Genomic DNA, 115343 nt, shown 5'->3' with positions numbered 1-115343 from the left:
ATTGCCGGGTCATCCACTTCCAGTGTGGTCAGCAGTTCGTGGGTGAAGTCATGCGCCGCCCGTTTTTGCTGATCCGCCAACTGATGGATAGGATGGCCAGGGTCAGGATAGAACGTACAGGCTGCAATAAACAGGCAGCCCGGATAACGGTTGTTACTGACACATTCGGTCAGGGCGGTATAGCGCGCCAGCAGCTTTTGTTCCGCTGTCAGTTCTTCGTTCAGCATCAGTTGCCTGCGCCAGACATCAACCTGCTGGCTGAGATAGCGCAGAGCATCATAAAGCAGAGCCTCTTTATCCGGCCAGAAGCGCTTAAGCTCATCCAGAGGGTAATCGATACGGTCGGCTACCATCTCAAGCGTGGTGCTGGCGATCCCTTGAATCTCAAGTAATTGCAGGGCTTGTCCCAGTACGTCTTCACGTTGCACGGTTTTCTCCTCCGCTATTCCCAACGGTTTGTCCCGTCTAAAGTGTTGTTTACGGTTGGCGATCGCGCAAATGTGTGCTGAAAGCAGCCGCATCCATAAACCCGGTTACGCGCTGTTCCGGCTGCTCTTTCCCCTGTTCATTGAAGAACAAAATGGTTGGCAGACCGAGAACATTAAGTTGTTTCAGCAGGGCCTTGTCCTGTGCACTGTTGGCTGTAACGTTCACCTGGAGGAGAACAGTCTCTTTCAGGGCGCTTTGCACCTGTGGATCGCTAAAGGTGTATTTTTCGAACTCTTTACAGGCGACACACCAGTCAGCATAGAGATCGAGCATCACCGGTTTACCTTTTGCCTCTGCCAGGGCGCTGTTGAGTTCATCCACGTTTTTAATTTGGGTGAAGTTCAGATGCGCTTGTGTCTGACCCACCGGTGTGCCGAACGCCCAGTCCTGCAGAGGGCGTATGCTCACCAGCGCGGCAGCCAGCAGCAGGATTTGCACCAGGCGCATCCATGGCTGTTTCGCCCCCAGGCTGACGAGAAATGCCCAGGCAAAGAATGCTACGCCGAGCATCGCCCATAGGCGCAAGCCCCAGACGTCGCCAATGATACGCTCAAGGAGGAATACCGGCAGCGCGAGGATGACAAAGCCAAACGCGGTTTTCACCGTTTCCATCCACGGACCACTCTTAGGCAGCAGACGATTACCAAATACTGTTACCAGAATGAGCGGTAGACCCATCCCTAAAGCATAAAGGTACAACGTACCCCCGCCGAGCCACATATTGCCGCTCTGGGCGATGTAGAGCAGGATGGCGCTCAGTGGGGCCGTAGTACACGGGGAACAAATAAGACCGGCAATCGCCCCCATCGCAAACACGCCGCCTGCAGAGCCCCCCTGCTGACGGTTACTCATCAGCGTTAAGCGGGTTTGCAAAGCCGACGGTAACTGCAGAGTAAACAGGCCGAACATCGACAGTGCCAGCAGGATGAAGATCACCGACAAGCCAATAAGAACGTAAGGATGCTGCAGTGCTGCCTGGAACTGTAATCCGGCAGCGGCGACCACAAGGCCGAGCGCCGTATAGGTAAGCGCCATACCCTGCACGTAAATAAAGGCCAGAAGCAGCGCGCGGGCGGTGGAAAGGCGTTTCTTACCGCCCAGCACGATGCCAGAGATGAGCGGATACATCGGCAGCACGCAGGGGGTAAAAGCAATGCCAATGCCAATCAGTAAGGCCCACAGTGCGGAGAACGGAAGGTCAGCGGGAGCTTCACGCTTCTCGCCCGAAGGAAGAGGGGTAACCGTGGTTGACGCTTTCACTTCACTGAGTGGAACCACCTTCGTTTCAGGGGGATAACAAAAGCCCGCATCGGCACAGCCCTGATAAGTCACGGTCAGCGTGGCGCCTTTATCGGCCTGATTCACGATGACCGGGACGCTTAAGCGCTGGCGGTAGATTTCACTTTTGCCGTAAAACTCATCCTCATGCCACTCGCCTGGGGGCATCTGTAAAGCGCCCACGTTTGCCTGAGCTGGCGTGATGCTTACCTGCTTGCGGTAGAGGTAATACCCCTCTTTGACCTGCCAGTTGAGATTCAGGTCGTGCTGATTTTGCTGAAAATCGAAAATGAACGCCTGGTCGGCAGGGATAAAATTCGAACGGCCGGGTGCGTCAAACAACCCGGCAAATACTGACGTGCTGCACAGCAGCAGGATCAGCGTAAGGAAGCGTTGAGCCATGAGAGATAGTCGTTATCGCCGTGGACTACTGGCAACACCAGCAGCTCTGGGGTTTGGTAAGGATGATGAGATTTGAGGCAGTCCAGGAGTGCCTGCTGGTTCGCCTGATTCGTTTTTAACAGCATCTGGACTTCGTACTCCTGCTCCAGTTTACCTTCCCAGCAGTAAAGGGAGGTGGCTCCGGGGAGGAGCGTCACGCAGGCAGCCAGCTTTTCGGCCAGCACTTTGGCGGCGAGATCCTGGGCAGAGGCTTCATCAGGGGCGGTGCACAATACGACAACAGCATCAGGCGTGTTCACAAGTCGACCTCCTCATCACGAAAGTCTTCACTATATCACGCGAGGCGATTGGTCATTAATGAATCGGGCCGCAGAGCGGCCCGATTTTAACTATTTTTACAACAACGCATGGTTTACAGCACGATGCCGCCGATGATAAATCCGAGGATCACGCACAACGTAATGGCGACCACACCCGGGATCAGGAACGCATGGTTAAACACGTATTTACCGATACGGGTTGAGCCGGTGTCGTCCATCTCCACTGCGGCCAGCAGAGTTGGATAGGTTGGAAGAACAAACAGAGCAGAAACCGCCGCAAACGAAGCGATTGCCGTCAGTGGCGTTACGCCCAGCATCAGGGCCGCAGGCATCAGTGCTTTGGTGGTCGCCGCCTGAGAGTAAAGCAGGGTAGCGGCGAAGAACAGGACTACCGCCAACAGCCATGGGTAGTTGTGCAGCAGGTCACCCGCAACGGTCTGAATGTCGCTGATGTGTGCTTTCACGAAGGTATCACCGAGCCATGCAACGCCCAGTACGCAGACACAGGCGCTCATACCGGATTTAAAGGTGCTGGCGTTCAGCACTTCGCTGGTGTCAATTTTGCAGGTGATGCTAATCAGCGTAGCGATGGTCAACATGAACACCACAATCGCTTCGTTACGCGGCAGCACCGGGTTCTGGATCAAGCCCACCGTGTCACTGATGGCGGTCGCGTAGAACATGACTGCGACGATACCGATCAGGAACAGCAATACCGAGCGTTTTGCATGCGGTTTCAGTTTGAAGACCTGGCTACCACGCAGTTTCACTTCACCCTTAGCCAGACGTTCCTGATACACCGGATCGTCTTTCAGTTCGGCGCCAAGGAAGTTACACAGTACGGCAGTAATCATCACCGCAATCAGCGTCACCGGAATACAGATCGCCAGCAGCGTCAGGTAACTCACGCCCATCGGTTCAAGAATACCGGCGAAGAAGACTACGGCAGCGGAAATTGGCGACGCGGTGATTGCAATCTGCGACGCAACTACCGCAATGGAGAGCGGACGAGAAGGACGAATACCTTGCTCTTTCGCCACTTCGGTAATCACCGGCAACGTGGAGAATGCGGTGTGTCCGGTTCCCGCGAGAATGGTCATAAACCAGGTCACCAGTGGGGCAAGGAAGGTGATGTATTTTGGATGGCGGCGCAGCATACGCTCCGCCAGACTCACCAGGTAGTCCATACCGCCTGCCACCTGCATCGCTGCGATAGCGGCAATAACTGCCATGATGATTTCGATAACGTCAAAAGGTATTGCACCGGGTTTGATCTGAAAGATAAGGGTAAGAACGAGCACCCCGAGACCGCCGGCAAAACCGATGCCGATACCCCCGAGTCTTGCTCCCAAATAAATCGCCAACAAGACGATGACGAGTTCTGCTCCAAACATAAGGACCTGCCTTGCTTATTAACAAGTTGATATTGAATTGTTGTATTTTGGTAACGCTTATAAAGAAAAAAGGCACGTCACAAGTGACGTGCCTTAAGAAGCCTAGCCTGAACGGTTACTGTTCGCTTTCATCGGTATATCGTTTCGCTTTATATGCCGGGTGCATCAGGTTTTGGGCCGAGAAAATATCGTCCAGCTCGGCTTCGGTCAACAGTCCGCGTTCCAGCACCACTTCACGTACGCTCTTACCGGTTTCGGCGCAAATCTTACCGACGATGTCACCGTTGTGGTGGCCGATGAACGGGTTGAGGTAGGTGACGATCCCGATGGAGTTATAGACATAACCTTCACAGACTTCTTTATTCGCTGTGATGCCGTTAATGCATTTTTCCAGCAGGTTGTAGCAGGCGTTGGTCAGGATGTGGATGGATTCAAACATCGCCTGGCCAATCACTGGTTCCATCACGTTCAGCTGCAACTGACCCGCTTCAGAGGCCATGGTCACGGTCGTGTCGTTACCGATGACTTTGAAGCAGACCTGGTTCACCACTTCAGGCACAACCGGGTTCACTTTGGCTGGCATGATGGACGAACCCGCCTGCAGTTCTGGCAGGTTGATTTCGTTCAGACCCGCACGCGGACCAGAGGAGAGCAGGCGCAGGTCGTTACAGATTTTGGACAGTTTCACCGCCAGACGTTTCAGGGCGCTGTGTACCATCACGTAAGCGCCGCAGTCGGAGGTCGCTTCAATCAGGTCTTCTGCAGGGACAACCGGCAGGTTAGAGACTTCAGCCAGTTTCTGTACCGCCAGTTGCTGATAGCCATCTGGAGTGTTCAGACGTGTACCGATGGCGGTTGCGCCCAGGTTCACTTCAAGCAGCAACTCGGAGGTGCGCAGCAGGTTTTTCGTTTCTTCGTTGAGCAGCACGTTAAACGCGTGGAATTCCTGGCCGAGGGTCATTGGCACTGCGTCCTGTAATTGGGTACGACCCATTTTCAGGATATCCTGGAACTCAACCGCTTTACGCTGGAAGCCATCGCCCAACTGGTTAATCGCGTCCACCAGTTTCACTACAGAGGCATACACCGCGATACGGAAACCGGTAGGGTAGGCGTCGTTGGTCGACTGGCATTTATTAACGTGGTCGTTCGGGTTCAGGTACTGGTATTCACCTTTCTGGTGACCCATCAGCTCCAGGCCAATGTTTGCCAGTACTTCGTTGGTATTCATGTTGACAGAAGTGCCCGCGCCGCCCTGATAGACGTCAACCGGGAACTGGTCCATGCATTTGCCGTTGTTCAGCACTTCATCGCAGGCCGCGATAATCGCATTTGCCGCGCTTTTAGGAATGGTTTGCAGCTCTTTGTTGGCCAGTGCTGCGGCTTTTTTCACCATCACCATGCCACGGACAAATTCAGGGATGTCGCTGATTTTGCTGTTGCTGATGTAGAAGTTTTCAATCGCTCTCAGAGTGTGGACACCGTAGTAGGCATCCGCTGGAACTTCCCTGGTACCCAACAAGTCTTCTTCGATACGAATGTTGTTTAACATGTGAACCTTCTTTTCAAGCTGCCGATGGATTGTACTAAACACACAGTATTAGTGTGGTTTTGAATATTTTCTGACCGACGATTATTCCCTCAATCAGCCAGATGCTCGAGATCATATGCTGATGATAGCGAATTGCCGTAAGCTGGATCACTTATTATCGAGCCGATTCCATGATAATTATTAATCTGTGAAATGAGTCACCGCTTTAATATTTCCAAAAAAAATATCCGTGCAAACTGATTGAAATTTCGCTAACCGTCACCATCTCATACAAACGCGCGTCGCGAACACATTCAGACAGGGGCCCAACGGCACCTGCCACACAGGAGATGCCAGTGCGCTGGATACCGTTTATTGCTTTCTTTCTCTATGTTTACATTGAGATTTCCATTTTCATCCAGGTTGCCCATGTGCTGGGCGTCCTGCTGACGCTGATTCTGGTGATTTTCACCTCCGTCATCGGCATGTCGCTGGTGCGTAATCAGGGTTTCAAAAATTTCCTGATAATGCAGCAGAAGATGGCTGCTGGTGAAAGCCCGGCCGCGGAGATGATCAAAAGCGTGTCTCTGATTATTGCGGGTCTGCTGCTGATTCTGCCGGGGTTCTTCACCGACTTCCTCGGCCTTTTATTGCTTCTGCCACCGGTGCAAAAGCACCTGACCATGAAGCTGCTGCCGCATCTGCGCTTTAGCCGTATGCCGGGCGGTGGGTTCAGCACCGGCCCGGGTGATACGTTTGAAGGGGAGTATCAGCGTAAGGATGAACAGCACGACCGTTTAGACCATAAAGACGATCGGTAATTTTGTTGCCCGGTAGCTTCGCTTACCGGGCACTACAGGCACGCATCGCGCTTCGGTAAAAACACCCACAGCACCGTCAGCATGATAATGGCGTACAGACTCTTCCATCCCACCATCGCCAGTAGTAACAGGCAAAGCACGCCTCCGATGACCGCCAGTACTTTGTAGCGACCTTTCAGCAGCCGACAACCCGACAGCATGCACAGCAGATAGATCATAATGAAAATGCCGTTGGCGTAGACGATCAGCGCATCCAGATTGATATTCAGGGCGTAAATACACAGCGTGCTCAACACACAGCAGCCCAGTACGGCATTCAGGGCATTCAGCGGAAGCTGGCGTTTTGACAGACGCGCGAGCCGGCTTTCAGGCTTGTACAACGCTTGCGACCACACCAGGCGGGCAAAACTCTGAATGTAGATATTGAGGCTGGCAAAACAGGCGAGATAACCAATCACGCAGGCCACCCACAGGGCTTTCACCCCAAACAATTGCACCACAATGCCTGGTAGCGAGGCGGCAGCCGCTTTATCCGCCCCGAATGCGTTAAAGTGCAACACAAGCACGGTACACGCCCAATAGACCGTCCCCGCCAACAACAGACCAATCATCAGCGCGCGCGGGAAATCGCGTTCAGGTTGCGTAAACTCGGAAGCCAGATGGGCGAACGCTTCAAGTCCAACAAAGCACCAGAACATGACGGAAAGCGCAGCGAAAAGCTGCGAATGGTCGACATCCTTGAGTACCGGGAAGGGAATTTCCGCTACGGTGAGATTTCCTGCCCACCAGATAGCGACAATCAATGCGACGATAAGGATTGCGACCAGCGTTTGCAGATTGGCACTGGAACTGGCTCCGCGCGAACCGACCCACCAGACAATCGCCAGCGTACCCAGTTCGGCTAACAGCAACTGCTCGTTATGCCAACCAAACAGCGCCTGGCCAAAGCCGGTCGCAATATGAAGCGCCGCAGGCAGGCCAACCGGAATGACGGAGAGAAACAGCCAGCCGGTAACACGCTGCAGCCGCGGGCCAAAGGCCAGCCCGACAAAATGCGCCACGCCGCCTGCGCTGGGAAAATGCCGCCCCAGGATGGCAAACACAATGGCTATTGGGAAAACCAGCACAATCAGTACCGGCCACGCCCACAGGCTGTTATTTCCGGCAACCATCGCCGCCAGTGCGGGTACGGCAAACACGCCCGTCCCTAACAAGGAGGTTGAGAGCAGGCCAACGCCTTGCGCCAGCCCCAACTCCTGCTTGAGTCCACTCATTGACATCGCCCTGCCAGTACTAAAAGAGAGGCGATGGTAACACTTTCGCAATTTTTTTTTTCAACTCCCCCTTGAAGGGGGAAAAAGCTATCCCCATCTCTCAGGGCACTAGTCGGAAAACCGCATGCGGGCCGGCGTCATCCATAACTGATAATGACTTTCTCAAAGGAGAGCTATCAATGAGTATTCGTCCGTTACATGATCGTGTGATCGTCAAACGTAAAGAAGTTGAAACCAAGTCTGCTGGCGGTATCGTTCTGACCGGTTCTGCAGCAGCCAAATCAACGCGTGGCGAAATCATCGCTGTCGGTAAGGGCCGCATCCTGGAAAACGGAACTGTGCAGCCACTGGACGTTAAAGTTGGTGACATCGTAATTTTCAACGATGGCTACGGCGTGAAATCCGAGAAGATCGACAATGAAGAAGTGTTGATCATGTCCGAGAGCGACATTCTGGCAATTGTTGAAGCGTAATTTACGCACGAGAATTTGAGGAAATAAGAACATGGCAGCTAAAGACGTAAAATTCGGTAACGACGCTCGTGTAAAAATGCTCCGCGGCGTAAACGTACTGGCAGATGCAGTTAAAGTAACTCTGGGCCCGAAAGGCCGTAACGTAGTGCTGGATAAATCCTTCGGCGCGCCAACCATCACCAAAGATGGTGTTTCTGTAGCACGTGAAATCGAGCTGGAAGATAAGTTCGAAAACATGGGCGCGCAGATGGTGAAAGAAGTTGCCTCTAAAGCGAACGACGCTGCAGGCGACGGTACCACCACCGCGACCGTACTGGCGCAGGCTATCATCACCGAAGGTCTGAAAGCCGTTGCTGCGGGCATGAACCCAATGGATCTGAAACGTGGTATCGACAAAGCTGTCGCTGCTGCTGTTGAAGAACTGAAAACGCTGTCTGTACCATGCTCTGACTCTAAAGCGATTGCTCAGGTAGGTACCATCTCCGCTAACTCCGACGAAACCGTAGGTAAACTGATCGCGGAAGCGATGGACAAAGTCGGTAAAGAAGGCGTCATCACCGTTGAAGACGGTACCGGTCTGGAAGACGAACTGGACGTGGTTGAAGGTATGCAGTTCGACCGCGGTTACCTGTCCCCATACTTCATCAACAAGCCAGAGACTGGTGCTGTTGAACTGGAAAGCCCGTTCATCCTGCTGGCTGACAAGAAAATCTCCAACATCCGCGAAATGCTGCCAGTGCTGGAAGCCGTTGCGAAAGCAGGCAAACCGCTGGTTATCATCGCTGAAGACGTTGAAGGCGAAGCGCTGGCGACCCTGGTGGTTAACACCATGCGTGGTATCGTGAAAGTGGCTGCGGTGAAAGCACCTGGCTTCGGCGATCGCCGTAAAGCGATGCTTCAGGATATCGCTACTCTGACTGGCGGTACCGTTATCTCTGAAGAGATCGGTATGGAGCTGGAAAAAGCGACCCTGGAAGACCTCGGCCAGGCTAAACGTGTTGTGATCAACAAAGACACCACCACCATCATTGATGGCGTAGGTGAAGAAGCCGCTATTCAGGGCCGCGTTGGTCAGATCCGTAAGCAGATCGAAGAAGCCACCTCTGATTACGACCGTGAAAAACTGCAGGAGCGCGTAGCGAAACTGGCAGGCGGTGTTGCCGTAATCAAAGTGGGCGCAGCGACCGAAGTTGAAATGAAAGAGAAGAAAGCACGCGTTGACGATGCCCTGCACGCGACCCGTGCTGCGGTAGAAGAAGGCGTGGTTGCTGGTGGTGGTGTTGCGCTGGTGCGCGTTGCCGCTAAACTGGCTGGCCTGACTGCGCAGAACGAAGATCAGAACGTGGGTATCAAAGTTGCACTGCGTGCAATGGAAGCACCTCTGCGTCAGATCGTATCCAACGCCGGTGAAGAGCCATCTGTGGTTGCGAACAACGTGAAAGCGGGCGAAGGTAACTACGGTTACAACGCAGCGACTGAAGAATACGGCAACATGATCGACTTCGGTATCCTGGACCCAACTAAAGTGACCCGTTCTGCTCTGCAGTACGCGGCATCTGTTGCTGGCCTGATGATCACTACCGAGTGCATGGTGACCGACATGCCTAAAGGCGACGCACCTGACTTAGGTGCTGCTGGTATGGGCGGCATGGGCGGTATGGGCGGCATGATGTAATCGTGCGTTCTACGTCGTAGAATGTGAAAAACCCCCGGGCAGAAATGCTCGGGGGTTTTTCTTTTGGTCATCTTTTAGGTATAAGGTTTACACACGGACAACTACTGTCCAGCTTATTGAAAACGAGGAATAACATGCGCGTAAAAGTCTGTGCAGGGATCGTAGGAGCAGCATTGCTGCTGGCGGGTTGTAGCTCCAGCAATGAACTGTCGGCAGCGGGCCAGGGCGTTCGCTTTGTGGAAGATAAGCCTGGCAGTGAATGTCAGCTGTTAGGCACCGCAACCGGTGAGCAAAGCAACTGGATGTCAGGTCAGCATGGCGAGGAAGGTGGTTCTATGCGCGGTGCGGCGAATGCCCTGCGTAACCAGGCTGCGGCCATGGGTGGGAACGTGATTTACGGCGTAAGCAGCCCAACGCAGAGTATGCTGTCCAGCTTCGTGCCGACCGCCAGCCAGATGAATGGCCAGGTCTACAAGTGCCCGAACTGATTGCCTTTTTCCCTCTCCCGTTGGGAGAGGGTTAGGGTGAGGGGAATTAGTGTTGCCGCAACTGTAAATCCAGCGGCGTCTTACTCGGCTCACCGCCAATCTCACGTGCCAGTTTCGGCACCATATAGCCTGAAACCAGCGTTAACAGTTCGCGCATAATCTGCCGGGCTTCTTCATCCGTTACCATGAAATGTGCCGCACCCTGAACGCGATCCAGCACGTGCAGGTAATAGGGCATTACTCCGGCATCAAACAGGGCATTGCTCAGGTCAGCCAGCACGTGGGCGCTATCATTCACGCCACGCAGCAGCACGCTCTGGTTCAGCAGTGTCACCCCCGCTTTACGTAAACGCACCATTGCCGCACGAAACTCGCCGTCAATTTCATTGGCGTGGTTAATGTGGTTCACCAGCAGCACCTGCATTCTGGACTGCTCCAGGCGTGAAACCAGAGCGTCAGTGATACGTGCTGGAATGACAATCGGTAAACGACTGTGAATACGCAGACGCTTGATGTGCGGGATGGCTTCAAGCTGGTTTAGCAGCCAGTCCAGCTCATGATCTTTCGCCATCAGCGGGTCTCCACCGGAAAAAATAATCTCGTCCAGCTCCGGATGGGCGGCAATATAGTCCAGCGCGACCTGCCAGTTGCGTTTATTACCCTGATTTTCCGCATACGGGAAGTGCCGACGGAAGCAATAACGACAATTTACCGCGCAGCCACCTTTTACCAGCAGCAGGGCTCGGTTGAGATACTTATGCAGTAAACCTGGCACCACACTGTTCTGCTCTTCCAGAGGATCGGTGCTATAACCCGGCGCGGTGACAAATTCATTCTGCGAAGTAAGTGTTTGTTTTAAAAGTGGATCGTCGGGGTTGCCTTTCTCCATCCGTGCCACAAACGCACGGGGAACGCGCAGGGCGAAAAGGCGCTTTGCCTCGCGTCCTGCAAGCAACTCTGGGTGCTGATCGAGGTCTAAAAGACGCAGCAATTCATCAGGACTGGTGATTACATCGGCAAGTTGCGATAACCAATCTTCTCTGGACGGGGTGTTTAGGGTTACAATATGCGCCATTTTGTGGCTTAGCTACCAGTTAACAAATTTAGAGGGCCTTATGGCAACGTACTATAGCAACGATTTTCGTGCTGGTCTTAAAATCATGATGGACGGCGAACCGTACGCGGTTGAAGCCAGCGAATTCGTTAAACCAGGTAAAGGCCAGGCATTCGCACGCGTTAAGCTGCGCCGTCTGCTGACCGGTACCCGTGTTGAGAAAACCTTCAAGTCTACTGACTCCGCTGAAGGCGCTGATGTTGTTGATATGAACCTGACCTATCTGTACAACGACGGTGAGTTCTATCATTTCATGAACAACTCTACTTTCGAACAGCTGTCTGCTGATGAGAAAGCGGTAGGTGACAGCGCGAAATGGCTGCTGGATCAGGCCGAGTGCATCGTGACCCTGTGGAATGGCCAGCCTATCGCTGTGACCCCACCTAACTTCGTTGAGCTGGAAATCGTTGAAACCGATCCAGGTCTGAAAGGCGACACCGCAGGTACCGGTGGTAAGCCAGCCAAACTGTCTACCGGCGCAGTGGTTAAAGTTCCACTGTTCGTACAGACTGGCGAAGTGATCAAAGTGGATACCCGCTCCGGCGAATACGTATCCCGCGTGAAGTAATTTACGTGATGATTGAAGGCGCAGCGCCCGCTGCGCCTGATTTTTACAGGCAGGGATGATGAAACGTACCGTTAAAATTCTGCTTCTGTTAGCGCTTTCCAGCGCATTACTCTCCGGCTGTAACACCACGCGTGGAATGGGACAAGATATCCAGGATCTCGGTCATATCATTTCTCACGCCGCCAGCTAAGTTCGTCTAATTTTCCTAAAAAATGCTTCCTTTTCCGTCAGCCGACGGGATCTTGTCTATTCTTAAGTTGCTATACACAAAACAACTTTGGCTATAAAAGGAAGATATTATGGTTAAGAAGACAATTGCAGCGATCTTTTCAGTCCTGGTACTTTCTTCGGTGTTAACGGCCTGTAATACCACGCGTGGCGTCGGTCAGGATATTTCTGAAGGTGGTAGCGCAATCTCTGGTGCGGCAACAAAAGCCCAGCAGTAATTAACAAACGGTACGGGACCTGATGGGTTTCGTACCGTCAGCTTTCTGATTCCTGCAAGGATAAAAACGGTGAAAAACGCGTATCCATATGCAGTTTCATGCGGATATTTCGTTTATAGGTATAGACCGTTTTCCCGTTGATACTCAGGTGAGCGGCAATTTTCTGATTGCTCGCACCGTCCATCCACAATGTCAGCACTTTCTCTTCCTGCCGGGTCAGCAAGGGGGCCGCCGTCGTCGGCCTGTCAGCGCTTGCGCGCGAGACTAATGCGTCGTTGATAACCGTTGCGACTTCTTCGAGGCTGGCGTTTTTCAACAATGACGACCAAACCGGGAACTGCCCGAGCCAGTCCGTCATGCTGTTGTCTTCTCCCGATTGCAGCAAGATAAAAGGCAATTTTTCACTGGCGTTAAGTAGGGTAGAGAGCTGTTGGAAATGGTGAATATCCTGCCTGAAGCCGTACAGGTCAGCGATAACCAGATTGGGTTTCCATTGCAGAATGTGCTCTCTGGCAAGAAATAGATTATTCAGCCCGGTCACAACGTAGTGCCCAGGGAACAAACCGGAGTGATTGAGCCATGCTTCAAACCCTGCGCGGGTGAAGTGACAACGGTCAATCAATAGAATTTTGAACATATTTTATTCGCAGTCGGCTAGTGGTTTGGCTTCCTGCCATCAGAAAGCACATCATCATAGAGAAGTCAGATGAGTGGTAAATGCTTGAACTCCGCGCCATACTGCGGCTATTTCTTGCCTTAACGTGTTCAGCAGAAAGGGATTGAAAAAAAATCGCACGCTAAGCAAAATAAAGGGCGTAATCTTTGCCTTACGGGACGACCCGTAAGCGTATCTTTCACCGGGGACGGCCCCAACTTACCTGTAAGTTAAGGAGCCTGAAATGTCCTGGATCGTTCTTTTAATTGCCGGCCTGCTCGAAGTGGTATGGGCGATTGGTCTCAAGTACACCCACGGATTTACCCGTCTGACGCCCAGCGTCATTACCGTTACCGCGATGATAGTCAGTATCGTCCTGTTGTCGTGGGCGATGCGTTCTTTGCCTGTGGGAACGGCTTATGCTGTCTGGACAGGCATCGGCGCCGTAGGCGCTGCCATCACGGGCATTCTGCTGCTGGGAGAGTCAGCGAGCCTGGCACGTATCGCCAGCCTCGCTCTGATCGTGGCCGGTATCATTGGGTTGAAACTCAGCACGCATTAATGGGGTTGTTCTACCCAGATGAGTTTTGACACATCAAACCCCTGCCGGGTCGCAACATCCAGCATCTGCTGTTTCATCTCAGACGAGATGGTTGGCGTGCGGGAGAGTATCCACAGGTAGTTGCGATCCGGCCCGCAAACCAGCGCATGGCGGTACTCTTTGTCGAGTGCTATCACGTTGTAGCCGCCATAGAAGGGGCCAAAGAAGGAGACTTTGAGCGCGGCCCTCCGTGGATCGCCAGTGAAGTATGCTTTTCCTGTCGACTGCTGCCACATCTCCCGGTCGGGATTATAGCCCCTGTTGATCACCTGAATACCGCCATCATCCATCGGACTGTAATTCGCAGTGACTTTCTCTAAGCCCCGTTCAAACCGATGGTCCAGGCGGGCGATTTCATACCATGTTCCGAGGAAGCGTTGTGCATCGAAAGGCGTGACAACGGTAACGCCAGAAGGTGGGGTAGGGGAACTACAGGCAACCACTAAAAACGCGGCTGTCACCGCGGCGATAACAGGCAGAATGCGCATAGGAGTTTCCTTACTGTTTTTTTGTTAAGTGTAGATGACGGCAAGGAAAATGCGGGGTGTTTTGCCGGGTAAGCAGAGTCGCCACCCGGCAATGTTTTACTTCAGCGCGTCGAGGATACGATATGCCGCCTCAACTCTCGCCGGGTTCGGGTAGCTTTTATTCGCTAGCATCACAATGCCAAGCTGCTTTTCTGGAATAAACGCCACATAGCTACCAAACCCGCCAGTAGAGCCCGTTTTATGCACCCAGGACGCTTTTACCGGAGGGGCCGTGGGATTCACTTCTACCGCAGGCAACGGTGCCAGGGCAACCTTATTATCACTACCCTCGACCACGGTTTTGGCTTCTACCGGCCAGTTCAGCATCTCCCAGCCTAACCCTTGATACATGGCACCTACGCGCCAGTATCGGGATTGCGCAAGGGCGATACCTTGCTTCAGAGAGGTATCCTGCAGAGTATCGGGAGACATGTTCGCCATCACCCAGCTCGCCATATCTTTGACATTGGTTTTCACACCATAGGCTTCGGCATCCAGCATGCCCGGAGAAACGTGGACGGCTTTACCGTCACGGTATCCCCAGGCGTAATGCTCTCGTTCAGATTCCGGAACGTTAATCCACGTATGGTCCAGCTTGAGCGGCTTAAAGACCCGCGTCGTTATGGCCTGCTCATAGTTCATACCGGAAGGTTTAACCGCAAGGGCGCCAAAAAGACCAATACTGGCGTTCGCATAAAGACGCGTGGTTCCCGGCTTCCACTCTGGCTGCCAGTCCTGATAGAAGCGCAGCAGAGAGGCGTTATCGGTCACCTCATCCGGTACCTGTAATGGCAGACCACCCGCAGTATAGGTAGCCAGATCCAGCATGCGAATTCCCTGCCACTGCTTGCCTGTCAGCTCAGGCCAGTATTTTGTTACCGGATCGCTCAGCGAAATTTCACCGCGAGCAATGGCATCGCCACCCAGGACGCCGGTGAAGGTTTTACTTATAGAACCCAGCTCGAACAACGTTTGCGGGGTAACAGGTTTGTTCGCCGCGATATCGGCTTTGCCGAAGGTAAAGTAGTGCGGCTGACCCTGATAAATTACGGCGACCGCCATCCCCGGGATGGTCTGCGCTTTCATCAGAGGGGTAACGGTACGTTTCACCACATCAGCCAGCTGTTTTTCTGACATCGGTGCAGCAAAGACGGAGCAGGAGGTGCTGAGTAACAGGGCGCAGCAAAGGGATTTTTTCATCATCAGTTATCTTCCGTAATAGCAGGTCAAAGGAGTGTCCGGGCCCGTCAGACAGCTGTAGTCTGTGGGATTTGACTGTCGCTGACAAACGGTTAAATTTAGCATTAGCTGTTAATTTTTCTAACGGATGGGCCGATGACTCGCAGCTATCTCCCGCTTAATTCGCTTCGTGCTTTCGAAGCAGCCGCAAGGCATCTCAGTTTTACTCATGCCGCGATAGAGCTGAATGTTACCCATTCTGCTATCAGCCAGCATGTTAAGACGCTGGAACAGCATCTGAACTGCCAGCTTTTTGTCCGTGTTTCGCGCGGGCTGATGCTGACGACGGAAGGTGAGAATTTGCTGCCAGTGCTTAACGATTCGTTCGATCGTATCGCCGGAATGCTGGATCGCTTTGCCAGCCATCGTGCGCAGGAGAAACTCAAAATTGGTGTGGTAGGAACCTTCGCGACCGGTTTTTTATTCTCGCGGTTGTCTGATTTCCGCCGCTGCTCTCCGCATATCGATCTTCACCTTTCAACCCATAACAACCGCGTCGATCCGGCGGCTGAGGGGCTTGATTACACGATCCGCTACGGTGGCGGGGCGTGGCACGGGACCGAAGCGCAGTTCCTTTGTGATGCGCCGCTGGCTCCACTTTGTTCACCCGATATCGCCGCCGGGCTACATACTCCGGCCGACATTCTGAAATTTACCCTACTGCGCTCCTACCGGCGCGATGAGTGGTCGGCGTGGATGCAGGCGGCGGGGGAGCATCCCCCGTCACCCACACATCGGGTGATGGTGTTTGATTCGTCTGTCACCATGCTGGAAGCCGCGCAGGCCGGTGTGGGAATTGCGATCGCTCCGGTCGATATGTTTACGCATTTGCTCAACAGCGAGCGCATTGTACAGCCGTTTGCCACACAGATTGATCTGGGCAGTTACTGGTTAACAAGACTACAGTCGAAAGCCGAAACCCCGGCAATGCGTGAGTTTGCGCAGTGGCTGGTGGGCAAAATGCAGAAATAAAAAGGCCCGCCGGAGGGCGGGCCAGAAGGGTCAGATGGTGACCACGGCAATCAGCGTTACCACGGTCAGAATGGTTGCCAGGCCGTAGAACACCCATTTACCGCTCGGGACATGGATTTTCAGGTCATGCATCGCATGGTGAATACGGTGCAGGCCACACCACAGCGGCAGGACGATCATCAGGAAGATGAATACACGGCCGATAAAGCTACCCGCAAACGCCAGCACGCGTTCGTAGCTCAGTGCATCGCCCGGGAACAGCCCCAGCGGCAGCATAATGCCGACCAGCAGGATGATCACAGGTGCGATGATGGCACTCCACATGCCGCCAGCGCCAAACAGTCCCCAGAAGACCGGCTCGTCAGAACGTTTTGGATTTGGATTGATCACAGTAGTCTCCTTACCAGAACAGTGCGACAAACAGAATGACCACAGTGACCAGAATCGTCACTGCCCAGAGGCCTTTAATCACCGGCTCTGGCCCCATTTTCTCGCCTTTTACGATGATGTTCGCCGCTTTTGGCGCCAGCTCAAACCAGGTTTTGGTATGAAGCAGCGCGGCTGCGAGCACGATCAGGTTCAGGACCACAATGATCGGGTTTTGTAGAAAGCCAACAAAGCTTGCCCAGGTTTCCGGACCGTGCTTGAGGGCAAAAACACCGTACATCAGCTCAAGACTGAACCAGACCGCCGGCACCGCTGTGCCTTCACGCAGCATATAGAAGCGATAAAACGGCAGATTTTTCCACCAGGTGGACGGCACTGGCCGTACATAGGCTTTGCGTTTAGTCGTCATCATGCACTCCTTAGCGTGGTTTCAGGGTAGCGATAAGAAAGTCTTTCGAGCTTTCCACTTTACCCTGCTGAATAGCGGCGGCTGGGTCGACATGCTTCGGACAGACTTCGGAGCAGTAACCCACGAAAGTACAGCTCCAGACGCCGTTCTGGCTGTTAAGCTGCGCCATACGTTCTTTTTTACCGTGGTCGCGGCTGTCTTCGTTATAGCGGTGCGCCAGCGTAATGGCGGCCGGGCCGATGAATTCGGGATTTAGGCCAAACTGTGGACATGCGGCGTAACACAGGCCGCAGTTGATGCAGCCAGAGAACTGATGGTATTTCGCCATCTGGGCCGGGGTCTGGGTATTTGGACCCTGATCCGGCGTGCGCGGATTGCCGATGATGTAAGGCTTAATGGCTTCCAGACTTTCGATAAAGTGGGTCATATCGACCACCAGATCGCGCTCAATCGGGAAGTTGCCCAGCGCTTCAACCTTGATGCCCTTGGTGTAATCACGCAGGAAGGTTTTACAGGCCAGTTTCGGCACTTTGTTAACCATCATGCCGCAGGAGCCGCAGATGGCCATGCGGCAGGACCAGCGGTAGCTCAGGTCTGGTGCCAGGTTATCTTTGATATAGCCAAGCGCATCCAGCAGAGAGGTTTGCTCGTCATAGGGGACTTCATAGAAAGCGCTATGTGGTGCGGTGTCCACTTCCGGATTGTAGCGCACCACTTCAACTTTCAGTTTTTGCATCTCAGCCATTCGCCTTCTCCTTCTTCTCGGCGGCTTCTGCTTCTGCGCCGTACACGCGTTTAGCCGGTGGCAGCGTGGTGATTTTCACGTCACTGTAGTCCAGACGTGTGGTGCCATCTGCATCGCGCCAGGCGAGAGTGTGTTTCAGGAAATTGACGTCGTCACGTTCGGTACAGCCTTCATCAAGACGCTGATGCGCCCCGCGTGACTCTTTACGCGCCAGCGCAGAGTGCGCCATACATTCTGCCACGTTCAGGCCGTGACCCAGCTCGATGGTATAGAGCAGGTCGGTATTGAAGACGCTGGAGGTATCGGTAATGCGCACACGTTTGAAACGCTCCTGCAATTCCGCCAGCTTATCGACGGTTTTTTGCATCAGCTCAGGGGTACGGTAGATACCGCAGCCTTCTTCCATCGACAGGCCCATCTCGTCGCGGATCTTAGACCAGTTCTCGTTACCTTCCTGGTTCACCAGGTCTTTCAGGCGTTTTTCAACGTCAGTAACCTGAGCATCGAGCGCGGCACCGTTAGCTTCGCCCGCTGTAGCCGCGCGTTCCATTGCGCGCTCGCCCGCCATGCGACCAAAGACGACCAGCTCTGCCAGCGAGTTCGACCCCAGGCGGTTGGCGCCGTGCAGGCCCACAGAGGAGCATTCACCCACGGCGAACAGGCCTTTGATACGGGTTTCGCACTGCTGGTCGGTTTCGATCCCGCCCATGGTGTAGTGCGCGGTTGGACGCACCGGAATCGGCTCTTTCACCGGATCAACACCGACGTAGGCTTTTGCCAGTTCGCAGATGAACGGCAGGCGTTCCAGCAGCTTCTTCTCACCCAGGTGACGCAGGTCGAGATAGACCACATCACCGCGTGGTGTGGAGATGGTGTTGCCTTTGCGCCACTCGTGCCAGAAGGCCTGGGAGACTTTGTCGCGCGGACCGAGTTCCATGTATTTGTTTTTCGGCTCGCCAAGCGGAGTTTCCGGGCCCATGCCGTAATCCTGCAGATAGCGGTAGCCATTTTTGTTGACCAGAATACCGCCTTCACCACGGCAGCCTTCCGTCATCAGAATGCCGGAGCCCGGCAAGCCAGTCGGGTGATACTGTACGAACTCCATATCGCGCAGCGGCACACCGTGGCTGAGCGCCATGCCCATACCGTCACCGGTGACGATGCCGCCGTTGGTATTGTAGCGATACACGCGGCCCGCACCGCCCGTTGCCATCACCACCGCATTAGCGCGGATCTGGACGAGCGTGCCTTCCATCATGTTCATCGCCACCAGGCCGCGAGCCTGTCCGTCATCAACCAGAATGTCGAGGACGAAATGTTCATCAAAGCGCTGAATTTGTGGGAACTGAAGAGAGGTCTGGAACAGAGTGTGCAGCATGTGGAAGCCGGTCTTATCGGCGGCGAACCAGGTACGTTCGATTTTCATTCCACCGAAGCGGCGAACGTTGACGCTGCCGTCCGGACGGCGACTCCACGGACATCCCCACTGTTCAAGCTGGGTCATCTCCGTAGGACAATGGTGCACAAAGTAGTCAACCACATCCTGTTCGCAAAGCCAGTCGCCCCCTGCAACCGTGTCGTGGAAATGGTATTCAAAGCTGTCATGATCCTGCGCGACGGCGGCGGACCCTCCTTCAGCTGCAACCGTGTGGCTGCGCATTGGATAGACTTTTGAAATCAATGCGATTTTAGCGTTGGGATTAGCTTGTGCTGCAGCAATCGCAGCACGTAATCCAGCACCGCCAGCGCCAATTACGGCAAGATCGGCTTGAAAAGTTTGCACGACATTCCTCCAGATTTTTGTTATTTCGCAACGCGACAAACTAAAGGTAGTTCACCTGCCCAAAGGGACAATTGCGAAAGCGTTTCCACTGCTCCTTTATGGGTAAAACAGTATAACCGTGTAGATGTCAGGGAAATTTGACGTGTTCGATTTTTTTGCTGTTCTGTAGGGTGATTTATCATCGTGATTGATGAATTGCGTCACGTAATTACGCATCTAAATGAAATGCGCGTTTTTACTGCGCAAAATTTGTCTCTGTCCCCGCTAACGAGTAGACTTCGTGCCCTTGTCTGAAATCGGAGAATTACCCATGAGCGAAACGGCCACCTGGCAGCCGAGCGCATCCATCCCAAATCTGTTAAAACGCGCTGCAATTATGACGGCGATCCGCCGTTTCTTTGCCGACCGCGGAGTCCTGGAGGTGGAAACGCCGTGCATGAGTCAGGCAACGGTAACCGATATTCATCTGGTCCCGTTTGAAACCCGTTTTGTTGGCCCGGGGCACTCTCAGGGCATGAATTTGTATCTGATGACCAGCCCGGAATACCACATGAAACGCCTGCTGGCGGCGGGATGCGGTCCGGTGTATCAGCTGTGCAGAAGCTTCCGTAATGAAGAGATGGGGCGTCACCACAATCCGGAATTCACCATGCTGGAGTGGTATCGTCCGCACTATGATATGTACCGTCTGATGAATGAGGTGGATGACCTGCTGCAGCAGGTGCTGGATTGCTCAGAAGCGGAAACTCTCTCCTATCAGCAGGCTTTCCAGCGCTATCTGGAAATCGATCCATTGTCAGCGGACAAGACTCAATTGCGCGAAGTGGCGGCAAAACTGGATCTCAGCAATGTGGCAGATACTGAAGAAGATCGCGATACGCTTCTGCAGTTGCTGTTCACGTTTGGCGTTGAACCGCAGATTGGCAAAGACCGCCCGACGTTTGTCTATCACTTCCCGGCAAGCCAGGCGTCTCTGGCGCAGATCAGCACGGAAGATCATCGTGTGGCAGAGCGTTTTGAGGTCTATTACAAAGGCATCGAGCTGGCGAACGGTTTCCACGAATTGACGGACGCGCGTGAACAGCAACAGCGCTTCGAGCAGGATAACCGTAAGCGTGCCGCGCGCGGTCTGCCGCAGCAGCCTATTGATGTTAATCTGCTTGAGGCATTAAAAGCAGGTTTGCCGGATTGCTCCGGCGTGGCGCTGGGTGTTGACCGCCTGGTGATGCTGGCGCTGGGTGCAGAACAGTTGGGCGATGTGATTGCGTTTACGGTCGATCGTGCCTGAAAAAATGCCGGGTGGCGTTGCGCTTACCCGGCCTACGCCCCCTGTGGCAATATTCCTTTCCATTTCGCATAACAACATTAAAAACTGCCACATTCTCTATACACGGGTCTTTTTCTTAATTTGCTCCCTATAGGCACAATTTTTGTCTGGTCTTCTGCTACCATCCGCGCAGATTAATTTCCTTTGGATGGTTCTATGTCCCACTCACTCAAAAAGATGACCCTCACCGGGCTCATCCTGATGATTTTTACCTCCGTCTTTGGCTTCGCTAATAGTCCGTCGGCCTTTTACCTGATGGGTTACAGTGCGACGCCGTTCTATATCGTTTCAGCCCTGTTCTTCTTCATCCCATTCGCGCTGATGATGGCGGAAATGGGGTCGGCATACCGGAAAGAAGAGGGAGGGATCTACTCGTGGATGAATAACAGTATCGGCCCGCGCTACGCGTTTATTGGCACGTTTATGTGGTTCTCCTCTTACGTTGTCTGGATGGTCAGTACTGCGGCCAAAGTTTGGGTACCGTTCTCGACGTTTGTTTTCGGTAGCGATAAAACCCAGGTCTGGTCTCTGGCGGGCCTCAGTTCTACACAGGTGGTCGGGATTCTGGCTGTTTGCTGGATGGTAGTTGTGACGCTGGTCGCGTCTAAAGGCATCAATAAGATTGCCCGGATTACCGCCGTGGGCGGGATCGCAGTGATGTGTTTGAATCTGGTGCTGCTCCTGGTCAGTATCGCTATTCTGTGCCTGAACGGCGGTCACTTTGCGCAGGAGGTGAACTTTGTTGCTTCGCCTAACCCAAGTTATCAGTCCGGCCTTGCGATGCTCTCTTTTGTGGTATTCGCCATTTTCGCCTACGGTGGTATCGAGGCGGTAGGTGGTCTGGTCGACAAAACGGAGAACCCGGAAAAGAACTTCGCGAAAGGGATTATATTTGCCGCCATCGTCATTTCCATTGGCTATTCGCTGGCAATCTTCCTCTGGGGGGTCAGTACCAACTGGCAGCAGGTGTTGAGCAACAACACCACTAACCTTGGCAACATTACTTATGTGTTGATGAAAAGCCTGGGAATGACGCTGGGACAGGCGATGAGCCTGACGCCGGAAGCGGCGGTGACAATGGGCATCTGGTTTGCGCGCATTACCGGCCTGTCAATGTTCCTCGCCTATACCGGCGCGTTCTTTACGCTTATCTACTCGCCGTTGAAAGCGATAATCCAGGGCACGCCAAAAGCGCTGTGGCCAGCGCGTATGACGCAACTGAATACGGCGGGAATGCCTGCTAACGCGATGTGGATGCAATGCCTGTTGGTGTGCGTGTTCATTCTGCTGGTGTCGTTTGGCGGTGATACCGCGTCAGCGTTCTATAACAAGCTGACCCTGATGGCGAACGTGTCGATGACGCTGCCGTATCTGTTCCTGACGCTGGCGTTCCCGTTCTTCAAAGCGAAGCAGAGTCTTGAACGTCCGTTTGTGATTTTTAAAACCCGCACGTCAACGCTACTGGCGACGACTGTGGTCGTGCTGGTGGTGGCGTTCGCGAATATCTTCACTGTCATTCAGCCAGTGATTGAAGCGAATGACTGGAACAGCGCGATGTGGATGGTTGGCGGCCCGATCTTCTTCTCGCTGCTGGCGATGGGGATTTATGAGAATTACCGCCGACGCTCAGTGGCGTACGTCACGGAAGCGGTGTAGCGGTTAAAACGCCCCTCCCGAAAGAGAGGGGCGAAGATTTACAGGCTTCCCGCCGGGCGCTTACGTGCCGCCGACGTCAATGTTCTTCCCGATTTACGTCCGTCCAGACTTTCCAGACGCATCTGGAACGGTGGGAATGGCATATCAATACCATGCTCGCGGAAGCCAGCCAGAATCAGCTGGTGGATCTCGTGGCGCAGCGGCATACGGTGTCCCATTTCTGCAGCGTAAATACGCAGCTCGAAAATCTGAATCCCCTGCTGCAAATCGACCAGGAACACTTCCGGTGCCGGGTTATCGAGCACCAGCGTGCAGCGCTCGGCTGCGGTGTAGAGAATTTGTGTCACCTCTTCACTGTTGGCATCCGACGGTGCCGGTAGTGTCAGCACAACACGCGTGACCGAGTCTGACAGCGACCAGTTGATGAACTGTTCGGTGATGAATGCCTTGTTCGGCACGATGATCTCTTTACGGTCCCAGTCGCTGATCGTTGTGGCGCGGGTATTGATCTTCGTTACGCTACCGGTCAGATCGCGGATCGTCACCGTATCGCCTATACGAATCGGTTTTTCAAACAGGATGATCAGGCCGGAAACAAAGTTAGCGAAAATTTCCTGCATGCCAAAGCCAAGTCCAAATGTCAGCGCAGCGACCAGCCACTGTAATTTAGACCACTCAATGCCAATCATTGAGAAACCCACCATCCCGCCAAAGAGCAGGATCAGGTATTTAGTGATGGTGGTAATGGCGTAGCCCGTGCCGGGGGTTAAATCCAGGTGTTGCAGCAGAGCCAGCTCCAGCAGCGCCGGGAAGTTACGTACCAGTTGGGTAGTAATGATCAACACCAGAATGGCAATCAGTACTGAACCTAAGGTTATAGGCTCCAGACTTTCCACGCCCTGAACTGTAGATGTCACGTCCCAGAGAGAGATGTTCTCCAGGAAGCCAAACGCGGAGTGAATTTCCGACCACAGCACGATCACCGACAGGAGAGCAATCAGCATCAGGATGGAGCGTACCAGGCGCAGGGACTGGGTACTGATGGCATCCAGATCCAGTTCGACATCGTCCGCCTCCGTCGTCCCTTCCGTGCTGTTGACGTGGTTTGGCTCATCCTCACCCCGCGCACGCTGAGCGAGGATTTCTGCCCGGCGATGCTTGGCACGGTCGAAGGCCAGACGGCGGCGCTGAATCAACATCCAGCGACGGATGACGTGATACACCACCAGAAGCAGGAACCAGATCGCCACCGAGGTTTCCAGCCGCGCCAGCAGCGCCTTCGAGGTCGCCAGGTAACCCACCGCCGCTGCCAGCATCGCAATCAGCGGAGCGCTCAGCAGCAGGTTCCAGAGCAGGCGGTTGAACATGTTGTCGCCGCTACCGGATTTATCAAGATAGAGCGGTATACCGGCGCGTTTCAGGCTGAGCGTGACGATGGCCAGCGCCCCGCATATCAGCATAAAGCAGAGGCGACCCAGTGAGCCTGAGAACTCCCGGTCGTTAAGATTATCGAACATAATCAGCGCCATAATGAGTGGCACAATCAGTCCGATGCTCATCAGATAGTAACGCATGGCGCGTGCAACACGATTACGCGGCCAGCCAAAGTGGGCGATGAACAGGCCATTTGGCCGCGCGAATGTGGCACAAATCATCACGACCCACAGCAGTGGAACCGTCGCGGTGACGCCATCGCCTATCGCCACGGCGAGCGGATAGGGCCAGGCTTCCCGCAGGCCGTACCCCAGCGTCATCCACAATACCGGTAAAGGAGAGGCCACGAGAATCGACCAGAACACCGTGCGGAGCGTCAGCCAGAAGTGATCCTGGGTGACTTTCCCCACGCGCGAACTGGAACGCTCCAGAAAACGGGTGAAATGTCTGCGCGAGTAAATGCTAAAGCCCACCAGAATCAATGCGCCCAGCAGTGGGAAAATGGTCTCTTTGCTGGTGAGCATCATCACGCTGGCCTGTCCCAGCTGGCTGAAGGTGTCCAGTGAAATCAGGCGGCGCAGATCCTGAACAATCTCAATTGGCCACGAGAAGGTCATTGGACGCACGTCAGAGGTCCAGAAGAGGTAACGGTGCGTTGCCTCGTTTACCTCTTTCAGCGCATCTTCCAGCTGACTGTTTGACACCTTCAGCTTGGTAAGCTCGAGGATCAGCGTATCACCGCCCTGGAGCAGTGAGTTCAGGAGTTCACGCTGGGTGCGCAACTGGGCTTCAAGGATCCGGTTTTGCTCACTGCTCAGAGGTTGCCCGTCAGCCTGACGGATCTGGCGAATTTGCGGTTGTTTGTTGAGAAGATCTTCAAAGTGCAGTCGCTGAACGCGTAGCTGAGCCATCTCGGTATCCAACTGCTGCGGCTTCGGCATTTCCGGCAGGCGTGCAACCTGAGCTCGTAACGCCTCGCCCAGCAGGTTTGATGACCCAAGCCACTGCGACTGTTCGCGCAGAGTGTTGAGCGCCTGGCGGACCTGCAGGGTTTGGTTCGTCGCCTGCCGCTGTTGTGAAGCGACCAGGTCCATACGCTGTGCCTGCTGGTTCAGTGCCGCTGAAAGCTCACGGTTGATCTTGAACTGATCGACGATGCCGACGGGCAGGTTAGCGCTGTTTTCCGCCAGTAGCTCGGTACTTTCCAGCGCGCGTTCGGCCTCGCGCTGGCGCTGGCTATTCAGCTGGTTACGTAGCGCCTGGAGATAAGCATCAAGCTGTTCGCTCTGTTTTTGCGCCAGTTCTGAACGCATCCGCGATAGCTCCTGGCGGTTATTGGCGGAGAGCTGCGCCAGCTCCAGTTCATCGACCAGCGCTTTCAGGCGGGCAGACTCTGCCTGCAGCCCAAGGTTTTGTGCCTGGTTTTGCGGCGTGTTGCCGGTTTGTGTGCCGACACGGCGTTCAACCTCGTTGAGCTGACGGCGGGCATCGGTTTGCTGTTGCGGAAGCTGGCTGAGGGAGTCGGCAATTTCACGCGCTCGCTCCTGCTCCTGCTGAGCAAGGCGGCTCTTTTCCAGAAGCTGGCTGCTGACCTGCAGGATCTCCTGGTTCAGGGCGTCCGAGGTCATGCCTGCGGGCACGTCGCGCGGTTCGTCACGCAAATTATTGAGCTGCGCGCGCAGCGTCTGCGAGAGTTTGGGGAAGTTGTCGATAACCTGCTGATACTGCTGAGCGCGCTCAAGGGAGCCTTTCCGCTCCTCAAGCGCGTTCAGGGCAGACTGGAGCGACTCGACGGTCTCTGGCTGAGCGGGTTTGGCCGCTTTTGCCTGCTCCAGTTCCTGCGTTATCTGTTTGGCGTCGGGGGCTGTCGCTGCGTACGCCCCCATGCTGAGGCACCAGGCCATCAGTAGAACGATAATCGGGCGCACGTCAGCGATCCTTCTGTTGTTAGCCTTCGTCTTTTTTGTCGTCAACCAGCGGGCTGGCGTCGTGCTCGGCGTTAATCTCTTCCTGTGACAGCGGAGCAGATTCTGCATCTGGCGTCACGAAGGTTTCGGCAGAGACCGCCAGCGGCTGGCCCAGTTTGGTGACCGACAGGCTTTCGAGCTGTTCAGCCAGCTTCACTTTACCCGGCGCAAAAAGGTTGATCACGGTAGAGCCCAGCTTGAAGCGACCCATTTCCTGACCTTTCAGCAGGGCGACAGAGCCTTCCGCTTCACCGGCAGGCCAGGTCCAGCGCTTGATCACGCCTTCACGTGGCGGAGTGATGGTGCCTGCCCAGACGGTTTCGATGCTGCCGACGATGGTGGCACCCACCAGAATCTGCGCCATTGGGCCAAATTCAGTATCAAACAGGCAGATGACGCGTTCGTTACGGGCAAACAGGTTTGGTACGTTTTGCGCAGTCAGATGGTTCACGGAGAACAGATCGCCTGGAACGTAGATCATTTCACGCAGAATACCGTTGCACGGCATGTGCACGCGGTGGTAGTCGCGCGGTGACAGATACGTGGTGGCAAACGTACCGTTACGGAACAGGTCTGCCATCAGGTAGTTACCTGCCAATAAGGCCTCCAGGCTGTAGTTGTGGCCCTTCGCCTGCAGGATTTTGTCGTCTTCGATGTTGCCCAACTGGCTGATCACGCCGTCTGCCGGCATCACCAGCACGTTAGGATCGGTATCAACCGGACGAACCTCGTCGCGCAGTGGGCGCACGAAGAATTCGTTGAAGGTGCGATAGCTGGCGGTATCCGGCTTCTGCGCCTCTTTCATGTCGACCTTGTAATATTTTACGAAAAGGTCGATGACCAGTTTGGTCAGCCAGCCTGCTCGTTTGCTTGCGCCCCAGCCCGCCAGGCGAGTGAGCCACAGTTTTGGCAGAATGTATTGAAGCGAAAGTTTAAATGCGTTTAACAAGGTAGCCTCCAGGCCATTGTTTTGTCGTTCCTGATCCGGTGGCAGAGCACCGGAACCTGAAAAAAGGGGACGATTTTAGCGATGCTTAGCTTAGTTGTCAGTTATCAGAATCAGAAAAGTTTTTACGCGTTTTTACTTGATCCATGCTCTCAAGAATACGGTGGTAATTCTCGAAGCGAGTCTCCGCGATTTCACCATTCTCGACCGCTTCACGGATAGCGCAACCTGGGTCGTTATCGTGTTTACAGTCGCGGTATTTGCAAGCGCCTAAATAATCATGGAATTCGACAAATCCGTTGAAGATTTGTTCCGGCTCGAGATGCCATAAACCGAATTCGCGCACCCCCGGAGAGTCGATCACATCGCCGCCATGTGGGAAGTGATACAGGCGTGATGCGGTGGTCGTGTGCTGGCCCAGACCCGAGACATCAGACACATCGTTGGTGAGGATCTCCTGCTGGAGACCAAGCAGGTTATTCAGCAGGCTCGATTTACCCACGCCGGATTGACCCGCGAAGATGCTGATACGATCGGTGAGCGCCTCTTCCAGCGGTTTCAGGCCATCTTTGGTGTAGCTGGAGACCATCAGAACGCGGTATCCAATCTTGCGATAGATATCCATCTGTTCATTGACGAAAGCCATTCCTTCGTCATCCAGCAGATCGATTTTGTTCAGCACGATAATCGGTTCAACCTGCAGTGTTTCGCAGGCGACGAGGTATCGGTCGATAATATTGAGTGAAAGTTCAGGCAAAATCGCCGAGACGATAACGATTTGGTTAATGTTGGCGGCAATCGGTTTCACGCCGTCGTAGAAATCGGGACGGGTTAACACAGACGTGCGCTCATGGACCGCTTCAACGATACCTTTTACCGTAACACCTTCCGCCGCCTCTTTACCCGGACGCCAGACGACGCGGTCACCGGTCACCAGAGAACGAATGGTCCGGCGGATGTTGCAGCGGTGGATCTCACCATCGGCGGATTCCACGTCGGCATGCATACCGAAACGGCTGATGACTACACCTTCCGTTGGTTCGCCAAACAGGTTGTCGTCGTAATCGACCTTCTCCGAAGTGGTTTTAAGACGGCGCTGGTGATTGGCATTCACGCGGCGCTGCTGCCCTTTGGAGAGTTTATTTTTACTCAATCGCGCTGGCTCCTGGTCGCCCGTAAGGGGCAAAACCTCTATGATACACTCTAATTAATACTAGTTAACCTGCTACTGCCGGTTATGCGAGAAGGGTGGAAAATAACATGAGCGCGGATGAAAACAACCTGATTTGGATCGATCTTGAAATGACCGGGCTGGATCCCGAGCGCGATCGCATCATTGAGATTGCAACCCTGGTGACCGATGCCAACCTGAATATTCTGGCGGAAGGGCCGACGATTGCGGTTCATCAATCTGATGAACAGCTTGCATTGATGGATGACTGGAACGTGCGTACCCATACCGGCAGCGGTCTGGTGGATCGCGTGAAGGCCAGTACTCAGGGTGACCGTGAGGCGGAGCTGGCGACGCTTGAATTCCTGAAACAGTGGGTTCCGGCAGGCAAATCGCCAATCTGTGGTAATAGCATCGGCCAGGATCGCCGCTTTCTGTTTAAGTACATGCCGGAGCTCGAGTCTTACTTCCACTACCGCTATCTGGATGTGAGCACCCTGAAAGAGCTGGCTCGTCGCTGGAAACCTGAAATCCTGGATGGCTTTAAAAAACAGGGGACGCATCAGGCAATGGACGATATTCGTGAGTCTGTTGCGGAGCTGGCGTATTACCGCGAAAACTTCATTAAGCTGTGATTTTGAGATCCGGCGCCTTGCGTGGCCGGGTTTTTGCCGTTAAATTGTGCAGCTTGCCGATTAAATAAGCATTTGAACTGAATTTCGAAAAAATCGCTTTCAGGGGGGTTGCAGCTAAAAGGATTTCTCGTATAATGCGCCTCCCGTAACGACAGAGAATTACACGTTACGACAGCAACAAAAGCAGTACAGATTTGCGGGAATAGCTCAGTTGGTAGAGCACGACCTTGCCAAGGTCGGGGTCGCGAGTTCGAGTCTCGTTTCCCGCTCCAAAATTTGAAAGTGCTTTTAAAGCATGCACCACCCAAGCGGGAATAGCTCAGTTGGTAGAGCACGACCTTGCCAAGGTCGGGGTCGCGAGTTCGAGTCTCGTTTCCCGCTCCAAAATTTGAAAGTGCTTCCACAGCACGCACCACCCAAGCGGGAATAGCTCAGTTGGTAGAGCACGACCTTGCCAAGGTCGGGGTCGCGAGTTCGAGTCTCGTTTCCCGCTCCAAATTCTTCTTCATCTTTAAAATATCCACAGCGAAAAGAGTCGTTGGGGACGTTTTCTGTTGTCTCTGAAATACTCTTGTGAACAGAGTTATCCACAGAAACTACGTTTAATCGGAATCGGCTAAAAACTTAGCAGGGTGAATAGTATTCGTGTAATTATCTGTATTATATGAATAAAATTTGATTTCAAAATGTTATTGAGATCACTTGACCTCTTCTCCAGTCCCGATGCTGCTTGAGTTTGTATTTTTATACACAGGCTGTGAATATATTATGCGTCGCGCGTAAGCCCTTTCTCAATCACCCTCACCAGGCGTTGTTTCTTCGGTGATTGCACCTCGACTACGCAGGCATTTCGCTTCTCGATTTGCTGTGCAACCGCCCATTCTATGTGTTCATCGAGAAGTGGGTGCTCACCTCTGCGGCTTTCGAGCGCCTGAATATTGGCTTCATCCCAGGGCGCATTCCCCAGTGCAACGGCAACATTACGTAGCCAGCGCAAATGGCCAATGCGACGAATGGCAGACCCTTCTGTCACTTTCAGGAACCAGGCTTCGCTCCAGGCGAACAGCTCAACGAGTTGCGGTGCGTGCAGAGCTTTACGCGGACTGAAATCTTCTTCATCCGTGAGTTGTGAATAGCGGTTCCATGGGCAGATCAGCTGACAGTCATCGCAGCCGTAGATTCGGTTGCCGATAAGCGGCCGAAACTCCTCAGGGATCGCACCTTCCAGTTCGATAGTGAGGTAGGAGATGCAGCGGCGAGCATCAACAGTATAGGGTTCAACGATAGCGCCGGTGGGGCAGATGGTCATACAGGCCACGCAGCGGCCACAGCCTTCCTCTACCGGACCGTCTACCGGCAGCGGTAAATCAATCAGCAGTTCCCCGAGGAAGAAGAACGATCCGGCGTCGCGGCTAAGGATAAGTGAGTGCTTACCTGTCCAGCCAAGCCCGGCTTTTTCGGCGATCGGGCGCTCAAGAATAGGCGCAGAATCGACAAAGGGTCTAAAATTCAGCGAAACACAGTGCTGCTGAATAGTTTCCCCGAGTTTTTTTAAACGGTTACGCAGAAGCTTATGGTAATCACGTCCCAGGGCGTACCGGCTGACGTAACCCAGCGAGGGGTTTTTTAGCGTGCGCGCAAAAGCCGCGTTGGCGGGCAGGTAGTTCATGCGCACACTGATGACACGTAATGTGCCCGGCAAAAGCTCGTGCGGACGGGCGCGCATCATGCCATGACGCGCCATCCACTCCATTTCGCCGTGGTATTGTTTGTCCAGCCAGGCCTGTAGTTTCGGCTCGCTGGCGGAGAGGTCGGTATCGGTAATGCCTACCTTCTGGAAGCCAAGCTCAGCACCCCACTGTTTAATTTTTTGCGCTAACTGATTGAGATCGAGGGGCTGTGACATGACGGACCATACAGTGAAGAAAAACCCCGCAAGTATACCACATTCCATCTGGCATGCGGACGACCTCCGGCGCGCCGAAAAAGAGGCAGCAGACAGCCTCGGTATCACCCTATATGAACTCATGCAGCGCGCAGGCGAAGCCGCATTTAACGTTGCCCACAATGCATATCCGCAATCCAGACACTGGCTGGTTTTGTGCGGGCACGGCAATAACGGCGGTGACGGTTATGTCGTCGCCCGTCTTGCCGTTGCTGCGGGTATCCGCGTCACGTTGCTGGCGCTGGAGAGTGATAAACCGCTGCCGGAGGAGGCCAGCGCGGCCCGAGATGCCTGGCTGAATGCCGGCGGTGTGATTCATGCACCTGATATCCTCTGGCCGGAGGATATGGATCTGATTATTGATGGTCTGCTCGGGACCGGTCTACGCAGTGCGCCGCGTGAGAACATTACCGCGTTGATTACACATGCCAATTGCCATTCCGCGCCGGTGGTGGCGCTGGATATTCCCTCAGGCCTGATAGCACAAACTGGCGCGACGCCGGGGGCAGTGATTCAGGCGGCGCATACGGTAACATTCATCGCCCTGAAGCCGGGTTTACTGACCGGCAAAGCGCGGGGTGTGGTCGGCGTACTGCACCACAATGCGCTGGGTCTGGACAGCTGGTTAGCTGGTCAGGAAACGCACCTTTCGCGCATTGATGCTTCGCAGCTTGCAGAGTGGCTGCCCCCGAGACGTCCCACATCCCATAAAGGCGATCATGGCAAACTGGTGATTGTCGGGGGGGACTACGGTACGGCGGGGGCTATCCGCATGGCGGGTGAAGCGGCATTGCGAAGCGGTGCTGGTCTGGTGCGAGTCCTCACGCACATCGAGAATATTGCGCCGATCGTTACTGCCAGACCCGAGTTGATGGTGCATGAGCTTACGCTCCCGATGCTCGAGGAAAGCCTCGAGTGGGCAGATGTGGTCGTTATCGGCCCCGGGCTTGGGCAGCAGGCGTGGGGTAAACAGGCCCTGCAAAAGGTCGAGAATTTTCGTAAACCGATGCTGTGGGATGCTGACGCACTGAACCTTCTGGCAATCAACCCGGATAAGCGTCACAATCGCATTCTGACGCCACACCCCGGCGAAGCCGCGCGTCTGCTTAACTGCAGCGTGGCAGAAATTGAAAGCGATCGCTTACTTTCTGCTCAGCGTCTGGTAAAACGTTACGGAGGTGTTGCCGTTTTGAAAGGGGCAGGAACCGTCGTCGCCAGTGACGAGGCGCTGGGCATTATTGATGCCGGAAATGCGGGCATGGCGAGTGGCGGAATGGGTGATGTGCTTTCAGGCATCATTGGCGCATTGCTTGGACAGAAACTTCCCCTTTATGATGCAGCCTGTGCGGGCTGCGTGGCTCATGGTGCAGCGGCAGATCAACTGGCTGCACGTTACGGTACACGCGGTATGCTGGCCACCGATCTTTTTTGCACGCTGCGGCGTGTTGTTAACCCGGATGTGATTGACGTAGAAAATGACTAATCGAGCGATTCCTTTACCTGATGAACAAGCCACTTTAGATCTCGGCAAGCGCGTGGCGCAGGCCTGTCAGGGGGCAACCGTCATTTATCTGTATGGTGATTTAGGTGCGGGTAAAACCACCTTCAGCCGGGGCTTTTTACAGGCGTTAGGGCATAGGGGGAATGTGAAAAGCCCAACCTACACGCTGGTAGAACCGTACACCCTTGAAAATCTCATGGTGTACCACTTCGATTTATACCGCCTTGCGGATCCTGAGGAGCTGGAATTTATGGGGATCCGTGATTATTTTGCCAATGATGCCATTTGCCTGGTGGAGTGGCCGCAACAAGGTGCGGGTGTGTTGCCTGACCCGGATGTCGAAATTCACTTAGATTACCAGGCACAAGGGCGTGAGGCACGCATCAGTGCGGTTTCCTCATCAGGGTGTTCCTTACTGGCTCGTTTAGCCGGTTAAGCTTAGGGATAACGGGATGATTAATCGCGTTAAAAGTTGGTTATTGGCTGCCACCGTGCTGCTGTGCGCGCAGGCCGGGGCGGCTAACCTCTCAGATATTCAGGTATCGAACGGTGAAAGCCAGGCCCGGATCACATTCAGTTTTATGGGTGACCCTGAATACGCTTTTTCACAGCCAGACAGCCACAGCGTGGCGCTGGATATCAAACAAACCGGAGTGATTCAGGGATTACCACTGCAGTTCAGCGGTAACAATCTGGTGAAGAGCATTCGCTCAGGCACACCACAAGATAGCCAGTCATTGCGCCTGGTGGTTGATCTCACCGAAAAGGGCAAAACGAAGGCGGTCAAGCAACAAAACGGCGCGAACTATACGGTGGTTTTTACCATCAATGCTGATGTACCTCCACCACCGCCTCCGCCAGTGGTGGCAAAACGCGTCGAAGAACCAGTTTACACGCCGCGTCCTTCTGAACCTGCACGTAATCCGTTTAAATCGGACAGCGACCGCATTACCAGCGTCACCAGCAGTAATACCGTCACGCGTCCTGCGGCCAGCACACGGCACGCGGTTAGTGGTGATAAGGTGATTATCGCGATTGATGCAGGGCATGGTGGTCAGGATCCCGGCGCGATTGGTCCTGGTGGCACACGGGAGAAAAACGTCACGATTGCGGTAGCTCGTAAGCTGCGGACGTTGTTAAACGATGATCCGATGTTCAAAGGCGTTCTGACTCGCGACGGCGACTATTTTATCTCTGTAATGGGCCGCTCAGATGTGGCGCGTAAACAAAATGCCAACTTCCTGGTCTCCATTCATGCGGATGCAGCGCCAAACCGTAGCGCGACTGGCGCATCGGTATGGGTGCTTTCGAACCGCAGGGCGAACAGCGAAATGGCAAACTGGCTGGAAGAGCACGAGAAACAGTCTGAACTGTTAGGCGGTGCGGGTGATGTGCTGGCAAACAGCCAGTCAGATCCATATCTCAGCCAGGCAGTGCTGGATTTACAGTTCGGTCATTCCCAGCGCGTCGGTTATGATGTCGCCACTAACGTATTGAATCAGTTGCAGGGCATCGGAGCATTGCATAAGCGTCGTCCGGAGCATGCGAGCCTGGGGGTTCTGCGTTCGCCGGATATTCCATCCATTCTGGTGGAGACAGGCTTTATCAGCAATAACAGTGAAGAGCGTCTGCTGGGCAGCGACAGCTACCAGCAGCAACTTGCCGAAGCCATTTATAACGGTTTGCGTAAATATTTTGAGGCGCATCCTCTGCAGTCCGCGCCACAGGGCGGGGCAGCTCAGACGGCCAGTGCCGCGCAGCCTGGCGAGATAACTGCGACCAACTAAGGAGAATTCATGCCGATTCAGGTTCTACCGCCGCAGCTTGCGAACCAAATCGCCGCCGGTGAGGTGGTAGAACGCCCTGCGTCGGTGGTGAAGGAGCTGGTGGAAAACAGCCTCGATGCGGGCGCGACCCGCATTGATATTGATATTGAACGCGGTGGCGCGAAGCTAATCCGCATTCGTGATAACGGCTGTGGTATCAAAAAAGACGAGCTGGCGTTAGCGCTGGCTCGTCACGCTACCAGTAAAATTGCTTCTCTGGATGATCTGGAAGCCATCATAAGCCTCGGTTTTCGCGGTGAAGCGCTGGCCAGTATCAGCTCGGTTTCCCGTTTGACGCTGACCTCCCGCACGGCTGACCAGGCAGAAGCCTGGCAGGCCTATGCTGAAGGGCGCGATATGGATGTGACGGTCAAACCTGCGGCGCATCCTGTCGGTACGACGCTGGAAGTCCTGGATCTGTTCTACAACACTCCCGCCCGACGCAAGTTCATGCGTACCGAAAAAACCGAGTTCGTCCATATCGACGAAATCATCCGTCGTATCGCGCTGGCCCGTTTCGATGTCACCATTAACCTCAGTCATAATGGCAAAGTGATGCGCCAGTACAGAGCGGTGGCCGAAGGCGGGCAGAAAGAGCGTCGACTGGGAACTATTTGCGGGACACCGTTTCTGGAACAGGCGCTGGCCATTGAGTGGCAGCATGGCGATCTGGCTTTACGCGGCTGGGTGGCTGACCCAAACGCCAGCAGCGCGGCGTTCGCGGAGATCCAGTATTGCTACGTGAATGGCCGCATGATGCGGGACCGTCTCATTAATCACGCCATTCGTCAGGCCTGCGAAGATAAGCTCGGAGCCGACCAGCAACCTGCTTTTGTGCTTTATCTGGAGATCGACCCGCATCAGGTCGACGTGAACGTCCATCCAGCCAAGCATGAAGTAAGGTTCCACCAGTCACGACTGGTACACGATTTTATCTATCAGGGCGTGCTGAGCGTATTGCAACAGCAGGTTGAACCGGTGTTGCCACTGGAAAATGAAGAGCCTGCCCCACGTTCGTTCCCGGAAAACCGTGTTGCTGCGGGCCGGAACCATTTTGCGGAACCCGCTGCGGTACGTGAGCCGGAAGCGCCGCGTTTCTCCTCTGCAGGGAGCGCTCCGCGCCCAACGGGAGCAAACTACCCGAACGCCCAGCCTGGCTATCAAAAGCAGCAGGGGGCTTTGTATCGCAAACTGCTGGAAACCCCAGCCGTGGAGCGCAAAGAACACATCCCGGTAGCGTCGTCTTCCCTGGACGCTCATAGCCAGAGCTTTGGCCGGGTGTTGACGATTGTCGTACCGGATATGGCACTGCTTGAGCGTGACGGCAAATTGATGCTTCTGGCATTGCCGGTAGCCGAACGCTGGCTCAAACAGGTGCAGCTCACTCCGGGAGAAAATTCGGCCTGCGCGCAGCCGCTGCTGATCCCGGTTCGTCTGAAAATATCCGCTGAAGAAACAAGGGTATTGCAACGTGCAGAGGCCCAACTGGCGCAGATGGGCATTGAAATTGTGCTCGAACCACAACATGTGACAATTCGTGCAGTGCCTTTACCCTTACGCCAACAAAATTTACAAAACTTGATTCCTGAACTGATAGGCTACCTGGCGCAGCAAACATCGTTTGATGCCGCCAACACCGCGCAGTGGATCGCCCGTCATCTGGCAAGCGAACACACGCCGTGGAGTATGGCGCAGGCCATTAGCGTGCTGGCAGAGGTTGAACGTCTTTGTCCGCAACTGGTGAAATCGCCGCCAGGGGGTCTATTACAACCTGTTGATTTACAAACGGCGATGAACGCCCTGAAACATGATTGACGTAAGCAAGGCGAGCCTGCCTAAGGCGATTTTTTTGATGGGCCCAACGGCCTCCGGCAAAACGGCACTGGCCATTGAGTTGCGTAAAGTTTTGCCCGTAGAGTTGATTAGCGTTGATTCCGCCCTCATCTATCGGGGGATGGACATCGGCACGGCGAAGCCTGACGCAGAAGAGTTGCGTGCGGCACCGCACCGTTTGCTGGATATTCTCGACCCTGCTCAGGCTTACTCCGCAGCGGATTTCCGCCGGGATGCCTTAGCTGAGATGGCCGAGATAACAGCGGCGGGACGTATACCGCTATTGGTTGGCGGAACCATGCTCTATTTCAAGGCGTTGCTGGAGGGGCTATCACCACTGCCATCAGCGGATCCTGAGGTAAGAGCGAAAATTGAGCAGCAGGCGGCAGAGCAGGGCTGGGACGTTTTGCACAAGCAACTGGCAGAGATTGATCCGGTTGCTGCAGCACGGATCCATCCAAATGATCCGCAAAGGCTTTCCCGGGCACTGGAAGTTTTTTTCATTTCGGGTAAAACTTTAACGGAACTGACGCAAACGTCAGGAGAGGCTCTGCCGTATCAGGTGCATCAGTTCGCCATCGCCCCGGCGAGCCGTGAACTGCTCCATCAGCGAATTGAGCAGCGTTTTCATCAGATGTTAGCTTCAGATTTTGAAGCAGAAGTGCGGGCGCTATTTGCCCGTGGAGATTTGCATACGGATATGCCTTCCATTCGTTGTGTGGGATACCGCCAGATGTGGTCGTATCTTGAAGGTGAGATTTCATACGATGAAATGGTTTATCGAGGTGTTTGCGCCACGAGACAGTTAGCGAAGCGCCAGATCACCTGGTTGCGCGGTTGGGAGGGGGTTCACTGGTTAGACAGTGAAAAACCGCAACAGGCGTTAAACGAAGTGATTGAGGTTGTTGGTGATATCGCTCACTGAATGTGTACAATTGAGACGTATCGTGCGCAATTTTTCAGAATCGCAAGGTTCTAAGTACAAAACAAGCATATAAGGAAAAGATAGAATGGCTAAGGGGCAATCTTTACAAGATCCGTTCCTGAACGCATTGCGTCGGGAACGTGTTCCAGTTTCTATTTATTTGGTGAATGGTATTAAGCTGCAAGGTCAGATTGAGTCTTTCGATCAGTTCGTGATCCTGTTGAAAAACACGGTCAGTCAGATGGTCTACAAGCACGCGATTTCTACTGTTGTTCCGTCTCGTCCGGTATCTCATCACAGCAATAACGCTGGCGGCGGCACTGGCAGTAACTACCATCACGGTAGCAACGCGCAGGGTTCTTCAACGCCAGCGCAGGACAGCGACGAGACCGAATAAGGTCTCTGCTGTTATCCACACGGGGAGCCAGGGATCCTGCGTTCCCCGCTGATCTTTTTAGAGAGGTTTACGCTTGTTTGACCGTTATGATGCCGGTGAGCAGGCGGTGCTGGTACACATCTATTTTTCGCAAGACAAAGATATGGAAGACCTCCAGGAGTTTGAATCTCTGGTCTCTTCCGCCGGTGTCGAAGCAATGCAGGTGATTACCGGTAGCCGTAAAGCGCCGCACCCAAAGTATTTTGTTGGTGAAGGTAAAGCAGTTGAAATTGCGGATGCCGTAAAAGCAACTGGCGCTTCAGTTGTGTTGTTTGATCATGCGCTGTCTCCGGCCCAGGAACGTAACCTGGAAGCGCTTTGCGAATGCCGTGTTATCGATCGCACGGGTTTGATTTTAGATATTTTTGCTCAGCGTGCGCGTACCCATGAAGGTAAGTTGCAGGTTGAGCTGGCGCAGTTGCGCCATCTGGCAACGCGGCTTGTGCGTGGCTGGACCCACCTTGAGAGACAGAAAGGCGGGATTGGTTTACGCGGTCCGGGGGAAACCCAGCTCGAAACCGACCGTCGTTTGCTGCGTGGCCGTATTACCCAGATCCTCTCACGTCTGGAACGCGTTGAGAAACAGCGTGAGCAAGGTCGTCGTGCACGCTCAAAAGCCGACATCCCAACGGTGTCGCTGGTGGGGTATACCAACGCCGGTAAATCCACCCTGTTTAACCAGATTACTGAGGCCCAGGTTTATGCCGCAGACCAGTTGTTTGCGACCCTGGACCCAACGTTACGTCGTATTGACGTCGCCGATGTGGGTGAAACAGTGCTGGCGGATACCGTAGGGTTTATCCGTCATTTGCCTCACGACCTGGTGGCGGCGTTTAAAGCTACCCTGCAGGAGACGCGACAGGCGACCCTGCTGGTGCACGTGATTGACGCGGCGGATGTTCGTGTGCAGGAGAACATCGACGCGGTAAACGTGGTGCTCGAAGAGATCGACGCCCACGAGATCCCAACGCTGTTGGTGATGAACAAGATCGATATGCTGGAGGATTTCGAGCCGCGTATTGATCGAGATGAAGAGAACAAACCGATTCGGGTCTGGCTTTCTGCCCAGTCCGGTATTGGTGTGCCACTGCTTTTCCAGGCTTTGACAGAACGTCTTTCCGGTGAGGTAGCTCAGCACACGCTGCGATTGCCGCCACAGGAAGGCAGGCTGCGCAGCCGGTTTTATCAGCTTCAGGCGATAGAAAAAGAGTGGATGGAGGATGACGGCAGCGTGGGGATGCAGGTGCGTATGCCGATCGTTGACTGGCGTCGCCTCTGTAAACAAGAACCTGCGCTGGTCGACTATATCGTCTGATCAGAAAGGGGATGCCTGAATAATTCGCCCTTGCATAACAAATATGGAGCATATACATGGCGTGGAATCAGCCCGGTAACAACGGACAAGACCGCGACCCGTGGGGAAGCAGCAATAATCAAGGCGGCAACTCTGGGGGAAATGGCAACAAAGGTGGTCGCGAGCAGGGGCCGCCGGATCTGGATGATATCTTCCGCAAGCTGAGCAAAAAGCTTGGCGGCCTTGGCGGAGGTAAAGGTTCTGGCTCGGGTGGCAATTCTACCCAGGGGCCGCGCCCGCAAATGGGTGGCCGCGTGGTGGGCATTGTTGCCGCTGCGGCGGTGATCATCTGGGCTGCCACCGGGTTCTACACCATTAAAGAAGCGGAACGCGGTGTCGTCACCCGTTTCGGTAAGTTCAGTCATCTGGTGGAGCCAGGTCTTAACTGGAAACCGACCTTCATTGACGACGTTACCGCGGTAAACGTGGAATCCGTCCGTGAACTGGCGGCGTCTGGTGTGATGCTGACCTCTGATGAGAACGTGGTGCGCGTTGAGATGAACGTGCAGTACCGCGTAACCGATCCTGAACGTTATCTGTTTAGCGTGACCAGCGCCGATGACAGTCTGCGCCAGGCGACTGACAGCGCCCTGCGTGGTGTTATCGGTAAATACACCATGGATCGTATCCTGACCGAAGGTCGTACCGTTATTCGTAGCGATACCCAGCGCGAGCTGGAAGAGACCATTCGCCCGTACAACATGGGTATTACCCTGCTGGACGTCAACTTCCAGGCAGCTCGTCCGCCGGAAGAGGTGAAAGCGGCGTTTGATGACGCAATTGCTGCCCGTGAAAACGAACAGCAGTACATCCGTGAAGCGGAAGCGTACACCAACGAAGTGCAGCCACGTGCTAACGGCCAGGCGCAGCGTATTCTTGAAGAAGCTCGCGCATATAAAACCCAGACCATCCTGGAAGCACAGGGTGAAGTGGCGCGTTTCGCGAAAATTCTGCCGGAATATAAAGCGGCTCCGGAAATTACCCGTGAACGTCTCTATATCGAGACCATGGAAAAAGTGCTGAGCCACACGCGTAAAGTGCTGGTTAACGACAACAAAGGCGGAAACCTGATGGTACTGCCACTGGACCAGATGCTGAAAGGCGGTTCGGCTCCGGCGGCGAAAGCTGACACCAGCGGTTCTAATAACCTGCTGCGTCTGCCACCTGCGTCGTCCAGTAGCTCAAGCGCAACAACCACGCCTTCTTCGAACGATGGTGACATCATGGACCAACGCCGTGCTAACGCGCAGCGTAACGACTACCAGCGTCAGGGGGAATAAGGATGCGTAAGTCAGTTATTGCGATCATCATCATCGTACTGGTCGTGCTTTACACCTCTATTTTCGTTGTGAAAGAGGGTGAACGAGGGATCAAATTCCAGTTCAGCAGCGTCGTCCGTGATAGCGACAAGCGTCCGGTGATCTATGAGCCGGGCCTGCACTTCAAAGTGCCGTTCATTCAGTCGGTGAAAACGCTTGATGCCCGTATCCAGACCATGGATAACCAGGCTGACCGTTTCGTGACCAAAGAGAAGAAAGACCTGATCGTTGACTCTTACATCAAGTGGCGTATCAGTGATTTCAGCCGTTACTTCCTGGCGACAGGCGGCGGCGACGTTTCTCAGGCTGAAGTGCTGTTGAAACGTAAGTTCTCTGACCGTCTGCGTTCTGAGATTGGACGTCTGGATGTGAAAGATATCGTGACCGATTCCCGTGGTCGTCTGACGCTGGAAGTGCGTGATGCGCTGAACTCCGGTACCGCAGGCACCGAAGACGAAGTCTCAACACCGGCAGCGGATGATGCGATTGCTAAAGCGGCTGAACGCGTTCAGGCTGAAACCAACGGCAAAGTGCCGGTGATCAACCCGAACAGTATGGCGGCCCTGGGTATTGAAGTCGTTGACGTGCGTATTAAGCAGATCAACCTTCCTGTGGAAGTGTCCGAGGCGATCTACAACCGTATGCGCGCCGAGCGTGAAGCGGTCGCCCGTCGTCACCGTTCACAGGGTCAGGAAGAGGCTGAGAAGCTGCGCGCGGCAGCGGACTACGAAGTCACCAAGACACTGGCGGAATCTGAGCGTCAGGGACGTATTCTGCGCGGTGAAGGTGATGCAGAAGCCGCGAAGCTGTTTGCAGATGCCTTCAGCCAGGATCCGGACTTCTACGCCTTTATCCGTAGCCTGCGAGCTTACGAGAATAGCTTCCAGAGCAACCAGGATGTGATGGTCCTCAGCCCGGACAGCGATTTCTTCCGTTATATGAAGACGCCAACCAACGCGACGCGATAAACTCAGGCTCGTTTGAGTATTCAAACCACCGCTCTTCACGGAGCGGTGGTTTTCTTTTATAAGGAATAAAAATGAATTCAACCATTTGGCTCGCGCTGGCGCTGGTGTTAGTTCTGGAAGGTCTTGGCCCGATGCTTTATCCGCGCGCATGGCGTCGTATGATTGCGACGATGAGTCAGCTCCCTGATAATATTTTGCGTCGTTTTGGCGGCGGTCTTGTGGTTGCTGGCATCGTGATCTACTACATGTTGAAGAAAACGATTGGCTGATCAAAAAGTGGTCTGATTTGGCGTATTTTGAGGTCAAAAAGTGCTGTATATCTGAAAAAGCGATGGTAGAATCCATTTTTAAGCAAACGGTGATTTTGAAAAAAATGGGTAACAATGTCGTCGTACTGGGCACCCAATGGGGTGACGAAGGTAAAGGGAAGATTGTTGATCTTCTGACTGAACGGGCTAAATATGTTGTACGCTACCAGGGCGGTCACAACGCAGGCCATACTCTCGTAATCAACGGTGAAAAAACCGTCCTCCATCTTATTCCATCAGGCATTCTTCGTGATAACGTCACCAGCATCATCGGTAACGGCGTTGTGCTGTCTCCTGCTGCGCTGATGAAAGAGATGAAAGGTCTGGAAGACCGTGGTATCCCTGTTCGTGAGCGTCTGCTGCTCTCCGAAGCTTGCCCGCTGATCCTGGATTATCACGTGGCACTGGACGTTGCGCGTGAGAAAGCGCGTGGCGCGAAAGCGATCGGTACCACCGGCCGTGGTATCGGCCCGGCTTACGAAGACAAAGTAGCTCGTCGCGGTCTGCGCGTGGGCGACCTCTTCGACAAAGCAACCTTCGCTGAAAAACTGAAAGAAGTGATGGAATATCACAACTTCCAGCTGGTGAACTTCTACAAAGCTGACGCTGTTGACTACCAGAAAGTACTGGATGACGTCATGGCGATTGCTGACATTCTGACCGGTATGGTTGTTGATGTATCCGATCTGCTGGACCAGGCGCGCAAGCGTGGCGATTTCGTCATGTTTGAAGGTGCGCAGGGTACGCTGCTGGACATCGACCACGGTACCTATCCGTACGTAACCTCTTCTAACACCACCGCGGGTGGCGTGGCGACCGGCTCTGGCCTGGGCCCGCGTTATGTGGATTACGTTCTGGGTATCATCAAAGCTTACTCCACTCGCGTGGGTGCAGGTCCATTCCCGACCGAACTGTTTGATGAAACCGGCGAGTTCCTGTGCAAGCAGGGTAACGAGTTTGGCGCGACCACCGGTCGTCGTCGTCGTACCGGCTGGCTGGATGCGGTTGCAGTGCGTCGCGCAGTGCAGATCAACTCCCTGTCTGGCTTCTGCCTGACCAAGCTGGACGTACTGGACGGCCTGAAAGAAGTGAAAATCTGCGTAGGCTACCGTATGCCAGATGGCCGCGAAGTGACCACCACTCCGCTGGCGGCTGACGACTGGGAAGGCATCGAGCCAATCTACGAAACCATGCCGGGCTGGTCTGAGACCACTTTCGGTGTGAAAGAGCGTAGCGGCCTGCCACAGGCGGCGCTGGATTACATCAAGCGTATTGAAGAACTGACCGAAGTGCCGATCGATATTATTTCTACCGGCCCGGATCGTACTGAAACGATGATCCTGCGCGACCCGTTCGACGCATAATCTTCGTGACTGCTGGCCTGCGGGGGTGACCCGTAGGCCGGATAAGCGTAGCGCCATCCGGCGACCACTCCTCGATCTCTGCTTTTTCGCCCCGTCAGTCAAATAAATTAGCCGCTAACTATCTGGCTGGTTTATCATCATTAATGAATATCTCAGCGGTTTGTCCGCGATTTCCCTTTTTCCTGAGGTTGATGTGCAGTTAACAAGTTTCACCGATTACGGCTTACGCGCGCTGATCTACATGGCGTCGTTACCCGATGGGAAAATGACCAGTATCTCTGAAGTGACAGAGGTCTACGGCGTGTCTCGTAATCATATGGTCAAAATAATCAATCAACTTAGTCGTGCCGGATATGTTGCTGCCGTTCGCGGGAAGAATGGGGGGATCCGTCTCGGTAAACCGGCGCAGAGTATTCGTGTTGGCGATGTGGTACGTGAGCTGGAGCCATTGTCTCTGGTGAACTGCAGCAGCGAGTTCTGCCACATTACGCCCGCCTGCCGTCTGAAAAAGGCGCTTTCTAAGGCCGTGCAAAGTTTTCTCAAGGAACTGGATAACTACACGCTGGCCGATTTGGTTGAAGAGAATCAACCGCTTTATAAATTATTGCTGGTGGAATGAAGAAAATTTCCACCGGAGCTGACAACGGAGGAACCGACATGTCACAAGATCCATTCCAGGAACGCGAAGCCGAAAAATACGCGAACCCTATCCCCAGCCGCGAGTTCATCATTGAACACTTAACAAAACGCGAAAAACCCGCCAATCGTGAAGAACTTGCCGTTGAATTAAATATTGAAGGTGAAGAGCAAATTGAAGCCCTTCGCCGTCGCCTGCGCGCCATGGAGCGTGACGGGCAACTGGTCTTTACTCGCCGTCAGTGCTATGCGCTACCAGAACGCCTTGATCTGCTGAAAGGAACCGTCATTGGTCACCGCGACGGCTATGGCTTCCTGCGCGTGGAAGGCCGTAAAGACGATCTGTACCTTTCATCTGAACAGATGAAAATGTGTATCCACGGTGACCAGATCCTGGCCCAGCCGCTGGGCGCTGACCGTAAAGGTCGCCGCGAAGCTCGCGTGGTGCGCGTGCTGGTGCCAAAAACCAGCCAGATTGTTGGCCGCTACTTTACCGATGCGGGCGTCGGCTTTGTGGTACCGGACGACAGCCGTCTGAGTTTTGATATCCTGATCCCACCTGAAGAGGTTATGGGCGCGCGCATGGGCTTTGTGGTGGTGGTTGAGCTGACCCAGCGTCCTACCCGTCGCACTAAAGCGGTCGGGAAAATCGTGGAAGTATTGGGCGATAACATGGGCACCGGCATGGCTGTTGATATGGCGCTGCGTACCCATGAGATCCCTTACATCTGGCCGAAAGCGGTTGAAGAACAAATTGAAGGCCTTCGTGAAGAAGTACCTGAAGAGTCTAAAGCTGGCCGCGTGGACCTCCGCGATCTGCCACTGGTGACGATTGATGGCGAAGACGCCCGCGACTTCGATGATGCGGTGTACTGCGAGAAAAAACGGGGTGGCGGCTGGCGCCTGTGGGTTGCCATCGCGGATGTGAGCTACTATGTTCGCCCGCACACCCCGCTGGATAACGAAGCGCGCAACCGCGGTACCTCGGTTTACTTCCCGTCACAGGTTGTGCCGATGCTGCCGGAAGTGCTCTCTAACGGCCTGTGCTCCCTGAACCCGCAGGTTGATCGCCTCTGTATGGTTTGTGAGATGACCATCTCCACCAAAGGGCGCTTAACAGGTTACAAATTCTACGAAGCAGTCATGAGCTCACATGCGCGCCTGACCTATACCAAAGTCTGGCATATGCTGCAGGGCGACCAGGATCTGCGCGAACAATATGCGCCGCTGGTGAAGCACATTGAAGAGCTACATAACCTCTACAAAACGCTGGATCAGGCGCGTGAAGAGCGCGGCGGGATCTCCTTTGAGAGCGAGGAGGCGAAGTTTATCTTCAACGCGGAACGTCGCATTGAACGTATCGAACAGACCCAGCGTAACGACGCGCATAAGCTGATTGAAGAGTGTATGATCCTGGCGAACATCTCGGCGGCACGTTTTGTTGAGAAAGCCAAAGAACCTGCGCTGTTCCGTATTCACGATAAACCGTCGACGGAAGCCATCACCGCGTTCCGTTCAGTACTGGCTGAACTGGGTCTGGAGCTGCCTGGTGGTAACAAGCCAGAGCCGCGTGATTATGCCGAGCTGCTGGAATCCATTGGCGACCGTCCGGATGCAGAAATGCTGCAGACCATGCTGCTGCGCTCCATGAAGCAGGCGATTTACGATCCGGAAAACCGTGGGCACTTCGGTCTGGCGTTGCAGTCCTACGCGCACTTTACGTCGCCAATTCGTCGATACCCGGATCTTTCCCTGCACCGTGCAATCAAGTATTTGCTGGCGCAGGAGCAGGGCCATAAAGGGAACACGACTGAAACCGGAGGCTACCACTATTCAATGGAAGAGATGCTGCAACTGGGTCAGCATTGTTCCATGACCGAACGCCGCGCGGATGAAGCGACCCGTGAAGTCTCAGACTGGCTGAAGTGCGACTTTATGCTGGATCAGGTCGGTAACGTTTTCAAAGGTGTGATCGCCAGCGTGACCGGTTTTGGTTTCTTTGTTCGTCTCGATGAGCTGTTTATCGACGGTCTGGTGCATGTCTCCAGCCTGGATAACGACTACTACCGTTTTGACCAGGTCGGGCAGCGTCTCATTGGCGAATCTGGCGGTCAGACCTATCGTCTGGGCGATCGTGTGGAAGTGAAGGTCGAAGCGGTCAATATGGACGAACGCAAGATCGACTTCAGCCTGATCTCCAGCGAGCGTGGCCCGCGTAATGTGGGTAAAACGGCGCGTGAGAAGGCGAAAAAGGGTGGCAACGGTAATACCAGCGGCAAACGTCGTCAGGCGGGTAAGAAAGTGAACTTCGAGCCAGATAGCGCCTTCCGCGGCGAGAAGAAAAAGAAACCGAAGGCAGCGAAGAAAGAAGCTCGCTCCGCGAAAAAGCCTTCCGCTAAGACCCAAAAAATTGCCGCCGCTACCAAAGCGAAGCGCGCGGCGAAGAAAAAGCAGGCGGAGTAATTCCGCCCCTTACCCTGACCCTCTCCCCATCGGGGAGAGGGAAAAGTATCGTCATAATGAGAACCATCAATGAGTGAAATGATTTACGGCATCCACGCGGTGCAAGCCCTGCTGGAGCGCGCACCGGAGCGTTTTCAGGAAGTGTTCATTCTGAAAGGGCGTGAAGACAAGCGTCTGATGCCGCTGATCCACGCCCTGGAGGCACAGGGTGTGGTGATCCAACTGGCAAACCGCCAGTTCCTGGATGAGAAAAGTGACGGCGCGGTTCACCAGGGGATCATTGCCCGCGTGAAGCCGGGTCGTCAGTATCAGGAAAACGATCTGCCGGATCTGATTGCCGAGCTGGATAACCCATTCTTCCTGATCCTCGATGGCGTTACCGATCCGCACAACCTCGGTGCATGTCTGCGTAGTGCTGATGCTGCCGGTGTACACGCGGTCATCGTGCCAAAAGATCGCTCTGCACAGTTGAACGCCACGGCCAAAAAAGTGGCCTGCGGCGCGGCAGAGAACGTTCCGTTGATCCGTGTTACCAACCTGGCGCGCACCATGCGTCTGCTGCAGGAAGAGAATATCTGGATTGTCGGTACCGCCGGTGAAGCCGATCATACCCTCTATCAGAGCAAAATGACTGGCCGTCTGGCGCTGGTGATGGGAGCCGAAGGTGAAGGTATGCGTCGTCTGACGCGCGAGCACTGCGATGAGCTAATCAGCATTCCGATGGCGGGCAGCGTGTCGTCTCTGAACGTTTCTGTTGCGACGGGCATCTGCCTGTTTGAAGCGGTGCGTCAGCGGGGCTAGCCTTTCGTGCCCGGTAAGCACAACGCCACCGGGCATTAACCTCACTCCTCTAACGACCGCAAATGGTCATCCTTCCTGAGCGTCATCAGCGCCGCAATGCTCACCACTGCTGTCGTCATGACGTAGTACGCTGGAATATCCAGATTGCCCGTCTCTTTAATCAGCCCGGTAATAATCAACCCTGCGCAGCCTGAAAAAATAGCGTTCGACAGGGAGTAAGCCAACCCAAGCCCGGTATAGCGCACACGCGTCGGGAACATCTCAGAGAGCATCGCCGGGCCAGGCCCTGCCAGCATTCCCACCAGACCACCTGCAATCAATACCACCAGCGCTTTCACTGCCAGCGTACTGGATTCGGCCTGCAGGATTTTCAGGAGTGGCAGGGCGAGGATCAGCAGCAGCGTGGTGGCGATAACCATCACCGTGCGACGCCCGATCCGGTCGCTCAGGATCCCAGAGGGAATGATGGTGAGTGCAAAACCAATATTCGAAATCACCGCTATTAATAACGCCTGGTTAAAGCCGGTGTGCAGCGCTGACTGCAGGTAGGTTGGCATAATCACCAGATAGGTATACCCCGCCGCTGACCAGACCATCACCCTGCCAATCCCCATTATGATAGCTCTGAGGGTCGCAGCGGTATCCGCCCGAGCGGTGACCGGTTTGTCCTGCTGCTGCACAAAGCTGGGTGTCTCTTCCATGCTTACCCGAAGCCATAGTGCGACGACGCCCATGGGCAGCGCCAGGAAGAACGGAATGCGCCAGCCCCAGTCATGCAAAGCTTCAGGGGTGAGGAGGGCGGAGAGTAGCGCGACAATGCCTGCGCCTGCCAGCAATCCCAGCGCCACGGTGAAGGATTGCCACGCGCCGTACAGGCCGCGCTTGCCGCGCGGGGCAAACTCCGTCATCAGCGAGACCGCACCGCCGTACTCGCCGCCCGCGAACAGCCCCTGCAGGATGCGAAGCAGTGTAATAATGAGCGGTGCGGCAATCCCGATGCTGGCGTAGACCGGCACCACGCCGATAGCGGCGGTAGCGAGCGTCATCAATACCAGCACAATGATTAGCGTTGGCTTACGGCCAATCCTGTCGCCAATGCGGCCAAACACCACCGCGCCCAGGGGACGGAAAAAGAAAGCGATGGCAAACGAGGCGTAGGTCAGGATCAGGCTGGTTAGCCCCGCTTCCCCCTCAAGCTGGAAGAAGTTTTTCGCAATAACGGTCGCCAGAAAACCGTAGACCGCAAACTCATACCACTCGATAAAGTTACCAATGGAGCCTGCAATTAATGCTCGCTTGTGCGCATCCGGTTGCATAACGATCCTCACTGAAGGGGGTAAGAATAAATTATTCAACAAAAGAGAAGTGATGAAATAGTTTATTCTTATGTTCTGTGAGCTATTTCACGAATGATATCAGCAGGATCGCCACTGTGTGACTTCACTCCCATGCAGCGTGTATGCGTCTGTCCATACTTACCTTCATTGCCACCGAGCCACTGAAGGAGGGAGACAGCATGCACTGGCAGACCCATACCGTTTTTAATCAACCAGCTCCACTCTCAAACAGTAACCTTTTCCTCTCTGACTGCGCCCTGCGTGACGCAGTTTCCCGCGAGGGTGCCGAGTGGGATAGTGAGTTGCTCGCCAGCATCGGGCAGCAGTTAGGCACCGCTGAGTCACTGGAGCTGGGCAGGCTGGCGAACGTGAATCCACCTGAGCTATTACGCTATGATGCCACCGGGGAGCGGCTGGATGATGTCCGCTTTCATCCCGCATGGCACTTGCTGATGCAAGGACTCTGTGCCAACCGTGTACACAACCTGGCGTGGGAAGAGGAGGCGCGAAAGGGCTCTTTTGTCGCCAGAGCCGCACGGTTTGTTCTGCATGCGCAGGTCGAAGCCGGCACGCTTTGTCCCATAACCATGACTTTTGCTGCGACACCCTTGCTACAGCAGACGCTCCCTAAAATATTTCATGAATGGCTGACGCCGCTACTCAGCGATCGCTACGATCCTCATCTTGCTCCAGGATCGCAAAAGCGTGGTCTGCTGATCGGCATGGGGATGACGGAAAAGCAGGGCGGATCCGACGTTCTCAGCAACACCACCAAAGCAGAAAAATGCAGCGATGGTAGCTACCGGCTGGTGGGACACAAATGGTTTTTCTCGGTGCCTCAAAGCGATGCGCACATGGTGCTGGCCCAGGCGAAAGGCGGACTCTCCTGCTTTTTTGTTCCCCGTTTTTTGCCTGACGGACAACGGAATGCCGTGCGTCTGGAGCGGCTGAAAGACAAGCTCGGTAACCGATCCAACGCCAGCAGCGAGGTGGAGTTTCTTGATGCCTCCGGCTGGCTGCTTGGGGAAGAGGGCGAAGGCGTGCGGCAGATCCTGAGAATGGGCGGGCTGACGCGTTTTGACTGCGCACTAGGCAGCCACGGGCTGATGCGCCGGGCGTTATCTGTGGCGCTTTACCACGCCCATCAGCGGCAGACGTTCGGGAAAAACCTTATCGATCAACCCTTGATGCGCGATGTGCTGAGCCGTATGGCCCTGGTGCTGGAGGGGCAAACTGCACTGTTATTTCGTCTGGCGCGGGCGTGGGATAAACGCGCGGATCCGCAAGAAGCCGCCTGGGCTCGGTTGTTCACCCCTGCGGCGAAATTTAGCGTGTGCAAAGCCGGAATCCCCTTTGTGGCAGAAGCAATGGAAGTCCTCGGCGGTATGGGCTACTGCGAGGAGAGCGAACTGCCACGACTCTACCGCGAGATGCCGGTAAACAGCATCTGGGAAGGATCGGGCAATATTATGTGCCTGGATGTGTTGCGCGTACTGACTAAGCAGCCCGGTGTCTTCGACCTGCTGGCCGACGATTTTGCGCAGGTGAAAGGGCAGGACAGACACTTCGATCGTAGCTGGCGGCAACTACAGCAAAAACTGCGTAAACCTCAGGAGGCACAGGGGCGGGAGATCGCGCAGCAGCTTTTCTTACTGGGTGCCGGGAGCCAAATGCTGCGGCACGCATCGCCACCCGTGGCGCAGGCGTGGTGCCGCATGATGCTTGATACCCGCGGTGGGACGCTGATGAACGAGCAGGTGCAAAGTGACCTGCTGCTGCGTGCCACCGGCAGGGTTGGCTAGTTTTTCAGCTGAAACAAGCTCACCAGTTGGGTGAGGTGTGAACCTTTCTCACGCAGCGTTTGTGCCGTTTGTTCGCTGCGTGAGACGCGATCGGCGTTGATGTGTGATGCTTCGCCAATATGGGTCATAGCAAGATTAACCTGACCGATTCCTGCGGATTGCTCGCGTGACGCGTGGTTAATCTCCATGACCAGCTGGCTGATGTTATCAATATGAAGAATGATGGAGTCCATCGCCAGACGCGTCTGTTCGGACAGCGCGTGTCCTTCACTGACTTTCCTGAGCGTATCGCCAATCAGCTGTTCAATCTCCTTCACTGCGTTAGCGCTACGTCCAGCCAGAGCGCGAACTTCCTGCGCGACCACGGCAAAACCTTTTCCGTGTTCACCAGCACGAGCCGCCTCTACTGCCGCATTGAGCGCCAGGATATTGGTCTGGAAAGCGATTGACTCAATCACGCGCGTGATGTCTTCGATGCGTTTTGACGCTTCCCGGATGTCATCCATGGTGGCAACCGCATGGGTTACCGTCTCGCCACCCTGATGTACCGCGAGCGAGGTTTCACTTACCAACTGCTGTGTTTGCTCCATATTGGCCGCGTTTTGCTGTACGGTTGCGGCCAGTTGCTCCATGCTGGCGGAGGTCTCTTCCACGCTGCTGGCCTGTTTGTTGATCTGCTCTGAAATCTCGCCGGTATCGGAGGCCAGGGCGTTTGTCCCCATATGGATTTCACCTGCCGCTTCGCGAACCTGCAGAACCATTTTTTGCAGTCCGCCACCGATACCATTGATGGCATCAACCAACTGACCAACCTCATCCTGGCGCGTTACGGGAAGGCTGGAACGCAGATCGCCCGCAGCATACTGACGAGCCAGATGAATCACATTTCTCAGCGGTTGGGTAAGCATCCGACGAATAATCATCACAAAGAGGCCCGCGAAGAGTACAGACAACACCACACCAGCCAGCAGGAAACGGTCACGCAGAGTGGTCACGCTTGAGAGCAGTACGGATTTATCCACTTCGCCGACGATGGTCCAGTTCCAGCCTGGCAGCGGGGTATAGGCCATTTTCACCGTGCGGCCATCTTCAGTGATGCGTTCCAGTGCGCCGGGTTTGTCACTGAGCAGCTGCTGTTGTGTTGCACTGTCCCATTTCGGTAACTGACCCTCCTCGCTGGAATGGAACAGATACTGGCCGTGCGTTTTGCCGTTGCTGCGATCCAGCACAAAGAAGTGGCCGCTCTCACCCAGGCGGCGGTTGAGGATTTTCTCGCGCATGACGTTCCAGGAGCGGGTGATGTCCACGCCGACAAAGACGATCGCAATGATCTGTCCTTCGGCGTTTTTAACGGGCTGGTACTGGGTGATGTAACGCTTGCCAAACAGCAGCGCCAGTCCACGGTAGACTTCGCCTTTGCTTACGGCAGCGAAGGCCGGGCTGGAGACATCCAGAACAGTACCCATTGCACGCTCGCCATTCTCTTTGCGCAGGGAAGTGGCTACACGAATAAAATCGTTACCACTGCGTACAAACAGCGTCGAAATGGCTCCCGTACGATTCAGGAACTCGTCCGAAAGGGTGTTATTTTCATGCAGCCCGGTTTCTCCGCCTTTCAGAAGCGGAACGCTAAGCCCGTTTATCGTCTGGGGTTGGGAACGATCAATATTCAGAGGCTGCGGTAAAAAGGTGGAAAACAGGCGGGTATAACTCTCGACCTCTTCACTCAGGCTGGTGTTAAACATCTGCACCATATCGACCATGCCAGTGGACTGGTTATGCAGATCCTCGACCGCAAGCTCTTCAAGCTGCTGGCTGGCTTTTTGGCTGAGCAGAAAAGTGAAAAGCAAAAACAGTATGGCGACACTGACACCCGTAAGCAGTGACAGCTTCGTACCAAGTCCTGCACGGCGAAAAAAATTGATCATAAATTGCTCATCATTGAAAAGGTATGGTTCTTCAACGGCAGAGCGGGGATGACGTTTATCCCTTTAATGTAACAAAGTGTTATTTAATTGTTTTTAATATGTTTGTTGCGAGGGGAAAAATTTGCAAAAACGAAAAGCCACTAAAAGTAAGTGGCTTTTATTGGGAGGGGTTAAACATAAAGAATGGCCTGTACGCGCCAATGATCAACATGGTTATCTTCCTGCATCTGGATGATTCGATACCAGGAAGCGCCCTGCTCATCGGCCTTCAATGCAACTACACGTTCAACGTCTTGCGGGCTCCCTGAAATATTATTCACGGAGATCTGGCCTATTTCATTCAGACCCGTTACACAATCAGCACTGGCGAATTCTGCTGACTGTGCGGTTGTGCTCACAAGGCCAGCTGAGAGCAACAGAGAGGTCAAAGCAAGAGTTCGTTTCATCGTCAGCTCCATTTCACATATTTCCGGTATCCGCCGGGCAATCCTTCGCAAATAAACTCACTTCCATTGTCGCGGGCATGGAGTTTATTGTGGACAGGAAAATGTCTATGGACGCAAAGCAGTGTAAATGTCGTTCAAAGGAAGACCATTACTTATGGTACAAAATTGCCTGTGAGTACCACTGTCCCGTTATGATGGTTTCATCGATCATAATGATGACGTAATAATCTGCTTTGGCGGCGACGGCTTGTGCTTTTATTGCCTCTTCAGCGTCATCCGGAGAGCCGCGAACCAGCGCGGAGACCGTGCCCATTCGCTGTAATCCTTCCGTCTGATTACGACGAATCTCCTGCGGATGATCGGCGACCGGCGGAGCGGGCTGCGGCGTTCCCTGCAGTGCGTTACAGCCACTGAGCAGAGACACCAGCAATAAAGCAGCAAACCTGCGCATAACCATATCTCGTTTCCTGATAGCCATAGTGTAGTTGTCTGTGAATTTAGTTTTGGGGGAATGTTCCCGAAGTGTTATCTGGGACGTATATTTCGAATGAAAATGACGTGAAAGCGTAACCCAGTTCTCAACATTATGAATCATACATTCGGACAGGGTCGACAATGATTGAAATTGAAATACGCCATCTCGGCGGCCATGAAATTTTACACGCGATACCAGCGGGAAAACGTGATGTGCCGCTGCCTGTTATCGTTTTTTATCATGGATTTACGTCTTCTAAGCTGGTTTACAGTTATTTTGCGGTGGCGCTGGCTCAGGCCGGCTTTCGGGTGGTGATGTCGGATGCACCTGACCACGGCGCACGCTTTACGGGTAATGAACAGGCGCGGCTTGGACAGTTCTGGCACATTCTGCACGGCAGTCTGACCGAGTTTGCCGGGTTGCGTGATGCGCTCTATGAGGCAGGGCTGGTGGCTGATGATCGTCTGGCCGTGGCCGGGGCGTCAATGGGGGGCATGACGGCGCTGGGGATTATGACGCATCACCCAGAGGTGAAATCCGTCGCCTGCCTGATGGGCTCGGGCTATTTTACCTCACTGGCGAAGACGCTTTTTCCCCCTCAGGATTTAACGGAAATGACCGCGACGCTGGCAGAGTGGGAAGTGACCCGGGCATTGCCGCGTCTGGCCGATCGCCCGCTGCTGTTGTGGCACGGTGACGCGGATGACGTGGTCCCACCCGATGGAACCTTCCGTCTTCAACAGTCGTTGCAGCGCGAGGGACTGGATAGCAACCTGACCTGCCTGTGGGAAGCGGGCGTCCGCCACCGCATCACGCCCACGGCACTGGACGCCACGGTGGCATTCTTCCGCCAGCATTTTTAAACGCGCAGGACTTTGACGCCCTGATCCTCCAGTTTCTGGAGGATCTCTGGGTTGGCCCCTTTGCCGGTGATCACCATGTCGATCTGTTCGGCGCGGCTGAATAACATCCCTGCGCGCTCGCCCACTTTGCTGCTGTCGACCAGCACTACGAGCTTGCCTACAACGTTGAGCATGTTTTGCTCCGCCATCGCAGTCAACATATCGGTTTTATACAGGCCATCAGCGGTAAGGCCTTTACCGCTGGTAAACATCCAGTGACCGGCATAAAGACTGTTTTCGCTATCCTGTGGGCTGAGGGTGATGGACTGACTTTTATTGTACTGGCCACCCATAATAACGACGCTTTCATGTTCCTGATCGATAAGATAGTTGGCGAGCGGTAAGTAGTTGGTGATGATTTGCACCGGTTTTCCGCACATCTCCCGGCCCAGAAGAAACGCCGTGGAGCCACAGTTGATCACCACGCTTTCGCCGGGATTCACCAGCTGCGATGCGGCTCTGGCAATACGCACTTTTTCATCATGATTTTGTGCCTGATGAATGTTCATTGGCGTCCAGCGCGGGCGTTGTTGGCTGATCGCTTCTGCGCCGTTGCGGACTTTTTTCAGTTTCCCGCTCTCATCCAGCTTGTTGATATCCCGCCGTGCTGTCGCCGGGGAAATCCCTAAATGCTCGATGACTTTCTCGACGGTGATGAAACCTGTTTGCGCCAGGAGTTCCAGGAGAATTTGATGCCGTTGCGCTTCCGTCATGAGCTATTCCGATAAGAATTGATTTGAAAAGATGATATTTGAAATAGCATGAAATTACTAAAATAATTATGGAATCGCCAGACAGAAGTCTGGCGATTTGGCTTCACAATCAGAGGAAGGACTTGAACGGCAGGTCGGGTTCGATGGTGAAGCAATCATCAAAGCCACGCGGGTAGTGATACTCGAGATTGTCTTTGTCCAGTGGCCAGGTGAACTTGCCTCCAACCTGCCAGATGAATGGCTTGAAGCCATATTTCAGACGATCTTTTTTCATCTCCCACAGTACGCGGATTTCCTGTGGGTCGGCCTGGAAATTGGACCAGATATCATGGTGGAACGGGATCACCACTTTGGTGTTCAATGCTTCCGCCATGCGCAGCATATCAGCGCTGGTCATCTTGTCAGTGATGCCGCGTGGGTTCTCGCCGTAGGAGCCCAGCGCCACGTCAATCTGATGTTCATTACCGTGCTTCGCATAGTAGTTGGAGTAGTGAGAGTCACCGCTGTGGTACAGAGAGCCGCCAGGGGTTTTAAACAGATAGTTAACCGCGCGCTCGTCCATGCCATCTGGTAGTACCCCAGCGGCTTTCTGATCGGCAGGCAGAGTAATCAATGCGGTACGGTCAAAGGCATCAAGCGCGTGGATTTCAATGTCTTTAATTTTCACCACATCGCCCGGCTTCATGACAATGCAGCGCTCTTTCGGTACACCCCAGCCAATCCAGAGATCCACGCAGGTCTGCGGTCCGATAAACGGGACGTCATCGGCACAGTTTTGCATGACCGCTGCCGCTACATTTACGTCGATATGGTCGTTGTGATCGTGCGTTGAGAGAACAGCATCGATCTGCCGAATAGCAAATGGATCAAGCACAAAAGGTGTCGTACGCAGGTTTGGCTGCAGTTTTTCCACACCCGCCATACGCTGCATCTGATGGCCTTTTTTCATCAACGGGTTGCCGTGGCTCTGTTTGCCCGTACCGCACCAGAAATCGACGCAAATGTTCGCACCACCCTCTGATTTCAACCAGATACCGGTACAACCCAGCCACCACATTGCAAAGGTACCGGGAGCAACCCGTTCCTGCTCGATCTCTTCGTTCAGCCAGCTACCCCATTCCGGAAAGGTGCTCAGAATCCATGATTCGCGGGTGATGGTGTTTACTTTACTCATCGTTTGACTCCTGGTTTTAATCAAAAGTAATCACAATGTGATTTGTTGTGATTAATGCTGGCACCATTTGACGTACTTTGCAACGGTAAAAATGAGGGATTTTATCTGTTCGACTTCACGGATTATCCGCTTTTACCTTGTTAGACTATCTCTTATTAATGATTAATTGCATGAATTATAAAGATTAAATTATTTATCTCAGAGGGCGGTGAAAATCATTACTCACAGCATGGAAATAATTTGCGTGATACGTCACAAATAATCAAATTCAATCTTGTGGTGATTATTTGTGATTACTAGAGTGATGGCACCAACCACACAGGGATTGCCCCTCGTGTTCTCATTTCTGGAGAGAGTTATGGAGATCCTCTACAACGTCTTTACCGTGTTCTTTAATCAGGTAATGACTAACGCCCCGCTGCTGCTGGGTATCGTGACGTGCCTGGGCTATATCCTGCTGCGCAAGAGCGTCAGCGTTATTATTAAAGGCACGATTAAGACCATCATTGGTTTCATGCTGTTGCAGGCAGGGTCAGGCATTCTGACCAGCACGTTTAAGCCTGTCGTGGCCAAAATGTCGGAAGTGTATGGCATCAATGGTGCGATCTCTGACACATATGCATCAATGATGGCCACTATCGATCGCATGGGTGATGCCTATAGTTGGGTCGGTTATGCGGTGCTGCTCGCGCTGGCGCTGAACATTATTTATGTTCTTCTGCGCCGCATTACAGGCATTCGCACCATCATGCTGACGGGACACATCATGTTCCAGCAGGCGGGGCTCATTGCGGTTTCTCTCTATATTTTCGGCTACCCAATGTGGACCACGATTATCTGCACCGCAGTGCTGGTATCGCTCTACTGGGGTATCACCTCCAACATGATGTACAAGCCAACACAGGAAGTGACTGATGGTTGCGGTTTTTCAATCGGCCATCAGCAGCAGTTTGCCTCCTGGATTGCTTACAAAGTTGCACCGTACCTGGGTAAAAAAGAAGAGAGCGTTGAAGACCTCAAGCTGCCTGGCTGGCTGAATATCTTCCACGACAACATCGTTTCTACGGCGATTGTGATGACCCTTTTCTTCGGCGCCATTCTGCTCTCCTTCGGCATTGATGTAGTGCAGGCGATGGCAGGGAAAACCCACTGGACGGTCTATATCCTGCAGACCGGCTTCTCCTTCGCAGTGGCAATTTTCATCATCACTCAGGGCGTGCGTATGTTCGTTGCCGAGCTGTCTGAAGCCTTCAACGGGATTTCCCAGCGCCTGATTCCTGGCGCAGTACTTGCGATTGACTGTGCGGCTATCTACAGCTTCGCACCGAACGCGGTGGTCTGGGGCTTTATGTGGGGCACTATCGGCCAGCTGATTGCGGTGGGCATCCTGGTAGGCTGCGGCTCCTCAATCCTGATTATCCCTGGTTTTATCCCGATGTTCTTCTCCAACGCCACCATCGGCGTCTTTGCAAACCACTTTGGCGGCTGGCGCGCGGCGCTCAAGATCTGCCTGGTGATGGGCATGGTGGAAATTTTCGGTTGTGTGTGGGCGGTCAAGCTCACCGGCATGAGCGCCTGGATGGGCATGGCGGACTGGTCAATTCTGGCGCCACCAATGATGCAGGGCTTTGCATCCGTCGGACTGGTCTTTATGGCCGTCATCATTCTGATTGCTCTGGCTTATATGTTCTTCGCGGGCCGCGCTCTGCGCGCTGAAGAAGATGCGGAAAAACAAACAGCAGAAGTTTCTGCTCATTAAGGAGTTTCGATTATGACCGTACGTATCCTGGCTGTGTGTGGCAATGGGCAAGGTAGCTCCATGATCATGAAGATGAAAGTGGACCAGTTTTTAACCCAGTCAAACATCGATCACACGGTGAACAGCTGCGCAGTGGGTGAATACAAAAGTGAGCTGAACGGCGCGGACATCATCATCGCCTCTACCCACATCGCCGGCGAAATTAGTGTGTCAGGCAATAAATATGTCGTGGGTGTACGCAACATGCTTTCACCTGCGGATTTCGGACCAAAGCTGTTGGAAGTGATCAAAGAACATTTCCCACAAGATGTGAAGTAAGGACGCCACATGAAACTACGTGATTCTCTGGCAGAGAATAATTCCATTCTTTTACAGGCTGAGGCCAGCACCTGGCAGGAAGCGGTGAAGCTGAGCGTGGATTTACTGGTTAAAGCTGATGTTGTCGAGCCACGTTATTACCAGGCCATTCTGGATGGCGTTGCTCAGCACGGCCCTTACTTTGTCATTGCACCGGGCCTGGCCATGCCGCATGGCCGGCCGGAAGAGGGGGTGAAGAAAACCGGCTTTGCCCTGGTGACGCTGAAAACGCCGTTGGTGTTTAACCATGAAGATAACGACCCGGTAGACATTCTTATCACCATGGCCGCTGTTGATGCCAATACCCACCAGGAGGTGGGCATCATGCAGATCGTGAATCTGTTTGATGACGAGGCCAATTTCGACCGTTTACGTGCCTGCCGCACCGAGCAGGAAGTGCTGGATTTAATTGATATCGCCACTGCGGCGGCAGTTTAAGAGGAATTGAACATGTCATTACCAATGTTGCAGGTTGCGCTGGATAACCAGACGCTGTCCCACGCTTACGAAACGACCCGTCTGATTGCAGAAGAAGTGGACATCATCGAAGTTGGAACCATTTTGTGCGTGGGCGAAGGTGTCCGTGCCGTTCGCGACCTGAAGGCGCTCTATCCGCACAAAATCGTGCTGGCGGATGCCAAGATTGCGGACGCAGGCAAAATTCTCTCTCGTATGTGTTTTGAAGCCAACGCCGACTGGGTCACCGTGATCTGCTGTGCGGATATCAACACCGCCAAAGGCGCGCTGGACGTGGCAAAAGAGTTTAACGGCGACGTGCAGATTGAACTGACCGGCTTCTGGACCTGGGAGCAGGCGCAGGAGTGGCGCGACGCGGGCATTCAGCAGGTGGTTTACCACCGTAGCCGTGATGCACAGGCTGCAGGCGTGGCGTGGGGTGACGCAGATATCAGTGCGATTAAACGTCTGGCTGATATGGGCTTTAAAGTGACCGTTACGGGCGGCCTGGCGCTGGAAGATCTGCCGTTATTCAAGGGTATTCCAATTCACGTCTTCATTGCGGGTCGTAGCATCCGCGATGCTGCCTCCCCGGTAGAAGCGGCGCGTCAGTTCAAACGCTCCATCGCTCAGCTTTGGGGCTAAGGAGCGGGTATGTTGTCAAAACAAGTCCCGCTTGGCATCTATGAAAAGGCACTCCCCGCGGGGGAGTGCTGGCTGGCGCGGTTACGGTTGGCAAAAGAGCTGGGTTTCGATTTTGTCGAAATGTCAGTGGATGAGACAGACGATCGCCTCTCTCGCCTCGACTGGAGCCGTGAACAACGCCTGGCGCTGGTGGGCGCTATCGCTGAAACGGGCGTACGCGTCCCTTCCATGTGTCTCAGTGCCCATCGGCGGTTCCCGCTTGGGAGTGAAGATGATGCCGTGCGTGCTCAGGGTCTGGAGATCATGCGGAAAGCCATTCGCTTTGCTCAGGACGTCGGCATCAGGGTGATCCAACTGGCGGGTTATGACGTTTACTATCAGGAAGCCAACGATGAAACGCGCCGTCGTTTCCGTGACGGCCTGAAAGAGAGCGTCGAGATGGCAAGCCGCGCGCAGGTGACGCTGGCGATGGAGATCATGGATTATCCGTTAATGAACTCGATCAGCAAAGCGCTGGGCTACGCGCACTATCTGAATAATCCGTGGTTCCAGCTCTATCCTGATATTGGCAACTTGTCGGCATGGGATAATGACGTGCAGATGGAACTGCAGGCAGGTATAGGTCATATCGTGGCGGTTCACGTCAAAGATACGCGGCCTGGTGTGTTCAAAAATGTTCCGTTCGGCACCGGGGTGGTGGATTTCGAACGGTGCTTCCTGACGCTCAAGCAGACAGGGTATTGCGGGCCTTACCTGATTGAGATGTGGAGTGAAACGTCGGATGACCCGGCCGCGGAAGTGGCGAAAGCGCGCGACTGGGTGCGTGAGCGAATGGCGCGTGCGGGTATGCTGGAGGCTGAACATGCTTAAGCTCAAACAGCAGGTCTTTGAGGCCAATATGGATCTGCCGCGTTACGGCCTGGTGACCTTCACCTGGGGTAACGTCAGTGCTATCGATCGCGATCGTGGGGTGATCGCAATTAAGCCGAGCGGTGTGGCGTATGAAACCATGAAAGTGGACGATATGGTGCTCGTGGATCTCGAAGGAAATGTTGTCGATGGCAAATGGCGACCTTCTTCCGATACGGCCACTCACCTGGCGCTTTACCGGCGTTATCCTTCACTGGGTGGTGTTGTGCATACGCACTCAACGCATGCTACGGCCTGGGCACAGGCGGGTCTGGCAATACCCGCTCTGGGAACTACGCATGCAGATTACTTCTTTGGCGACATCCCCTGTACACGGGCACTTACGCAGGATGAAGTGGAAGGTGAGTACGAACTCAACACCGGTAAGGTGATTATTGAGACCTTGGGAGACAGTGAGCCGCTGCATACACCGGGCATTGTGGTGTACCAGCACGGTCCGTTCTCGTGGGGTAAAGATGCCCACGACGCTGTCCATAATGCGGTGGTCATGGAGGAGGTGGCACGAATGGCGTGGATTGCCCGCGACATTAACCCACAGCTTCAGGGCATTGATGATTACCTGATGGACAAGCACTTCAAGCGTAAGCACGGCCCAAACGCATATTACGGGCAAAAGTGAATAAGTGCTCTGGAATACCAAAAAACAGTTGTAACCGGTGGTATTTCAGAGCCATTCATAAAAAAAAGCCCCCGGGCTGGGGGCAAGTTAAACTATGGCTATGTTCTCGTTGTTGGGCTTCCTGGTGCTAGCGTTAAAACGTTATCTGTATATATCTGCACTGGCGTGCATGTTGCCGTTGCTACCGGGTTCACGCATCAGAATGACGTGATAGTATGTAGCACCCTGAGCATCGGTTTCTTTGTTAAGAGCCTGATCTGCTTCACTTTCAGTGGCGAAATTATGATTGATGTAGATTACGCCCAAGCTTTGCACATCATCCATGTTTCTGGCCTGTCGGCTGTCTATTTTGATGGCTGCCATCGCGTTTGCACTGAGCAAAAGCGCAGCCATTATGGCTAATACGATTTTTTTCATGATATGCGCTCCACGACTGCGTGCTGTGAGAGAGTGGTGTGATACTCCTTCTTTAATTCAGATGACCTCTGATTAAAGTGTAATCACTCATTCGGCGGGAAAGCGTGACCATTTCTGATGCTGTTGTTCAAAAAAACAACGCTTTCGGATGTGAATAATTTTAAATCATCCACTTAGACCAGCTTTGCGCTTTGTGCGAATTATTTGTGCAATCAGCTTGAGTTTCCAGGGGTGTACAAGTATTATGACGCGTCAATTTTTCAGCCGACCTTTAACACGTTCCTTGCCTCCCCGGGCCTCGGCTGACCCAGACAGGAGGCTGAATAATCCGTAAGGAGCAATTCGATGCGTCATTACGAAATCGTTTTTATGGTCCATCCTGACCAGAGCGAACAGGTTCCGGGTATGATCGAGCGCTACACTGGTGCAATCACTGCAGCAGCGGGCACGATCCACCGTCTGGAAGACTGGGGCCGCCGTCAGCTGGCTTACCCGATCAACAAACTGCACAAAGCTCACTACGTTCTGCTGAACGTTGAAGCGCCGCAGGAAGTGATCGATGAGCTGGAAACTAACTTCCGCTTCAACGATGCCGTTATCCGCAGCATGGTTATGCGTACTAAACACGCAGTTACCGAAGCATCTCCGATGGTTAAAGCGAAAGACGAGCGCCGCGAGCGTCGCGATGATTTCGCAAACGAAACCGCAGATGATTCTGATGCTGGGGATTCTGAAGAGTAATTTCTGATGACCAACCGTCTGGCGTTGTCCGGCATCGTATGCAGGGCTCCCCTTCGAAAGGTCAGTCCATCAGGAATTCCGCATTGCCAGTTCGTGCTTGAGCATCGTTCTGTGCAAGAGGAAGCCGGGTTTCACCGGCAGGCATGGTGCCAAATGCCCGTTATTATTAGCGGACACGAAAACCAGGCCATTACTCACAGTTTAACGGTCGGTAGTGCAGTAATCGTTCAGGGGTTCATCTCTTGCCACAAGGCAAAGAACGGTCTGAGCAAAATGGTTCTGCATGCCGAGCAGATTGATTTGATAGATTCTGGAGACTAGCCATATGGCACGTTATTTCCGTCGTCGCAAGTTCTGCCGTTTCACCGCGGAAGGCGTTCAAGAGATCGACTATAAAGATATCGCAACGCTGAAAAACTACATCACCGAAAGCGGTAAGATTGTCCCAAGCCGTATCACCGGTACTCGTGCAAAATACCAGCGTCAGCTGGCTCGCGCTATCAAACGCGCTCGCTACCTGTCCCTGCTGCCGTACACTGATCGTCATCAGTAATCGGGCACGGTCCATTAATACGACTTTAAGAGGATAAGGTAATGCAAGTTATTCTGCTTGATAAAGTAGCAAACCTGGGCAGCCTGGGTGATCAGGTAAACGTTAAAGCGGGCTACGCTCGTAACTTCCTGGTTCCACAGGGTAAAGCTGTTCCAGCTACCAAGAAAAACGTAGAGTTTTTCGAAGCACGTCGCGCTGAACTGGAAGCCAAACTGGCTGACGTTCTGGCGGCTGCTAACGCTCGCGCTGAGTCAATCAACGCACTGGGCACCGTTACCATCGCTTCCAAATCTGGCGACGAAGGTAAACTGTTCGGTTCCATCGGTACCCGCGATATCGCTGATGCAGTTTCTGCAGCAGGCGTTAAAGTGGCTAAGAGCGAAGTTCGTCTGCCGAACGGCGTTCTGCGTACCACTGGTGAGCACGAAGTTGACTTCCAGGTTCACAGCGAAGTGTTCGCTAAACTGGTTGTTAACGTTGTAGCTGAGTAATTTTTTACTCTGCTCACGTCGAGACGCCGGCCTTGTGCCGGCGTTTTGCTTTTTAAAGAACCGGGTTCTTAACGTGCCCTGATAAAACTGCCATCTGGCTGACGGGTAAACAGCACCTGCTGACCATTTCCCGTATCAATCGTTAGCCCGGTGACCACACCGCTGGCATTCTGACGAATCTGCACCATCTGACCATTTTGCAGGTTGCTGAGCGGCTTACCTGAACCCTCCACCTGCGCCATGGCATACACATCCGTTGGCGGCAGGTTATGGTCGCGGAACAGCTGCGCCAGGGTTTTGCCTGGTTCTACGCGATAAGAGCGCCACTGCTGCTGGATACCGGTGGGCTGCTGCGTCTGTGGCTCAGCAGCGGCCTGTTCCTGCGGCTGTTCATCCTGGACCGGTTCTGGCTCAACTGGCGCGACCTGACCCGGATCGTTAGACGGCGTGACCAGCTGCGTCTGCATGGGTTGTGCATCAGGCTGAGGCCGCGTCTGCGACTGAATGTCCAGCTGTGCATTGCGGGTGACGGGCGCGGTATTGACATCATCGCCGCCGGAAGGAAGCAGGAAGCCCACGATCACCATCAGCGCGCCGATGATGATCCCTCTGCGATGCAGAGGAGGCAGCGGGTCCATGATGCGAAAATTGTCCGGCGCCTGCCAGATTTTCGCCAGGGTAGGTTTCAGTTCAAATCGCCCGGGCATGGCTCTCCTCCTGCTCCGCGTATTTTTTATCCTGTGCTCCGAAGTATAGTTTGCTAACTGCCTGAACGACGTAGCAAACCCGACATCCGTGACATCAGTTCGGGATTAATCCTGGTTATCTCTATTGTTTCTGTTTCGTCGCGGTTTGTCACCTTAACTTCAGACAAAGTTTTACCCATAAGGGCATGGCTGATATGCTGCCCGCTACTTTAAATGTGATGGAAGGAAATCCCATGACCACCCCGACTTTTGACACTATCGAAGCGCAGGCAAGTTACGGTATCGGCTTGCAGGTAGGACAGCAGCTGAGCGAATCCGGCCTGGAAGGTCTGTTACCTGAAGCGCTGGTGGCGGGTATCGCTGATGCGCTGGAAGGCAAACAGCCTGCCGTTCCGGTTGATGTTGTGCACCGTGCGCTGCGTGAAATCCACGAACGTGCTGACGCTGTACGTCGCGCACGTTTCGAAGAGATGGCAGCAGAAGGTGTTAAATTCCTGGAAGAGAACCGCGAGCGTGAAGGTGTGAACAGCACGGAGTCAGGCCTGCAGTTCCGCGTGATCAACCAGGGCGATGGCGCAATCCCGGCTCGCACTGACCACGTTCGTGTGCATTACACCGGTAAACTGATCGACGGTACTGTGTTCGACAGTTCTGTTGCGCGTGGCGAACCGGCTGAATTCCCGGTGAATGGTGTTATCGCGGGCTGGATCGAAGCGTTGACCCTGATGCCAGTCGGATCCAAATGGGAACTGACTATTCCGCACAACCTGGCTTACGGCGAGCGTGGTGCTGGTGCATCCATCCCGCCATTCAGCACGCTGGTCTTTGAAGTCGAGCTGCTGGAAATTCTGTAATCGACTTTTCTTATTTCCTCTCCCCAGTTGGGGAGGGGAAAATAGTGTTAAAACCTATAGTTACGATGTAATCAATATTTTATCTTGCAAACGAAACTGTTGCGTGTATTTTTGTGAGCTGTTTCGCGCTGTATGAGTGATATGACACTCACTTTCAACATATTATTAACATAATATCTAAATCATAGTATTCATCCCGCCGATTCTTACCTAATATCGATAAGCCCTTACAAAGGGATCGTCATTTTTTGACGTATTTAAAGGCCAGAAGAGCCTTAACAACACAGACAGGCATAAACAGGAAAATATCACATGGTAGATCAGGTCAAAGTCGTCGCCGACGAAGAGGCGCCGTCTGAACAGTCGCTACGGCGCAATCTCACAAACCGTCATATTCAGCTCATTGCCATTGGAGGAGCCATTGGTACCGGGCTGTTTATGGGGTCAGGCAAAACTATCAGTCTTGCCGGGCCGTCGATCATATTCGTTTATATGATTATCGGTTTTATGCTTTTCTTCGTGATGCGTGCAATGGGTGAATTGCTGCTCTCGAATCTCGAATACAAATCCTTCAGCGACTTTGCTTCTGACCTCCTCGGGCCATGGGCGGGCTATTTCACTGGCTGGACCTACTGGTTCTGCTGGGTCGTCACCGGTATGGCGGATGTTGTAGCGATTACGGCTTACGCGCAGTTCTGGTTCCCCGGCCTTTCTGACTGGGTGGCTTCGCTGGCGGTCATTGTTCTGCTGCTGAGCCTTAACCTCGCCACCGTTAAAATGTTCGGTGAGATGGAATTCTGGTTCGCGATGATCAAAATCGTGGCCATCGTAGGGCTCATCGTGGTGGGGCTGGTGATGGTTCTCACGCACTTCCAGTCGCCAACGGGCGTTCAGGCCTCGTTTACTCATCTGTGGAATGATGGTGGTTGGTTCCCGAAAGGCATTAGCGGCTTCTTTGCGGGCTTCCAGATTGCGGTATTTGCTTTCGTGGGCATTGAACTGGTGGGGACCACGGCTGCAGAGACCAAAGATCCTGAGAAGTCTCTTCCGCGCGCCATTAACTCCATTCCGGTTCGTATCATCATGTTCTACGTCTTCGCGCTGGTCATCATTATGTCCGTGACGCCGTGGAGCTCTGTCGTGCCAACCAAGAGCCCGTTCGTTGAGCTGTTCGTCCTGGTGGGTCTGCCAGCGGCAGCGAGCCTGATTAACTTCGTGGTGCTGACCTCTGCGGCCTCTTCTGCCAACAGCGGCGTATTCTCCACCAGCCGTATGCTGTTTGGTCTGGCGCAGGAGGGCGTGGCGCCGAGCGCGTTTGCCAAGTTGTCTAAGCGTGCGGTACCGGCAAAAGGGCTGACCTTCTCCTGCATGTGCCTGCTGGGTGGTGTGGTGATGCTCTACGTGAACCCAAGCGTGATTGGCGCGTTCACCATGATTACCACGGTCTCTGCGATCCTGTTTATGTTCGTCTGGACCATCATCCTCTGTTCATACCTGGTGTACCGTAAGCAGCGTCCACACCTGCATGAAAAATCGATCTACAAGATGCCACTTGGCAAGTTGATGTGCTGGGTGTGCATGGCGTTCTTCGTCTTCGTGCTGGTTCTGCTGACGCTGGAAGACGATACCCGTCAGGCACTGATCGTCACGCCGCTGTGGTTTATTGCGCTGGGGCTGGGTTGGGTGTTTATCGGTAAGAAACGTATGGCGGGCGTGCGTTAAGCATGTTGCCGGGTGGCGCTAGCGCTTACCCGACCTACGTTCCAGGACGTTGTAGGCCCGGTAAGCGCTAGCGCCACCGGGCTTTTTTATTCCCCGGATAATGCACGTGGGAACAGAACGTTATTCTCAAGACTGATGTGTTCCATCAGGTCGTCGATCGTTTCGTTAATGCCGTTGTACATCGCTTTCCAGGTGGTACAGGCTTCTGGCGGCGGTGTAACGTTGCCGGTAGTGTGTTTGATCACTTCCAGCAGTTCACCTGCTTCATCGTGTTCGCTTTCCATCACGCTGATAGGCCCCATTGCCTGACTGCCCATTCCCTGTTTGATCATCGGGAAGAGGATCTGCTCTTCTTTCATCATGTGGCTGGAAAGTTCTTCGTGCAGCATAGTCAGGTATTTTGCCAGGCCGCGCGGTACGGAAGGTTTGTCGGCATGTACGCGCTCGACTTTGGTTGCCTGCAGGATCAGTTCCGGCAGCTGTTCACGGTGACGGTCATGGTATCGCACGATGATATGGTCGATGATTTCAGCGAGCGGGGCAGTTCGCCAGTCCTTGTCGACGGGCTGCTCGGCCAGCAGCGCCAGCTCTGCTTCAATCACCTCAACATCCAGCTCTTTGCGCGAGGCTGCACGCGCCAGGGTTTGCTTACCGCCACAGCAGTAATCCATGTCGTATTTACGAAACAGCGCAGAAGCGCGAGGGATGGAGAGCGCCAGCTCGCCGAGGGGTTGGTCGCGATAGGCCATAGCAGTTACCTCGTTATCAATAATATAAGATGCATATTAAATGCATCTTTAAGCAAGCGCTATAACCCTTTAGAGGGAAGGGGGAAAATGAGATTCGGATCACAAAAAATCGCTCTTATTAACTCCCTGAATGGACTTAAGAAAGTGGTTTAGAAAGTTTTTAAAGGCGTAGAAACAGTAAACAACCCGCCGCGCCTGCCGATATATCCACGTCAAACAAACCTGCATATAAAAGGCAACGCATGTTTAAACGTATAAAAGTTATTACCCTTCTGATTTCGGTGCTGCTTGTACTCGGCATTATGCAACTGATCTCCGCTGGTATCTTTATCAACGCGCTGAACAACGATAAAGACAACTTCACCGTGTCGCAGCTTTCCAGCAAGAATGTGGCGGAATTCACCGATGCGTGGATCAGTCTGAACCAGGCCCGCGTCACCCTGAACCGTGGGATGTTGCGCCTGCAAAGCAGCATGGCCTCTCAAATTAACGGTGGTCAGCTGAATGAGCTGGTGACGACGGCTAAAAATCTGCTGACTGAAGCACAGGTTCATTATGATAAATACAATGCCTTGCCGAATACTCCTGGTCTGGATGAGAACCTGACGAATCGCCTGGAGGGGCAGTACCGCAATTATTCTGCGACGCTGGCACAAATGAACGTGTTGCTGAGCCAGGGTAATCTGGAAGATATGTTCAAGCAGAATGCCGAGCAAAAACAAAACGCGATGCAGACGGTTTATCGTGAATGGCGTGAAGCGCAGGCCGCGCTCAGTGATAAAGGCATCAGGGATAATGAAAGCGACTACAAACGCATCCTGTGGATCCTTTCTGCTGTCATGCTGCTGGTCATTGTGGTCATTATCTCCAGCTGGATCGCCATGCGCCGCGTGCTGTTGCTGCCGCTGGAAGAGATTATCAGCCATATCCGCGCCATTGCGGCAGGCGATTTAACCCAGCCGGTTCAGGCTGACGGGAAGAACGAGATGGCGATCCTTGCGCACAACGTCCAGGAGATGCAAGCCTCACTGGCGAATACCGTGGGTGTCGTGCGTCAAGGCGCTGATACTATTTACACCGGGGCGGGTGAAATCTCTGCGGGCAGTAACGATCTCTCTTCCCGTACCGAGCAGCAGGCCGCTTCTCTGGAAGAAACGGCAGCCAGCATGGAACAGCTGACGGCAACCGTGAAACAGAACGCCGATAACGCGCGTCAGGCTTCTCGTCTGGCACTGGATGCTTCTTCAACCGCGAAGAAGGGCGGTCATGTGGTGGAAGGAGTGGTACGCACCATGGATGAAATTGCTACCAGTTCCAGCAAAATTGCGCAAATTACTAACGTGATCGACGGAATTGCCTTCCAGACGAATATTCTGGCGCTGAACGCGGCGGTGGAAGCTGCCCGTGCAGGCGAGCAGGGACGTGGTTTTGCGGTGGTAGCCGGTGAAGTGCGTACCCTGGCACAGCGCAGCGCCCAGGCCGCGAAAGAGATCAAAGCGCTGATCGATGATTCTGGCGAACGCGTGAACGCGGGCTCCCAGCTGGTTAACGAAGCCGGGGAGACGATGGCAGAGATCGTCAATGCAGTCACTCGCGTCACCGACATCATGGGCGAAATTGCCTCTGCGTCTGACGAACAGAGCCGTGGTATTGATCAGGTTGGCCAGGCCGTGGCAGAGATGGATCGCGTCACTCAGCAGAACGCCTCGTTGGTGGAGGAGTCTGCGGCAGCGGCAGCAGCGCTGGAAGATCAGGCAGCTCGCCTGAACGAAGCGGTGGCGGTATTTAAAATTATCCGCAACCAGACGGTCAAAGCGACTCCGGTGAAAACCTATGCACCAAAGGCGCAGCCCGTAGCGGCTGCGTCTGAGGCCAACTGGGAAACGTTCTAACTCTCCGACGCCGGAACAACCATCGGTTTTTCCGGCTTCGCTCTTACTGCCATCACCACCCCGATGACCAGCAGCGCGATCCCGCAGGCCGTGAATAACGGCGGCACGCTCTGGCGCATCAGGAAGGTGTAAAGCAGCCCGGCCAGGGTTTCGAAAACAATCAGCGGCCCTAAGATCACCGTCGGCAGCTTCTGGCTGGCAATATTCCAGCACAGCGCGCCCACCCATGAGCACAGCACCGCAATCGCAACCATCAGGCCAATAAACACCCACGGTCTTGGCCCGAAGGGCTGGGTGAAGTCTGGCTGTTGATGGCCTAACCAGATGCACGCCCCGGCATATCCCACCAGTGAGACGGGCAGCGTCACTAGCGCCTGCGCCGTTGCCCACATCATCGGATGCTTGTCCGGGTTCTCCCGCAGCCAGCGTGCATTTCGCAGGGCATACCATGCCCAGCACGCCACGGAAATGAACGCCAGCATAATGCCAGAACCGTACCGCCACAGGTCAACATTCACCTGCCCATGACGCAGCTCGGCAATATTGACGCATACCAGCCCCACGGCGGTGCATCCCAGCGCTGGCACCATTTTTGACCACGCCAGTTTGCCATCGCGCTGGCTATAGAGCAGGTTAGCAAAGACGGGGATAACGACCGGCAGCGTGCCGATAATCATGGTAGACACTGGCGCCCCGGTACGCTGAATGGCGCTCGCGAGGCAAACGTAATAGATAAGATTGCCCATCATGGTCAGCGCCAGCGCGGTACCCCAGTCCTGACGGCTGAGCTGACGCAATCGCGCGCGTCCCAGCCACGCCAGAGGCAGGGCAATCAGCCCCAGCGCCAGGTAACGTCCGGTCGACTGCAGTATTGCCGGATACTCGGGCACGATCAGCGGGCCGACAAAGATTAACCCCCACATCATCCCTGCCAGCAGGGCATACAACACACCACTAATCATTTTTCCATCCACAGGTATTTTCTCTGTACTCAGTGTAGGAGGGGCAAAGTGGCGCGTATTGTATGAGATTGCGCTTTAACGTCGGGTGACCTGCTTCTGGTAGCGCACGGGGGTAATGCCGTAGCGGCGGGTAAACGCGCGGGTTAAATGTGACTGATCGGTCAGCCCGGTTGCGGCGGCGACTTCGGCTGCAGGCATACCGTGCGTGAGGAACGCTTTGGCCCGCCACAGGCGGATGGCCATCAACATCTGATGCGGGGTAACGTGAAAATGGGCTTTGAACTGGCGCAGAAAATGGTACGGGCTCAGCGAGACAACGTTGGCCAGTTCATCCAGCGTCAGGGCCTGCATATAGTTATCGTGCAGATATTCGCGTACCCGTTCGAAGCGGTGTGCGCCTTCGCGGATCAGCGGCGCGTGATGGGCGAGCGGCTGGAAAGTGTCAATGAGATCCAACAAAAGCCCTTTTTGAGCCAGCGGGTCGTCCGTATGCCACAGACCATAGATGAGCCTGCCGATTTGCTGTGAGCGTAGCGGGTCATACCGGGTGACATCGCTAAACCACCAGTGACGAAGGCCGGTCACCTCTTCCAGCAGATCGGGGTCGATATAGACCATCCGGTAACGCCAGCCATCTTCGGTGGCGGACTCGCCGGTGTGGATCTCGTCCGGATTCATGGTGACGACGGATTTTTCAGACGCGAGGTGTTGGGTACCGCGATAGCGAAAGCGTTCCGCACCGGTCTCGATGGTGCCGATGCCAAAGGCTTCGTGGGTGTGAGGCTCAAAGGCGTATTCAGAAATATGCGCGTGATAAAGTTCAAGGCCCGGCAGTTCCGCCAGATGGCGAAAGCGCGCACTGTCTCTCTCATCAATAAACTGTTCCGGTACGCCTTGCACGTTGAACCTCCTCATGGGTCATCTCTCCATTATCAAAGATGACCCGAGGGGATGCCACAAAAAATAACCAGTTCGTAACAATTACAGAATTGCGTTGACGCTGTCTGCCAGCGAAGTGGTTGGGTGACCGATCAGTTTGCTCAGGGTATGGCTGTCATCGAACAGGCCGCCTTTGGATGCGCCCACGTCAGAGTCCGCCAGCATATCCGCCAGCCCGGCCGGAAGACCAACCCCCTTCAATGCGGCGGCAAAGTCCGCTTCACTCAGGTTCTGATACGCCACGTTTTTGCCGCTTTGCTTGCTGAGTTCTGCAGCCAGATCGCTCAGTGTCCAGCTATTGTCACCCGCCAGTTCGTAAACTTTGCCTGCATGACCTTCTTCAGCGATGACTTTTGCTGCCGCAGCAGCGTAATCCGCACGTGTGGCTGAGGCAATTTTGCCGTCACCCGCAGCCCCTATAAACACGCCGTGCTCCAGGGCTGGTGGTGCACTCGCCAGATAGTTTTCGGTATACCAGCCGTTGCGCAGCAGGGCATAAGGAATGCCGGAGGCCGCCAGCGCTTTTTCAGTGGCAACGTGTTCAACGTGCAGGCCGAGCGGTGATTTATCTGCATGCAGCAGGCTGGTGTAGGCGATGAATTTCACGCCCGCCGCTTTAGCGGCGTTAATCACATTCTGGTGCTGAGTGGCGCGCTGGCCGACTTCGCTGGAGGAGATCAGCAGGAGTTTATCCACGCCGTTCAGCGCCGTGGTAAACGCTGCCTGGTCAGTATAATCCGCCTGACGCACGACAATACCTTGCTGGCTGAGTGCCCCGGCTTTTGCCGGATTACGCACAATGGCCACAATCTGGTTGGCCGGAACGGATTTTAAAAGTTGTTCGATAACAAGATGGCCAAGCTGGCCGGTAGCACCGGTAATTGCGATCATGAGAGAACTCCTTCGTGTTTGTCTTGTGTTGTGGCACACTATCACTGACACTAACTTTTAGTAAGTACGTACAAAAAGGTAAGTATGAAAATGACGTCAACACTCAGTGAACTGTTACGAGACGGAAACCTGTTTGCCGAACAGTGCCCATCGCGCGAGGTGTTAAAGCATGTTACAAGCCGTTGGGGCGTGCTGATCCTGGTGGCGTTACGTGATGGCACGCATCGCTTTAGCGATCTGCGCCGCAAGATGGGCGGCGTGAGCGAGAAGATGCTGGCTCAGTCGCTTCAGGCGCTGGAGCAGGACGGGTTCGTTGATCGCGTTTCGTATCCTGTTGTGCCGCCGCACGTAGAGTATAGTCTGACGTCGTTAGGTATTGAGGTAAGTGAGAAAGTCGCCGCGCTGGCGGACTGGATTGAGGTGAATACGCCGAAGGTGATGGCGAATCGGGACGATCGGGCGGCCTGATGCCCTCACCCTCTCCCGGCCGGGAGAGGGAACAAACACTAATAACGGCAACGTGCTTTGCCGGTTTGTTTTTACCTGCTCAAATCCACCTGATAAATCGCGAACCCGATATCGTCCGTCGCTACCTTCTTCATCGGGTACTGCGCCTTATCCTTAATGAACGTTGCCGCCTTATCGGACGGTGATGTTTCAAAGCGGATGTCCAGCTTCGTATCGCTGTGAATCGGGGCCAGGCGCCAGTTGTTATCCACCGCCGGGTGAATTTCGCCTGCTTTTTTCGATTCTGCACTGATCCATGCGGCCAGTACTGAGCGGTTTTCATCCGGTGAGGCAAAGGCGATGTGGCTGTCGCCTGTTCCGGCAAACTTACCGCCATAGGCGCGATAGTTATTGGTTACGACCAGGAACGTGGCATTCGGATCAATGGCTTTGCCATTGAAGGTCAGGTTTTTGATGCGCTCCGCCTGCGGGTTAATGGCCTGACATTCGCCGTCATATTTTGCAGGTTGGGTGACATCAATCTGATAATTTACGCCGTCGATCACGTCGAAGTTATAGGTGCGGAATCCGTCCCAGTTAATCAACGATTGCGGTTTACTGCTGTGTGGATCAATCTGGTTGAACTGCCCGGCGGAACACTCCAGCCACTCTTTCACCTCTTTGCCCGTCGCTTTAACCACCACCAGGGTGTTCGGGTAGAGATAGAGGTCGGCGGCGTTACGGAAGGTCAGCTTGCCTTTTTCGACTTCAACATAGCTGGCTGGGTCGTTCTTACGCCCGCCCACTTTAAACGGTGCGGCGGCAGACAGCACCGGCAGTTTTGCCAGATCCGGATCGCCCTGAACGAAGTGCTCGGCGTAGGCTTTCTGCGCCATGTTGACGACCTGGACGGTCGGGTCGTCCTGCACCAGCGCCAGGAAGCTGTACATATTGTCAGCGGATTTACCGATCGGCTTACTGACGAATTCGCGCGTGGCGTCGTGATCGTGCTTCAGCACGTTGACCAGTTTTTTATCTTCAGCGGCCAGCGATTTTTTGGCGGCAGCATCATAAATGGGGCGCGCTTCGGCTTTCGACTGGGTAACCTTCCAGCTGCCGCTGTCATTATTCAGCACCAGATCGACGACGCCGAGGTGGTCACCCCACATCCCGGGCATAACCGACGGTACGCCGTTGAGCGTCCCTTTTTCGATGTCAGCCCCTTTGATGCTGGCAAAGTCTTTACCGGGGAAGACCGCGTGAGCGTGGCCGAAGAGGATCGCGTCGACACCCGGCACTTCACTCAGGTAGTAAACCGAGTTCTCCGCCATCGCCTGGTATGGATCGGCTGAAAGACCTGAGTGAGCAACAACGACCACTAAATCGGCCCCTTTCTCGCGCATCTCCGGCACGTAGTGGCGCGCGGTCTCGGTGATGTCATTAACGGTCACTTTACCGCTGAGGTTTGCCTTATCCCACGTCATGATTTGCGGCGGTACAAAGCCGATATAGCCGATTTTCAGCGTCTGTTTTTTACCGTCCTTGTCGACAACCTCGGTCTCCTTAATCAGGTAAGGGGTAAACAGTGGCTTTTGGGTCTTAACGTCGATGATATTGGCATTAACATACGGGAATTTGGCCCCTGCCAGTGCATCATGCAGGTATTTCAACCCGTAGTTAAATTCGTGGTTTCCCAGGTTGCCGACGGTATAGTCCAGCGTGTTCATCGCTTTATAAACAGGATGGATCTCGCCTTTTTTCAGTCCCTTTGCTGCCATGTAATCGCCAAGCGGACTCCCCTGAATGAGATCGCCATTGTCGACCAGTACGCTGTTTTTTACTTCTTCGCGGGCGGCGTTAATCAAACTGGCCGTGCGTACCAGTCCGAATTTTTCCGTAGGGGTATCTTTGTAGTAATCGAAGTCCATCATGTTGCTGTGCAGATCTGTCGTTTCCAGAATACGCAGATCGACTGTCGCTGCCTGCACGCTTGCTGCAATCAGCGTCGCCAGGAGCGTTGCGCTAAACTTAATCATCAGAGGAGTCCTTTTTTCGATCCAGGCCACAAAAGAGTATGTATCTATAGCTTGTTGCTTACAGAAATGTGAATCCTGACAGAAAAATGTGTGCTGAAACCGGAATTACTTCACAGATAGCGGAATTGTTCACATTACGATATAACTAAAACAAAGAGTTAACCTCACTGCGTTAACAAAGAGGTGGAGAATGTTAGATAAAATTTGTCAGCTCGCACGGGATGCGGGGGACGCCATCATGCAGGTGTATGACGGTGTAAAACCCATGGAGGTCGTCAGTAAAGCAGACGACTCTCCGGTCACGGCAGCAGATATCGCGGCGCATAAGGTGATCCTGCAAGGGTTGCAGGCCTTAACGCCGGAGATCCCTGTATTGTCAGAAGAGGCACCACAGAGCTGGGATGAACGTCAACACTGGCAACGTTACTGGCTTGTCGATCCGCTGGACGGAACTAAAGAGTTCATCAAGCGTAACGGTGAATTCACCGTCAATATCGCCCTGATTGAGAAGGGCAAAGCGGTGCTGGGTGTGGTCTATGCGCCGGTAATGAAAGTGATGTACAGCGCCGCAGAAGGGAAGGCCTGGAAGGAGGAGTGCGGTGTGCGTAAGCAGATTCAGGTTCGCGATGCGCGCCCGCCGCTGGTGGTGATTAGTCGCTCTCACAGCGACAGCGAATTGCAGGAGTATCTGCAACAGTTGGGTGAACACCAGACCACCTCAATTGGCTCATCGCTGAAATTCTGCCTGGTGGCGGAAGGTCATGCGCAACTGTACCCTCGCTTTGGGCCAACCAACGTTTGGGATACTGCCGCCGGACATGCCGTTGCTGCGGCAGCCGGGGCGCATGTCCATGACTGGCAGGGAAAGACGCTGGACTACACCCCGCGCGAATCCTTCCTCAACCCCGGCTTCCGCGTCACGATTTATTGAGCCAGTAGCTTGTGCAGCAGGGCAACCACCTGCTGCACCTCTTCCTGGGTTAACGCCCCGTCTTTCACCCACTGTACCCGGCCGTCTTTATCCAGCACGATAATGGCGGAGCTCTCTTCTTCCAGCTGCCAGGCCTGACGCGTCACGCCGTTACTGTCGACGATAAACTGCGACCACGGGTAGAGCTTTTTATTGCTCTCAAGGCTTGAACGCACAAACATACCGGAGCCAGGAATGGCGTCATCGGTATTCACAATCGTGGTGGTCTGATAGCGGTCATGGGGGAATTTTGCCGCCTTGATCGCTTCCACCAGGTTGGCATTTTTCTCTTTTGCGGATGTACGACCGGCAATATGTTGTACAACTCTCACTTTGCCTGCGAGCTGCGCGCTATTCCAGGGTTTGTAGCTAAACTTATCATTGTCGAGAATCAATTCTCCCCGGTCAGCAATACCGACTGGCGGTACACGTTGTCCTTTTTCAATGTTGTGAGCGCAAGCCCACAGGGGCAGCAGCAGGCAGGCTGCTGCAAGGATATTACGTAGGGTCATGGCGTTTCCTTATTGTTTGCAGGTGATCCGACCACTTGGTCTTACGCTTTTAATCATAAGTGCGATCAATGTGGTTTTCCCGCAATCCCGATGCCAGTTTGCGGGTGAACGCACATATCCATGAAAAAACGACGGCTTATACTGCCCTGAGTCACGGTTTGCAAAGATTATTCTGAATAATTGTAATCAAACGGTAAATAAACTTATGCATACTGGGTATCAAGGTTGTTCTGGTCTATAGTCAATGGGCATTAAAATTTGCGCTCAGGACAGTCGGGCCGATTGTGGCGCCGCAAGAGCGTATGATTCGCAGGAGATACAAGAATGAAAATTTTCCAACGCTACAACCCGCTTCAGGTGGCGAAGTACGTGAAGATCCTGTTCCGTGGACGGTTGTATATCAAGGATGTTGGCGCTTTTGAGTTTGATAAGGGCAAGATCCTCGTCCCAAAAGTGAAGGATAAGCAGCACTTGTCTGTGATGTCCGAAGTCAACCGTCAGGTTTTGCGTCTGCAAACTGAGATGGCTTAACCAGCGTGCTATGCAGTAGTTAAAAAAACGGCTCCCGATGGGAGCCGTTGATGTTTGTGGGGGCAGGAATTTTACGCTGACACCTTCTCTTCCACATCCGGCAGCTTCGGTACCAGCACGGTCGGTTTATTGTCGATACGCGTCACCAGCAGCTGGTCGATGCGGTAGTTATCAATATCCACCACCTCAAACTTGTAGCCAGAGAACTTCACGGAGTCGGTACGTTTCGGGATTTTGCGCAGCATAAACATCATAAAGCCGCCGATGGTCTCGTAGTTACCGGACTGAGGGAACTCGTCAATATCCAGCACGCGCATCACGTCTTCAATCGGTGTGCCGCCATCAATCAGCCATGAATTATCGTCACGCTGAACAATCTGCTCTTCCAGGCCCTGGCCAACCAGGTCACCCATCAGGGTAGTCATCACGTCGTTCAGGGTGATAATACCTACCACCAGCGCGTATTCGTTCATGATCACCGCGAAGTCTTCCCCGGCGGTTTTGAAACTTTCCAGCGCTTCTGAAAGGGTCAGGGTGTCTGGCACAATCAGGGTATTGCGGATTTGCACGCCGCTGGTGAGCACCAGGCTCTGGTTTGCCAGCACGCGGTTGAGCAGATCTTTGGAATCGACATAACCGATGATGTGGTCGATATCTTCATTACAGACGAGGAACTTGGAGTGAGGATGTTCCGCCACTTTGTTCTTCAGACTCTGCTCATCTTCATGTAAATCGAACCAGATAATGCTTTCACGACCCGTCATGGAAGACGGCACGGTGCGGGATTCCAGTTCAAACACGTTCTCGATCAGCTCGTGTTCCTGCTTACGCAGCACCCCGGCCAGCGCACCCGCTTCCACAACGGCGTAGATATCGTCGGAGGTGATGTCATCTTTGCGCACCATTGGCAGCTTAAAGATGCGGAAAATCACGTTCGCCAGACCGTTGAAGAACCATACCAGCGGGCGGAAAACAAACAGGCAGAAGCGCATCGGGTTGATGATACGCAAAGCCACAGCTTCTGGCGCAATCATACCGATGCGTTTCGGGGTCAGATCAGCGAAGAGGATGAACAGGCCTGTCACCAGCGAGAAGGAGAGAATAAAGCTCAACTGCTCGGCGAGTTCGGCAGACATGTACTGAATAAAGAGGCTATAAAACGCCGGCGAGAATGCTGCATCGCCCACGATACCACCCAGAATCGCGACCGCGTTCAGGCCAATCTGCACCACGGTGAAGAACGTACCGGGGTTTTCCTGCATCTTCAGAATGCGTGAGGCGTTGATGTTGCCTTCATCGGCAAGCAGTTTGAGTTTGATTTTACGGGACGCGGCCAGCGAGATCTCAGATATCGAGAAAAATGCACTGACGGCAATAAGACAAAGTATTACTAAAATACTGTTTAACATAGTTTATCCGGCTTCTCGCCAGATCCTCGGAAGGGAAGTTGATACCATTTGTGTGAAAACACGTAGAACGTCAGCTCGTAGCGTTGAGCTGATTATTTCAGCGGGTAGTATAGCGTAAAGGAGTGTAAACCTGCCAGAGGTCACGTTTTGGCAGAAAAAGTGATGATTTTCAAACCCGGCGAAATCCATTTCTGCCAGATTCAAGCGGCTATTCTGCTTGCGGCGGCAGGCAGACGCCAATGCCACCAATGCCACAGTAGCCGTACGGGTTTTTATGCAGATACTGCTGGTGATCGTCTTCGGCATAGTAGAACGGTTTCGCGGTGGTGATTTCCGTCGTCACCTCGCGCGTATCACCAGCGTCACGCATGGCTTTCTGGAAGCGCTCAAGGCTGGCGCGCGCGGCGGCATCCTGCTCCGGTGTGAGCGGATAAATGGCCGAACGATATTGTGTGCCGTGGTCGTTACCCTGACGCATGCCCTGCGCCGGGTCGTGGTTTTCCCAGAACACCTGCAGAAGCTGCTCGTAGCTAATCACCGCAGGGTCATACACCACACGAACGGCTTCCGCATGGCCGGTTTCGCCAGAGCATACTTCGCGGTAGGTTGGATTTGGCGTGTAACCGCCAGTATAACCGGCTGCCGTGCTGTAAACGCCGGGCAGTTGCCAGAACAGGCGTTCCACACCCCAGAAACAACCCATCGCAAACAGGGCGATTTCCATTCCATCAGGAACGTTGGTCATTGAATGGTTGTTTACGGCGTGTAAGGTCGCCACAGGCATAGGCGTGTTGCGTCCCGGTAATGCATCAGCTTGTGAAACAAGATGCGTTTTGTCGAATAAACTCACGATGGGGTCTCCCGGGGGCCGATGTTTCGGTTAAGGTTGTCACGAAGCGTTTAATTGAACACAATAAATGCGCTAAATGAGTCTAGATTTAATCATAAGAAATATTTGGGTGTTGCACCCATTTTCAACCCGCGATGTGGGTTTTTGGCTAACAGGCCGTATTTTGCCGCGGAGCGGCAGTGCATTTGCTTCCAGGGTGGAAACAGGGATATTCAGGAGAAAACGTGATAAAAATCCGCCAGTTATGTTTGGTCAGTTTGCTACTAACAAGCGGGATTGCCAGTGCGGCGAACGTTCGTTTGCAGGTTGAGGGGTTGTCCGGGGCGCTGGAAAAAAACGTGCGTGCGCAGTTGTCGACCATCCAGAGTGATGAGGTGACGCCGGACCGCCGTTTTCGCGCGCGCGTAGATGACGCGATCCGCGAAGGGCTAAAAGCGCTGGGTTATTACGAACCTACCATTGATTTTGACCTACGCCCGCCGCCAAAGAAGGGGCGCCAGGTGCTTATTGCCCGCGTCTCGCCGGGTGAGCCGGTACTGATTGGCGGCACAAACGTCATCCTGCGCGGTGGAGCGCGCACAGACCGGGATTATCTGGATCTGCTCAGTACGCGGCCGAAAATCGGCACGGTACTTAATCACGGTGATTACGACCATTTCAAAAAAGAGCTGACGAGCGTTTCCCTTCGTAAGGGCTACTTTGACAGCCAGTTCAACAAAAGTCAGCTTGGTATTGCGCTGGACAGACATCAGGCCTTCTGGGATATCGATTACGACAGTGGGGAGCGCTATCGTTTTGGCGATGTAACCTTTGAAGGATCGCAAATCCGTGAAGAATATCTGCAAAATCTCGTGCCCTTCAAAAAAGGGGATTACTACCAGTCGAGCGATCTGGCGGAACTGAACCGTCGCCTTTCAGCCACCGGATGGTTTAACTCCGTGGTTGTCGCACCGGAATTTGATAAGTCGCGCAAAACCAAAGTGTTGCCACTGCATGGCGTCGTCTCGCCACGGATCGAGAACACCATTGAGACCGGTGTGGGTTATTCGACGGATGTCGGTCCGCGCGTGAAGGCCACATGGAAAAAGCCGTGGATGAACTCGTACGGCCACAGCCTGACGACCAGCGCGAGTATCTCCGCCCCGGAACAGCAGCTCGATTTCAGCTATAAAATGCCCTTGCTGAAAAACCCGCTGGAGCAATATTACCTGGTTCAGGGGGGCTTTAAGCGCACCGACCTGAACGATACTAAGTCAGATTCGACCACCCTTGCCCTGTCACGCTACTGGGATCTCTCCAGCGGCTGGCAGCGTGCCATTAACCTGCGCTGGAGTCTGGACCACTTTACACAGGCCAACGTCACCAACACCACGATGTTGCTCTATCCGGGGGTGATGATCAGCCGTACCCGCTCACGCGGCGGCCTGATGCCTGACTGGGGCGATTCCCAGCGTTATTCCATTGATTACTCCAACACCATGTGGGGTTCCGATGTCGACTTCTCGGTGATTCAGGCACAAAACGTCTGGATCCGTACGTTGTATGACAAACACCGCTTTGTGATGCGCGGCAACCTCGGCTGGATTGAAACCGGTGACTTCGACAAAGTCCCGCCGGATCTGCGCTTCTTCGCTGGTGGCGACCGCAGCATTCGCGGTTATAAATACAAATCCATTGCGCCAAAAGATGACAGCGGCAAGCTGATCGGTGCGTCGAAACTGGCCACCGGCTCGCTGGAGTATCAGTACAACGTCAGCGGTAAATGGTGGGGGGCGATGTTTGTCGACAGCGGCGAAGCGGTGAGCGACATCCGCCGCAGCGATTTCAAAACCGGCGCGGGCGTGGGTGTGCGCTGGCAGTCACCCGTCGGGCCCATCAAGCTCGATTTCGCCGTACCTGTGGGCGACAAAGAAGAGCATGGTTTACAGTTTTACATCGGTCTGGGGCCTGAATTATGAGTTTATGGAAGAAGATAAGCCTCGGGGTGCTGATTTTTATCGTACTGCTGCTCGGTACGGTGGCGTTTCTGGTGGGAACGACGACCGGGCTGCACCTGCTGTTTAACGCCGCTAACCGCTGGGTGCCGGGACTTGAAATTGGTCAGGTGACGGGCGGCTGGCGCGATCTGCGTCTGAAGAACATTCGCTATGAGCAACCTGGTGTGGCCGTAAACGCCGGGGAGTTCCACCTTGCGGTGAAGCTGGGCTGTCTGCGGGACAGTAAGCTGTGCGTCAACGATATGTCGCTAAAAGATGTTAACGTGGCGATAGATTCAAAGAAAATGCCGAAGTCTGCGCCGGTCGAGGAAGAAGACAGCGGCCCGCTGAATCTCTCCACGCCGTATCCGATCGCGCTCTATCGGGTGGCGCTTGATAACGTCAATATCAAAATCGACGACACCACCGTATCCGTGATGGATTTCACCTCCGGCCTGCGCTGGCAGGAGAAAAACCTCACCCTGACGCCGACGTCCCTGCAGGGATTACTGATCGCGCTGCCGAAAGTGGCCGACGTGGCGCAGGAAGAGATCGTCGAGCCGAAGATCCAGAACCCGCAGCCGGAAGAGAAGCCGCTGGGTGAAACGCTGAAAGACCTCTTCTCGAAGCCTGTCCTGCCGGAAATGACCGATGTTCATCTGCCGCTGAATCTCAACATTGAAGAGTTCAAAGGCGAGCAGCTGCGCCTGACCGGCGATACCGATCTGACGGTCTATAACATGCTGCTTAAAGTCAGCAGTATTGACGGCAATATGAAGCTCGACGCGCTGGATATCGACACCAACCAGGGCTCGGTGAATGCCTCTGGCAACGCCCTGCTGCGCGACAACTGGCCGGTGGACATCACACTCAACAGCGCCCTGAATATTGACCCGCTGAAAGGCGAAAAAGTGAAGGTCAAAGTGGGCGGTGCGCTACGCGACAAACTGGACGTCGGTGTGAATCTCTCCGGCCCGGTAGATATGGTCCTGCGGGCGCAAACTCAACTGGCAGAAGCGGGTTTACCGCTCAATGTTGAAATGGTCAGTAAACAGCTTTACTGGCCGTTCACCGGCGAAAAACAGTTTCAGGCCGATGATCTGAAGCTGAAGCTGAGCGGCAAGATGACCGATTACACGCTCTCGTTCCGTACCGCGGTGAAGGGGCAGGGCGTGCCGCCCGCGAACATTACGCTGGATGCGAAGGGCAATGAACAGCAGGTTAATCTCGACAAACTGACCGTCGCGGCGCTGGAAGGCAAAACCGAGCTGACCGCACTGCTCGACTGGCAGCAGGCGATCAGCTGGCGCGGCGAGCTGAAGCTGACGGGTATTAACACCGCCAAAGAGGTGCCGGACTGGCCGTCAAAACTGGATGGTCTGATCAAAACCCGCGGCAGCCTGTACGGCGGCACGTGGCAGATGGACGTGCCGGAAATCAAACTCACCGGGAACGTGAAGCAGAACAAGGTTAACGTTGAGGGCTCGGTCAAAGGTAACAGCTACCTGCAGTGGACGATCCCGGGTCTGCACGTAGCGCTGGGCCGCAACACGGCGGATATCAAAGGCGAGCTGGGGGTGAAAGATCTCAATCTGGATGCCACTATCGACGCACCGAATCTGGATAATGCTCTGCCGGGCCTGGGTGGCACGGCGAAAGGGTTAGTGAAAGTGCGCGGGACGGTAGACGCCCCCCAACTTCTGGCGGATATCACCGCTAATAACCTGCGCTGGCAGGAGCTGACTGTCGCCCGCGTTCGCGTTGAAGGGGATGTGAAATCCACCGATCAGATCGGCGGTAACCTGAACCTGCGCGTGGAGCGCATTGCTCAGCCGGACGTGAACATTAATCTGGTGACGCTGGAAGCGAAAGGCAACGAAAAGCAGCACGACCTCCAGCTGCGTGTGCAGGGTGAGCCGGTCTCCGGGCAGCTTCACCTGACAGGAAGCTTTGATCGTAAAGAGGAACGCTGGAAAGGTCTGCTTGATAACACTCGCTTCAACACACCGGTCGGGCCGTTGGCGTTGTCACGCTCTATTGCGCTGGACTACCGTAACGCGGAACAAAAGATCAGCATCGGACCACACTGCTGGACCAACCCAAATGCTGAGCTGTGTATACCTCAGACCATTGATGCGGGCGCGGAAGGGCGCGCGCAGATCAACCTCAATCGCTTTGACCTGGCGATGCTGAAGCCGTTTATGCCAGATACCACGCAGGCCAGCGGCGTCTTTAGCGGGAAGGCCGATGTCGCCTGGGACACCACTAAAGAAGGGCTGCCACAGGGTAGCGTCACGCTTTCGGGTCGTAACGTGAAGGTGACGCAACAGGTGAATGATGCGCCGCTGCCGGTAGCCTTCGACACCCTGAACCTGAGTGCGGATCTACATAATAACCGTGCAGAGCTGGGATGGCTTATCCGTCTGACCAACAACGGTCAGTTTGATGGACAAGTGCAGATTTCCGATCCGCAAGGACGGCGTAATCTTGGCGGTAACGTCAACATCCGTAACTTCAACCTGGCGATGGTGAACCCGATTTTCGACCGCGGGGAAAAAGCGGCAGGCATGCTGAATGCCAATTTGCGTCTGGCTGGCAACGCGCAAAGCCCGCAGCTGTTTGGTCAGATGCGGCTCAGCGGTGTGGATATCGACGGTAACTTCATGCCATTTGATATGCAGCCTAGCCAAATCTCGATGAACTTCAACGGCATGAGTTCAACGATTAGCGGCTCGGTGTTGACTCAACAAGGGCAGATCAACCTGAGCGGCGACGCAGACTGGAGTCAGCTCAATAACTGGCGCGCCCGTATTGCCGCAAAAGGCAGCCGAGTGCGTATCACCGTACCGCCAATGGTTCGCCTGGATGTCTCACCTGATGTGGTCTTTGAAGCCACGCCAAGCCTCTTCACGCTCGACGGACGCGTCGATGTGCCATGGGCACGCATTGTGGTTCACGACGTGCCTGAAAGTGCGGTGGGTGTTTCAAGTGATGAAGTTATGCTCAATGAAAATCTGAAACCTGTCGAACAGAAGAGCGCTGGCATACCGATTAATAGTAACCTTATCGTGCACGTGGGGAATAACGTGCGGTTGGATGCGTTTGGGCTGAAGGCAAGGCTCACGGGTGATCTGAAGGTGGCGCAGGATAAACAAGGGCTTGGCCTGAACGGGCAGATTAATATTCCTGAAGGGCGCTTCCACGCCTATGGTCAGGATCTGATTGTCCGCAAAGGCGAGCTGCTGTTCTCTGGTCCACCGGATCAGCCCCTGTTGAACATCGAAGCGATTCGTAACCCGGAAGCAACGGAAAACAACGTTATTGCTGGTGTACGCGTCACCGGTTCCGCCGACGAACCGAAGGCGGAGATCTTCTCTGACCCGGCGATGCCGCAACAGGAGGCCCTCTCTTACCTGCTGCGTGGACAAGGCCTGGACAGCGGTCAGAGCGACAGTGCGGCGATGACCTCGATGTTAGTGGGTCTGGGGGTTGCACAAAGTGGGCAGGTTGTGGGTAAAATCGGCGAGACGTTCGGCGTAAGCAATCTGGCGCTGGACACCCAGGGCGTGGGTGACTCCTCGCAGGTGGTGGTCAGCGGCTATGTACTGCCGGGTCTGCAGGTAAAATATGGTGTGGGGATCTTTGACTCACTGGCAACACTCACGTTACGCTATCGCCTGATGCCTAAGCTATATCTGGAAGCAGTGTCCGGCGTAGACCAGGCACTTGATCTGCTCTATCAGTTTGAGTTTTAGCAATGCGAATATTTGTCTACGGCAGTTTACGAACCAAGCAAGGCAACAGTCACTGGATGACCAATGCCCTGCTGCTGGGGAATTACAATATCGAGAACTACCAGTTGTACAGCCTGGGCCACTATCCAGGCGCGGTTCCCGGCGAAGGAACAGTACAGGGTGAAGTCTATCGTATTGATAACGCGACACTTGCCGAACTTGATGCCTTGCGCACCAGGGGCGGTGAATACGCGCGCCAGTTGATCCAGACACCGTACGGAAGCGCGTGGATGTATGTCTACCAGCGTCCGGTTGAAGGGTTAACGCGGATTGTAAGCGGTAACTGGTTAGACAGAGACCAGTACTGAAAAAAAACAACGCCACCGAAAGGTGGCGTTGTTTTTTGTGGGCTAAATGGCTTCCCGACGCAGCTTGAATATCTGCACCGATTCCAGAAGCTGTTCCGCCTGGCGATGCATTGCCTGCGCCGCGGCGGAAGATTCTTGCGACAAGGTCGCATTTTGCTGTGTTGCCGTATCCATATGCGTGACGGCCACGTTGACCTGATCGATCCCGGTACTTTGTTCGTGGCTGGCATGAGAAATTGCCTCAATCAGTTCACTCACCTTACTGACGCTGTGCAGAATATCCGCCATCGCTGCGCCGGCTTGCTGCACCTGGCCATTCCCCTCGTCAATGCGGTTAACGGAGCGGTCGATCAGAACGCGGATATCTTTGGCGGCGGCGGCTGAACGTTGCGCCAGGGCGCGCACTTCTGCTGCAACGACGGCAAAACCGCGGCCTTCAGTTCCCGCGCGCGCCGCTTCAACAGCAGCGTTAAGTGCCAGGATATTGGTCTGGAAGGCGATACTGTCGATCATGCTGATGATGGAGTTGATCTCGCTGGAGAAATTATGAATTTCACTCATGGTGTGCATCGCACGTTCAACGGCCTCTTCGCCCTGGCGGGCTACCTGACGGGCATTACGGGCAAGATCGCTGGCAGTGCGTGAATGTTCTGCGTTGCTTTTCACGACCGATGTCAGCTCCTCCATGGATGCTGCGGTCTGTTCCAGTGCACTGGCCTGCGCTTCGTTGCGGGAAGAAAGCTCATGACTACCGCTGGCAATCTGCGCTGATGCGGTGGCGATGGTTTCGGTACCCTTACGTACTCCAGAGACAATACGCGTGAGGTTTTCATTCATCTCCTGCAGAGCGCGCATGAGCTCAGCCGTTTCATCTCGACCGGCCACGGTAAAGCGGGACTGCAAATCACCGGCGGCTACGGTACGCGCTATCGTGACGGCTTGTGCCAGCGGAAGAGTAATGCTGCGAATCAGCCACCAGGTAACTAGCATCCCGGCCGCCAGCGTGAGGGCCATTGCCAGCACCAGCATCCATTTTGTCTTCTGATACTGCTCCTGATTGCGGGCGATGGTCTGCTGGTGAATAGTCTCGGCATGCTGCAATGTACGGGCCACGACGTTGTCGATCATTTTTGTCGGCTCGCGGTCAATCCCTGTAACCTGCTTGTCCACGCGCTGGGCGCTGGTGGGATCTCCCACCTGGTAGGTAGCCAGTGCCGCCAGGTATTTCTGTTCGAGGCTGGCGTGGATGTCGCGCGTTGCCAGCACTTGTTGATTATCCATGCCAATTTTCGGCAGAAGCTCACTTAGCCGGGTCAGCAGTGTCTGCGTGTTCTGACTTTCTGCGACAAAGGCCTTTTTGTATTTATCGAATGCTTCTTGCCCCTGCGCGCCACGAATCAGGGTGTTTTTCCACTCCTGGACCTGGATCTTGAATTGCACCTGAGCATTGCGTGCAGTATCTATGCTGCTGGTAATGGTTTGTTCCATCGCCATAATCTGTTCGTTCTGCGCCTGGCTGTCGCTGTTGATCAACAGGCCACGCAGACCAATAAAAAGTGTTGCAAGCAGCAGAAGTGACGCCAAAAGGCCCAGTCGCTGCCCAATTGTGAGTGTGTTGAGTTTCATGATTTCCTGTTATATGAAAAAGCGATTGCGCTCATATCACGGGAGGTATCGACCGTCGGCAGGGAGACTTTAAGAAGAAAAGTGGGGATAAGGCAGGTAAAAAGCGATATCTAATTAATATTATGAGACAAAATCTCTTTATGACGTTTTTGTGACAGTTCAGAGAGACAAAAAAGCCCCGACTTGCGGGGCCTTAATATCAGCAGTAAGAATTACTTCTTAGCAGCGCGTTCGAAAGAGGCGATGATTTCTGCTTTCGCCGCTTCTGCGTTGTCCCAGCCGTCAACTTTAACCCACTTGCCTTTTTCGAGGTCTTTGTAGTGCTCGAAGAAGTGAGTGATCTGCGCTTTCAGCAGTTCTGGCAGGTCGTTCACATCTTTGATGTGATCGTATTCTTTGCTCAGCTTGGTGTGCGGTACCGCAACCAGCTTCGCATCTTCACCGGATTCGTCGGTCATTTTCAGCACGCCAACTGGACGGCAGCGAATGACGGAGCCTGGCTCCAGTGGGTATGGCGTTGGGACCAGTACGTCAACCGGGTCACCGTCCAGAGACAGGGTGTGGTTGATGTAACCGTAGTTGCACGGATAGAACATCGCGGTAGACATGAAACGGTCTACGAACAGGGCGCCGCTCTCTTTGTCCACTTCGTATTTGATAGGATCTGCGTTAGCCGGGATTTCGATTACTACGTAGATATCTTCTGGCAGTTCTTTACCCGCTGGGACGTTGAGTAAGCTCATGTCGGTGTCCTTTAAAATGGATGGTAAACAAGTGGCAGGTATTATAGCCAACTCGCGCTGAATGTCTTCGCCTGTTTTCGCCTTCTCTCACCGCTAACCCCACTTTTCAGACCGATTCCATGACAGAAAAATCCATAAACTCAGCTGCATTTTTCATGGCGAGATGAAAGCGATTACAAACTTGTGATTAACGTTTTATTCACTTTCCCGAAGTGTGATGTAACGCAATTCGTTACATATTTCATTGGCTATAGTCATTTCGCAGAACATCTTTTCACCAACAATAATCCCCCTACGAGGACGTTCATATGTGGAAGCGCTTACTCCTGGTCACAGCAGTTTCGGCAGCCATGTCGTCTATGGCGATGGCCGCCCCTTTAACCGTAGGTTTTTCGCAAGTCGGCTCTGAATCCGGCTGGCGAGCAGCAGAAACCAACGTTGCAAAAAGCGAGGCCCAGAAACGTGGTATCACCCTGAAAATTGCCGATGGTCAGCAAAAGCAGGAAAACCAGATCAAAGCCGTGCGTTCGTTTATCGCCCAGGGCGTTGATGCCATCTTTATTGCGCCTGTCGTCGCGACGGGCTGGGAACCTGTCCTGAAGGAAGCGAAAGACGCTGAGATCCCGGTTTTCCTGCTCGATCGTTCCATCGATGTCAAAGACAAATCGCTCTATATGACCACCGTCACCGCCAACAACATTCTTGAAGGACAGTTGATTGGTGACTGGCTGGTGAAACAGGTGGATGGCAAACCGTGTAACGTCGTTGAGTTGCAGGGCACCGTTGGCGCGAGCGTGGCCATCGACCGTAAGAAAGGGTTTGCTGAGGCTATCGCTAAAGCACCAAACATCAAGATTATCCGCTCTCAGTCCGGTGACTTCACGCGCAGTAAAGGCAAAGAGGTCATGGAGAGCTTTATCAAGGCTGAAAACAACGGCAAGAACATCTGCATGGTTTACGCCCACAACGATGACATGGTGATCGGTGCGATTCAGGCCATTAAAGAAGCGGGCCTGAAGCCGGGCAAAGATATCCTCACCGGCTCAATCGACGGCGTGCCAGACATCTACAAGGCGATGATGGACGGTGAAGCGAACGCCAGCGTGGAGCTCACGCCGAACATGGCGGGTCCGGCATTTGATGCGCTGGAGAAATTCAAGAAAGACGGCACGATGCCTGAAAAACTGACCATCACCAAATCCACACTCTACCTTCCTGACACAGCAAAAGAAGAGTTAGAGAAGAAGAAAAATATGGGTTACTGATCCAGTGTAATTGCCGGGTAGCGCTACGCTTACCCGGCCTACGATTTGTGCCGGAGGCGTAAATATGAACTCGGAACAACATCAGGAAATCCTCCGCACAGAGGGCTTGAGTAAATACTTTCCTGGCGTAAAAGCGCTGGATAACGTTGATTTCAGCCTGCGGCGCGGTGAGATTATGGCGCTGCTGGGTGAGAACGGAGCAGGGAAGTCGACGCTGATTAAAGCCCTGACCGGCGTCTATCATGCCGATCGCGGCACTATCTGGCTGGAAGGCAATGCCATTTCGCCAAAAAATACCGCTCACGCCCAGCAGCTTGGGATCGGGACGGTCTATCAGGAAGTGAACCTGCTGCCGAACATGTCGGTGGCGGATAATCTGTTTATTGGCCGTGAACCACGACGCTTTGGCCTGCTGCGCCGCAAGGAGATGGAGGCGCGGGCGACAAAGCTGATGGAATCCTACGGCTTTTCTCTTGACGTTCGCGAGCCGCTGAACCGCTTTTCCGTTGCCATGCAGCAGATCGTCGCGATTTGTCGCGCTATCGATCTCTCCGCAAAAGTACTGATCCTCGATGAGCCCACCGCCAGTCTCGATACCCAGGAAGTGGAAATGCTCTTTACCCTGATGCGCCAGCTGCGCGATCAGGGCGTGAGCCTGATCTTCGTGACTCATTTCCTCGATCAGGTGTATGAAGTGAGCGATCGCATTACGGTACTGCGTAACGGCAGTTTTGTCGGCTGTCGGGAAACCCGTGAATTACCACAGATTGAACTGGTCAAAATGATGCTCGGGCGCGAGCTGGAGACCAACGCGCTACAGCGTGCGGGCCGCACGCTGCTGAGTGAAAAACCCGTCGCGGCTTTCAGTGATTTCGGCAAAAAAGGGACTATTTCACCGTTTAACCTGGAGGTTCGTCCTGGCGAAATTGTCGGTCTGGCCGGATTGTTAGGCTCCGGACGAACAGAAACCGCCGAAGTCATCTTTGGAATTAAGCCAGCAGACAGTGGCACCGCATTAATCAAAGGCAAACCGCAAACGCTGCGATCGCCGCATCAGGCCTCGTGTCTGGGCGTTGGCTTCTGTCCGGAAGACAGAAAAACGGACGGTATTATTGCCGCCGCCTCGGTGCGGGAGAATATCATTCTGGCGTTACAGGCGCAGCGAGGCTGGCTGAGGCCAATCCCACGCAAAGAGCAAAACGCCATTGCGGAACGCTTTATCCGCCAGCTTGGCATTCGTACCCCGAGCGCAGAACAACCTATTGAATTCCTCTCAGGGGGTAACCAGCAGAAGGTCTTGTTGTCGCGCTGGCTGCTGACCAAACCCCAGTTCCTGATCCTCGATGAACCGACGCGCGGGATTGACGTCGGTGCGCATGCTGAAATCATCCGGCTTATTGAAACGTTGTGTGCGGACGGCCTGGCGCTGCTGGTCATATCGTCTGAGCTGGAGGAACTGGTGGGGTATGCCGATCGCGTTATCATCATGCGCGATCGTAAACAGGTGGCAGAGATCCCGCTGGATAAACTGTCCGTTCCGGCGATCATGAATGCCATCGCGGCGTAAGGAGTGAATTGTGATGTCTCGTTCGCTTTCGCAAACAGGGGAGTCAAAGCGCCGCTTCAACTGGCCAACCGGCACACCGCAAATCGCGGCACTGCTGGTGGTACTGTTGGTTGACAGCCTTGTCGCGCCGCATTTCTTCCAGATTATTGTCCAGGATGGCCGTCTGTTTGGCAGCCCGATTGATATTTTGAACCGTGCGGCGCCTGTGGCGCTGCTGGCGATTGGTATGACGCTGGTCATTGCCACTGGCGGGATTGACCTCTCCGTCGGCGCGGTGATGGCTATCGCCGGGGCTACGGCAGCCTCAATGACCGTGGCCGGGCACAGCCTGCCGGTGGTGCTGCTTGCCGCCTTAGGCACTGGCGTACTCGCCGGGCTGTGGAACGGTATTCTGGTGGCAGTCCTCAAGATCCAGCCGTTTGTCGCCACCCTGATTTTAATGGTCGCCGGGCGCGGTGTGGCGCAGCTGATCACATCCGGGCAGATCGTCACCTTTAACTCTCCGGGCCTGGCGTGGCTTGGCAGCGGAAAACTGCTGTTCTTCCCGACTCCGGTGATCATTGCCCTGGTGACGCTGGTGGTGTTCTGGCTCTTTACCCGCAAAACGGCACTGGGCATGTTCATTGAGGCCGTCGGGATCAACATTCGTGCCGCGCGCAACGCCGGGGTCAATACCCGGTTGATGGTGATGCTGACCTATGTGCTGAGCGGCATATGCGCCGCCATTGCCGGGACGATCGTTGCGGCAGATATTCGTGGGGCCGATGCCAACAACGCAGGACTCTGGCTGGAGCTGGATGCGATCCTGGCGGTGGTGATCGGCGGCGGATCGCTGATGGGCGGGCGTTTTAACCTGCTGCTCTCGGTGATTGGCGCGCTGATTATTCAGGGGATGAACACCGGGATCCTGCTTTCGGGGTTCCAGCCGGAACTCAACCAGGTGGTCAAAGCGGTGGTCGTGCTCTGTGTGCTGATCGTCCAGTCGCCGCGCTTTGTCAGCATCATTAAGGGGATCCGTGGCCATGATAAAACGTAATTTGCCGCTAATGATCACGCTTGGCGTGTTTGTGCTGGGTTATCTCTACTGTCTGACCCAGTTCCCGGGGTTTGCCTCCACGCGTGTGATTTGCAATATCCTGACCGATAACGCTTTTTTAGGCATTATCGCCGTCGGGATGACCTTTGTGATCCTTTCCGGTGGGATCGATCTCTCCGTTGGTTCGGTGATCGCATTCACCGGCGTGTTTCTTGCGAAGGCGATCGGTTTCTGGGGGATCTCACCGCTGGTGGCGTTTCCGCTGGTGCTGGTGATGGGGTGCGCGTTTGGTGCCTTTATGGGGCTCCTGATCGATGCGCTGAAAATCCCGGCTTTTATTATTACCCTCGCCGGGATGTTCTTCCTTCGCGGCGTGAGTTATCTGGTGTCGGAAGAATCTATTCCGATCAACCATCCGATTTACGATACGCTCTCTAGCCTGGCGTGGAAAATACCCGGCGGTGGTCGTTTGAGCGCGATGGGGTTACTGATGCTCGGCGTCGTGGTGATTGGTATTTTCCTTGCGCATCGCACCCGGTTTGGCAATCAGGTTTACGCCATTGGCGGAAACGCCACGTCGGCAAACCTGATGGGGATCTCCACCCGCAGTACAACTATTCGCATCTATATGCTCTCAACGGGTCTGGCGACGCTGGCGGGGATTGTCTTCTCGGTTTATACCCAGGCGGGTTATGCCCTGGCAGGCGTAGGGGTGGAACTGGATGCCATCGCCTCGGTGGTGATCGGTGGAACCCTGCTCAGTGGTGGCGTGGGGACGGTGCTGGGAACGCTGTTTGGCGTAGCAATCCAGGGCCTGATACAAACCTACATTAACTTTGACGGCACGCTCAGCTCCTGGTGGACCAAGATCGCCATCGGCATTTTGCTGTTTATTTTTATCGCCCTGCAACGTGGTCTGACGGTGCTCTGGGAGAATCGTCAAAGCTCGACGGTTACACGCGTAAACACATCAGTAACAGAGCGATAACACGCTGAATTTGCTTAAAGTCTAAACATTTTCCGGTAGCGGCCGATACTCTTTTTTTATGCCCAGAAATATCTCGCTACCGGAAATAATATCATGCTTAAAACGCTATCGATTCGTACCGGCTTGCTCTCTTTACTGGCCGTTATGACCCTTCTGCTGCTGATTGTCAGCGGTATTGGCATTTATGCCCTCACACAGAGTTCTTCTTCACTACAGCGCATCAACCACCTTCAGGGTGAGCAGATGGTGCAGCTTAATTCCGGCTATACGCTGATCCTCCGCGCCCGCAATGAAGCGGGTCAGGCCGTCCGAATGATGGAAATCGGCATGCTGGATGATGCGGCCAAATCGGTAAAAAATATCAATCAGGAAGTCACCCTGGCTCAGAAAACGCTGAAAGGCGTGATTGATGGCGGCGTGGCCGATGAGCAAGGCCAACAACTGCTTGATAAAGTGGCGGCCAGCCTCGCGACGTACAACCAGCAGGGGATTAACCCGATGCTGAAAGCGCTGAACGAACAGAGCGCGGACAGCTATTACGACCTACTGGAAAACAAGCTGATTCCGGTGGCCTCCCGGTTTGATAACGACATGCAGGCCTTCCAGAAATGGAGTGAAGCGCGCGGCAAAGCGGAAGTGAGTGCCGTGCAGTCCAGCAAAAATCGGGTTCTGATCCTGATCGTGGTGGCGGCTCTGCTGACGGCGGGCATTATTGTGCTGGCCTGGCTGGTACTGCGCCACATGTTGCTCAAACCGCTCTCGACCTCTATTGCTCAACTGGAGAATGTGGCAGCAGGCGATTTAACCCACACGCTGAATCCACCGGCAAGCCAGGAGTTTAATCGCCTGAATGCGGCAATCGAAGAGATGCGCCATTCGCTGATGAACTCGGTTCTGCGGGTACGTTATGCCAGCTCGCAAATTGATACCGGCAGCCGTGAGCTGACGGCGGGGAACAGGGATCTTGCTGAGCGTACGGAATCGACCGCCACGTCGCTGGAGCAGACCGCCGCCAGCATGGAACAGATCACCGCGACGGTGAAACTCAACGCCGATAATGCCGAGCAGGCTCACCAGCTGGCGAAATCGGTGTCAGACACGGCCGATCACGGCAGCGAAATGGTCTGCTACGTCATTGAAAAAATGCGTGATATCTCCGGCAGTTCGGCACGTATCGCGGACATTCTCAGTGTTATCGACGGTATTGCCTTCCAGACCAATATCCTCGCGTTGAACGCCTCCGTGGAAGCGGCGCGCGCGGGTGAGCAAGGACGCGGGTTTGCCGTCGTCGCGGGCGAAGTGCGAAACCTTGCCAGCCGCAGTGCCGATGCAGCGAAAGAGATCCGAGCGCTTATCAGTGATTCCCAGACCCACGTCAGCGAGGGCAGCGAACTGGCCCAGCAGGCTGGCGAAACCATGGATGAGATCGCAACCGAAGTGCTGCGCATGACGAAACTGATGCGCGAAATTGCGACTGCATCCCAGGAGCAGAGTCGCGGCATTGAGCAGGTGAATATTGCGGTGAATCAGATGGATGAGACTGCGCAGCAGAATGCGGCGCTGGTACAGCAATCCTCCGCCGCGACTCGCTCCCTTGAGGAGCAGTCGCGCCAGCTGATGGAAGCCATGTCATCATTCAAGCTGTCGGCTCAGACTGCAGCATAATATTATCCAGCCCCGGTGCATGATGTGCCGGGGTTTTATTCTTCCCTGAATTTACTTCAGCAATATTATCGTGAATATTACCCACTAACATTTCCAGTGCGCTGGTTAAGGCTAACGCATTTTCCGTCGGCTCAAGATATAAACCTTTGCGGAAAAATAGTGGCTCATCAAACAGTTGATTAAAGCGCTTCAACGCCAGACTGACCGCTGGACGGGACATCTCCAGGCGCAAAGAGGCTTTTGCCATGCTGCCGCAGCGGACAACTTCAATAAATACCGGGATAAGATTTAAATCAATGCCGGTATTAGCACGGGAATAATTTTTCATTGCGATTTTGCTCCACGAAATATTTGCCAAACTGTTATGGAAATAATGCAGGAGCAGTGATGAATATTAAAGCGTGTTTTTTATAAACACTTATACGGTTAAATATATAAATGACCAGGGGAGCCGGATGGGCTCCCCTGAGGAAAGGTATTACGCGTCCGGATACTCACGAATAAAACGTTCAACGTCTTCAACCATATGGTTGTTGCCGACGAAGAACGAACGGCGCTGGTGAAGGCTTTCTGGCACGATTTCCAGAATACGATCTTTACCGTCGCTCGCCTTGCCGCCAGCCTGTTCGGCCAGGAACGCCATCGGGTTGCATTCGTACAGCAGGCGCAGTTTCCCGTCCGGGTGGCTTGCAGTGCTTGGGTAGAGGTAGATACCGCCTTTCAGCAGGTTACGGTGGAAATCCGCGACCAGAGAGCCGATATAGCGGGAGGTGTAAGGGCGCTGAGTGGCTTTATCTTCTTCCTGGCAGAATTTGATGTACTTCTTCACGCCGTTCGGGAATCGGATGTAGTTTCCTTCGTTGATGGAGTAGGTGTTGCCCTTCTCCGGGAAGCGCATACGTTCCTGGCTCAGACAGAAAACGCCCAGTGAAGGATCGTACGTAAAGGCGTGAACCCCACACCCGGTGGTATACACCAGCATGGTGGAGGAGCCATACACGACGTAACCGGCAGCAACCTGATTAATGCCCGGCTGCAGGAAATCTTCTTCGGTCACCGGCGTGCCAACAGGCGTGACGCGGCGGTAGATGGAGAAAATGGTACCGACAGAAACGTTAACGTCGATGTTAGAGGAGCCGTCCAGCGGATCCATCAGAACAACGTATTTAGCGTGTTCACACCCGTCGAAAACAACAATTTCATCTTCTTCTTCGGAGGCGATACCCGCCACGATGTCGCGCGCGCGCAGTGCAGCTTTCAGTTTTTCATTTGCGAACAGATCGAGTTTCTGTTGAACCTCGCCCTGAACGTTCTCGGCACCGCTGGCACCCAGGATATCGACCAGACCGGCCTTATTGATATCACGATGGATGATCTTAGCGCCCAGCTTTATTGCCGACAGCAAAGCAGTGAGTTCACCCGTAGCATGAGAAAACTCGTGCTGCTTTTCGACAATAAATTCACCTAACGTTTTCATAACACTTTCCCTGCATCTTTGTGAGTAGAGCGATTGTATGTTCACTAAAACGACTAAAGCCCAACAATCTTAACAAATATTCAAATAGTAGCGCAGTGGTGAATCGCGCCAGCAGTATACGGATTTACCTGAAATGCATTTCACAGCCGCTAACATGTGAGTAAAATGTGCGCCACATTGAAGAGGGATAGTGACGTATGCGCATTCATATATTGGGGATTTGTGGCACTTTCATGGGCGGACTGGCAATGCTGGCGCGCTCGCTGGGCCATGAAGTGACAGGTTCGGACGCCAATGTGTATCCGCCAATGAGCACACTTCTGGAGAAACAGGGCATCTTTTTGATTCAGGGCTACGATGCCAGCCAGCTGGATCCTGAACCGGATCTGGTGATCATTGGTAACGCCATGACGCGTGGGAACCCGTGTGTTGAGGCGGTGCTGGAACGCAATATTCCGTTCATGTCCGGCCCACAATGGCTGCATGATTTCGTCCTGCGTGACCGCTGGGTGGTTGCTGTTGCCGGAACGCACGGCAAAACCACGACCGCCGGTATGGCGACCTGGATCCTTGAAGCCTGTGGCTACAAGCCGGGTTTCGTGATTGGCGGTGTGCCGGGTAATTTCGATGTTTCTGCGCGCCTGGGTGACAGCCCGTTCTTTGTGATCGAGGCCGACGAATATGACTGCGCGTTCTTCGACAAGCGTTCCAAGTTTGTTCACTACTGCCCGCGCACGCTGATCCTCAACAACCTTGAGTTCGACCATGCGGATATTTTTGACGATCTGAAAGCGATTCAGAAACAGTTCCACCACCTGGTGCGCATCGTTCCGGGCCAGGGACGCATCATCCTGCCGGAAAACGACATCAACCTGAAGCAGACCATGGCGATGGGCTGCTGGAGCGAACAGGAACTGGTGGGCGAGCAGGGCCACTGGCAGGCGAAAAAACTCAACGCCGATGCCTCCGAGTGGGAAGTCCTGCTCGACGGGGAAAAAGTGGGTGAGGTGAAGTGGGGTCTGGTGGGCGAGCACAACATGCACAACGGCCTGATGGCGATTGCTGCTGCACGCCATGTGGGTGTTCTGCCTGCGGATGCGGCCAATGCTCTGGGTTCGTTTATCAACGCCCGTCGTCGTCTGGAACTGCGTGGTGAAGCCAATGGCGTCACGGTGTATGACGATTTCGCACACCACCCAACGGCCATTCTGGCAACGCTTGCCGCCCTGCGTGGCAAGGTCGGCGGCACAGCCCGTATTCTGGCGGTGCTGGAGCCGCGCTCAAACACCATGAAAATGGGCATCTGCAAAGACGATCTCGCGCCGTCGTTAGGCCGCGCCGATGAAGTCTTCCTGCTGCAGCCGCAGCATATTCCGTGGCAGGTGGCGGAAGTGGCTGATGCCTGTATTCAGCCTGCACACTGGAGTGCGGATGTGGATGCGCTCGCGGATATGGTGGTGAAAGCCGCTCAGCCTGGCGACCACATTCTGGTGATGAGCAACGGCGGTTTTGGTGGCATCCACCAGAAGCTGCTTGATGGTCTGGCGAAGAAAGCCGAGGCCGCAGAGTAAAAAAGAGCCCGGTGGCGCTAGCGCTTACCGGGCCTGCATTCTTTTCTCCCTCGCCCCTATGGGGAGAGGGGATTACTCTTCGTTCTCTGACAGCTCGCGCAGATACTGGAAAATCAGGCGCGCAGACTTCGGCGGCTTATTCCCTTCTTTCTCTTTCTTCGCGTTGCGGATCAATGAACGCAACTGCTGGCGATCGGCGTCTGGCCACAGATTTAAGACTTCCGGTACCGCGTCATCACCCTGTTCAATCAGACGATCGCGGATCTGCTCCAGCTTATGGAACAGTGCAACCTGCTGGTTATGGCGGTTTTTCAGCTTGTCCAGCGCCTGGCGGATCGGATCAACGTCGCGCTGACGCAGCATTTTACCGATAAGCTGAAGCTGGCGACGACGGCCTTCTTTTTTGATTTTCTGTGCCAGTTCAATGGCATCACGCAGATCCTGGTCGAGCGGGATCTTATCCAGCGCGTTTTTACCCAGTTCTACCATTTCTGCGCCAAGCTGTTTTAACTCTTCGGCGTCACGTTTAATTTCACTTTTACTGACCCAGATGATCTCATCATCTTCGTCTTCGATGTCATCACCGGGAACGTCGTCGAGCCAGTCTTCGGGCTGCTTAGTCATGTCAGGCTCCTTAAAAAAAGAGGCTAATGTTACCAGTTAAGACGCGCACTGAAAAACGGTTCTCTGTTAGACTTCAGTTAACTCTCTCTTACAGTATGGCATTTGCGATGAAAGTAACCTCACAAGTTGAAGCGCAGCGTAAGATTCTGGAAGAAGCCGTCTCCACCGCGCTGACGCTCGCTTCAGGTAAATCAGATGGCGCCGAAGTGGCGGTCAGCAAAACCACCGGCATTAGCGTGAGCACCCGCTATGGCGAAGTGGAGAATGTAGAATTCAACAGTGATGGCGCGCTTGGCATCACGGTGTATCACCAGAATCGCAAAGGCAGCGCGTCATCGACCGATCTCAGCCCGGATGCGATTGCTCGTACGGTACAGGCGGCGCTGGATATCGCCCGTTATACCTCCCCGGATCCTTACGCAGGCGTGGCCGATAAAGATCTGCTGGCGTTTGACGCCCCGGATCTCGATCTTTTCCACCCGGCAGAAGTTACCCCGGATGAGGCGATCGAGCTGGCGGCGCGTGCCGAACAGGCTTCTTTGCAGGCGGATAAACGCATCACCAATACCGAAGGCGGCAGCTTCAACAGCCACTACGGCATCAAAGTGTTCGGCAACAGCCACGGCATGCTGCAGGGCTACTGCTCAACCCGTCATTCACTCTCCAGCTGCGTCATCGCCGAAGAGAATGGTGACATGGAGCGTGACTACGCCTACACCATTGGCCGTGCGCTCGGTGATTTGCAGTCTCCGGAGTGGGTGGGTAAAGAGTGTGCCGAACGCACGCTGTCACGCCTGTCACCGCGCAAACTCTCCACCATGAAAGCCCCGGTGATTTTTGCCAATGAAGTGGCGACCGGCCTGTTTGGTCACCTGGTCGGGGCAATTGCCGGTGGCTCTGTGTACCGTAAATCAACCTTCCTGCTCGACTCACTGGGCAAGCAGATCCTGCCGGAATGGCTGACCATCGAAGAACACCCGCATCTGCTGAAAGGACTGGCCTCCACACCGTTCGACAGCGAAGGCGTGCGCACGGAACGTCGCGACATCGTCAAAGACGGCGTGCTGACCCAGTGGCTGTTGACCAACTACTCCGCGCGCAAGCTGGGGCTGAAAAGCACCGGTCACGCGGGCGGTATCCATAACTGGCGTATCGCCGGACAGGGCCTCAACTTTGCGCAAATGCTCAAAGAGATGGGCACCGGTCTGGTGGTGACCGAACTGATGGGCCAGGGCGTAAGTGGTATTACCGGGGATTACTCTCGCGGTGCGGCGGGCTTCTGGGTGGAAAACGGCGAAATCCAGTATCCGGTAAGCGAAATTACCATCGCCGGAAACCTGAAAGATATGTGGCGCAATATTGTTACGGTCGGTAACGATATTGAAACACGTAGCAATATACAGTGTGGTTCTGTACTTCTGCCGGAAATGAAAATCGCCGGCCAGTAATACCCGTAAAGGCGTTTTAATAATAAAAAAGGAAGTGAGCAATGCGTAAACATCTGTTAGCGATCGTCGCGGCTTCAACGCTGGTTATTGGCTCTTCTGCGTTTGCTGCCGATCTTGAAGAAGACATGGGCACCCTCGGTCAAAACCTGAAGGTGGTGCAGAAAACCGACAATGCGGCGGAAATGAAAGACGCACTGACCAAAATGCGTGAAGCGGCGCTGGACGCCCAGAAAGCGACACCGCCGAAGCTGGAAAGCAAAGCGGCAGACAGCGCGGAAATGAAAGATTACCGCCACGGTTTTGATATCCTGGTCGGCCAGATTGACGGTGCGCTGAAGCTGGCGAACGAAGGTAAAGTGAAAGAGGCGAAGGCGGCGGCCGAGCAGTTCGTGACCACCCGCAATACCTACCACCAAAAATACCGCTAACAGAGACTGCATCTGACACAACAGCAAGGCGAGGGCGAAATGCCCTCGCTTTTTTTATGCGTCGTAATAAGTAAACCCTATCGCTGTCACATTTCTGCGACTCCCTTGCCAGATGTTTTCGTTTTCTTCCCTGCCGTTTTGCCAATGGATTGCGTGATATTCATCACGTAAATCCAGCGAATTGTCATTATTCACCGCATTTATGTGGCACAGATCACTGCTGCGGCTCGCCTTTCCACTTCGAAGTGGAAAACAACTCGCTACAAACATTTCCCACCCAACGTTAGTTTTATTCCAGAGCCATTAACGGGGTAAGACGAGTGATTAACGGAGCGGTAATGAACGACGTTGGGGATCAGGCGAAGCAAACAGAGCAGCTCGCTAACACCATGCTGCAGCAGGTTTATGACCTGCTGGCCCGGCACAACATCATCCCCAACGCAGTACAGGAACAGATGCTGACCTCCCACGTTCGCGCAATGGCGCACCGGTCGGTGACCGGCGAGCCGCTGCCGGAGGTTGAAGCGGAACTGTTTGACGAAATTTCACCGGATTCAATGCGGCTCGCCCGTGAAGTGGTCGCGCAGTTTGGCAATCTTCCTGATGAAGAAGCCTGGCTGCTCTCCGTTCACTTTGAAGTCGCAAAAGACAACCTTTAAGGAGCAATACATGGAACAGATTACAGTCGTGATTGGCGATCGCCTGGGTAAAGGTCAGAAAGTGGCTGCAGGTGTGGAAAAAGCCGGTGGACGCGCGGTTGTCGTACCGGGTATGGCGGCAGACATGAAGCTGGGCGACGTCATGAAAGCGGAAAACGCCACCTTCGGCATCTCCTTCTGCGGCAGCGGCGGCGCGGGTGCCATTACTGCACAAACCAAATATGGCTACAAGGCCAAATACGGTATGCGTTCAGTGGAAGAGGGCGTGACCGCTATCAACGAAGGCTGCAACGTGCTGGGCTTTGGCTTTATGGATAAAGAAGAGCTGGGCGAGCGTCTGGTACAGGCGTGGCAGAAGAAATACGGCGCATAAGCATGAAAGAACAATTCACGACCACGGTGAGAGTGAAGGGGAAAGGCGACGCCAAAGCGCGCGCCTTTGCCGATGCGCTCAACCACGTTCAGGCCGCGGTGATGAAAGCGTCACCGCATATCTTACTGCGTATTGAGCCACAGGATGTGCAGGTCGTTCAGGCGCAAGAAGCGGTGCGTAAAGAAGCGTTTCTGTTCTTCTTTTTGCGCCGGGAAAGACGGACCTACAGCGTGGAGCTGGATGTGACCGTCAACGTGACCGCCATCAATCTCGATCGGGTGGATTTCGTCACGCAACGCTGATTATTCATAAAAGGGCAGACTGATGTTCTTAATTATATTAATAAAATCGCTCATCATTGGCGGCCTGGTAGGCGTCGGTGTCGGAGCCGGGGCTGCACGCATGTTTCATGCGCCTACCACACAGGGTATGGGCGCGTTTCGTACGTTGGGAGAACTGAACTCCTGCGAAGGGGATCCGGCTTCTCACTTCTCCTTTGGGTTAGGCTTCTTCTTTAACGCCTGGGCCTCTTCCGTGGCCGCAGGTGCCTTCACACAGGACGTAGACCACCGCATCATCCCGAACTGGGGTGCTGCTGCACTGATGATCAAAAACCGCAACGTCGGCGAAACGCTGCATGATCCCCGCAAAATGGCGATTGCCTGCGGCATCATCGGCATGATTGTCGTCACCTTCCTTAACTTGACTGCCTCGTCTGTTCCGGCCGCACTGCAGGTCACCGCCGTGAAGGTACTGGTACCGGCGGCAAACCTGCTGGTGAATACCGTGATGCCGGTGATCTTCTGGCTGGCGGCCATCGACGCGGGCAAAAAGTCGGGCTTCTGGGCCACCATTTTCGGCGGCGCGGCGCAACTGATTATGGGGAACGCCGTACCGGGCCTGGTACTGGGGATCCTGATCGGTAAAGGCGTCGAAGAGAGCGGCTGGAACCACGTCACCAAAGTGATGATGGCGGCTATCGTCCTGCTCTTCGTGCTGAGCGGTTTCTTCCGCGGCTTCGACATGAAGATGATCGAATCCTTCCATCTGACCGTGCCGAACTGGCTCGATATGATCCACAACTCGCTCAGCGGTAAATAACAGGAGCCTCTAAATGGAACAGAATAAAGGTTTTTGGTATGCCGACTGGTCGTTCCCGATCTTCGTTGGCCTGCTCTCCTCCGGCGTGTTCGCCGGTACGCACATGTACTACCTCTACGGCATTGGCGCGTTCAACGAAGTGGCCTTCGTGGCGATGCTGAAAGCGGGGATTGATACCGGCGTGTACGGCGCGGTGGCGGCATTCGGTGCGAGCTTCCTGTTCGCCCGTATTATCGAAGGCTCGCTGGTCGGTATTCTCGATATCGGCGGGGCGATCCAGACCGGCGTGGGCCTCGGTGTCCCGGCGCTGCTGCTGGGCGCGGGCATCATGTTCCCGGTGACCAACTTTATTGCCGCGCTGATCACCGGCCTGGTGATTGGTCTGGCGATTGGCTACGTCATCATCCTGGCGCGCAAGTTCACCATCAACCAGAGCAACTCCACCTACGGAGCGGACGTGATGATGGGCGCGGGTAACGCCTCCGGTCGCTTCCTCGGGCCGTTGATTATTCTCAGCGCCATGACTGCCTCCATTCCTATCGGTGTCGGTTCACTGGTGGGCGCGCTGCTGTTCTACATCTGGCAGAAACCGATTACCGGTGGCGCCATCCTCGGCGCAATGATTTTGGGCTGGCTGTTCCCGGTCGCCCTTTAATACCCACGGGCGCTCCGGCGCCCGTCTTATCAGGAGATCCTCATGTTTGATTTACTCCTGCGCCGTGCGCGCCTTGCCGACGATACCCTGACCGATATCGCCATTCAGGACGGGAAAATCGCGGCGTTGGGCGAGATTACTGCCCTTGCCCGTAAAACGGTTGAGTTGAACGGCGATGTGTTCGTCAGCGCAGGCTGGATTGACTCCCACGTTCACTGTTACCCGAACTCCCCGATTTATCACGACGAACCAGACAGCGTAGGTATTGCTACTGGCGTCACCTCCGTGGTGGATGCAGGCAGTACCGGCGCGGATGACGTGGACGATTTTTACGAAATCACCCGCAAAGCCTCAACCGACGTCTTTGCCCTGCTGAACATCTCCCGCGTGGGGCTGATAGCCCAGAACGAACTGGCCAACATGGCGAATATTGATGCAGATGCCGTGAAGCAGGCGGTAAAACGCTATCCGGATTTTATCGTCGGCCTGAAAGCGCGTATGAGCAGCAGCGTGGTGGGTGAAAACGGCATTACGCCGCTGGAGTGCGCCAAAGAAATTCAGAAAGAGAACGGCGATCTGCCGCTGATGGTTCACATTGGCAACAACCCGCCGAACCTCGACGAAATTGCCGAACTGCTGAGTTCCGGCGACATCATTACCCACTGCTACAACGGCAAACCCAACCGCATTCTGACGCCGTCCGGCGAACTGCGAGCGTCCATTACGTCTGCGCTAAAACGCGGCGTGCGGCTGGACGTCGGCCACGGCACGGCGAGCTTTAGCTTTGAAGTGGCAAAACGCGCCATCGCAATGGGCATTCTGCCGCACACCATCAGCTCGGATATCTACTGCCGTAACCGCATTAATGGCCCGGTAGGGTCGCTGGCGAGCGTGATGTCGAAATTCCTCGCCATCGGCATGTCGCTGCCGCAGGTGATTGACTGCGTGACCGCGAACGCCGCCGACGGCCTGCGCCTGGCGCGTAAAGGCCGCATTCAGGCGGGTCTCGACGCTGACCTGACGTTGTTCACCATTAAGCGTCAGCCAACGGTATTAACCGATGCCGAAAACGACAGCCTGCAGGCTGAACACATTTTGGTGCCGCTTGCCGCGATTCGTGCGGGCAAGGGCTACATGACAGAACAAGGGAGCACGGAACATGCCTTCGATTTATGAGAAATACCACTTAAAGCAAGTCATCAACACCTCCGGCCGCATGACGGCGCTGGGTGTCTCCACGCCGCGCCCGGAAGTGGTGCAGGCGGCGATGGACGGCATGAACCACTATTTCGAGATGAAGGATCTGGTCAACAAAACCGGTGAATACATCGCGAAACTGCTGGAAGTAGAAGGCGCGACAGTGGTTTCCTGCGCGTCAGCAGGGATTGCCCAGTCCGTGGCGGCAGTGCTGGTAAAAGACAGCGACTGGCTGCTGGAAAACCTGCACGTTACCCCGATTGAGAACAACGAGATCGTGCTGCCGAAAGGCCACAACGTGAACTTTGGCGCGCCGGTAGGCACCATGGTCGCATTGGGCGGCGGCAAGCTGGTAGAAGCGGGATACGCCAATGAATGTTCAGCCGATCAGCTGGCGGCGGCAATCACCCCGCGCACGGCAGCGATCCTCTACATCAAATCTCACCACTGTGTGCAGAAAAGTATGCTCAGCGTAGAACAGGCGGCGGTTGTGGCACGTAAGCACGGCCTGCCGCTGATTGTCGATGCGGCGGCGGAAGAAGATTTGCACGTTTACTACCGTTCCGGTGCAGACCTGGTCATTTACAGCGGCGCGAAGGCGATTGAAGGGCCAACCAGTGGTCTGGTGATCGGCAAAACCCAGTACGTTGAATGGGTGAAACGCCAGACGGCGGGCATTGGCCGTGCGATGAAGGTCGGCAAAGAGGGCATTCTGGGCCTGACCTGCGCCATCGAACACTACCTCACGGCGACCAAAGAGAGCGGCGAAGAGATGGTGGCGAAGATGACGCCGTTTATCGAGGCGCTCAACACCCTGAACGGCGTGACGGCACGCGTGGTCTGGGACAGCGCCGGGCGCGATATCGCCCGCACCGAAATTAAGTTCGATGAAGCGACAACCGGCGTCGGCACCGGGGATTTGGTCTCGAAACTCAAGCAGGGTGACTACGCCATTTACTTCCGTGGCTACAAGGCCAACGAAGGGATTATCGAAGCGGACGTGCGCAGCGTGAATGCTGATCAGCTAAACATTGTTTACCGCCGCATAAGCGAAGTATTAGGACAGGAGAAAAACGCATGAAACTGACCCCCAACTTTTACCGTGATCGCGTCTGCCTGAACGTGCTGGCGGGCTCTAAAGCCAATGCCAGTGCCATTTACGAAGCGGCAGAAGGTCATGTGCTGGTGGGCGTGCTCTCCAAAAATTACCCGGATGTGGCAAGCGCCGTTGCTGATATGCGTGAATACGCTCAGCTTATTGATAACGCGCTGTCCGTTGGCCTGGGGGCGGGCGATCCGAACCAGTCGGCGATGGTGAGTGAAATTTCCCGCCAGGTGCAGCCGCAGCACGTAAACCAGGTCTTTACCGGCGTAGCAACCAGCCGCGCGCTGTTGGGACAAAACGACTCCGTGGTCAACGGTCTGGTTTCTCCAACCGGAACCGTCGGCATGGTGAAAATCTCTACCGGCCCGCTGAGCAGCGAGGCACCGGACGGTATCGTTCCGGTGGAAACGGCAATTGCTCTGCTGAAAGATTTTGGCGGTAGCTCCATTAAATATTTCCCGATGGGTGGCCTGAAATGCCGTGATGAGTACAAAGCGGTGGCGGAAGCCTGCGCGCGTCACGACTTCTGGCTGGAGCCAACCGGCGGTATCGATCTGGAAAATTACGAAGAGATCCTGCAGATCGCCCTGGACGCGGGCGTGAGCAAAATCATCCCGCATATCTACAGCTCGATTATCGACAAAGCCAGCGGCGATACGCGCCCGGAAGATGTGCGCACGTTGCTTGCGATGACGAAAAAGTTAGTTAAGTAGTCCCTCACCCTAACCCTCTCCCACCGGGAGAGGGGATAATGATCAGGAGCCACCATGCACACCCGTAACCTGCTTGTTGCTTCACTCTCTCTGCTTGCTACTTCCGCTGTTGCCCAGACTCATTACGCCTGGGTGGGAACCTATAATCCTAACGGTGAAGGGCTGTACCGTTTTACCGTCGATCCGCAAAGCGGTGCGCTTGCGGATAAAACGCTGGTCAGCACGTTGCCGAATGCTGCACAGCTTACCGTCTCGCATGATGGCAAAACGCTCTATCTGGCGAGTGAAGTAGAGCAGGGCGTGGTGCAGGCGCTGCGGGTGAATGACAACGGTGAGCTGAGTGAGCTCAATCAGGTGGCTTCCGGTGGCGCAGGGCCGGTTTACCTTTCGCTGACGCCGAATGGTCGCCATCTGCTGGTGGCAAACTACGTCAGCGGAACGATTGCCGTTCTGCCGGTCAAAGCCGATGGCAGCCTGGGTGATGCCACGGACAAACATCAGGATCAGGGCGAACCGGGAGCGGCGAAGCCGGAAGCCGCTGCGGAGGGCAGTTTCGCTATCAGCGATCATAACGGGCCTCATGCACACATGATCGCCGCCGATCCGAGCGGAAAATACGTGTTTTCAACCGATCTGGGGCTGGATCGCATCTATCAGTATCGCTTTGACGATCGAAGCGGAAAGCTGACGCCTAACGATCCACCGTTTATCAACGCCTCCTCGAAAGGGGCCGGGCCGCGCCACTTTGTCTTTACGCCAAAAGGCGATGCCCTGTGGTTGATTAACGAAGAGGCGTCTACGCTGACTCACTATACTGTGGATGCAAACGGCAGCCTGAAAGAGGGCAAAACGCTCTCCGCCCTGCCGAAAGGTTACAAAGGCACCAGTTTTGCTGCAGGTCTGGCGTTAAGTGCGGATGGTAAGCAACTGTATGTGGCTAACCGTTTGCATAACAGCATCGGGCACTTTACCGTAACAGCGGAAGGCACGCTGACGCATCAGGATGATGTCTGGACCCGTGGTGACTACCCGCGCACCCTGACGCTCGATAAACAGGGGCGTTGGCTGTACGTCATGAATCAACGCAGCGATAACATTACCCGTTTCCGCGTGGCGCAGGACGGCAAGCTCAGCTTTGAGCCAGACTATACGCCGGTCGGTAGCCCATCTCAGATGGTCATTTCACCCTAAGCCGTAAGAGGACAACGACGTGCGATTTCCGAATCAACGTTTAGCGCAACTTTTCGATCTGTTGCAAAACGAGACGCTGCCGCAGGATGAACTGGCGCAGCGGCTGTCGGTTTCCACGCGAACCGTCCGCGCTGATATCACGGCCCTGAACGCGCTGCTGGCGAGCCACGGCGCGCAGTTTATTCTGAGCCGGGGGAATGGTTATCAGCTTAAAATTGATGACGCCGAGCGTTATCAGCAATTGCAGGCCTCCCACCCGCGCGCGCTGCGTATTCCCCGAACCGGGATGGAGCGCGTGCATTATCTGGTGGTGCGTTTTCTTACCTCGGCATTTTCTCTCAAACTTGAGGATCTGGCTGACGAGTGGTTCGTCAGCCGCGCCACGCTGCAAAGCGACATGGCGGAAGTGCGCGAGTGGTTCCACCGTTATAATCTGACGCTGGAAACCCGACCGCGCCATGGTATGAAGCTGTTTGGCAGCGAGATGTCGACCCGTGCCTGTCTGACGGACTTGCTCTGGGAGCTGGCACAGCAGGACAGTCTGAACCCGTTGGTGACCGACGTGGCGCTCAATGCAGGTGTGGCAGAACAGATGGTGCCTGTACTGCACGATGCGCTAACACGCCACCATATCCGCCTGACCGACGAAGGTGAGTTGTTCCTTCGCCTGTACTGTGCGGTATCGGTACGTCGTATCAGCGAAGGCTATCCACTGCCGGAATTCCATGCCGAAGATGTGGAAGAGAACGTGCGTGACGCCGCGAAAGATATCGCAGTGTCCATTCAGCATCTGGCGGGCAAAACGCTTTCGCCGTCGGAAGAGAGCTGGCTTTGCGTACACATTGCCGCGCGGCAGATCCAGGAGATAGCACCCAGCGCGATCAACGCTGACGACGACGAAGCGCTGGTCAACTACATCCTGCGTTACATCAACACTCACTATAACTACAACCTGCTCAGTGACGAGCAGCTGCACGCGGATCTGCTCACACACATTAAAACCATGATCACCCGGGTGCGGTACCAAATCATGATCCCCAATCCGCTGCTGGAAAACATCAAGCAGCACTACCCGATGGCATGGGATATGACCCTCGCGGCGGTATCGAGCTGGGGCAAATACACACCGTATGTGATCAGCGAAAACGAGATTGGTTTTCTGGTATTACATATTGGCGTTGGGCTGGAGCGCCATTACAACATTGGCTACCAGCGACAGCCGCGCGTGCTGCTGGTGTGCGACGCCGGAAACGCCATGGTGCGTATGATTGAGGCGGTGCTGCAGCGCAAATACCCGCAGATTGAGGTGACGCGCACGCTCACCCTGCGCGAGTACGAGCTGGCGGAAATGATTAGCGAAGACTTTGTGATCGCCACCGCCCGCGTCAGCGAAAAGTCGAAACCGGTGGTGATGATCGCCCCATTCCCGACTGACTATCAGTTAGAACAGATCGGCAAGCTGGTGCTGGTGGACCGCACCCGCCCGTGGATGCTGGATAAATACTTCGATGCAGCCCATTTCCGCATTATCGACACGCCCGTTGATCAGCAAACGCTGTTCCGTGAACTGTGCGCGCAGCTTGAAGGCGAGGGGTTTGTCGGCGCGGAGTTCCTGGATTCCGTCGTCGAGCGTGAAGCCATCGTCAGCACCATGCTCGGCGATGGCATTGCGCTGCCGCACTCACTCGGCCTGCTGGCGCAGAAAACGGTAGTCTATACCGTGCTCGCCCCGCACGGCGTCCCGTGGGGCGACGAAACCGCACACGTCATCTTCCTGCTCGCCATCAGCAAAAGCGAGTACGAAGAGGCGATGGCGATATACGATATCTTCGTCACCTTCCTGCGTGAACGGGCGATGTCGCGGCTCTGTAGCTGCGGAGATTTTGCCGAGTTTAAGGCAGTGGCGATGGAGAGTTTGAGCCGGTTTTGAGAGGCGTTATCCAGAATTCGATGTAATGCGAATGTAATGCTAAACTGCATTACGCATTCGATTTTACTGGAGGCATAATGGCCACGCTGAACGTCCGTCTGGATGACAAACTCAAAAACGAGGCTTATGCCGTGCTGGAAAAACTCAATATCACCCCAACGGAAGCCGTGCGATTACTGTTTCAGTACGTCGCGGAGACGGGACGTATGCCGGTGAAAACGGTCACCATTAGCGACAATGAAGATGAACTGATACAGGCAGTCCGGGAGCGGCTGGCTTATCCGCAAAAGGGAATTAAGGTTAGTCTGGATGACTTATGAACTGGCATTTGATCCGAGGGCGTTAAAGGAATGGAGCAAGCTGGGGGAGACTGTAAAAGACCAGTTTAAGAAGAAACTAGCGGACGTATTGGTGAACCCAAGGGTCGAATTGGCCCGCCTGCATGGTCTACCGGATTGCTACAAAATAAAACTCAGATCCCAGGGTTATCGTTTGGTCTATCAGGTTCAGGAAAACGTTGTAACGGTATTTGTTATCGCTATCGGTAAGAGAGAGAAAGCAGCCGTTTATCATGATGCAAACAAACGGCTCTAACGATCACCGCAGATGATGCACAACCTGATTGCTGCTGCCGCGCCAGATCAGCGCCGGGTCTTTTAAATCCTGCACGAATTTGCCGTCGACCAGCACGTTAATCAGATCCACCACTTCCATTTGCTGCGCGTTCAGCTCATCCAGCTTGTAGCCTGTCCAGACCCAGATATCTTTTCCCGTACATTCGCGGCGAATGCGTTTAACCAGCTTCAGGATTTCCGGCACGTTTTGCGGGTGGAGCGGGTCGCCACCGGAAAGTGAAATCCCCTGACGTTTGATGCGCGTGTCGTTGAGATCGTTAATGATCCGGTCTTCCATCTCTGCGGTGAACGGCATACCGGAATTTAAACGCCAGGTGCTTTTGTTGTAGCAGCCGGGGCATTCGTGGACGCAGCCTGAGACGAACAGGGTGCAGCGGGTGCCGGGACCGTTGACGATGTCGACGGGATAATATTGATGATAATTCATAGCGTTAACCTTAGGCCCTCTCCCTCTGGGAGAGGGAGAGAACTCTGCACAGAACTTACCCGATCTGCCCATTCCCCAAATGCTTCACGCGGCGCTTCACCTCTTCCTGCTTGCCGGCGTTGAACGGACGCGCATCCGGGCTGCCGAGATAGCCGCACACGCGGCGGGTCACAGAGACGCGAGCCGCATCGTGATTGCCGCATTTCGGGCAGGTGAAGCCTTTGCTGGTGCACTCAAACTCACCGGTAAATCCGCATTCGTAACACTCGTCGATTGGCGTGTTGGTCCCGTAATACGGCACGTGCTGATAGCTGTAATCCCATACGTCTTCCAGCGCTTTCAGGTTATGCTGAATGTTTGGGTACTCGCCATAGCAGATGAAGCCGCCGCTGGCGATCGGCGGGTACGCCGCTTCAAAGTCGATTTTGTCGTACGGGTTCACCTTCTTCTCCACGTCGAGGTGGAAGCTGTTGGTGTAGTAACCTTTGTCGGTTACCCCTTCCACAATCCCGAACTCGGCGGTGTCCAGACGGCAGAAACGGTCGCAGAGGTTTTCGCTCGGCGTACTGTACAGGCTGAAGCCGTAGCCGGTTTCCTCTTTCCACTGATCAACGGCGTCGCGCAGGCGCTGAACGATGGCGATGCCTTTCTCACGCAGGGCTTCGCTGTCGTACATATGCGTGCCGCCAGCCAATGCGTTGATGGTCTCGTGAATACCGATATAGCCCAGCGAAATCGACGCACGACCATTTTTGAAGATCTCAGACACGTCATCGTCCGCTTTCAGACGCACGCCGCAGGCCCCTTCCATGTAGAGGATTGGCGCCACGCGGGCTTTGACCCCTTCCAGACGCGCAATGCGGGTCATCAACGCTTTGCGCGCCAGCTGCAGGCGCTCGTCCAGCAATTTCCAGAACTCGGCCTCATTGCCTTTGGCTTCCAGCGCGATGCGCGGCAGGTTCAGGCTGATGACGCCGAGGTTGTTGCGCCCGTCGTGGATCTGCTCGCCGTTTTCATCTTCGTAGACGCCGAGGAAGCTGCGGCAGCCCATAGGCGTTTTAAACGAACCGGTGACTTTAACGACCTGATCGTAGTTCAGGATGTCCGGATACATGCGCTTGCTCGCGCACTCCAGCGCCAGCTGTTTGATGTCGTAGTTCGGATCGCCAAACTTATGGTTCAGGCCGTCGCGGATGGCGAACACCAGTTTCGGGAACACGGCGGTTTTGCGGTTTTTGCCGAGGCCGGAAATACGGTTGCGCAGGATCGACTGCTGAATCAGGCGCGATTCCCAGCTGGTGCCCAGGCCAAAACCGAAGGTCACAAACGGCGTCTGGCCGTTGGCGGTGTGCAGCGTGTTCACCTCATATTCCAGCGACTGGAAGGCGTCGTAGCACTCTTTCTCGGTGCGGGAATGGGCGTAGCCGTCCGCGTCCGGGATCTGCCACTCTTCTGCCGTTTTACGGTGCTTGTTGAAGCTTGCCGTCACGAACGGAGCCAGCACTTCATCAATGCGGTTAATGGTGGTGCCGCCGTAAATGTGGCTGGCGACCTGGGCGATAATCTGTGCCGTGACCGCCGTGGCCGTGGAGATTGATTTTGGCGGTTCAATCTCGGCGTTACCCATTTTAAAACCGTGGGTCAGCATGCCTTTCAGGTCGATCAGCATGCAGTTGAACATCGGGAAGAATGGCGAGTAGTCGAGATCGTGATAGTGGATCTCACCGCGCTCGTGCGCCGACACCACGTCGCGCGGCAGCAGGTGCTGGCGGGCATAGTGTTTAGCGACGATACCGGCCAGCAGATCGCGCTGGGTCGGGATCACTTTACTGTCTTTGTTGGCGTTTTCATTCAGTAGGGCGGAGTTGGTCTGCTCTACCAGGCCACGGATCTCCTGGTTCAGACGGCCGCGCTTCTCACGCTCAACGTCACGATCGTGACGGTATTCAATGTAGGCACGGGCTAACTGCTTGTAAGGACCCGCCATCAGCTGGTTCTCAACCGCGGTCTGGATCTCGTTGATATCCACCTGGTTGCGTTCATTCATCTGGCTGCTAACGACTTCTGCGACGGTGGCGCAGTAATCTGCGTCATCGACTCCCGCTGCTTTAGCTGCACGCAGAATGGCTTCCTGGATGCGCTCTGATTTAAACGGCACTTTACAGCCATCACGTTTCATCACATGCGGTGTCATGATCACTCCATTTTAAAAACAGGTTATCCACAGAGGTGGAGAAGTATTCAGAGGCTGTATTGTCAGCCAGGTGAGTGACTTCCCTCGTTCCCGACATTTGTTATCCACAATTCCGGAGAGCTGAGTCGCCGTCTTGTTGTTGGAATAGTAGACGATAAATACAAGATGTTGGGTCGGCGTGCATTTTAAGTGCTACATATAGTGATTTGCATCAAACATGTTTGCGTTTTATTTGATTCAGAACAAAGTAAAAAGACGAGAGTACAAACGACGGGCGCTTCAGCGATTGTAAATACGGGCAGGAAAAACCTGATTAATTATTCAACAAAAACAGTAAAATAAGCCGGGCACGGTATTGTGCCCGGCGTCGCATTACGGTTGCAGCCACCAGACGGCTTCAAACGGACGTAGGCTGGTGGTTTGTGGCGCGGCATAGTTGCTCATTACTGGCTGCCATTCGCCACTGAGGGCGTCATTCTGCCATGTCTGGCTCTCGCAGCTGAGGTTCGCCACCACAATCAGCGTCTTTCCCTGCCACTGACGACGGTAGCACCACAGAGAAGGATGTTCTGGCAGGAGATCCTCATAATCCCCCCACGTCAGTACCGGCAGGGTTTTACGCAGGCTAATCAACGACTGATAGGTGTAAAACACCGAATCCGGGTCGTCCAGCGCGGCGCGGGCGTTTACCGTCTCGTAGTTGTCGCAAACGCCAATCCACGGCTCACCTTCGGTGAAGCCCGCATTGTGCGAAGCGTCCCACTGCATTGGCGTGCGGCCGTTATCGCGGGATTTACTCGCCAGAATCGCCAGTAATTCGTCCGGATCGCGCCCGCTGGCCCGCAGTTCGGCGAACATGTTCAGGCTTTCCACGTCACGGTAATCGGTGATGCGGCTGAAGTGCGGGTTGGTCATGCCAAGTTCTTCACCCTGATAGATATACGGCGTACCTTGCATGCCGTGCAGCACCATGCCGAGCATCTTCGCAGCCTGAACGCGGTATTCGCCTTCGTCACCAAAGCGCGACACGATGCGCGGCTGGTCGTGGTTACACCAGAACAGCGCGTTCCAGGCTTTGTTGTGCATGCCCTGCTGCCAGTGGCGGAAGAGGGTTTTTAGCGCGACAAAGTCCGGTTTCGCCTGCGTCCACTTTTCGCCGCCGGGATAATCCACCTTCAGGTGGTGGAAGTTAAAGGTCATCGACAATTCACTGCCATCAAGAGAGGCATACTGCTGGCAGTTTTCCAGCGAGGTCGAGGACATCTCACCCACCGTCATCAGATTGCGCGGCGTAAAGACGTCGCGGCTCATCTCCCGCAGATATTCATGAATGCGCGGCCCGTCGGTGTAGAAACGACGGCCATCACCCGTCTCGTCATTCGGGAAATCCTGATCTTTTGAGATCAGGTTAATCACGTCGAGACGTAAGCCGTCCACGCCGCGTTCGGCCCAGAATTCGCACACCTTTTTCAGCTCGGCGCGCACTTCAGGGTTTTCCCAGTTGAGATCCGCCTGCTCCGGAGCAAAGAGGTGCAGGTAGTACTGTTCGCTCTCGGCGTGCCAGCGCCAGGCGTTGCCGCCAAACTTGGAGCGCCAGTTGTTGGGAAGCTGCTCCGGCGTGCCGTCGCGCCAGATATAAAACTGGCGGTACGGACTCTCTTGATTCAGTGATTCGCGGAACCAGGCATGCTGCGTTGACGTATGGTTAAACACCATATCCAGCACGATGCGAATGCCGCGCTCATGCGCCCTGGCGACCAGTTCGTCAAAATCATCCAGTGTGCCAAAGGACGGGTCGATGGCGGTGTAATTCGCCACGTCGTAGCCGTTATCCACCTGCGGGGAGATATAAAACGGTGTCAGCCAGATGGCGTCGATACCGAGGGTTTTCAGGTAGTCCAGACGCTGCGTCACGCCGCGTAAATCACCGGTGCCGCTGCCAGTGGTGTCCTGGAAACTCTTTGGATAGATCTGATAGATGACGCCGTTCTGCCACCAGTGAGGAAGGGTATTCATAATGCGTTCCTGCAAATGCGAAGGGGCGCAACTGCGCCCCGAAAGATAAAGTTAAACAATCTGCAGCGAGCCCTGACGGAACTTACGCTGGTAAACCACGGTGGTGAGCGCCATTGGGACGATAATCGCGATGGCCATCGCCAGGGCAAACACCTGCCAGAAAGCGGGCTGGATGGAGAGAATGCCCGGCAGACCGCCAACACCGATACCGTTCGCCATTACGCCGTTCAGACCGCACACCAGCCCTGCCAGACCGGAACCGATCATCGCGCAGAGCATCGGGAAACGGTATTTCAGGTTGATACCGTACATCGCCGGCTCGGTCACGCCGAGGTAGGCGGAGATGGCAGCCGGAACGGAGATTTCACGCTCGTTATGTTTACGGCTGACCAGAATAATGCCGGTTACCGCAGACGCCTGTGCGATGTTAGACAGGGCGATAATCGGCCAGACCGGCGTACCGCCAAGGCTCTGAATCATCTGCATATCAATGGCCAGGGTGGTCTGGTGCACGCCGGTGATCACCAGCGGGGCGTACAGGAAGCCAAACAGCGCGGCACCAATCGGCGCGAAGCTGCCGGTCATCAGGTGACGAACCGCGAAGGCCACGCCGTCGCCGATCATGCGGCCAAACGGACCGATAAAGGCATGCGCCAGGAATACGGCAATAATCAGTGAGCAAACCGGAACCACCACCAGATAAAGGTAATCCGGGACGATGCGTTTTAAGCGAGTCTCAATAAAGCCCAACGCCAGACCTGCCAGCAACGCCGGAATGACCTGCGCCTGATAGCCCACTTTAGCGATGGTAAACAGACCAAAGTTCCACACTTCCGGCACCTGCTGACCAAGTAAGTAAGCGTTCATTAACTGTGGAGAGACCAGCGTGACGCCCAGCACGATACCGAGAATCGGCGTGCCGCCCATTTTGCGCACTGCGGACCAGCAGATCCCGACCGGCAGGTAGAAGAAGATCGCTTCGCCAATCAGCCACAGGAAGTCGTAAACGGTTTTCAGCGCCGGGTACATCTGCGCCAGGGTTTTGCCGTCGCTCATCGGCACATCACCGATGACGTTACGGAAGCCTAAAATTAAGCCCCCGCTGATCAGCGCTGGCAGCAGCGGGAAGAAGATTTCCGCGAAGTGGGAAATCAGCTGCTCGTGCCACTTCATGTTCTGGCGCGCGGCTTTCTTTGCCTGCTCTTTATCGGCAGAAGAGTGCCCGGTAGTCGCCAGCAGAGCCTGATAGTAATCGCCCACTTCGGTACCTATAACGACCTGGAACTGACCGGCGTTGGTGAAGCAGCCTTTAACCATTGAGAGTTCTTCAATGGCTTTCGGGTTGGCTTTGGCCGGATCGTTCAGCACGAAACGCAGGCGGGTAATGCAATGGCTGACGGTTGCGATGTTTTCGCGCCCGCCGACCAGGACGATCAGCCGATCGATATCTGCTTGTTTGACTTTACTCATCATGAAACCTCATGACAGATGGTTAGGGGTGTAATGACCTGAGCGCAAGCCTACTCCTTCATCGTAACGGCGAAAATGGGAACGTTCCCGAAATCGGGCGAAGATCACAATAAACCGTTGAGCGGGGGTTAAGAGAGGTGGGCAGGAATAACGATCTGGCGCGGCTCAGTTCGCCCGTTGATCTGCTCGATCAGCTGTGTGGCGGCCTGTCTGCCGGACTCGGCGTAGCCCGGGTCGACTGTAATAATTTCCGGGTGCAGAAACTTCATCAGCGGCGTGCTGCCGACGCTCGCGACCTGCAGATCGTCGATGCCCTGTTCCTGCAAATATTTGCTCGCACCCAGCGCCAGGGTATCCGTGGCACACACCAGCGCGGTGGTCTGCGGCGTCAGGACGCTGGCGACCTGCTCGTAGCCCTGCTTCATCCCCAGCCCCGGCAGGGAGGCCACGGCAGAGAGGTTGTGCTTTTTGCAAAATGCCAGGTAGGCTTCGTGGCGACGCTTGCCGGTAGTGACGTCCGCGTGCGGCACGCCGAGGAAACTAATGTGGCGATGACCTTTATCGAATAGTCGCTGCATCAGGGTGATAATCGCGCCTTCGTCGTCATAACAAACGGAGGCAAAACCGTTGGCATCGCGCGCCAACAGCACCAGCGAAGGTTGCCAGGGTTTCAGTATCTCTTCCTGAATGCCGGTAAAACCAAACAGCACCACGCCGTCAATGTTGCGTCGCTGAAGCATCCCCAGATGCTCTTCAACCAGTTGGGGAGAGAACTGGCTCTCCATCATGATCGGATCGTAGCCTTGTTCATAGAAGGCGGGCAGCATGGTCTGAACGGCGAGGTTTTCCGACAGCGAATCCAGACGCGAAACAATAATGGCCACCACCTTGTCACTCTGTCCCCGCATGGCACGCGCAGAGCGGGAAGGGGAAAAACCGTGCTGATTCATCACCGCTTCAACGCGCTCGCGAGTACGCTCGCTGACGCCACTTTCGTTGTTCAGCACGCGCGACACGGTGGATTTCCCCACGCCGCTTAAACGCGCGATGTCTTTAATCGTAAGGCGGTTCTGCATGCTGTATTCCCTGTAACAACAACAAAGTGGTTAATTGAGCCTAATGACTGAGCACAATTTCGCTATGGGCAAAGTCTGGTTTACGTTCGGTTTATTTGCAGGGGGGTATAATACCGCCCGAATCATCACAAAGGGTACGCTTAAATCCTTATACTGCGCGGCGACACCCTGTTTTTTACTTACCGGAGGCTTCATGGATCCCGATCCCACACCTCTCCTGAACGGGAGAAGACGTTCTTTCCGGTAAGCCAGCCTTTTGCTGTCTCACCGGCGTGAGGCAGCAACGTCATAAACGTTCCTGCTTGAAAAATTGAGTGCCTCTCAGGTACGGCCTTGCCACGCCTGAAGGAAATGCTGCGTCCGCGTTTGCGGATGTGGAGGAATGACTATGTTGAAAAATATTACCCGGCAACTACAGGCCCTGTTAAGCCGCCACCTGCCACATCGCCTGGTTCAGCGCGAC

112 protein-coding genes and 3 tRNA genes (2 of these 115 running past the window's edge) are annotated in these 115343 nt (G+C 54.5%); 71 read left to right on the top strand and 44 right to left on the bottom strand.

The genetic code is table 11. The features are described from left to right. The 5 genes from AC0XWG_RS05080 to aspA form a co-directional block, all read right to left on the bottom strand. Positions 1-428, bottom strand: the 5' portion of a protein-coding gene (locus tag AC0XWG_RS05080) for a transcriptional regulator (protein ID WP_028016412.1). 148 nt of this gene lie to the left of the window's left edge; the window shows 428 of its 576 coding nt (coding positions 1-428); the start codon lies at positions 426-428; the stop codon falls past the left edge of the window. Positions 429-477: 49 nt separating this feature from the next. Then, the gene (locus AC0XWG_RS05075; RefSeq protein ID WP_475680436.1) at positions 478-2169 is read right to left on the bottom strand and encodes a protein-disulfide reductase DsbD; all 1692 of its coding nucleotides are present in this window, start codon (positions 2167-2169) and stop codon (positions 478-480) included. Then, positions 2145-2468 carry a divalent cation tolerance protein CutA gene (cutA, locus tag AC0XWG_RS05070; RefSeq protein ID WP_028016414.1) on the bottom strand — a complete coding sequence of 108 codons (324 nt, stop codon included), beginning with the start codon at positions 2466-2468 and terminating at the stop codon, positions 2145-2147. The genes AC0XWG_RS05075 and cutA overlap by 25 nt, the downstream gene beginning before the upstream one ends. A 113-nt stretch (positions 2469-2581) precedes the next feature. After that, positions 2582-3883, bottom strand: a complete 1302-nt coding sequence (locus AC0XWG_RS05065) for an anaerobic C4-dicarboxylate transporter (RefSeq protein ID WP_475680435.1) — start codon at positions 3881-3883, stop codon at positions 2582-2584. Between the two features lie 115 nt (positions 3884-3998). After that, on the bottom strand, positions 3999-5435 hold the full coding sequence (gene aspA, locus AC0XWG_RS05060) for an aspartate ammonia-lyase (protein WP_003855923.1): 1437 nt from the start codon (positions 5433-5435) through the stop codon (positions 3999-4001). A 335-nt stretch (positions 5436-5770) separates the two neighbouring features. Here aspA and AC0XWG_RS05055 point away from each other — a divergent pair, with 335 nt between their 5' ends. Further along, positions 5771-6235 (top strand): FxsA family protein, encoded by a 465-nt coding sequence (locus AC0XWG_RS05055; protein ID WP_025758222.1) that lies wholly within the window; start codon positions 5771-5773, stop codon positions 6233-6235. 32 nt (positions 6236-6267) lie between these two features. On the opposite strand, the gene yjeH is transcribed toward AC0XWG_RS05055, so the two are convergent. After that, a complete protein-coding gene (yjeH, locus tag AC0XWG_RS05050; RefSeq protein ID WP_475680434.1) occupies positions 6268-7509 on the bottom strand; it encodes an L-methionine/branched-chain amino acid transporter in 1242 nt (413 codons plus the stop codon). Positions 7510-7688: 179 nt separating this feature from the next. On the opposite strand from yjeH, the gene AC0XWG_RS05045 reads away from it, so the two are divergent. The 3 genes from AC0XWG_RS05045 to AC0XWG_RS05035 all read left to right on the top strand — a co-directional run bounded on the left by AC0XWG_RS05045 (position 7689) and on the right by AC0XWG_RS05035 (position 10145). Then, positions 7689-7982 (top strand): co-chaperone GroES, encoded by a 294-nt coding sequence (locus AC0XWG_RS05045; protein WP_003855929.1) that lies wholly within the window; start codon positions 7689-7691, stop codon positions 7980-7982. Positions 7983-8013: 31 nt separating this feature from the next. Continuing rightward, a complete protein-coding gene (groL, locus tag AC0XWG_RS05040; protein ID WP_028016418.1) occupies positions 8014-9657 on the top strand; it encodes a chaperonin GroEL in 1644 nt (547 codons plus the stop codon). A gap of 134 nt (positions 9658-9791) precedes the next feature. Next, a complete protein-coding gene (locus tag AC0XWG_RS05035) occupies positions 9792-10145 on the top strand; it encodes a DUF4156 domain-containing protein (protein WP_023310115.1) in 354 nt (117 codons plus the stop codon). 46 nt (positions 10146-10191) lie between these two features. Here the strand turns inward: AC0XWG_RS05035 and epmB are convergent, their stop codons facing one another. After that, a complete protein-coding gene (gene epmB / locus AC0XWG_RS05030) occupies positions 10192-11220 on the bottom strand; it encodes an EF-P beta-lysylation protein EpmB (protein ID WP_049007264.1) in 1029 nt (342 codons plus the stop codon). Between the two features lie 40 nt (positions 11221-11260). Between epmB and efp the strand changes: the two genes are divergently transcribed. The 3 genes from efp to ecnB all read left to right on the top strand — a co-directional run bounded on the left by efp (position 11261) and on the right by ecnB (position 12273). After that, complete coding sequence (gene efp, locus AC0XWG_RS05025) at positions 11261-11827, top strand: elongation factor P (RefSeq protein WP_010427766.1); 567 nt, start codon at positions 11261-11263, stop codon at positions 11825-11827. Between the two features lie 58 nt (positions 11828-11885). Then, positions 11886-12017, top strand: a complete 132-nt coding sequence (locus AC0XWG_RS05020) for an entericidin A/B family lipoprotein (RefSeq protein WP_024907352.1) — start codon at positions 11886-11888, stop codon at positions 12015-12017. A gap of 109 nt (positions 12018-12126) precedes the next feature. Further along, entirely contained in the window at positions 12127-12273 is a 147-nt protein-coding gene (ecnB, locus tag AC0XWG_RS05015) for a lipoprotein toxin entericidin B (protein ID WP_003025482.1), read from the top strand. Positions 12274-12310: 37 nt separating this feature from the next. Here ecnB and AC0XWG_RS05010 read toward each other — a convergent pair whose 3' ends face one another. Beyond that, positions 12311-12910, bottom strand: a complete 600-nt coding sequence (locus AC0XWG_RS05010; RefSeq protein WP_028016420.1) for a helix-turn-helix transcriptional regulator — start codon at positions 12908-12910, stop codon at positions 12311-12313. Positions 12911-13172: 262 nt separating this feature from the next. Here AC0XWG_RS05010 and sugE point away from each other — a divergent pair, with 262 nt between their 5' ends. Beyond that, entirely contained in the window at positions 13173-13490 is a 318-nt protein-coding gene (gene sugE / locus AC0XWG_RS05005) for a quaternary ammonium compound efflux SMR transporter SugE (RefSeq protein WP_028016421.1), read from the top strand. Here sugE and AC0XWG_RS05000 read toward each other — a convergent pair. Together AC0XWG_RS05000 and blaACT are read right to left on the bottom strand one after the other, a co-directional pair. Next, positions 13487-14017, bottom strand: a complete 531-nt coding sequence (locus AC0XWG_RS05000; RefSeq protein ID WP_028016422.1) for a lipocalin family protein — start codon at positions 14015-14017, stop codon at positions 13487-13489. The two genes, sugE and AC0XWG_RS05000, sit on opposite strands and share 4 nt — an antisense overlap. A gap of 96 nt (positions 14018-14113) precedes the next feature. Then, positions 14114-15259, bottom strand: coding sequence for an ACT family cephalosporin-hydrolyzing class C beta-lactamase (gene blaACT, locus AC0XWG_RS04995; RefSeq protein ID WP_475680433.1), 1146 nt, complete (start codon positions 15257-15259; stop codon positions 14114-14116). A gap of 132 nt (positions 15260-15391) precedes the next feature. On the opposite strand from blaACT, the gene ampR reads away from it, so the two are divergent. Next, the gene (gene ampR, locus AC0XWG_RS04990; RefSeq protein ID WP_475680432.1) at positions 15392-16267 is read left to right on the top strand and encodes a LysR family transcriptional regulator AmpR; all 876 of its coding nucleotides are present in this window, start codon (positions 15392-15394) and stop codon (positions 16265-16267) included. 30 nt (positions 16268-16297) lie between these two features. Here the strand turns inward: ampR and frdD are convergent, their stop codons facing one another. The 4 genes from frdD to frdA are packed head-to-tail and all read right to left on the bottom strand — an operon-like array spanning position 16298 to position 19591. Beyond that, entirely contained in the window at positions 16298-16657 is a 360-nt protein-coding gene (gene frdD, locus AC0XWG_RS04985; protein WP_013095272.1) for a fumarate reductase subunit FrdD, read from the bottom strand. Between the two features lie 10 nt (positions 16658-16667). Continuing rightward, entirely contained in the window at positions 16668-17063 is a 396-nt protein-coding gene (gene frdC, locus AC0XWG_RS04980) for a fumarate reductase subunit FrdC (RefSeq protein ID WP_028016425.1), read from the bottom strand. A gap of 10 nt (positions 17064-17073) precedes the next feature. Beyond that, a complete protein-coding gene (gene frdB, locus AC0XWG_RS04975) occupies positions 17074-17808 on the bottom strand; it encodes a fumarate reductase iron-sulfur protein (RefSeq protein ID WP_028016426.1) in 735 nt (244 codons plus the stop codon). Beyond that, complete coding sequence (gene frdA, locus AC0XWG_RS04970; protein WP_028016427.1) at positions 17801-19591, bottom strand: fumarate reductase (quinol) flavoprotein subunit; 1791 nt, start codon at positions 19589-19591, stop codon at positions 17801-17803. The genes frdB and frdA overlap by 8 nt, the downstream gene beginning before the upstream one ends. A 310-nt stretch (positions 19592-19901) precedes the next feature. Between frdA and epmA the strand changes: the two genes are divergently transcribed. Further along, the gene (gene epmA, locus AC0XWG_RS04965) at positions 19902-20879 is read left to right on the top strand and encodes an elongation factor P--(R)-beta-lysine ligase (protein WP_028016428.1); all 978 of its coding nucleotides are present in this window, start codon (positions 19902-19904) and stop codon (positions 20877-20879) included. A 195-nt stretch (positions 20880-21074) separates the two neighbouring features. After that, positions 21075-22574 (top strand): glutamate/gamma-aminobutyrate family transporter YjeM, encoded by a 1500-nt coding sequence (yjeM, locus tag AC0XWG_RS04960; protein ID WP_128348301.1) that lies wholly within the window; start codon positions 21075-21077, stop codon positions 22572-22574. A gap of 38 nt (positions 22575-22612) precedes the next feature. On the opposite strand, the gene mscM is transcribed toward yjeM, so the two are convergent. The 3 genes from mscM to rsgA form a co-directional block, all read right to left on the bottom strand. Further along, the gene (gene mscM, locus AC0XWG_RS04955; protein WP_049007256.1) at positions 22613-25936 is read right to left on the bottom strand and encodes a miniconductance mechanosensitive channel MscM; all 3324 of its coding nucleotides are present in this window, start codon (positions 25934-25936) and stop codon (positions 22613-22615) included. Between the two features lie 19 nt (positions 25937-25955). After that, positions 25956-26924, bottom strand: coding sequence for an archaetidylserine decarboxylase (gene asd, locus AC0XWG_RS04950; protein WP_108089439.1), 969 nt, complete (start codon positions 26922-26924; stop codon positions 25956-25958). A 97-nt stretch (positions 26925-27021) separates the two neighbouring features. Further along, on the bottom strand, positions 27022-28074 hold the full coding sequence (gene rsgA, locus AC0XWG_RS04945; RefSeq protein WP_032666746.1) for a small ribosomal subunit biogenesis GTPase RsgA: 1053 nt from the start codon (positions 28072-28074) through the stop codon (positions 27022-27024). A gap of 107 nt (positions 28075-28181) precedes the next feature. Here rsgA and orn point away from each other — a divergent pair, with 107 nt between their 5' ends. From orn to AC0XWG_RS04925, 4 genes are all read left to right on the top strand, one after another. Then, positions 28182-28727, top strand: coding sequence for an oligoribonuclease (orn, locus tag AC0XWG_RS04940; protein WP_028016433.1), 546 nt, complete (start codon positions 28182-28184; stop codon positions 28725-28727). A gap of 196 nt (positions 28728-28923) precedes the next feature. Continuing rightward, positions 28924-28999, top strand: a tRNA-Gly gene (locus tag AC0XWG_RS04935). Between the two features lie 36 nt (positions 29000-29035). Next, positions 29036-29111 (top strand) — tRNA-Gly (locus tag AC0XWG_RS04930). 36 nt (positions 29112-29147) lie between these two features. Continuing rightward, positions 29148-29223 (top strand) — tRNA-Gly (locus tag AC0XWG_RS04925). Between the two features lie 270 nt (positions 29224-29493). Here the strand turns inward: AC0XWG_RS04925 and queG are convergent. Further along, the gene (queG, locus tag AC0XWG_RS04920; protein WP_208594659.1) at positions 29494-30633 is read right to left on the bottom strand and encodes a tRNA epoxyqueuosine(34) reductase QueG; all 1140 of its coding nucleotides are present in this window, start codon (positions 30631-30633) and stop codon (positions 29494-29496) included. On the opposite strand from queG, the gene nnr reads away from it, so the two are divergent. The 14 genes from nnr to rlmB all read left to right on the top strand — a co-directional run bounded on the left by nnr (position 30632) and on the right by rlmB (position 46406). Further along, positions 30632-32155, top strand: a complete 1524-nt coding sequence (gene nnr / locus AC0XWG_RS04915) for a bifunctional ADP-dependent NAD(P)H-hydrate dehydratase/NAD(P)H-hydrate epimerase (RefSeq protein WP_475680431.1) — start codon at positions 30632-30634, stop codon at positions 32153-32155. The two genes, queG and nnr, sit on opposite strands and share 2 nt — an antisense overlap. After that, on the top strand, positions 32148-32609 hold the full coding sequence (gene tsaE / locus AC0XWG_RS04910; protein WP_128348298.1) for a tRNA (adenosine(37)-N6)-threonylcarbamoyltransferase complex ATPase subunit type 1 TsaE: 462 nt from the start codon (positions 32148-32150) through the stop codon (positions 32607-32609). Before nnr ends, tsaE begins: the two co-directional genes overlap by 8 nt. 16 nt (positions 32610-32625) lie before the next feature. Beyond that, entirely contained in the window at positions 32626-33960 is a 1335-nt protein-coding gene (gene amiB / locus AC0XWG_RS04905; protein ID WP_128348297.1) for an N-acetylmuramoyl-L-alanine amidase AmiB, read from the top strand. A gap of 9 nt (positions 33961-33969) precedes the next feature. Beyond that, positions 33970-35814 (top strand): DNA mismatch repair endonuclease MutL, encoded by a 1845-nt coding sequence (gene mutL, locus AC0XWG_RS04900; RefSeq protein ID WP_475680430.1) that lies wholly within the window; start codon positions 33970-33972, stop codon positions 35812-35814. Then, positions 35807-36757 (top strand): tRNA (adenosine(37)-N6)-dimethylallyltransferase MiaA, encoded by a 951-nt coding sequence (miaA, locus tag AC0XWG_RS04895; protein WP_049005159.1) that lies wholly within the window; start codon positions 35807-35809, stop codon positions 36755-36757. The genes mutL and miaA overlap by 8 nt, the downstream gene beginning before the upstream one ends. Positions 36758-36842: 85 nt before the next feature. Then, complete coding sequence (gene hfq, locus AC0XWG_RS04890; protein WP_008502919.1) at positions 36843-37154, top strand: RNA chaperone Hfq; 312 nt, start codon at positions 36843-36845, stop codon at positions 37152-37154. A 73-nt stretch (positions 37155-37227) separates the two neighbouring features. Further along, on the top strand, positions 37228-38508 hold the full coding sequence (gene hflX, locus AC0XWG_RS04885; RefSeq protein ID WP_028016440.1) for a ribosome rescue GTPase HflX: 1281 nt from the start codon (positions 37228-37230) through the stop codon (positions 38506-38508). A gap of 56 nt (positions 38509-38564) precedes the next feature. Continuing rightward, the gene (gene hflK, locus AC0XWG_RS04880) at positions 38565-39827 is read left to right on the top strand and encodes an FtsH protease activity modulator HflK (protein WP_028016441.1); all 1263 of its coding nucleotides are present in this window, start codon (positions 38565-38567) and stop codon (positions 39825-39827) included. A gap of 2 nt (positions 39828-39829) precedes the next feature. Then, on the top strand, positions 39830-40834 hold the full coding sequence (gene hflC, locus AC0XWG_RS04875) for a protease modulator HflC (protein WP_028016442.1): 1005 nt from the start codon (positions 39830-39832) through the stop codon (positions 40832-40834). Positions 40835-40905: 71 nt separating this feature from the next. Then, complete coding sequence (locus AC0XWG_RS04870; protein WP_010427497.1) at positions 40906-41103, top strand: DUF2065 domain-containing protein; 198 nt, start codon at positions 40906-40908, stop codon at positions 41101-41103. 104 nt (positions 41104-41207) lie between these two features. Next, the gene (locus tag AC0XWG_RS04865; protein WP_024907332.1) at positions 41208-42506 is read left to right on the top strand and encodes an adenylosuccinate synthase; all 1299 of its coding nucleotides are present in this window, start codon (positions 41208-41210) and stop codon (positions 42504-42506) included. 193 nt (positions 42507-42699) lie between these two features. Further along, on the top strand, positions 42700-43125 hold the full coding sequence (gene nsrR, locus AC0XWG_RS04860; protein ID WP_023293453.1) for a nitric oxide-sensing transcriptional repressor NsrR: 426 nt from the start codon (positions 42700-42702) through the stop codon (positions 43123-43125). Between the two features lie 38 nt (positions 43126-43163). Next, entirely contained in the window at positions 43164-45605 is a 2442-nt protein-coding gene (rnr, locus tag AC0XWG_RS04855) for a ribonuclease R (protein WP_028016443.1), read from the top strand. A 69-nt stretch (positions 45606-45674) separates the two neighbouring features. Then, a complete protein-coding gene (gene rlmB / locus AC0XWG_RS04850; RefSeq protein ID WP_028016444.1) occupies positions 45675-46406 on the top strand; it encodes a 23S rRNA (guanosine(2251)-2'-O)-methyltransferase RlmB in 732 nt (243 codons plus the stop codon). A 41-nt stretch (positions 46407-46447) separates the two neighbouring features. Here rlmB and AC0XWG_RS04845 read toward each other — a convergent pair whose 3' ends face one another. After that, complete coding sequence (locus AC0XWG_RS04845) at positions 46448-47722, bottom strand: MFS transporter (RefSeq protein WP_208594665.1); 1275 nt, start codon at positions 47720-47722, stop codon at positions 46448-46450. 200 nt (positions 47723-47922) lie between these two features. Here AC0XWG_RS04845 and AC0XWG_RS04840 point away from each other — a divergent pair, with 200 nt between their 5' ends. Then, positions 47923-49545 carry an isovaleryl-CoA dehydrogenase gene (locus tag AC0XWG_RS04840; RefSeq protein ID WP_475680761.1) on the top strand — a complete coding sequence of 541 codons (1623 nt, stop codon included), beginning with the start codon at positions 47923-47925 and terminating at the stop codon, positions 49543-49545. Here the strand turns inward: AC0XWG_RS04840 and AC0XWG_RS04835 are convergent. The 3 genes from AC0XWG_RS04835 to bsmA form a co-directional block, all read right to left on the bottom strand. Further along, on the bottom strand, positions 49542-51473 hold the full coding sequence (locus AC0XWG_RS04835; RefSeq protein WP_475680429.1) for a methyl-accepting chemotaxis protein: 1932 nt from the start codon (positions 51471-51473) through the stop codon (positions 49542-49544). The two genes, AC0XWG_RS04840 and AC0XWG_RS04835, sit on opposite strands and share 4 nt — an antisense overlap. Positions 51474-51643: 170 nt before the next feature. Then, positions 51644-51931 carry a DUF1471 family protease activator YjfN gene (yjfN, locus tag AC0XWG_RS04830; protein WP_032666749.1) on the bottom strand — a complete coding sequence of 96 codons (288 nt, stop codon included), beginning with the start codon at positions 51929-51931 and terminating at the stop codon, positions 51644-51646. A 136-nt stretch (positions 51932-52067) separates the two neighbouring features. Beyond that, positions 52068-52397, bottom strand: a complete 330-nt coding sequence (gene bsmA / locus AC0XWG_RS04825; protein WP_028016449.1) for a biofilm peroxide resistance protein BsmA — start codon at positions 52395-52397, stop codon at positions 52068-52070. 137 nt (positions 52398-52534) lie between these two features. Between bsmA and yjfP the strand changes: the two genes are divergently transcribed. Further along, positions 52535-53257, top strand: coding sequence for an esterase (gene yjfP, locus AC0XWG_RS04820; protein ID WP_128348293.1), 723 nt, complete (start codon positions 52535-52537; stop codon positions 53255-53257). Here yjfP and ulaR read toward each other — a convergent pair. Both ulaR and ulaG read right to left on the bottom strand, forming a co-directional pair. Next, positions 53254-54009, bottom strand: a complete 756-nt coding sequence (gene ulaR / locus AC0XWG_RS04815; RefSeq protein WP_028016451.1) for an HTH-type transcriptional regulator UlaR — start codon at positions 54007-54009, stop codon at positions 53254-53256. The genes yjfP and ulaR overlap by 4 nt on opposite strands. A 109-nt stretch (positions 54010-54118) precedes the next feature. Then, positions 54119-55183: an L-ascorbate 6-phosphate lactonase gene (gene ulaG, locus AC0XWG_RS04810; protein WP_028016452.1), complete on the bottom strand. Its 1065-nt coding sequence runs from the start codon at positions 55181-55183 to the stop codon at positions 54119-54121. Positions 55184-55541: 358 nt separating this feature from the next. Between ulaG and ulaA the strand changes: the two genes are divergently transcribed. From ulaA to AC0XWG_RS04780, 6 genes are read left to right on the top strand one after another with little or no spacing between them, the layout of a single operon-like run. Continuing rightward, positions 55542-56942 (top strand): PTS ascorbate transporter subunit IIC, encoded by a 1401-nt coding sequence (gene ulaA, locus AC0XWG_RS04805; protein WP_028016453.1) that lies wholly within the window; start codon positions 55542-55544, stop codon positions 56940-56942. Between the two features lie 12 nt (positions 56943-56954). Continuing rightward, positions 56955-57260 (top strand): PTS ascorbate transporter subunit IIB, encoded by a 306-nt coding sequence (gene ulaB, locus AC0XWG_RS04800; RefSeq protein WP_003856022.1) that lies wholly within the window; start codon positions 56955-56957, stop codon positions 57258-57260. 9 nt (positions 57261-57269) lie between these two features. Next, positions 57270-57737, top strand: coding sequence for a PTS ascorbate transporter subunit IIA (gene ulaC / locus AC0XWG_RS04795; protein ID WP_028016454.1), 468 nt, complete (start codon positions 57270-57272; stop codon positions 57735-57737). 12 nt (positions 57738-57749) lie between these two features. Further along, complete coding sequence (gene ulaD, locus AC0XWG_RS04790) at positions 57750-58400, top strand: 3-keto-L-gulonate-6-phosphate decarboxylase UlaD (protein WP_023345304.1); 651 nt, start codon at positions 57750-57752, stop codon at positions 58398-58400. A 9-nt stretch (positions 58401-58409) separates the two neighbouring features. Next, positions 58410-59270 carry an L-ribulose-5-phosphate 3-epimerase gene (locus AC0XWG_RS04785; protein WP_128348292.1) on the top strand — a complete coding sequence of 287 codons (861 nt, stop codon included), beginning with the start codon at positions 58410-58412 and terminating at the stop codon, positions 59268-59270. Then, positions 59263-59949 (top strand): L-ribulose-5-phosphate 4-epimerase, encoded by a 687-nt coding sequence (locus AC0XWG_RS04780; protein WP_028016456.1) that lies wholly within the window; start codon positions 59263-59265, stop codon positions 59947-59949. Before AC0XWG_RS04785 ends, AC0XWG_RS04780 begins: the two co-directional genes overlap by 8 nt. A 141-nt stretch (positions 59950-60090) precedes the next feature. Here AC0XWG_RS04780 and yjfY read toward each other — a convergent pair whose 3' ends face one another. Further along, a complete protein-coding gene (yjfY, locus tag AC0XWG_RS04775) occupies positions 60091-60366 on the bottom strand; it encodes a DUF1471 family protein YjfY (protein ID WP_028016457.1) in 276 nt (91 codons plus the stop codon). Positions 60367-60711: 345 nt separating this feature from the next. Between yjfY and rpsF the strand changes: the two genes are divergently transcribed. The 4 genes from rpsF to rplI are packed head-to-tail and all read left to right on the top strand — an operon-like array spanning position 60712 to position 62151. Continuing rightward, positions 60712-61107 carry a 30S ribosomal protein S6 gene (rpsF, locus tag AC0XWG_RS04770; RefSeq protein ID WP_014830397.1) on the top strand — a complete coding sequence of 132 codons (396 nt, stop codon included), beginning with the start codon at positions 60712-60714 and terminating at the stop codon, positions 61105-61107. Between the two features lie 6 nt (positions 61108-61113). Continuing rightward, entirely contained in the window at positions 61114-61428 is a 315-nt protein-coding gene (gene priB, locus AC0XWG_RS04765; protein WP_008502895.1) for a primosomal replication protein N, read from the top strand. A 4-nt stretch (positions 61429-61432) separates the two neighbouring features. Then, the gene (gene rpsR, locus AC0XWG_RS04760; RefSeq protein ID WP_000135199.1) at positions 61433-61660 is read left to right on the top strand and encodes a 30S ribosomal protein S18; all 228 of its coding nucleotides are present in this window, start codon (positions 61433-61435) and stop codon (positions 61658-61660) included. A 41-nt stretch (positions 61661-61701) separates the two neighbouring features. Next, complete coding sequence (rplI, locus tag AC0XWG_RS04755) at positions 61702-62151, top strand: 50S ribosomal protein L9 (RefSeq protein ID WP_028016458.1); 450 nt, start codon at positions 61702-61704, stop codon at positions 62149-62151. Positions 62152-62219: 68 nt separating this feature from the next. On the opposite strand, the gene AC0XWG_RS04750 is transcribed toward rplI, so the two are convergent. After that, entirely contained in the window at positions 62220-62858 is a 639-nt protein-coding gene (locus AC0XWG_RS04750; RefSeq protein WP_032666753.1) for an OapA family protein, read from the bottom strand. Between the two features lie 233 nt (positions 62859-63091). Here AC0XWG_RS04750 and fklB point away from each other — a divergent pair, with 233 nt between their 5' ends. Continuing rightward, positions 63092-63712, top strand: a complete 621-nt coding sequence (fklB, locus tag AC0XWG_RS04745) for an FKBP-type peptidyl-prolyl cis-trans isomerase (RefSeq protein ID WP_028016460.1) — start codon at positions 63092-63094, stop codon at positions 63710-63712. 312 nt (positions 63713-64024) lie between these two features. Next, positions 64025-65434 carry a D-serine/D-alanine/glycine transporter gene (gene cycA / locus AC0XWG_RS04740; protein WP_108089450.1) on the top strand — a complete coding sequence of 470 codons (1410 nt, stop codon included), beginning with the start codon at positions 64025-64027 and terminating at the stop codon, positions 65432-65434. Positions 65435-65520: 86 nt separating this feature from the next. Here the strand turns inward: cycA and ytfE are convergent, their stop codons facing one another. Next, positions 65521-66183, bottom strand: coding sequence for an iron-sulfur cluster repair protein YtfE (gene ytfE / locus AC0XWG_RS04735; RefSeq protein ID WP_028016462.1), 663 nt, complete (start codon positions 66181-66183; stop codon positions 65521-65523). Between the two features lie 242 nt (positions 66184-66425). Here ytfE and AC0XWG_RS04730 point away from each other — a divergent pair, with 242 nt between their 5' ends. Further along, the gene (locus AC0XWG_RS04730; protein ID WP_475680428.1) at positions 66426-68075 is read left to right on the top strand and encodes a methyl-accepting chemotaxis protein; all 1650 of its coding nucleotides are present in this window, start codon (positions 66426-66428) and stop codon (positions 68073-68075) included. On the opposite strand, the gene AC0XWG_RS04725 is transcribed toward AC0XWG_RS04730, so the two are convergent. The 3 genes from AC0XWG_RS04725 to AC0XWG_RS04715 all read right to left on the bottom strand — a co-directional run bounded on the left by AC0XWG_RS04725 (position 68072) and on the right by AC0XWG_RS04715 (position 70867). Then, the gene (locus tag AC0XWG_RS04725) at positions 68072-69037 is read right to left on the bottom strand and encodes a DMT family transporter (RefSeq protein ID WP_028016464.1); all 966 of its coding nucleotides are present in this window, start codon (positions 69035-69037) and stop codon (positions 68072-68074) included. The two genes, AC0XWG_RS04730 and AC0XWG_RS04725, sit on opposite strands and share 4 nt — an antisense overlap. Before the next feature lie 75 nt (positions 69038-69112). Continuing rightward, positions 69113-69937 (bottom strand): AraC family transcriptional regulator, encoded by an 825-nt coding sequence (locus tag AC0XWG_RS04720; RefSeq protein ID WP_475680427.1) that lies wholly within the window; start codon positions 69935-69937, stop codon positions 69113-69115. 81 nt (positions 69938-70018) lie between these two features. Next, positions 70019-70867, bottom strand: coding sequence for an SDR family oxidoreductase (locus AC0XWG_RS04715; protein ID WP_108089453.1), 849 nt, complete (start codon positions 70865-70867; stop codon positions 70019-70021). An 84-nt stretch (positions 70868-70951) separates the two neighbouring features. On the opposite strand from AC0XWG_RS04715, the gene AC0XWG_RS04710 reads away from it, so the two are divergent. After that, entirely contained in the window at positions 70952-71335 is a 384-nt protein-coding gene (locus AC0XWG_RS04710) for a winged helix-turn-helix transcriptional regulator (protein WP_374760264.1), read from the top strand. A 71-nt stretch (positions 71336-71406) separates the two neighbouring features. Here AC0XWG_RS04710 and AC0XWG_RS04705 read toward each other — a convergent pair whose 3' ends face one another. Beyond that, positions 71407-73350, bottom strand: a complete 1944-nt coding sequence (locus AC0XWG_RS04705) for a bifunctional 2',3'-cyclic-nucleotide 2'-phosphodiesterase/3'-nucleotidase (RefSeq protein WP_049005173.1) — start codon at positions 73348-73350, stop codon at positions 71407-71409. Positions 73351-73540: 190 nt separating this feature from the next. Between AC0XWG_RS04705 and cysQ the strand changes: the two genes are divergently transcribed. After that, complete coding sequence (cysQ, locus tag AC0XWG_RS04700) at positions 73541-74281, top strand: 3'(2'),5'-bisphosphate nucleotidase CysQ (RefSeq protein WP_028016469.1); 741 nt, start codon at positions 73541-73543, stop codon at positions 74279-74281. Here the strand turns inward: cysQ and AC0XWG_RS04695 are convergent. After that, on the bottom strand, positions 74275-74832 hold the full coding sequence (locus AC0XWG_RS04695; RefSeq protein WP_028016470.1) for a YtfJ family protein: 558 nt from the start codon (positions 74830-74832) through the stop codon (positions 74275-74277). The genes cysQ and AC0XWG_RS04695 overlap by 7 nt on opposite strands. 324 nt (positions 74833-75156) lie before the next feature. Here AC0XWG_RS04695 and AC0XWG_RS04690 point away from each other — a divergent pair, with 324 nt between their 5' ends. After that, entirely contained in the window at positions 75157-75363 is a 207-nt protein-coding gene (locus AC0XWG_RS04690) for a DUF1107 domain-containing protein (RefSeq protein ID WP_028016471.1), read from the top strand. Positions 75364-75434: 71 nt separating this feature from the next. Here the strand turns inward: AC0XWG_RS04690 and paeA are convergent, their stop codons facing one another. After that, entirely contained in the window at positions 75435-76772 is a 1338-nt protein-coding gene (gene paeA, locus AC0XWG_RS04685) for a polyamine export protein PaeA (RefSeq protein ID WP_128348286.1), read from the bottom strand. A gap of 208 nt (positions 76773-76980) precedes the next feature. Next, the gene (gene msrA, locus AC0XWG_RS04680; protein ID WP_128348285.1) at positions 76981-77622 is read right to left on the bottom strand and encodes a peptide-methionine (S)-S-oxide reductase MsrA; all 642 of its coding nucleotides are present in this window, start codon (positions 77620-77622) and stop codon (positions 76981-76983) included. Between the two features lie 224 nt (positions 77623-77846). Here msrA and tamA point away from each other — a divergent pair, with 224 nt between their 5' ends. Genes tamA through AC0XWG_RS04665 form a run of 3 tightly spaced genes read left to right on the top strand, consistent with a single transcriptional unit; the run spans position 77847 to position 83700 of the window. Then, positions 77847-79580 (top strand): autotransporter assembly complex protein TamA, encoded by a 1734-nt coding sequence (tamA, locus tag AC0XWG_RS04675; RefSeq protein ID WP_049005175.1) that lies wholly within the window; start codon positions 77847-77849, stop codon positions 79578-79580. Continuing rightward, the gene (gene tamB / locus AC0XWG_RS04670) at positions 79577-83353 is read left to right on the top strand and encodes an autotransporter assembly complex protein TamB (RefSeq protein WP_475680426.1); all 3777 of its coding nucleotides are present in this window, start codon (positions 79577-79579) and stop codon (positions 83351-83353) included. The genes tamA and tamB overlap by 4 nt, the downstream gene beginning before the upstream one ends. Before the next feature lie 2 nt (positions 83354-83355). Next, the gene (locus AC0XWG_RS04665; RefSeq protein WP_014830431.1) at positions 83356-83700 is read left to right on the top strand and encodes a gamma-glutamylcyclotransferase family protein; all 345 of its coding nucleotides are present in this window, start codon (positions 83356-83358) and stop codon (positions 83698-83700) included. Positions 83701-83742: 42 nt separating this feature from the next. On the opposite strand, the gene AC0XWG_RS04660 is transcribed toward AC0XWG_RS04665, so the two are convergent. Further along, positions 83743-85326 carry a methyl-accepting chemotaxis protein gene (locus tag AC0XWG_RS04660; RefSeq protein ID WP_128348282.1) on the bottom strand — a complete coding sequence of 528 codons (1584 nt, stop codon included), beginning with the start codon at positions 85324-85326 and terminating at the stop codon, positions 83743-83745. Positions 85327-85538: 212 nt separating this feature from the next. Further along, complete coding sequence (gene ppa, locus AC0XWG_RS04655) at positions 85539-86069, bottom strand: inorganic diphosphatase (RefSeq protein WP_010427397.1); 531 nt, start codon at positions 86067-86069, stop codon at positions 85539-85541. Between the two features lie 308 nt (positions 86070-86377). On the opposite strand from ppa, the gene ytfQ reads away from it, so the two are divergent. The 5 genes from ytfQ to AC0XWG_RS04630 all read left to right on the top strand — a co-directional run bounded on the left by ytfQ (position 86378) and on the right by AC0XWG_RS04630 (position 92590). Further along, entirely contained in the window at positions 86378-87334 is a 957-nt protein-coding gene (gene ytfQ, locus AC0XWG_RS04650; protein ID WP_014068659.1) for a galactofuranose ABC transporter substrate-binding protein YtfQ, read from the top strand. Positions 87335-87398: 64 nt separating this feature from the next. Beyond that, entirely contained in the window at positions 87399-88901 is a 1503-nt protein-coding gene (gene ytfR / locus AC0XWG_RS04645; protein WP_129996829.1) for a galactofuranose ABC transporter, ATP-binding protein YtfR, read from the top strand. A 10-nt stretch (positions 88902-88911) separates the two neighbouring features. Beyond that, a complete protein-coding gene (gene ytfT, locus AC0XWG_RS04640) occupies positions 88912-89937 on the top strand; it encodes a galactofuranose ABC transporter, ATP-binding protein YtfT (protein ID WP_028016478.1) in 1026 nt (341 codons plus the stop codon). Further along, positions 89924-90925: a galactofuranose ABC transporter, permease protein YjfF gene (gene yjfF / locus AC0XWG_RS04635; protein WP_028016479.1), complete on the top strand. Its 1002-nt coding sequence runs from the start codon at positions 89924-89926 to the stop codon at positions 90923-90925. The genes ytfT and yjfF overlap by 14 nt, the downstream gene beginning before the upstream one ends. A 93-nt stretch (positions 90926-91018) precedes the next feature. After that, positions 91019-92590, top strand: a complete 1572-nt coding sequence (locus tag AC0XWG_RS04630; RefSeq protein WP_475680425.1) for a methyl-accepting chemotaxis protein — start codon at positions 91019-91021, stop codon at positions 92588-92590. Here AC0XWG_RS04630 and AC0XWG_RS04625 read toward each other — a convergent pair. After that, on the bottom strand, positions 92562-92918 hold the full coding sequence (locus tag AC0XWG_RS04625; protein WP_049005179.1) for a helix-turn-helix domain-containing protein: 357 nt from the start codon (positions 92916-92918) through the stop codon (positions 92562-92564). The genes AC0XWG_RS04630 and AC0XWG_RS04625 overlap by 29 nt on opposite strands. 150 nt (positions 92919-93068) lie before the next feature. Then, entirely contained in the window at positions 93069-94067 is a 999-nt protein-coding gene (gene fbp, locus AC0XWG_RS04620) for a class 1 fructose-bisphosphatase (protein ID WP_049005180.1), read from the bottom strand. 197 nt (positions 94068-94264) lie between these two features. Here fbp and mpl point away from each other — a divergent pair, with 197 nt between their 5' ends. Beyond that, positions 94265-95638: a UDP-N-acetylmuramate:L-alanyl-gamma-D-glutamyl-meso-diaminopimelate ligase gene (gene mpl, locus AC0XWG_RS04615; RefSeq protein ID WP_475680424.1), complete on the top strand. Its 1374-nt coding sequence runs from the start codon at positions 94265-94267 to the stop codon at positions 95636-95638. Positions 95639-95710: 72 nt separating this feature from the next. Here mpl and yjgA read toward each other — a convergent pair whose 3' ends face one another. Beyond that, positions 95711-96262 (bottom strand): ribosome biogenesis factor YjgA, encoded by a 552-nt coding sequence (yjgA, locus tag AC0XWG_RS04610; protein WP_008501414.1) that lies wholly within the window; start codon positions 96260-96262, stop codon positions 95711-95713. Positions 96263-96357: 95 nt separating this feature from the next. Here yjgA and pmbA point away from each other — a divergent pair, with 95 nt between their 5' ends. The 14 genes from pmbA (at position 96358) to AC0XWG_RS04540 (ending at position 107656) form a co-directional block, all read left to right on the top strand. Next, entirely contained in the window at positions 96358-97710 is a 1353-nt protein-coding gene (gene pmbA, locus AC0XWG_RS04605; protein WP_032666755.1) for a metalloprotease PmbA, read from the top strand. A gap of 41 nt (positions 97711-97751) precedes the next feature. Continuing rightward, positions 97752-98138, top strand: a complete 387-nt coding sequence (gene cybC, locus AC0XWG_RS04600) for a cytochrome b562 (protein ID WP_028016485.1) — start codon at positions 97752-97754, stop codon at positions 98136-98138. 320 nt (positions 98139-98458) lie between these two features. Next, positions 98459-98797, top strand: a complete 339-nt coding sequence (locus tag AC0XWG_RS04595; protein WP_028016486.1) for a glycine dehydrogenase — start codon at positions 98459-98461, stop codon at positions 98795-98797. A 10-nt stretch (positions 98798-98807) separates the two neighbouring features. Next, complete coding sequence (locus AC0XWG_RS04590; RefSeq protein WP_023293430.1) at positions 98808-99170, top strand: SFCGS family glycine-rich protein; 363 nt, start codon at positions 98808-98810, stop codon at positions 99168-99170. Positions 99171-99172: 2 nt separating this feature from the next. Continuing rightward, on the top strand, positions 99173-99472 hold the full coding sequence (locus tag AC0XWG_RS04585; protein ID WP_008501409.1) for a DUF4312 family protein: 300 nt from the start codon (positions 99173-99175) through the stop codon (positions 99470-99472). A gap of 22 nt (positions 99473-99494) precedes the next feature. Beyond that, entirely contained in the window at positions 99495-100271 is a 777-nt protein-coding gene (locus AC0XWG_RS04580; protein WP_006810337.1) for a DUF4311 domain-containing protein, read from the top strand. A 13-nt stretch (positions 100272-100284) separates the two neighbouring features. Further along, positions 100285-100926, top strand: a complete 642-nt coding sequence (locus tag AC0XWG_RS04575; RefSeq protein ID WP_015572508.1) for a DUF4310 family protein — start codon at positions 100285-100287, stop codon at positions 100924-100926. 42 nt (positions 100927-100968) lie between these two features. Continuing rightward, complete coding sequence (locus AC0XWG_RS04570; protein ID WP_475680423.1) at positions 100969-102102, top strand: amidohydrolase/deacetylase family metallohydrolase; 1134 nt, start codon at positions 100969-100971, stop codon at positions 102100-102102. Next, a complete protein-coding gene (locus AC0XWG_RS04565; protein WP_475680422.1) occupies positions 102086-103204 on the top strand; it encodes a DgaE family pyridoxal phosphate-dependent ammonia lyase in 1119 nt (372 codons plus the stop codon). Before AC0XWG_RS04570 ends, AC0XWG_RS04565 begins: the two co-directional genes overlap by 17 nt. Continuing rightward, positions 103201-103941 (top strand): 2-dehydro-3-deoxy-phosphogluconate aldolase, encoded by a 741-nt coding sequence (gene dagF, locus AC0XWG_RS04560; RefSeq protein WP_475680421.1) that lies wholly within the window; start codon positions 103201-103203, stop codon positions 103939-103941. The genes AC0XWG_RS04565 and dagF overlap by 4 nt, the downstream gene beginning before the upstream one ends. Before the next feature lie 54 nt (positions 103942-103995). Then, positions 103996-105132 (top strand): lactonase family protein, encoded by a 1137-nt coding sequence (locus AC0XWG_RS04555; protein WP_475680420.1) that lies wholly within the window; start codon positions 103996-103998, stop codon positions 105130-105132. Positions 105133-105151: 19 nt separating this feature from the next. Next, complete coding sequence (locus AC0XWG_RS04550; protein ID WP_128348277.1) at positions 105152-107062, top strand: BglG family transcription antiterminator; 1911 nt, start codon at positions 105152-105154, stop codon at positions 107060-107062. A gap of 77 nt (positions 107063-107139) precedes the next feature. Next, positions 107140-107382, top strand: a complete 243-nt coding sequence (locus tag AC0XWG_RS04545) for a type II toxin-antitoxin system RelB/DinJ family antitoxin (protein WP_128348276.1) — start codon at positions 107140-107142, stop codon at positions 107380-107382. After that, positions 107372-107656 (top strand): type II toxin-antitoxin system RelE family toxin, encoded by a 285-nt coding sequence (locus tag AC0XWG_RS04540; protein WP_128348275.1) that lies wholly within the window; start codon positions 107372-107374, stop codon positions 107654-107656. The genes AC0XWG_RS04545 and AC0XWG_RS04540 overlap by 11 nt, the downstream gene beginning before the upstream one ends. Before the next feature lie 3 nt (positions 107657-107659). Here the strand turns inward: AC0XWG_RS04540 and nrdG are convergent, their stop codons facing one another. The 5 genes from nrdG to treR form a co-directional block, all read right to left on the bottom strand. Continuing rightward, positions 107660-108124, bottom strand: coding sequence for an anaerobic ribonucleoside-triphosphate reductase-activating protein (gene nrdG / locus AC0XWG_RS04535; RefSeq protein WP_475680419.1), 465 nt, complete (start codon positions 108122-108124; stop codon positions 107660-107662). 55 nt (positions 108125-108179) lie between these two features. After that, the gene (gene nrdD, locus AC0XWG_RS04530) at positions 108180-110318 is read right to left on the bottom strand and encodes an anaerobic ribonucleoside-triphosphate reductase (RefSeq protein ID WP_028016496.1); all 2139 of its coding nucleotides are present in this window, start codon (positions 110316-110318) and stop codon (positions 108180-108182) included. A gap of 372 nt (positions 110319-110690) precedes the next feature. Further along, a complete protein-coding gene (gene treC / locus AC0XWG_RS04525) occupies positions 110691-112334 on the bottom strand; it encodes an alpha,alpha-phosphotrehalase (RefSeq protein WP_128348273.1) in 1644 nt (547 codons plus the stop codon). Positions 112335-112385: 51 nt separating this feature from the next. After that, positions 112386-113804 (bottom strand): PTS trehalose transporter subunit IIBC, encoded by a 1419-nt coding sequence (gene treB / locus AC0XWG_RS04520; RefSeq protein WP_049005214.1) that lies wholly within the window; start codon positions 113802-113804, stop codon positions 112386-112388. A gap of 128 nt (positions 113805-113932) precedes the next feature. Beyond that, complete coding sequence (gene treR / locus AC0XWG_RS04515) at positions 113933-114880, bottom strand: trehalose operon repressor TreR (protein ID WP_028016499.1); 948 nt, start codon at positions 114878-114880, stop codon at positions 113933-113935. A gap of 388 nt (positions 114881-115268) precedes the next feature. Here treR and mgtA point away from each other — a divergent pair, with 388 nt between their 5' ends. Continuing rightward, a protein-coding gene (mgtA, locus tag AC0XWG_RS04510; RefSeq protein WP_475680418.1) for a magnesium-translocating P-type ATPase crosses the window boundary here: on the top strand, positions 115269-115343 show its 5' end (the start). The gene runs 2634 nt beyond the window's last position; the window shows 75 of its 2709 coding nt (coding positions 1-75); the start codon lies at positions 115269-115271; its stop codon lies beyond the right edge, outside the window.

The sequence above is a fragment of the Enterobacter sp. DVT3837 genome (assembly GCF_056238685.1).
The sequence above is the reverse complement of the archived record's forward strand: the minus strand, read 5'-3'. Positions and strand labels throughout refer to the sequence as shown.

Coding starts and splice junctions, on each gene's coding strand:
- nrdG (WP_475680419.1), bottom strand. CDS start 108,124: ATGAATTATCATCAATATTATCCCGTCGACATCGTCAACGGTCCCGGC.
- AC0XWG_RS04625 (WP_049005179.1), bottom strand. CDS start 92,918: ATGAAAAATTATTCCCGTGCTAATACCGGCATTGATTTAAATCTTATC.
- mutL (WP_475680430.1), top strand. CDS start 33,970: ATGCCGATTCAGGTTCTACCGCCGCAGCTTGCGAACCAAATCGCCGCC.
- ytfE (WP_028016462.1), bottom strand. CDS start 66,183: ATGGCCTATCGCGACCAACCCCTCGGCGAGCTGGCGCTCTCCATCCCT.
- amiB (WP_128348297.1), top strand. CDS start 32,626: ATGATTAATCGCGTTAAAAGTTGGTTATTGGCTGCCACCGTGCTGCTG.
- AC0XWG_RS04725 (WP_028016464.1), bottom strand. CDS start 69,037: ATGATTAGTGGTGTGTTGTATGCCCTGCTGGCAGGGATGATGTGGGGG.
- hfq (WP_008502919.1), top strand. CDS start 36,843: ATGGCTAAGGGGCAATCTTTACAAGATCCGTTCCTGAACGCATTGCGT.
- nnr (WP_475680431.1), top strand. CDS start 30,632: ATGACGGACCATACAGTGAAGAAAAACCCCGCAAGTATACCACATTCC.
- AC0XWG_RS04575 (WP_015572508.1), top strand. CDS start 100,285: ATGGAACAGAATAAAGGTTTTTGGTATGCCGACTGGTCGTTCCCGATC.
- AC0XWG_RS04845 (WP_208594665.1), bottom strand. CDS start 47,722: ATGCAACCGGATGCGCACAAGCGAGCATTAATTGCAGGCTCCATTGGT.
- fbp (WP_049005180.1), bottom strand. CDS start 94,067: ATGAAAACGTTAGGTGAATTTATTGTCGAAAAGCAGCACGAGTTTTCT.
- frdB (WP_028016426.1), bottom strand. CDS start 17,808: ATGGCTGAGATGCAAAAACTGAAAGTTGAAGTGGTGCGCTACAATCCG.
- pmbA (WP_032666755.1), top strand. CDS start 96,358: ATGGCATTTGCGATGAAAGTAACCTCACAAGTTGAAGCGCAGCGTAAG.
- cycA (WP_108089450.1), top strand. CDS start 64,025: ATGGTAGATCAGGTCAAAGTCGTCGCCGACGAAGAGGCGCCGTCTGAA.
- tsaE (WP_128348298.1), top strand. CDS start 32,148: ATGACTAATCGAGCGATTCCTTTACCTGATGAACAAGCCACTTTAGAT.
- AC0XWG_RS04705 (WP_049005173.1), bottom strand. CDS start 73,350: ATGATTAAGTTTAGCGCAACGCTCCTGGCGACGCTGATTGCAGCAAGC.
- paeA (WP_128348286.1), bottom strand. CDS start 76,772: ATGTTAAACAGTATTTTAGTAATACTTTGTCTTATTGCCGTCAGTGCA.
- frdC (WP_028016425.1), bottom strand. CDS start 17,063: ATGACGACTAAACGCAAAGCCTATGTACGGCCAGTGCCGTCCACCTGG.
- AC0XWG_RS04585 (WP_008501409.1), top strand. CDS start 99,173: ATGAAAGAACAATTCACGACCACGGTGAGAGTGAAGGGGAAAGGCGAC.
- miaA (WP_049005159.1), top strand. CDS start 35,807: ATGATTGACGTAAGCAAGGCGAGCCTGCCTAAGGCGATTTTTTTGATG.
- ulaD (WP_023345304.1), top strand. CDS start 57,750: ATGTCATTACCAATGTTGCAGGTTGCGCTGGATAACCAGACGCTGTCC.
- AC0XWG_RS04660 (WP_128348282.1), bottom strand. CDS start 85,326: ATGAAACTCAACACACTCACAATTGGGCAGCGACTGGGCCTTTTGGCG.
- ulaA (WP_028016453.1), top strand. CDS start 55,542: ATGGAGATCCTCTACAACGTCTTTACCGTGTTCTTTAATCAGGTAATG.
- AC0XWG_RS04865 (WP_024907332.1), top strand. CDS start 41,208: ATGGGTAACAATGTCGTCGTACTGGGCACCCAATGGGGTGACGAAGGT.
- AC0XWG_RS04840 (WP_475680761.1), top strand. CDS start 47,923: ATGCACTGGCAGACCCATACCGTTTTTAATCAACCAGCTCCACTCTCA.
- yjeM (WP_128348301.1), top strand. CDS start 21,075: ATGTCCCACTCACTCAAAAAGATGACCCTCACCGGGCTCATCCTGATG.
- hflK (WP_028016441.1), top strand. CDS start 38,565: ATGGCGTGGAATCAGCCCGGTAACAACGGACAAGACCGCGACCCGTGG.
- bsmA (WP_028016449.1), bottom strand. CDS start 52,397: ATGGCTATCAGGAAACGAGATATGGTTATGCGCAGGTTTGCTGCTTTA.
- yjfY (WP_028016457.1), bottom strand. CDS start 60,366: ATGAAAAAAATCGTATTAGCCATAATGGCTGCGCTTTTGCTCAGTGCA.
- AC0XWG_RS05035 (WP_023310115.1), top strand. CDS start 9,792: ATGCGCGTAAAAGTCTGTGCAGGGATCGTAGGAGCAGCATTGCTGCTG.
- AC0XWG_RS05020 (WP_024907352.1), top strand. CDS start 11,886: ATGAAACGTACCGTTAAAATTCTGCTTCTGTTAGCGCTTTCCAGCGCA.
- AC0XWG_RS04785 (WP_128348292.1), top strand. CDS start 58,410: ATGTTGTCAAAACAAGTCCCGCTTGGCATCTATGAAAAGGCACTCCCC.
- rnr (WP_028016443.1), top strand. CDS start 43,164: ATGTCACAAGATCCATTCCAGGAACGCGAAGCCGAAAAATACGCGAAC.
- yjfP (WP_128348293.1), top strand. CDS start 52,535: ATGATTGAAATTGAAATACGCCATCTCGGCGGCCATGAAATTTTACAC.
- AC0XWG_RS05010 (WP_028016420.1), bottom strand. CDS start 12,910: ATGTTCAAAATTCTATTGATTGACCGTTGTCACTTCACCCGCGCAGGG.
- AC0XWG_RS04695 (WP_028016470.1), bottom strand. CDS start 74,832: ATGACCCTACGTAATATCCTTGCAGCAGCCTGCCTGCTGCTGCCCCTG.
- aspA (WP_003855923.1), bottom strand. CDS start 5,435: ATGTTAAACAACATTCGTATCGAAGAAGACTTGTTGGGTACCAGGGAA.
- AC0XWG_RS04580 (WP_006810337.1), top strand. CDS start 99,495: ATGTTCTTAATTATATTAATAAAATCGCTCATCATTGGCGGCCTGGTA.
- epmA (WP_028016428.1), top strand. CDS start 19,902: ATGAGCGAAACGGCCACCTGGCAGCCGAGCGCATCCATCCCAAATCTG.
- rplI (WP_028016458.1), top strand. CDS start 61,702: ATGCAAGTTATTCTGCTTGATAAAGTAGCAAACCTGGGCAGCCTGGGT.
- AC0XWG_RS05065 (WP_475680435.1), bottom strand. CDS start 3,883: ATGTTTGGAGCAGAACTCGTCATCGTCTTGTTGGCGATTTATTTGGGA.
- ulaR (WP_028016451.1), bottom strand. CDS start 54,009: ATGACGGAAGCGCAACGGCATCAAATTCTCCTGGAACTCCTGGCGCAA.
- AC0XWG_RS04540 (WP_128348275.1), top strand. CDS start 107,372: ATGACTTATGAACTGGCATTTGATCCGAGGGCGTTAAAGGAATGGAGC.
- cysQ (WP_028016469.1), top strand. CDS start 73,541: ATGTTAGATAAAATTTGTCAGCTCGCACGGGATGCGGGGGACGCCATC.
- AC0XWG_RS04730 (WP_475680428.1), top strand. CDS start 66,426: ATGTTTAAACGTATAAAAGTTATTACCCTTCTGATTTCGGTGCTGCTT.
- yjfF (WP_028016479.1), top strand. CDS start 89,924: ATGATAAAACGTAATTTGCCGCTAATGATCACGCTTGGCGTGTTTGTG.
- efp (WP_010427766.1), top strand. CDS start 11,261: ATGGCAACGTACTATAGCAACGATTTTCGTGCTGGTCTTAAAATCATG.
- AC0XWG_RS04545 (WP_128348276.1), top strand. CDS start 107,140: ATGGCCACGCTGAACGTCCGTCTGGATGACAAACTCAAAAACGAGGCT.
- priB (WP_008502895.1), top strand. CDS start 61,114: ATGACCAACCGTCTGGCGTTGTCCGGCATCGTATGCAGGGCTCCCCTT.
- cybC (WP_028016485.1), top strand. CDS start 97,752: ATGCGTAAACATCTGTTAGCGATCGTCGCGGCTTCAACGCTGGTTATT.
- queG (WP_208594659.1), bottom strand. CDS start 30,633: ATGTCACAGCCCCTCGATCTCAATCAGTTAGCGCAAAAAATTAAACAG.
- ytfR (WP_129996829.1), top strand. CDS start 87,399: ATGAACTCGGAACAACATCAGGAAATCCTCCGCACAGAGGGCTTGAGT.
- orn (WP_028016433.1), top strand. CDS start 28,182: ATGAGCGCGGATGAAAACAACCTGATTTGGATCGATCTTGAAATGACC.
- ulaB (WP_003856022.1), top strand. CDS start 56,955: ATGACCGTACGTATCCTGGCTGTGTGTGGCAATGGGCAAGGTAGCTCC.
- AC0XWG_RS05075 (WP_475680436.1), bottom strand. CDS start 2,169: ATGGCTCAACGCTTCCTTACGCTGATCCTGCTGCTGTGCAGCACGTCA.
- blaACT (WP_475680433.1), bottom strand. CDS start 15,259: ATGATGAAAAAATCCCTTTGCTGCGCCCTGTTACTCAGCACCTCCTGC.
- treR (WP_028016499.1), bottom strand. CDS start 114,880: ATGCAGAACCGCCTTACGATTAAAGACATCGCGCGTTTAAGCGGCGTG.
- ulaC (WP_028016454.1), top strand. CDS start 57,270: ATGAAACTACGTGATTCTCTGGCAGAGAATAATTCCATTCTTTTACAG.
- nrdD (WP_028016496.1), bottom strand. CDS start 110,318: ATGACACCGCATGTGATGAAACGTGATGGCTGTAAAGTGCCGTTTAAA.
- AC0XWG_RS05000 (WP_028016422.1), bottom strand. CDS start 14,017: ATGCGCATTCTGCCTGTTATCGCCGCGGTGACAGCCGCGTTTTTAGTG.
- AC0XWG_RS04665 (WP_014830431.1), top strand. CDS start 83,356: ATGCGAATATTTGTCTACGGCAGTTTACGAACCAAGCAAGGCAACAGT.
- AC0XWG_RS04710 (WP_374760264.1), top strand. CDS start 70,952: ATGAAAATGACGTCAACACTCAGTGAACTGTTACGAGACGGAAACCTG.
- ppa (WP_010427397.1), bottom strand. CDS start 86,069: ATGAGCTTACTCAACGTCCCAGCGGGTAAAGAACTGCCAGAAGATATC.
- rlmB (WP_028016444.1), top strand. CDS start 45,675: ATGAGTGAAATGATTTACGGCATCCACGCGGTGCAAGCCCTGCTGGAG.
- yjfN (WP_032666749.1), bottom strand. CDS start 51,931: ATGGAGCTGACGATGAAACGAACTCTTGCTTTGACCTCTCTGTTGCTC.
- AC0XWG_RS04835 (WP_475680429.1), bottom strand. CDS start 51,473: ATGATCAATTTTTTTCGCCGTGCAGGACTTGGTACGAAGCTGTCACTG.
- ytfQ (WP_014068659.1), top strand. CDS start 86,378: ATGTGGAAGCGCTTACTCCTGGTCACAGCAGTTTCGGCAGCCATGTCG.
- fklB (WP_028016460.1), top strand. CDS start 63,092: ATGACCACCCCGACTTTTGACACTATCGAAGCGCAGGCAAGTTACGGT.
- ecnB (WP_003025482.1), top strand. CDS start 12,127: ATGGTTAAGAAGACAATTGCAGCGATCTTTTCAGTCCTGGTACTTTCT.
- AC0XWG_RS04690 (WP_028016471.1), top strand. CDS start 75,157: ATGAAAATTTTCCAACGCTACAACCCGCTTCAGGTGGCGAAGTACGTG.
- AC0XWG_RS04750 (WP_032666753.1), bottom strand. CDS start 62,858: ATGCCCGGGCGATTTGAACTGAAACCTACCCTGGCGAAAATCTGGCAG.
- AC0XWG_RS04630 (WP_475680425.1), top strand. CDS start 91,019: ATGCTTAAAACGCTATCGATTCGTACCGGCTTGCTCTCTTTACTGGCC.
- AC0XWG_RS04565 (WP_475680422.1), top strand. CDS start 102,086: ATGCCTTCGATTTATGAGAAATACCACTTAAAGCAAGTCATCAACACC.
- sugE (WP_028016421.1), top strand. CDS start 13,173: ATGTCCTGGATCGTTCTTTTAATTGCCGGCCTGCTCGAAGTGGTATGG.
- treB (WP_049005214.1), bottom strand. CDS start 113,804: ATGAGTAAAGTCAAACAAGCAGATATCGATCGGCTGATCGTCCTGGTC.
- hflC (WP_028016442.1), top strand. CDS start 39,830: ATGCGTAAGTCAGTTATTGCGATCATCATCATCGTACTGGTCGTGCTT.
- mpl (WP_475680424.1), top strand. CDS start 94,265: ATGCGCATTCATATATTGGGGATTTGTGGCACTTTCATGGGCGGACTG.
- dagF (WP_475680421.1), top strand. CDS start 103,201: ATGAAACTGACCCCCAACTTTTACCGTGATCGCGTCTGCCTGAACGTG.
- treC (WP_128348273.1), bottom strand. CDS start 112,334: ATGAATACCCTTCCTCACTGGTGGCAGAACGGCGTCATCTATCAGATC.
- AC0XWG_RS04590 (WP_023293430.1), top strand. CDS start 98,808: ATGGAACAGATTACAGTCGTGATTGGCGATCGCCTGGGTAAAGGTCAG.
- AC0XWG_RS04870 (WP_010427497.1), top strand. CDS start 40,906: ATGAATTCAACCATTTGGCTCGCGCTGGCGCTGGTGTTAGTTCTGGAA.
- AC0XWG_RS04555 (WP_475680420.1), top strand. CDS start 103,996: ATGCACACCCGTAACCTGCTTGTTGCTTCACTCTCTCTGCTTGCTACT.
- groL (WP_028016418.1), top strand. CDS start 8,014: ATGGCAGCTAAAGACGTAAAATTCGGTAACGACGCTCGTGTAAAAATG.
- tamB (WP_475680426.1), top strand. CDS start 79,577: ATGAGTTTATGGAAGAAGATAAGCCTCGGGGTGCTGATTTTTATCGTA.
- AC0XWG_RS04570 (WP_475680423.1), top strand. CDS start 100,969: ATGTTTGATTTACTCCTGCGCCGTGCGCGCCTTGCCGACGATACCCTG.
- rpsF (WP_014830397.1), top strand. CDS start 60,712: ATGCGTCATTACGAAATCGTTTTTATGGTCCATCCTGACCAGAGCGAA.
- epmB (WP_049007264.1), bottom strand. CDS start 11,220: ATGGCGCATATTGTAACCCTAAACACCCCGTCCAGAGAAGATTGGTTA.
- yjeH (WP_475680434.1), bottom strand. CDS start 7,509: ATGAGTGGACTCAAGCAGGAGTTGGGGCTGGCGCAAGGCGTTGGCCTG.
- AC0XWG_RS04780 (WP_028016456.1), top strand. CDS start 59,263: ATGCTTAAGCTCAAACAGCAGGTCTTTGAGGCCAATATGGATCTGCCG.
- ampR (WP_475680432.1), top strand. CDS start 15,392: ATGACTCGCAGCTATCTCCCGCTTAATTCGCTTCGTGCTTTCGAAGCA.
- AC0XWG_RS05045 (WP_003855929.1), top strand. CDS start 7,689: ATGAGTATTCGTCCGTTACATGATCGTGTGATCGTCAAACGTAAAGAA.
- rpsR (WP_000135199.1), top strand. CDS start 61,433: ATGGCACGTTATTTCCGTCGTCGCAAGTTCTGCCGTTTCACCGCGGAA.
- ulaG (WP_028016452.1), bottom strand. CDS start 55,183: ATGAGTAAAGTAAACACCATCACCCGCGAATCATGGATTCTGAGCACC.
- AC0XWG_RS04715 (WP_108089453.1), bottom strand. CDS start 70,867: ATGATCGCAATTACCGGTGCTACCGGCCAGCTTGGCCATCTTGTTATC.
- yjgA (WP_008501414.1), bottom strand. CDS start 96,262: ATGACTAAGCAGCCCGAAGACTGGCTCGACGACGTTCCCGGTGATGAC.